Source organism: Streptomyces sp. NPDC039480 (genome assembly GCF_055597165.1).
The window spans coordinates 55841-164677 of record NZ_JBVITX010000007.1 but is presented as its reverse complement, the minus strand read 5'-3'; the positions used below and the strand labels follow the sequence as shown (position 1 = coordinate 164677).

At 70.4% G+C, this 108837-nt stretch carries 111 protein-coding genes, 1 tRNA gene and 1 pseudogene (1 of these 113 running past the window's edge); 60 read left to right on the top strand and 53 right to left on the bottom strand.

Features of this window, described 5'->3' with window-relative positions:
• Positions 1–119: 119 nt before the first annotated feature.
• Complete coding sequence (arfB, locus tag ACZ56E_RS22710; protein WP_468612397.1) at positions 120–548, bottom strand: alternative ribosome rescue aminoacyl-tRNA hydrolase ArfB; 429 nt, start codon at positions 546–548, stop codon at positions 120–122.
• A gap of 178 nt (positions 549–726) precedes the next feature.
• Here arfB and ACZ56E_RS22705 point away from each other — a divergent pair, with 178 nt between their 5' ends.
• The 6 genes from ACZ56E_RS22705 to ACZ56E_RS22680 all read left to right on the top strand — a co-directional run bounded on the left by ACZ56E_RS22705 (position 727) and on the right by ACZ56E_RS22680 (position 4704).
• Positions 727–1302, top strand: coding sequence for a TerD family protein (locus tag ACZ56E_RS22705; RefSeq protein ID WP_030791572.1), 576 nt, complete (start codon positions 727–729; stop codon positions 1300–1302).
• 224 nt (positions 1303–1526) lie between these two features.
• Complete coding sequence (locus ACZ56E_RS22700) at positions 1527–1763, top strand: acyl carrier protein (RefSeq protein WP_468612398.1); 237 nt, start codon at positions 1527–1529, stop codon at positions 1761–1763.
• Between the two features lie 75 nt (positions 1764–1838).
• A complete protein-coding gene (locus ACZ56E_RS22695; protein WP_471216732.1) occupies positions 1839–2717 on the top strand; it encodes an alpha/beta fold hydrolase in 879 nt (292 codons plus the stop codon).
• Positions 2718–2749: 32 nt separating this feature from the next.
• Positions 2750–3103 carry a PadR family transcriptional regulator gene (locus ACZ56E_RS22690; RefSeq protein WP_468612400.1) on the top strand — a complete coding sequence of 118 codons (354 nt, stop codon included), beginning with the start codon at positions 2750–2752 and terminating at the stop codon, positions 3101–3103.
• Complete coding sequence (locus ACZ56E_RS22685) at positions 3100–4158, top strand: hypothetical protein (protein WP_471216730.1); 1059 nt, start codon at positions 3100–3102, stop codon at positions 4156–4158. The genes ACZ56E_RS22690 and ACZ56E_RS22685 overlap by 4 nt, the downstream gene beginning before the upstream one ends.
• Positions 4159–4194: 36 nt before the next feature.
• Positions 4195–4704, top strand: coding sequence for a GNAT family N-acetyltransferase (locus ACZ56E_RS22680; protein WP_471216728.1), 510 nt, complete (start codon positions 4195–4197; stop codon positions 4702–4704).
• 12 nt (positions 4705–4716) lie between these two features.
• On the opposite strand, the gene gyrB is transcribed toward ACZ56E_RS22680, so the two are convergent.
• The 5 genes from gyrB to ACZ56E_RS22655 form a co-directional block, all read right to left on the bottom strand.
• On the bottom strand, positions 4717–6849 hold the full coding sequence (gene gyrB, locus ACZ56E_RS22675) for a DNA topoisomerase (ATP-hydrolyzing) subunit B (protein ID WP_471216725.1): 2133 nt from the start codon (positions 6847–6849) through the stop codon (positions 4717–4719).
• 105 nt (positions 6850–6954) lie between these two features.
• Positions 6955–8382 carry a M1 family metallopeptidase gene (locus ACZ56E_RS22670; RefSeq protein ID WP_471217205.1) on the bottom strand — a complete coding sequence of 476 codons (1428 nt, stop codon included), beginning with the start codon at positions 8380–8382 and terminating at the stop codon, positions 6955–6957.
• 115 nt (positions 8383–8497) lie between these two features.
• On the bottom strand, positions 8498–9694 hold the full coding sequence (locus ACZ56E_RS22665) for a YncE family protein (RefSeq protein WP_471216723.1): 1197 nt from the start codon (positions 9692–9694) through the stop codon (positions 8498–8500).
• Complete coding sequence (locus tag ACZ56E_RS22660) at positions 9691–10296, bottom strand: ankyrin repeat domain-containing protein (protein WP_471216721.1); 606 nt, start codon at positions 10294–10296, stop codon at positions 9691–9693. Before ACZ56E_RS22660 ends, ACZ56E_RS22665 begins: the two co-directional genes overlap by 4 nt.
• A gap of 135 nt (positions 10297–10431) precedes the next feature.
• Positions 10432–10989: a GlcG/HbpS family heme-binding protein gene (locus ACZ56E_RS22655; protein ID WP_468612407.1), complete on the bottom strand. Its 558-nt coding sequence runs from the start codon at positions 10987–10989 to the stop codon at positions 10432–10434.
• A 362-nt stretch (positions 10990–11351) separates the two neighbouring features.
• Here ACZ56E_RS22655 and ACZ56E_RS22650 point away from each other — a divergent pair, with 362 nt between their 5' ends.
• Genes ACZ56E_RS22650 through ACZ56E_RS22640 form a run of 3 tightly spaced genes read left to right on the top strand, consistent with a single transcriptional unit; the run spans position 11352 to position 13732 of the window.
• The gene (locus ACZ56E_RS22650; RefSeq protein WP_471217203.1) at positions 11352–12530 is read left to right on the top strand and encodes a sensor histidine kinase; all 1179 of its coding nucleotides are present in this window, start codon (positions 11352–11354) and stop codon (positions 12528–12530) included.
• Positions 12527–13171 (top strand): response regulator, encoded by a 645-nt coding sequence (locus ACZ56E_RS22645; protein ID WP_468612409.1) that lies wholly within the window; start codon positions 12527–12529, stop codon positions 13169–13171. The genes ACZ56E_RS22650 and ACZ56E_RS22645 overlap by 4 nt, the downstream gene beginning before the upstream one ends.
• A gap of 60 nt (positions 13172–13231) precedes the next feature.
• Positions 13232–13732 (top strand): hypothetical protein, encoded by a 501-nt coding sequence (locus ACZ56E_RS22640; RefSeq protein ID WP_468612410.1) that lies wholly within the window; start codon positions 13232–13234, stop codon positions 13730–13732.
• Positions 13733–13907: 175 nt separating this feature from the next.
• On the opposite strand, the gene ACZ56E_RS22635 is transcribed toward ACZ56E_RS22640, so the two are convergent.
• A complete protein-coding gene (locus tag ACZ56E_RS22635) occupies positions 13908–14639 on the bottom strand; it encodes a pentapeptide repeat-containing protein (protein WP_471216718.1) in 732 nt (243 codons plus the stop codon).
• A 136-nt stretch (positions 14640–14775) separates the two neighbouring features.
• Here ACZ56E_RS22635 and ACZ56E_RS22630 point away from each other — a divergent pair, with 136 nt between their 5' ends.
• The 3 genes from ACZ56E_RS22630 (at position 14776) to ACZ56E_RS22620 (ending at position 18415) form a co-directional block, all read left to right on the top strand.
• The gene (locus tag ACZ56E_RS22630) at positions 14776–15972 is read left to right on the top strand and encodes an NAD(P)-binding protein (protein ID WP_471216716.1); all 1197 of its coding nucleotides are present in this window, start codon (positions 14776–14778) and stop codon (positions 15970–15972) included.
• A 110-nt stretch (positions 15973–16082) separates the two neighbouring features.
• Complete coding sequence (locus ACZ56E_RS22625) at positions 16083–17099, top strand: zinc-binding dehydrogenase (RefSeq protein ID WP_471217201.1); 1017 nt, start codon at positions 16083–16085, stop codon at positions 17097–17099.
• 74 nt (positions 17100–17173) lie between these two features.
• Positions 17174–18415, top strand: a complete 1242-nt coding sequence (locus ACZ56E_RS22620) for a GNAT family N-acetyltransferase (protein ID WP_471216714.1) — start codon at positions 17174–17176, stop codon at positions 18413–18415.
• A 40-nt stretch (positions 18416–18455) separates the two neighbouring features.
• Here ACZ56E_RS22620 and ACZ56E_RS22615 read toward each other — a convergent pair whose 3' ends face one another.
• The 3 genes from ACZ56E_RS22615 to ACZ56E_RS22605 form a co-directional block, all read right to left on the bottom strand.
• Entirely contained in the window at positions 18456–18932 is a 477-nt protein-coding gene (locus ACZ56E_RS22615; RefSeq protein ID WP_471216712.1) for a GNAT family N-acetyltransferase, read from the bottom strand.
• A 43-nt stretch (positions 18933–18975) separates the two neighbouring features.
• Positions 18976–19863, bottom strand: a complete 888-nt coding sequence (locus ACZ56E_RS22610) for an aminoglycoside phosphotransferase family protein (protein WP_471216710.1) — start codon at positions 19861–19863, stop codon at positions 18976–18978.
• A gap of 77 nt (positions 19864–19940) precedes the next feature.
• Positions 19941–20663, bottom strand: a complete 723-nt coding sequence (locus tag ACZ56E_RS22605) for a DsbA family protein (protein ID WP_471216708.1) — start codon at positions 20661–20663, stop codon at positions 19941–19943.
• A gap of 141 nt (positions 20664–20804) precedes the next feature.
• Between ACZ56E_RS22605 and ACZ56E_RS22600 the strand changes: the two genes are divergently transcribed.
• Positions 20805–22235, top strand: a complete 1431-nt coding sequence (locus tag ACZ56E_RS22600) for an NAD(P)/FAD-dependent oxidoreductase (protein ID WP_471216706.1) — start codon at positions 20805–20807, stop codon at positions 22233–22235.
• Positions 22236–22426: 191 nt separating this feature from the next.
• Positions 22427–25591 (top strand): Tat pathway signal protein, encoded by a 3165-nt coding sequence (locus ACZ56E_RS22595; protein ID WP_471216702.1) that lies wholly within the window; start codon positions 22427–22429, stop codon positions 25589–25591.
• Positions 25592–25932: 341 nt separating this feature from the next.
• Here ACZ56E_RS22595 and ACZ56E_RS22590 read toward each other — a convergent pair whose 3' ends face one another.
• The 3 genes from ACZ56E_RS22590 to ACZ56E_RS22580 form a co-directional block, all read right to left on the bottom strand.
• Complete coding sequence (locus tag ACZ56E_RS22590) at positions 25933–27093, bottom strand: AlbA family DNA-binding domain-containing protein (protein WP_471216700.1); 1161 nt, start codon at positions 27091–27093, stop codon at positions 25933–25935.
• Between the two features lie 416 nt (positions 27094–27509).
• Positions 27510–28175, bottom strand: a complete 666-nt coding sequence (locus ACZ56E_RS22585) for a YdcF family protein (protein ID WP_471216698.1) — start codon at positions 28173–28175, stop codon at positions 27510–27512.
• Entirely contained in the window at positions 28172–28966 is a 795-nt protein-coding gene (locus tag ACZ56E_RS22580) for a GntR family transcriptional regulator (RefSeq protein ID WP_358582686.1), read from the bottom strand. The genes ACZ56E_RS22585 and ACZ56E_RS22580 overlap by 4 nt, the downstream gene beginning before the upstream one ends.
• A gap of 438 nt (positions 28967–29404) precedes the next feature.
• Here ACZ56E_RS22580 and ACZ56E_RS22575 point away from each other — a divergent pair, with 438 nt between their 5' ends.
• From ACZ56E_RS22575 to ACZ56E_RS22515, 13 genes are all read left to right on the top strand, one after another.
• On the top strand, positions 29405–29560 hold the full coding sequence (locus ACZ56E_RS22575; RefSeq protein WP_471216694.1) for a hypothetical protein: 156 nt from the start codon (positions 29405–29407) through the stop codon (positions 29558–29560).
• A 124-nt stretch (positions 29561–29684) separates the two neighbouring features.
• Positions 29685–29939 carry a DUF6284 family protein gene (locus ACZ56E_RS22570; protein WP_471216692.1) on the top strand — a complete coding sequence of 85 codons (255 nt, stop codon included), beginning with the start codon at positions 29685–29687 and terminating at the stop codon, positions 29937–29939.
• Positions 29936–30385 (top strand): Pycsar system effector family protein, encoded by a 450-nt coding sequence (locus ACZ56E_RS22565; protein WP_471216691.1) that lies wholly within the window; start codon positions 29936–29938, stop codon positions 30383–30385. The genes ACZ56E_RS22570 and ACZ56E_RS22565 overlap by 4 nt, the downstream gene beginning before the upstream one ends.
• The gene (locus ACZ56E_RS22560) at positions 30382–31494 is read left to right on the top strand and encodes a hypothetical protein (RefSeq protein ID WP_471216690.1); all 1113 of its coding nucleotides are present in this window, start codon (positions 30382–30384) and stop codon (positions 31492–31494) included. The genes ACZ56E_RS22565 and ACZ56E_RS22560 overlap by 4 nt, the downstream gene beginning before the upstream one ends.
• Positions 31494–31880, top strand: a complete 387-nt coding sequence (locus tag ACZ56E_RS22555; RefSeq protein ID WP_471217198.1) for an RRQRL motif-containing zinc-binding protein — start codon at positions 31494–31496, stop codon at positions 31878–31880. The genes ACZ56E_RS22560 and ACZ56E_RS22555 overlap by 1 nt, the downstream gene beginning before the upstream one ends.
• A gap of 30 nt (positions 31881–31910) precedes the next feature.
• Positions 31911–32228 carry a hypothetical protein gene (locus ACZ56E_RS22550; protein WP_471216688.1) on the top strand — a complete coding sequence of 106 codons (318 nt, stop codon included), beginning with the start codon at positions 31911–31913 and terminating at the stop codon, positions 32226–32228.
• 2 nt (positions 32229–32230) lie between these two features.
• Positions 32231–32401: a pRL2-8 gene (locus ACZ56E_RS22545; protein WP_471216685.1), complete on the top strand. Its 171-nt coding sequence runs from the start codon at positions 32231–32233 to the stop codon at positions 32399–32401.
• Positions 32402–32529: 128 nt separating this feature from the next.
• Positions 32530–34659 (top strand): FtsK/SpoIIIE domain-containing protein, encoded by a 2130-nt coding sequence (locus tag ACZ56E_RS22540; RefSeq protein ID WP_471216684.1) that lies wholly within the window; start codon positions 32530–32532, stop codon positions 34657–34659.
• A 202-nt stretch (positions 34660–34861) separates the two neighbouring features.
• Positions 34862–35296 carry a hypothetical protein gene (locus ACZ56E_RS22535; protein WP_471216681.1) on the top strand — a complete coding sequence of 145 codons (435 nt, stop codon included), beginning with the start codon at positions 34862–34864 and terminating at the stop codon, positions 35294–35296.
• An 81-nt stretch (positions 35297–35377) separates the two neighbouring features.
• Positions 35378–36238, top strand: a complete 861-nt coding sequence (locus tag ACZ56E_RS22530) for a bifunctional DNA primase/polymerase (RefSeq protein WP_471216679.1) — start codon at positions 35378–35380, stop codon at positions 36236–36238.
• A gap of 1 nt (position 36239) precedes the next feature.
• Positions 36240–37715: an ATP-binding protein gene (locus tag ACZ56E_RS22525; protein WP_471216677.1), complete on the top strand. Its 1476-nt coding sequence runs from the start codon at positions 36240–36242 to the stop codon at positions 37713–37715.
• A 483-nt stretch (positions 37716–38198) separates the two neighbouring features.
• Complete coding sequence (locus tag ACZ56E_RS22520; RefSeq protein ID WP_358582718.1) at positions 38199–38402, top strand: helix-turn-helix domain-containing protein; 204 nt, start codon at positions 38199–38201, stop codon at positions 38400–38402.
• A gap of 64 nt (positions 38403–38466) precedes the next feature.
• Entirely contained in the window at positions 38467–39891 is a 1425-nt protein-coding gene (locus ACZ56E_RS22515; protein WP_471216673.1) for a tyrosine-type recombinase/integrase, read from the top strand.
• 46 nt (positions 39892–39937) lie between these two features.
• Here the strand turns inward: ACZ56E_RS22515 and ACZ56E_RS22510 are convergent.
• Positions 39938–40011: transfer RNA gene (locus ACZ56E_RS22510), tRNA-Thr, on the bottom strand.
• A 213-nt stretch (positions 40012–40224) separates the two neighbouring features.
• Between ACZ56E_RS22510 and ACZ56E_RS22505 the strand changes: the two genes are divergently transcribed.
• From ACZ56E_RS22505 to ACZ56E_RS22495, 3 genes are all read left to right on the top strand, one after another.
• Positions 40225–41361 (top strand): ABC transporter ATP-binding protein, encoded by a 1137-nt coding sequence (locus tag ACZ56E_RS22505; RefSeq protein WP_471216670.1) that lies wholly within the window; start codon positions 40225–40227, stop codon positions 41359–41361.
• A gap of 236 nt (positions 41362–41597) precedes the next feature.
• A complete protein-coding gene (locus ACZ56E_RS22500) occupies positions 41598–42059 on the top strand; it encodes a hypothetical protein (RefSeq protein ID WP_468612426.1) in 462 nt (153 codons plus the stop codon).
• Positions 42060–42095: 36 nt separating this feature from the next.
• Positions 42096–42815 (top strand): nucleotidyltransferase family protein, encoded by a 720-nt coding sequence (locus tag ACZ56E_RS22495; RefSeq protein ID WP_468612427.1) that lies wholly within the window; start codon positions 42096–42098, stop codon positions 42813–42815.
• 82 nt (positions 42816–42897) lie between these two features.
• Here ACZ56E_RS22495 and ACZ56E_RS22490 read toward each other — a convergent pair whose 3' ends face one another.
• The 7 genes from ACZ56E_RS22490 to ACZ56E_RS22460 all read right to left on the bottom strand — a co-directional run bounded on the left by ACZ56E_RS22490 (position 42898) and on the right by ACZ56E_RS22460 (position 49698).
• Positions 42898–44574: a DoxX family protein gene (locus ACZ56E_RS22490; protein WP_468612428.1), complete on the bottom strand. Its 1677-nt coding sequence runs from the start codon at positions 44572–44574 to the stop codon at positions 42898–42900.
• 117 nt (positions 44575–44691) lie between these two features.
• Entirely contained in the window at positions 44692–45636 is a 945-nt protein-coding gene (gene rlmB / locus ACZ56E_RS22485; protein WP_468612430.1) for a 23S rRNA (guanosine(2251)-2'-O)-methyltransferase RlmB, read from the bottom strand.
• Positions 45637–45742: 106 nt separating this feature from the next.
• Positions 45743–47146: a cysteine--tRNA ligase gene (gene cysS / locus ACZ56E_RS22480; RefSeq protein WP_471216666.1), complete on the bottom strand. Its 1404-nt coding sequence runs from the start codon at positions 47144–47146 to the stop codon at positions 45743–45745.
• A gap of 79 nt (positions 47147–47225) precedes the next feature.
• A complete protein-coding gene (locus tag ACZ56E_RS22475; protein ID WP_471216664.1) occupies positions 47226–47630 on the bottom strand; it encodes a PPOX class F420-dependent oxidoreductase in 405 nt (134 codons plus the stop codon).
• A gap of 67 nt (positions 47631–47697) precedes the next feature.
• Positions 47698–48207 carry a 2-C-methyl-D-erythritol 2,4-cyclodiphosphate synthase gene (ispF, locus tag ACZ56E_RS22470; RefSeq protein ID WP_471216661.1) on the bottom strand — a complete coding sequence of 170 codons (510 nt, stop codon included), beginning with the start codon at positions 48205–48207 and terminating at the stop codon, positions 47698–47700.
• Positions 48197–48928, bottom strand: a complete 732-nt coding sequence (ispD, locus tag ACZ56E_RS22465) for a 2-C-methyl-D-erythritol 4-phosphate cytidylyltransferase (protein ID WP_471216658.1) — start codon at positions 48926–48928, stop codon at positions 48197–48199. The genes ispF and ispD overlap by 11 nt, the downstream gene beginning before the upstream one ends.
• Positions 48929–49215: 287 nt before the next feature.
• Positions 49216–49698: a CarD family transcriptional regulator gene (locus ACZ56E_RS22460; protein WP_003953493.1), complete on the bottom strand. Its 483-nt coding sequence runs from the start codon at positions 49696–49698 to the stop codon at positions 49216–49218.
• 731 nt (positions 49699–50429) lie between these two features.
• On the opposite strand from ACZ56E_RS22460, the gene ACZ56E_RS22455 reads away from it, so the two are divergent.
• Entirely contained in the window at positions 50430–51170 is a 741-nt protein-coding gene (locus ACZ56E_RS22455; protein WP_471216656.1) for a copper chaperone PCu(A)C domain-containing protein, read from the top strand.
• Positions 51171–51269: 99 nt separating this feature from the next.
• Here ACZ56E_RS22455 and phoP read toward each other — a convergent pair whose 3' ends face one another.
• Both phoP and phoR read right to left on the bottom strand, forming a co-directional pair.
• Positions 51270–51950: a two-component system response regulator PhoP gene (phoP, locus tag ACZ56E_RS22450; RefSeq protein ID WP_030362171.1), complete on the bottom strand. Its 681-nt coding sequence runs from the start codon at positions 51948–51950 to the stop codon at positions 51270–51272.
• Positions 51947–53221 carry a two-component system sensor histidine kinase PhoR gene (gene phoR, locus ACZ56E_RS22445; protein WP_468612440.1) on the bottom strand — a complete coding sequence of 425 codons (1275 nt, stop codon included), beginning with the start codon at positions 53219–53221 and terminating at the stop codon, positions 51947–51949. The genes phoP and phoR overlap by 4 nt, the downstream gene beginning before the upstream one ends.
• A 273-nt stretch (positions 53222–53494) precedes the next feature.
• Between phoR and phoU the strand changes: the two genes are divergently transcribed.
• The 3 genes from phoU to ACZ56E_RS22430 all read left to right on the top strand — a co-directional run bounded on the left by phoU (position 53495) and on the right by ACZ56E_RS22430 (position 55404).
• Positions 53495–54178 carry a phosphate signaling complex protein PhoU gene (phoU, locus tag ACZ56E_RS22440; RefSeq protein ID WP_468086819.1) on the top strand — a complete coding sequence of 228 codons (684 nt, stop codon included), beginning with the start codon at positions 53495–53497 and terminating at the stop codon, positions 54176–54178.
• Positions 54179–54691: 513 nt separating this feature from the next.
• A complete protein-coding gene (locus ACZ56E_RS22435) occupies positions 54692–54961 on the top strand; it encodes a hypothetical protein (RefSeq protein WP_471216650.1) in 270 nt (89 codons plus the stop codon).
• A 59-nt stretch (positions 54962–55020) separates the two neighbouring features.
• Positions 55021–55404, top strand: a complete 384-nt coding sequence (locus tag ACZ56E_RS22430) for a hypothetical protein (protein ID WP_471216647.1) — start codon at positions 55021–55023, stop codon at positions 55402–55404.
• A 54-nt stretch (positions 55405–55458) separates the two neighbouring features.
• On the opposite strand, the gene ACZ56E_RS22425 is transcribed toward ACZ56E_RS22430, so the two are convergent.
• Entirely contained in the window at positions 55459–56220 is a 762-nt protein-coding gene (locus ACZ56E_RS22425) for a phosphoglyceromutase (protein ID WP_398302842.1), read from the bottom strand.
• Between the two features lie 173 nt (positions 56221–56393).
• Here ACZ56E_RS22425 and ACZ56E_RS22420 point away from each other — a divergent pair, with 173 nt between their 5' ends.
• Complete coding sequence (locus ACZ56E_RS22420) at positions 56394–57764, top strand: MDR family MFS transporter (RefSeq protein WP_471216645.1); 1371 nt, start codon at positions 56394–56396, stop codon at positions 57762–57764.
• Here ACZ56E_RS22420 and ACZ56E_RS22415 read toward each other — a convergent pair.
• From ACZ56E_RS22415 to mshA, 3 genes are all read right to left on the bottom strand, one after another.
• On the bottom strand, positions 57706–59403 hold the full coding sequence (locus ACZ56E_RS22415) for a glycosyl hydrolase family 28-related protein (protein ID WP_471216643.1): 1698 nt from the start codon (positions 59401–59403) through the stop codon (positions 57706–57708). The two genes, ACZ56E_RS22420 and ACZ56E_RS22415, sit on opposite strands and share 59 nt — an antisense overlap.
• Positions 59404–59517: 114 nt before the next feature.
• A complete protein-coding gene (locus ACZ56E_RS22410) occupies positions 59518–60027 on the bottom strand; it encodes a type III secretion system chaperone family protein (protein WP_471216641.1) in 510 nt (169 codons plus the stop codon).
• Positions 60020–61375 (bottom strand): D-inositol-3-phosphate glycosyltransferase, encoded by a 1356-nt coding sequence (gene mshA, locus ACZ56E_RS22405; RefSeq protein WP_471216639.1) that lies wholly within the window; start codon positions 61373–61375, stop codon positions 60020–60022. The genes ACZ56E_RS22410 and mshA overlap by 8 nt, the downstream gene beginning before the upstream one ends.
• Positions 61376–61566: 191 nt before the next feature.
• On the opposite strand from mshA, the gene ACZ56E_RS22400 reads away from it, so the two are divergent.
• From ACZ56E_RS22400 to ACZ56E_RS22390, 3 genes are all read left to right on the top strand, one after another.
• Positions 61567–62391 (top strand): class I SAM-dependent methyltransferase, encoded by an 825-nt coding sequence (locus ACZ56E_RS22400; RefSeq protein WP_471216637.1) that lies wholly within the window; start codon positions 61567–61569, stop codon positions 62389–62391.
• A gap of 256 nt (positions 62392–62647) precedes the next feature.
• The gene (locus ACZ56E_RS22395; protein WP_471216634.1) at positions 62648–63724 is read left to right on the top strand and encodes a C40 family peptidase; all 1077 of its coding nucleotides are present in this window, start codon (positions 62648–62650) and stop codon (positions 63722–63724) included.
• A 310-nt stretch (positions 63725–64034) separates the two neighbouring features.
• Positions 64035–65447, top strand: a complete 1413-nt coding sequence (locus tag ACZ56E_RS22390) for a PP2C family protein-serine/threonine phosphatase (protein ID WP_471216632.1) — start codon at positions 64035–64037, stop codon at positions 65445–65447.
• Positions 65448–65480: 33 nt separating this feature from the next.
• Here the strand turns inward: ACZ56E_RS22390 and ACZ56E_RS22385 are convergent, their stop codons facing one another.
• The 3 genes from ACZ56E_RS22385 to ACZ56E_RS22375 form a co-directional block, all read right to left on the bottom strand.
• On the bottom strand, positions 65481–65819 hold the full coding sequence (locus tag ACZ56E_RS22385) for a DUF2516 family protein (RefSeq protein ID WP_361721631.1): 339 nt from the start codon (positions 65817–65819) through the stop codon (positions 65481–65483).
• Between the two features lie 170 nt (positions 65820–65989).
• The gene (locus ACZ56E_RS22380) at positions 65990–66601 is read right to left on the bottom strand and encodes a hypothetical protein (RefSeq protein WP_468612459.1); all 612 of its coding nucleotides are present in this window, start codon (positions 66599–66601) and stop codon (positions 65990–65992) included.
• 32 nt (positions 66602–66633) lie between these two features.
• Positions 66634–67077 (bottom strand): helix-turn-helix domain-containing protein, encoded by a 444-nt coding sequence (locus tag ACZ56E_RS22375; protein ID WP_471216630.1) that lies wholly within the window; start codon positions 67075–67077, stop codon positions 66634–66636.
• Between the two features lie 687 nt (positions 67078–67764).
• Between ACZ56E_RS22375 and ACZ56E_RS22370 the strand changes: the two genes are divergently transcribed.
• Together ACZ56E_RS22370 and ACZ56E_RS22365 are read left to right on the top strand one after the other, a co-directional pair.
• Positions 67765–67977, top strand: coding sequence for a hypothetical protein (locus tag ACZ56E_RS22370; RefSeq protein WP_471216628.1), 213 nt, complete (start codon positions 67765–67767; stop codon positions 67975–67977).
• Between the two features lie 135 nt (positions 67978–68112).
• Entirely contained in the window at positions 68113–69003 is an 891-nt protein-coding gene (locus ACZ56E_RS22365) for an aminoglycoside phosphotransferase family protein (RefSeq protein ID WP_471216625.1), read from the top strand.
• Here ACZ56E_RS22365 and ACZ56E_RS22360 read toward each other — a convergent pair.
• Positions 68993–69541 carry a MarR family winged helix-turn-helix transcriptional regulator gene (locus tag ACZ56E_RS22360; RefSeq protein ID WP_471216622.1) on the bottom strand — a complete coding sequence of 183 codons (549 nt, stop codon included), beginning with the start codon at positions 69539–69541 and terminating at the stop codon, positions 68993–68995. The genes ACZ56E_RS22365 and ACZ56E_RS22360 overlap by 11 nt on opposite strands.
• Before the next feature lie 71 nt (positions 69542–69612).
• Here ACZ56E_RS22360 and ACZ56E_RS22355 point away from each other — a divergent pair, with 71 nt between their 5' ends.
• Positions 69613–69981: a VOC family protein gene (locus ACZ56E_RS22355; protein WP_468612471.1), complete on the top strand. Its 369-nt coding sequence runs from the start codon at positions 69613–69615 to the stop codon at positions 69979–69981.
• Here ACZ56E_RS22355 and rox read toward each other — a convergent pair whose 3' ends face one another.
• Positions 69982–71403, bottom strand: coding sequence for a rifampin monooxygenase (gene rox / locus ACZ56E_RS22350; protein WP_471216617.1), 1422 nt, complete (start codon positions 71401–71403; stop codon positions 69982–69984).
• A 266-nt stretch (positions 71404–71669) separates the two neighbouring features.
• Here rox and ACZ56E_RS22345 point away from each other — a divergent pair, with 266 nt between their 5' ends.
• Positions 71670–74174, top strand: a complete 2505-nt coding sequence (locus tag ACZ56E_RS22345) for an ATP-binding cassette domain-containing protein (protein WP_471216614.1) — start codon at positions 71670–71672, stop codon at positions 74172–74174.
• Between the two features lie 131 nt (positions 74175–74305).
• Complete coding sequence (locus ACZ56E_RS22340) at positions 74306–75436, top strand: MerR family transcriptional regulator (RefSeq protein ID WP_471216612.1); 1131 nt, start codon at positions 74306–74308, stop codon at positions 75434–75436.
• A gap of 236 nt (positions 75437–75672) precedes the next feature.
• Here ACZ56E_RS22340 and ACZ56E_RS22335 read toward each other — a convergent pair.
• Positions 75673–76017, bottom strand: a pseudogene (locus tag ACZ56E_RS22335) (winged helix-turn-helix transcriptional regulator); the annotation flags it as partial.
• A 79-nt stretch (positions 76018–76096) separates the two neighbouring features.
• Here ACZ56E_RS22335 and ACZ56E_RS22330 point away from each other — a divergent pair.
• Positions 76097–76984: an NAD(P)-dependent oxidoreductase gene (locus ACZ56E_RS22330; protein WP_471216609.1), complete on the top strand. Its 888-nt coding sequence runs from the start codon at positions 76097–76099 to the stop codon at positions 76982–76984.
• Here ACZ56E_RS22330 and ACZ56E_RS22325 read toward each other — a convergent pair.
• Both ACZ56E_RS22325 and ACZ56E_RS22320 read right to left on the bottom strand, forming a co-directional pair.
• Entirely contained in the window at positions 76971–78161 is a 1191-nt protein-coding gene (locus ACZ56E_RS22325; RefSeq protein WP_471216605.1) for an alkene reductase, read from the bottom strand. The genes ACZ56E_RS22330 and ACZ56E_RS22325 overlap by 14 nt on opposite strands.
• 132 nt (positions 78162–78293) lie before the next feature.
• Positions 78294–78878 (bottom strand): TetR/AcrR family transcriptional regulator, encoded by a 585-nt coding sequence (locus ACZ56E_RS22320; RefSeq protein ID WP_471216603.1) that lies wholly within the window; start codon positions 78876–78878, stop codon positions 78294–78296.
• A 174-nt stretch (positions 78879–79052) separates the two neighbouring features.
• On the opposite strand from ACZ56E_RS22320, the gene ACZ56E_RS22315 reads away from it, so the two are divergent.
• On the top strand, positions 79053–79718 hold the full coding sequence (locus ACZ56E_RS22315) for a peroxiredoxin-like family protein (protein WP_471216601.1): 666 nt from the start codon (positions 79053–79055) through the stop codon (positions 79716–79718).
• An 85-nt stretch (positions 79719–79803) separates the two neighbouring features.
• On the opposite strand, the gene ACZ56E_RS22310 is transcribed toward ACZ56E_RS22315, so the two are convergent.
• Positions 79804–80778 carry a helix-turn-helix domain-containing protein gene (locus ACZ56E_RS22310; protein WP_471217196.1) on the bottom strand — a complete coding sequence of 325 codons (975 nt, stop codon included), beginning with the start codon at positions 80776–80778 and terminating at the stop codon, positions 79804–79806.
• 132 nt (positions 80779–80910) lie between these two features.
• On the opposite strand from ACZ56E_RS22310, the gene ACZ56E_RS22305 reads away from it, so the two are divergent.
• Together ACZ56E_RS22305 and ACZ56E_RS22300 are read left to right on the top strand one after the other, a co-directional pair.
• On the top strand, positions 80911–81852 hold the full coding sequence (locus tag ACZ56E_RS22305) for an NAD(P)-dependent oxidoreductase (RefSeq protein WP_471216599.1): 942 nt from the start codon (positions 80911–80913) through the stop codon (positions 81850–81852).
• Positions 81853–81982: 130 nt separating this feature from the next.
• A complete protein-coding gene (locus ACZ56E_RS22300; RefSeq protein ID WP_471216597.1) occupies positions 81983–83458 on the top strand; it encodes a peptidoglycan D,D-transpeptidase FtsI family protein in 1476 nt (491 codons plus the stop codon).
• A 4-nt stretch (positions 83459–83462) separates the two neighbouring features.
• Here ACZ56E_RS22300 and ACZ56E_RS22295 read toward each other — a convergent pair whose 3' ends face one another.
• A complete protein-coding gene (locus tag ACZ56E_RS22295) occupies positions 83463–85532 on the bottom strand; it encodes a HelD family protein (protein WP_471216594.1) in 2070 nt (689 codons plus the stop codon).
• A 72-nt stretch (positions 85533–85604) separates the two neighbouring features.
• On the opposite strand from ACZ56E_RS22295, the gene ACZ56E_RS22290 reads away from it, so the two are divergent.
• The gene (locus ACZ56E_RS22290) at positions 85605–86261 is read left to right on the top strand and encodes a TetR/AcrR family transcriptional regulator (RefSeq protein ID WP_471216592.1); all 657 of its coding nucleotides are present in this window, start codon (positions 85605–85607) and stop codon (positions 86259–86261) included.
• 15 nt (positions 86262–86276) lie between these two features.
• On the opposite strand, the gene ACZ56E_RS22285 is transcribed toward ACZ56E_RS22290, so the two are convergent.
• A complete protein-coding gene (locus tag ACZ56E_RS22285) occupies positions 86277–87386 on the bottom strand; it encodes a phosphotransferase (protein ID WP_471216590.1) in 1110 nt (369 codons plus the stop codon).
• Positions 87387–87592: 206 nt separating this feature from the next.
• Between ACZ56E_RS22285 and ACZ56E_RS22280 the strand changes: the two genes are divergently transcribed.
• Together ACZ56E_RS22280 and ACZ56E_RS22275 are read left to right on the top strand one after the other, a co-directional pair.
• Complete coding sequence (locus tag ACZ56E_RS22280) at positions 87593–88360, top strand: HAD family hydrolase (RefSeq protein WP_471216588.1); 768 nt, start codon at positions 87593–87595, stop codon at positions 88358–88360.
• A gap of 60 nt (positions 88361–88420) precedes the next feature.
• Positions 88421–89398 carry a hypothetical protein gene (locus ACZ56E_RS22275; protein WP_471216586.1) on the top strand — a complete coding sequence of 326 codons (978 nt, stop codon included), beginning with the start codon at positions 88421–88423 and terminating at the stop codon, positions 89396–89398.
• Here the strand turns inward: ACZ56E_RS22275 and ACZ56E_RS22270 are convergent.
• The 3 genes from ACZ56E_RS22270 to ACZ56E_RS22260 all read right to left on the bottom strand — a co-directional run bounded on the left by ACZ56E_RS22270 (position 89387) and on the right by ACZ56E_RS22260 (position 92268).
• The gene (locus tag ACZ56E_RS22270; protein ID WP_471216584.1) at positions 89387–90418 is read right to left on the bottom strand and encodes a phosphotransferase family protein; all 1032 of its coding nucleotides are present in this window, start codon (positions 90416–90418) and stop codon (positions 89387–89389) included. The two genes, ACZ56E_RS22275 and ACZ56E_RS22270, sit on opposite strands and share 12 nt — an antisense overlap.
• Positions 90419–90589: 171 nt before the next feature.
• Positions 90590–91294 (bottom strand): HAD family hydrolase, encoded by a 705-nt coding sequence (locus ACZ56E_RS22265; protein ID WP_471216582.1) that lies wholly within the window; start codon positions 91292–91294, stop codon positions 90590–90592.
• 62 nt (positions 91295–91356) lie between these two features.
• A complete protein-coding gene (locus ACZ56E_RS22260) occupies positions 91357–92268 on the bottom strand; it encodes a GntR family transcriptional regulator (protein WP_471217194.1) in 912 nt (303 codons plus the stop codon).
• A 125-nt stretch (positions 92269–92393) separates the two neighbouring features.
• On the opposite strand from ACZ56E_RS22260, the gene ACZ56E_RS22255 reads away from it, so the two are divergent.
• Entirely contained in the window at positions 92394–92582 is a 189-nt protein-coding gene (locus ACZ56E_RS22255; protein WP_468612489.1) for a hypothetical protein, read from the top strand.
• Between the two features lie 22 nt (positions 92583–92604).
• On the opposite strand, the gene ACZ56E_RS22250 is transcribed toward ACZ56E_RS22255, so the two are convergent.
• Complete coding sequence (locus tag ACZ56E_RS22250) at positions 92605–93510, bottom strand: FadR/GntR family transcriptional regulator (RefSeq protein ID WP_468612490.1); 906 nt, start codon at positions 93508–93510, stop codon at positions 92605–92607.
• Between the two features lie 183 nt (positions 93511–93693).
• Between ACZ56E_RS22250 and ACZ56E_RS22245 the strand changes: the two genes are divergently transcribed.
• Positions 93694–93879, top strand: coding sequence for a hypothetical protein (locus tag ACZ56E_RS22245; RefSeq protein ID WP_468612492.1), 186 nt, complete (start codon positions 93694–93696; stop codon positions 93877–93879).
• 153 nt (positions 93880–94032) lie between these two features.
• Here the strand turns inward: ACZ56E_RS22245 and ACZ56E_RS22240 are convergent, their stop codons facing one another.
• Entirely contained in the window at positions 94033–94641 is a 609-nt protein-coding gene (locus ACZ56E_RS22240) for an RsiG family protein (protein WP_471216579.1), read from the bottom strand.
• Between the two features lie 161 nt (positions 94642–94802).
• Between ACZ56E_RS22240 and dtd the strand changes: the two genes are divergently transcribed.
• A complete protein-coding gene (dtd, locus tag ACZ56E_RS22235) occupies positions 94803–95240 on the top strand; it encodes a D-aminoacyl-tRNA deacylase (RefSeq protein ID WP_468612494.1) in 438 nt (145 codons plus the stop codon).
• Between the two features lie 52 nt (positions 95241–95292).
• Here dtd and ygfZ read toward each other — a convergent pair whose 3' ends face one another.
• The 3 genes from ygfZ to ACZ56E_RS22220 are packed head-to-tail and all read right to left on the bottom strand — an operon-like array spanning position 95293 to position 97324.
• Complete coding sequence (gene ygfZ / locus ACZ56E_RS22230) at positions 95293–96258, bottom strand: CAF17-like 4Fe-4S cluster assembly/insertion protein YgfZ (RefSeq protein ID WP_471216576.1); 966 nt, start codon at positions 96256–96258, stop codon at positions 95293–95295.
• Positions 96259–96292: 34 nt separating this feature from the next.
• Positions 96293–96736 (bottom strand): Fur family transcriptional regulator, encoded by a 444-nt coding sequence (locus tag ACZ56E_RS22225; RefSeq protein WP_471216573.1) that lies wholly within the window; start codon positions 96734–96736, stop codon positions 96293–96295.
• A 15-nt stretch (positions 96737–96751) separates the two neighbouring features.
• Positions 96752–97324, bottom strand: coding sequence for a heme-binding beta-barrel domain-containing protein (locus ACZ56E_RS22220; protein WP_468612498.1), 573 nt, complete (start codon positions 97322–97324; stop codon positions 96752–96754).
• Between the two features lie 255 nt (positions 97325–97579).
• On the opposite strand from ACZ56E_RS22220, the gene ACZ56E_RS22215 reads away from it, so the two are divergent.
• Positions 97580–97843 (top strand): DUF3099 domain-containing protein, encoded by a 264-nt coding sequence (locus ACZ56E_RS22215; protein ID WP_471216571.1) that lies wholly within the window; start codon positions 97580–97582, stop codon positions 97841–97843.
• Positions 97844–97947: 104 nt separating this feature from the next.
• On the opposite strand, the gene ACZ56E_RS22210 is transcribed toward ACZ56E_RS22215, so the two are convergent.
• From ACZ56E_RS22210 to ACZ56E_RS22180, 7 genes are all read right to left on the bottom strand, one after another.
• Positions 97948–98235: a DUF1416 domain-containing protein gene (locus ACZ56E_RS22210; protein ID WP_030784848.1), complete on the bottom strand. Its 288-nt coding sequence runs from the start codon at positions 98233–98235 to the stop codon at positions 97948–97950.
• A 35-nt stretch (positions 98236–98270) separates the two neighbouring features.
• On the bottom strand, positions 98271–99116 hold the full coding sequence (locus ACZ56E_RS22205) for a sulfurtransferase (RefSeq protein ID WP_468612499.1): 846 nt from the start codon (positions 99114–99116) through the stop codon (positions 98271–98273).
• A gap of 152 nt (positions 99117–99268) precedes the next feature.
• Positions 99269–99349 (bottom strand): putative leader peptide, encoded by an 81-nt coding sequence (locus ACZ56E_RS22200; protein WP_351007875.1) that lies wholly within the window; start codon positions 99347–99349, stop codon positions 99269–99271.
• A gap of 172 nt (positions 99350–99521) precedes the next feature.
• Positions 99522–100274: an LmeA family phospholipid-binding protein gene (locus tag ACZ56E_RS22195; protein WP_468612500.1), complete on the bottom strand. Its 753-nt coding sequence runs from the start codon at positions 100272–100274 to the stop codon at positions 99522–99524.
• A gap of 122 nt (positions 100275–100396) precedes the next feature.
• Entirely contained in the window at positions 100397–101761 is a 1365-nt protein-coding gene (locus ACZ56E_RS22190; RefSeq protein WP_471216567.1) for a hypothetical protein, read from the bottom strand.
• 5 nt (positions 101762–101766) lie between these two features.
• Positions 101767–102021: a MoaD/ThiS family protein gene (locus ACZ56E_RS22185; protein WP_471216565.1), complete on the bottom strand. Its 255-nt coding sequence runs from the start codon at positions 102019–102021 to the stop codon at positions 101767–101769.
• Positions 102022–102037: 16 nt separating this feature from the next.
• The gene (locus ACZ56E_RS22180; RefSeq protein WP_471216562.1) at positions 102038–102904 is read right to left on the bottom strand and encodes an alpha/beta hydrolase; all 867 of its coding nucleotides are present in this window, start codon (positions 102902–102904) and stop codon (positions 102038–102040) included.
• A gap of 238 nt (positions 102905–103142) precedes the next feature.
• Between ACZ56E_RS22180 and ACZ56E_RS22175 the strand changes: the two genes are divergently transcribed.
• The 6 genes from ACZ56E_RS22175 to abc-f all read left to right on the top strand — a co-directional run.
• A complete protein-coding gene (locus ACZ56E_RS22175) occupies positions 103143–103946 on the top strand; it encodes a response regulator transcription factor (RefSeq protein ID WP_471216560.1) in 804 nt (267 codons plus the stop codon).
• Between the two features lie 23 nt (positions 103947–103969).
• Positions 103970–104992, top strand: coding sequence for a LacI family DNA-binding transcriptional regulator (locus tag ACZ56E_RS22170; protein ID WP_362993903.1), 1023 nt, complete (start codon positions 103970–103972; stop codon positions 104990–104992).
• Positions 104993–105103: 111 nt separating this feature from the next.
• Positions 105104–106156, top strand: coding sequence for a S1C family serine protease (locus ACZ56E_RS22165; RefSeq protein ID WP_471216557.1), 1053 nt, complete (start codon positions 105104–105106; stop codon positions 106154–106156).
• A gap of 87 nt (positions 106157–106243) precedes the next feature.
• On the top strand, positions 106244–106981 hold the full coding sequence (locus ACZ56E_RS22160; protein ID WP_398302761.1) for a response regulator transcription factor: 738 nt from the start codon (positions 106244–106246) through the stop codon (positions 106979–106981).
• Positions 106978–108420: a sensor histidine kinase gene (locus tag ACZ56E_RS22155; RefSeq protein ID WP_471216554.1), complete on the top strand. Its 1443-nt coding sequence runs from the start codon at positions 106978–106980 to the stop codon at positions 108418–108420. The genes ACZ56E_RS22160 and ACZ56E_RS22155 overlap by 4 nt, the downstream gene beginning before the upstream one ends.
• 130 nt (positions 108421–108550) lie before the next feature.
• Positions 108551–108837 carry the start of a ribosomal protection-like ABC-F family protein gene (abc-f, locus tag ACZ56E_RS22150; RefSeq protein WP_471216550.1) on the top strand. 1345 nt of this gene lie beyond the right edge of the window, so 287 of the gene's 1632 nt are visible here — the first part of the coding sequence; its start codon is at positions 108551–108553; the stop codon falls past the right edge of the window.

Sequence of the window (108837 nt, the reverse complement as noted above, 5' to 3'; positions counted from 1 at the left end):
CTGCGCGAGCAACCACAAAAAAGCCGCAGTCGCGTGTGCCGGGATCCCGGCAGATGCGACTGCGGCTTTTCTCTGGCTGGGCGCGCAGTTCCCCGCGCCCCTGAACGGGGCGCCCCGGGCTAGCCCCAGCCCTGGCCGGAGCGGCCCCGTTTCGTGTCGCTCCGGGCTTTTTTGTTGCGCAGGCGCCGTTCGTTGATGCCACGAGGAACCTTCGTGGCACGCCGCGGCTTGGGCGGCGGCGCGGTCGCTTCGGCGAGGAGGGAGGCGAGCCGCGTGGCCGCCATCTCCCTGTTCCGCCACTGGGACCGGTGCTCGCTCGCCCGCACGCTGACGACCCCGTCGACGAGCCGGGACGCGAGCCGCTCCAGGGCGCGCTGCTTCCACACCTCGGGGAGCGCGTCGGTGCCGGCGAGGTCGAACCGCAGCTCGACCTGGGAGTCGGTGGTGTTGACGTGCTGCCCGCCCGGCCCCGACGACCGCGAGAAACGCCACATGAGCTCGGCCTCGGGCAGGGAGACGGAGCCACGGATGGGATAGGGACCGGACATGCCTCCATGGTCCCGCGTCTGTCGGGCTCACGTCACACGCTTTTCGTGGGGCCACGGGTAAAGAAAGTAAAGCGATGCGGAACCCTGGGGACCCTGCTCCGCGTTGTGAGGGGTGAACGGTAGCTTCGTCCCCAGTACGAAGCCCGTACGTATGCAACGAGGGAAGGGACTCCCAACAATGGCAGTAAGCCTGTCCAAGGGTGGCAACGTCTCGCTCACCAAGGAGGCTCCGGGCCTGACCGCCGTCACCGTGGGCCTCGGCTGGGACGTCCGCACCACCACTGGCACCGACTTCGACCTGGACGCCTCCGCGATCGCGGTGAACACCCAGGGCAAGGTCTTCTCGGACCAGCACTTCGTCTTCTTCAACAACAAGGCGACGCCGGACCAGACCATCGTCCACACCGGTGACAACGTCACGGGCCAGGGCGAGGGCGACGACGAGCAGATCAACGTGAACCTCGCGGGTCTGCCCGCCGACATCGAGAAGATCGTCTTCCCGGTCTCGATCTACGACGCCGAGAACCGCTCGCAGAACTTCGGCCAGGTGCGGAACGCCTTCATCCGCATCATCAACCAGGCCGGTGGCACTGAGATCGCGCGCTACGACCTCTCCGAGGACGCCGCCACCGAGACCGCCATGGTCTTCGGCGAGCTGTACCGCAACGGCGCGGAGTGGAAGTTCCGCGCCGTCGGCCAGGGCTATGCCTCGGGCCTCGTCGGCATCGCGCAGGACTTCGGTGTGAACGTCTGAGATGACGCTCAGGAGGGCCCCGGCGGCATCGCCGCCGGGGCCCTCCGTCATGCCCGGGACCGGGCCGGCTCCCCCGGCACCGGAGAGCGGTCCCGTAACCCGTGTGGCGGCTGGTTCGTTGGGCTGGTCTGAGCGGTTGGTGGCCTCGTAACCGCTGTTCCGATGAGAGCGGCACCTACGTACCACCTTCTCGATGGATCATCGCGAACAAGGAGCGGTACGAAGTGGAAGCTACTGATCGGGTCCGGGATCTGTTGCTGAAGAACTTCGGGGTCCGCCTTGACGAGGTGTCCCCCGACACTCCCTTCCACCAGCTGCGCATCGACTCCCTCGCGCTGGAGGAGCTGCGCTGGCTGGTCGAGGACGAGTGCGCCGTCGATCTGGCCGACGTGAGTCTCAACTCGCGCGACACGGTCGCCACTTTGCTGAACGTCGTGCGTCAGAGGAGCGCGGCGGAGTGACCGCCGCGACGGAGTGACGGCTGCGGCGAGTGACGGCCGCGACAGAGTGACGGCTGCGACGGAATCGAGAAGCACATGATCGAGGAACACATCCGCACTCTGACGGTGCGAGGCGTGTCGTACACCTACCGCGAGATGCGCAGGCCGGCCCCCACCACCGAACCCGTGGTCCTGATGGGCGGCATCCTCGAGGGCATGTACGACTGGACGTACCTGGAGGACGTGGTTCTGCCCAGGACCAGTCTGATCACCGTGGACATGCCCGGTCTGGACCCCGCCGCCTTCCAGTCCCCGGACCAGAGCAGCATCGACAAGCTCTCCGAAGGGCTCGCGGCCATCGTCGCCGACACGGGCCACGCGCGCGTGAACCTCTACGGCTACTCCCTCGGGGCCGCGGTCGCCTTCCACTACGCGCAGCGGCACCCCGGGCACGTCGCGCGTCTCCTCATCGGCGGGGTGCCCGTCGAGCTCACGAAGGACATCGTCGCCCACCTGGGGCACGCCATCGGCAAGGCGAAGGCCGGTGACACCGCCGGTTTCGCCGACCACATGGCCTCCGGCCTGCTCTGCCTCGACGAGAGCCACCACGTCCACCGCCGCGCCCTGGCCCTCGGCTACGTCCGGCGCTCCTTGCGCGCCCTGGCCCGCGATCCGCAGAACGTCAACCTGCTGGAGACCGCCCTCACCGAGCACCGCTCCCTGTCTGGCGGCCTCGTGGGGGTGCCCACCCTGGTCTTCACCGGGGAGCACGACCATCTGCACACCCTCGAGCGGCAGCAGGCCTTCGCCGCGACGATCGACGGCAGCCGCTTCGTCACGTTCCCCGACTGCGACCACATGATGCCGTTGCAGCGCCCCGAAGCCATCAGCTCCCTGGTCTCCTCCTTCCTCATGAACGACGGGGTTGTCCAGAATGCTGACTATTATGGATACTCGAATAGTCAGTCGAGCTGAAGAGCTGTAAAGCCGTAACGAAAGAGGGCGCCGTGGCCGCTCCGCCCACCGCATGGACCCGCGCCGCGCTGCCCCTCTGTCTGCTCGGCATCCTCGACAGCGAGGTGCGGAGTTACGGGTACGCCCTGCTCGGGCGGCTCGGCGAGGCAGGGCTCGACGGCGTCAAGGCCGCGACCCTCTATCCGGCCCTCACGCGCCTCGAAGAAGAGGGCGCCGTCGAGGTCGAATGGGGTGCGGGGGACGGCGGGCCCGGGCGCAAGTACTACCGGATCACCGAGGAGGGGCGGGCGAGACTGCGGCGTGACCAGGCCGCCTGGGGGGCGTTCTCCCGGACCGTCGACTCGCTCCTCCCGGCGGAACTCCCGGCGAAGGGGGACGAGAAATGAGCAGGACACGTACGACACGTACGCCTGAGGTCGGTTGGGCGCGCGAGGAGGACGAGGAGTGGGCCGCGAAGGTCCACGTGCGGCTCGCGTTCGACGAGGACGTGCCCGTCGGGTTCGCCGAGGAGATACTCGCCGAGGCCCACCAACTGGTCGAGGAGGCCGGCCGGCCCGCCCTCGACGTGCTGGGGGACCCCACCTCGTACGCCCGTACCGTCGCCGCCGAACGCGTCAGCGAGCGGTACCGCGCCCAGATCGACACGCGCGGCCTGCGCCCCGGCGAGCGGATCACCGCCTCCGTCGGAACACTCGGGTTCGTCTGGGCGGCCGTCTTCGGCCTGTTCTGGCTCCAGGACGGGCTGTGGGTCGGGGTGAACCGGTCCTCGGTGGCGGCGTTCACGGGCATCGTGCTCGCCGCCACGCTGGCCTGCGTCGCCTTCACCGCCCGCGCCGCCGGGATGCTGCGGGGCATGTGGGCGTTCCTCGCCGGCGCCGCCGCCGCCCTGGTGGCCGGGATCGCCTGCGCCACGGCCCTCTCCGACGAACGGCTGTTCCGCGTGCCCGCCCCGGTGCTGATGCTGGCCGGTGGCGCGTGGGCCGTCGGCGCGTTCCTGCTCCCGGACGCCACGATGGACCGCTGGTTCACGCCCGCGCACCCGTCCGGCGGCCCCGACGACGAGCGGTGGCTGACCCGCCTGGAGGGGCTGCTGCGCGGCCGGCACGCCATGCGGGCCCGCGAGGCACGCGGCCACGTACGGGAAGTGCGGCAGCACCTCGCCGAGATCCGGCGGGACGGGTGCGCCGAGGACGTCTTCGGCGACGTCGAGATCTACGCCCTGCGCCTCGCCGAGGGGCCGCGCAGGGCCCAGCGCGTCACGCGCCAGAAGTTCTACGGCGCCATGGCCTCGACGGTGCTCTTCGCGGTCCTCATCGTCGACACGCTGCTCGACCCGCAGGAGCGGTCGTCCGGCTGGGTGGCCTGCCTCGTGGGCGCGTTCGGCTGCGCGGCGTGGGGCGCGGTCGGCGAATGGCGCACCCTGCGCAAGCAGCGGACATGACTCTGAGAACGACATCCGAGCCGTAACCTGCCCGGCATGATCCTCGAACCGCTCACCGCCGTCGACGGTGCCCTGCCCGGTCACCTCCTCACCGAGGTGACCGGGCTCTACGCGTCGAACCGCGAGTTCTTCGCGCTCAGCGGCGACTTCCCCGACCCCGACGACATCCGTATCGAACAGGTCGCCAAGGCACTCGCGGACGAACTCGCCCACCCGGGCGCGGACGTGCTCCTCGCCCGCTCCCGCGGACGGCTCGTGGGCATCGCCCTCACCCTCGACCGGCACCCCGACCCGACGGACCCCGACCCCTGGATCGGGCTCCTGATGATCGACGCGTCCGCACACCGCACCGGCCTGGGGCGGCAGTTGGCGTCCCTCGTCGAGGAGCGGTTCCGCAGCGCGGGACGCGACGCCGTACGCATCGCCGTCCTGGAGAACAACCCGAAGGCCCTGCGCTTCTGGACCGCGCTCGGCTACCTCGTCATCGGCAACCGCGAGGACCGCGCCCTGCACCGCCCGTGCGCGGTCCTGCGCAAGCGGCTCTGACCGCCGTGCCGGTCAGATGTCGAGGAAGCGGACGTCCTTGGCGTTGCGCTGGATGAAGGAGCGGCGCGCGTCGACGTCCTCACCCATCAGGACGGCGAAGAGGTCGTCGGCGACCGCCGCGTCGTCGAGGGTGACCCGGCCGAGGACGCGGTGGCCGGGGTCCATCGTGGTGATGCGCAGCTCCTCGGCGTTCATCTCGCCGAGGCCCTTGAAGCGCTGGATGGAGTCGTCCCTGACGCGGCGGCCCTCCCGCCGGCCGCGTGCGACGAGCGCGTCGCGCTCCCGGTCCGAGAAGGCGTACTCGACGTGCTCACGGCTCCACTTGACCTTGTAGAGGGGCGGGCGGGACAGGAACACGTGCCCGTGCTCGATGAGCGGCCGCAGGAAGCGGAAGAGGAAGGTCAGCAGGAGCGTGTTGATGTGCTGGCCGTCGACGTCGGCGTCCGCCATCAGGATGATCTTGCGATAGCGGAGCTTGTCGAGGTCGAAGTCCTCGTGCACGCCCGTGCCGAAGGCCGAGATCAGCGCCTGGATCTCCTGGTTGTGCAGGATCTTGTCGATGCGCGCCTTCTCGACATTGAGGATCTTGCCCCGGATCGGCAGGATCGCCTGGAACTCCGGGTTTCGGCCGGACTTGGCCGAGCCGCCTGCGGAGTCGCCCTCGACGATGAAGAGCTCACTTCTTGCCGGGTCGTTGGTCTGGCAGTCGGAGAGCTTGCCCGGCAGCGCCGCCGACTCCAGGAGCCCCTTGCGGCGGGTCAGGTCCCGCGCCCTGCGCGCGGCGACGCGGGCCGTGGCGGCCTGGATGCCCTTGCGGATGATGTCCGCGGCGTCGTTCGGATTGCGGTCGAACCAGTCGCTCAGGTGCTCGTGCACGACCCTCTGGACGTACGTCCGCACTTCGGTGTTGCCGAGTTTGGTCTTGGTCTGGCCCTCGAACTGCGGCTCGCCGACCTTGACCGAGACGATCGCGGTCAGGCCCTCGCGAATGTCCTCTCCGGAGAGGTTGCCGTCCTTCTCCCGCAGCAGCTTCCGCTCTCGCGCGTACCGGTTGACCACCGTGGTGAGCGCCGCGCGGAAGCCCTCCTCGTGGGTGCCGCCCTCGTGCGTGTGGATGGTGTTGGCGTAGGAGTAGACGCTGTCGGAGAACTGGCTGTTCCACTGGAGTGCGACCTCCACCGACTGCGGCCGCTCCGCGTCCTGGGCGGCGATGGAGATGACGGAGGGGTGAATCGGCTCGCCCTTGCGGGAGTTGAGGTGGGTGACGAAGTCGCCGATGCCGCCGTCGTAGCGGTAAGCGACCGTCTTCGCGGTCTGTTCTCCGGCGACGTCGGAACCGGCCTCGTCGGCCGTGGCCGTCGCGCGGGCCGCCGTGCGTTCGTCGGTGAGGGTGAGCGTGAGCCCCCTGTTGAGGAAAGCCATCTCCTGGAAGCGCCGCGAGAGCGTCTCGAAGGAGTACTCGGTGGTCTCGAAGATCTCGCCGTCCGCCCAGAACGTCAGGGCGGTGCCTGTCCGCGCGGTCGGCTCGTGGCGCGTCGGCGGGGCGGTCGGAGCCCCGTTCTCGTACTCCTGCGTCCACCGGTGACCGTCGGTCCAGATCTCCACCGACAGCTTCGTGGACAGCGCGTTGACCACCGAAAGGCCCACCCCGTGCAGGCCGCCGGAGACCGCGTATCCGCCGCCGCCGAACTTGCCGCCCGCGTGCAGCACGGTCAGCACCACCTCCACGGCCGGCCTCCCCTCCGCCGGGTGCATGCCCACCGGGATGCCCCGGCCGTTGTCGACGACGCGCACCCCGCCGTCGGCCAGGACCGTCACGTCGATGCGGTCGGCGACCCCGGCCAGCGCCTCGTCGACGGAGTTGTCGACGATCTCCTGGACCATGTGGTGCAGGCCGCGCTCGCCCGTCGACCCGATGTACATGCCGGGCCGCTTGCGCACCGCGTCAAGACCGTCGAGAACGGTGATCGCGCCGGCGTCGTATTCAGTCACAGATGCACTCTTTTCGGGCACGCCAAGCCGCGCTCCGGCACCGGAGCGGGGAGTGGGGGGCGGGTCACTGGACGCAGTCAGCGTACCCAAAGCCACCCTGACCGATGGGGCAACAATCCCCCCAGGCGACCCCTGGACGGCCTGACACGCCATCACCCGATCCCCCCTGCCCGACCTTCACGCCAGGCGGCCAAAACACCCTTCAGGGGCTTTCAGGCTGGCGCCCTGCGCCGGGGCACAGAAACGAATTCGGGACGCCTACGGGCGGTCCGGCTTTCCGTCGCCGTACAGCCAGTCGCCCCAGATCCGGCTGACCTTCTCGCGTGCCCCGTCGCCGCCCGCGTGCTTCTCGACGTACTCCGTGAAGTCCCTGGTGTCCGCGTTCTTGTGGCGGTACGTCTTCGCCCAGCCCTGCACGATGTCGTAGAACGTGTCATCGCCCACCGCCTGGCGGATCTTGTGGATGACCATGGCGCCGCGCTCGTAGACGGGCGGGTCGGAGATGCTCGCGGCGTCGGTGGGCTTGGCGGGCGGGAAGGCCCAGATGGCCTCGTTGTCCTCCTCGTCCTCGTAGTAGTCGCCCTTGTAGAGCGCGTCGAAGACGTCCTGCGCGCTGTCGCCGTCGTTGTCCTCCGCGTACAGCCACTCCGCGTACGTCGCGAAGCCCTCGTTGAGCCACATGTCCTGCCAGGACTTGGGCGTGACGGAGTTGCCGAACCACTGGTGGGCCAGCTCGTGGACGAGGAGCCCGGTGTCGGGGGCGCCGGGGAAGACGGGCCGGGTCTGGGTCTCCAGGGCGTAGTCCACGTCCTCCTCGCGGTCGACGATCGCGCCCGTGGAGGAGAAGGGGTAGGGGCCGAAGTTGTACTCCGCCCACTCCATGACGTCCGGGATCTTCGCGAGGACCTTCTCGCTCGCCTTCGCCTGGGAGGGGTCGACGGCCGTCACGACCGGCAGGCCGTCCTTGGTCGCCGACGTCTTCAGCTCGTGCTTGCCGATGGCGACGGTCGCCAAGTAGCTCGCCATCGGTTCGGCGCTGTGCCAGGCGAAGGTGGTGCGGCCGTTCTTCGTCGACTCGCGGGTCAGCTCGCCGTTGGAGACGGCCTTCAGGCCCTTCGGGACGGTGACCTCTATGTCGTACGAGGCCTTGTCGCTCGGGTGGTGGTTGCCGGGGAACCACGCCATGGAGCCGGTCGGCTCGCCGAGGGCGAGCGCGCCGTCGTGCGTCCTGAGCCAGCCCTCCTCGGAGCCGTCCTCGTCGGTGATGGTCTCCGGAGTGCCGGAGTAGCGGACCGTGGCGCGGAACGTCTCGCCCCGGGCGAGCTCGTCGGCCGGGCGGACCCGCAGCTCCTGGCCGGCGCGCTGGAAACGGGCGGCCTTGCCCTCGACGGTGATGCCCGAGACGTCGAGGCCCTTCAGGTCGAGGTTGAAGGAGCTGAGGTTCTTGGTGGCGCGGGCGGTGATCTCGGCGGTCCCCGTGAGGTGCCGGGAGCCGGGGTCGTAGCCGAGGGTCAGGCCGTAGTGCGCCACGTCGTACCCGCCGTTGCCCAGCTTGGGGAAGTACGGGTCCCGTACGCCGGGTGAGCCCGGTGTGCCGTCGACGCCCGCGCCGCCGCAGGCGCTGACGGAGGCGAGCAGGGCTAGGCAGGAGGTGAGGGTGGCGGCTCGGACGGCCGGAGATCGCAGGTCCACGCCGGTGATCTTATGCGGCAATTGTTCGGGAGGGGATTGATATGGGGCTTGATGTGGGGCGTGCGGTGAGGCCGCGTCGTGGGGTCCGGTGGCCGGGCCCCGGGCCGCCTCAGAGGACGGCGATTCCCAACGGCCGCTCGCCCGCCGGGAGTCGGCGCACCGAGCCGTCCGCCGTGTCGACGACGGAGATGCCGTTCCAGTGGCCGTCGCGGGTGAAGCCGCCTGTGACGTAGGCGGTGCGGCCGTCCTGCGAGACGGCGACGTCCTCGTGCGGACCGTCCAATGGGACGACCCGCTCCTTGCCGGCCTTGCCGGCCTTGCCGTCCTCGCCGTCCTTCGGGCGGACGGTCAGGGAGGGGCCCTTGTCGGTGTCGGGGTCGATGGGCCCGGTGCCGACGGCGAAGAGGGTGCCGTCGTCGGTGACCGTCACCCCGTGCTGGTGTGTGTTCGCGGTCGTCTTCTCGATGTCGTACTCCCCGGTGCGCGGATCGAGTACGACGAGCTTCTCGCCCTCGAAGGGCAGCAGGAGCCGTCCGTCGGAGGGCCGCACGGCCGCGTAGTGCGGCTTCAGCCAGGAGCCGAGGCCGCCCTCTGTCCCGTAGGGGGCGACTTCGATGCGGCGGGGCTTCAGGGAGTCGGCGCGTACGACGGTGACGTCGAAGGAGTCGTGGCCTGTGGCGTAGACCTCCCGGCCGTCCTTCGCCACGTCGACGTCGAAGGGGCGCCGGCCGACGGGCACGGTGTCGGTCACCTCGCGCTCGCCCGTGTCGATGACCTCCAACACGCCCTTGCCGCCGGGCACATTGACGCCCACGTAGACGTGCTCGCCGTCCGGTGCGAGGGCGATGCCCATGCCGCCGCCCCGGTACTCGCCCGTCGTCACCGGGCCGGTCTCCGTCTCGTACGGGATGCGGTCGATCCGTTCCCGGGTGCGGGTGTCGACCACGGCGACGGCGTCGGCGGTCGCCACCCAGGCCCGGCCGTCGTCCCCGACGGCGAGCCCGTAGGGGGCCGTACCGACCTTCACCGAGTCGACGGGGCCTTTCTCCGGATCGACGAAGGTGACGGTGTCGGATCCGAAGTCGGCGACCAGGAGGGTGTTTTTGGGGGTGGGGGTGGGGGCTTTGGCGGTGGGGGCTTTGGCGGTAGCGGTGGGGGTTGCGCGGGCGGGCTCGGGGGTGGAGGGGGCGGGGCTTTCGCCTGCGGCGCAGCCCGCGAGGAGGGAGACAGCCGGAACGGCAGCCAGCAGGGCGGTGCCTGCGGCGGAGATCCGGGGCATCCACCAGGGCGTCCGGGGAGCCTTCATGCTGCACGTCCCCTCAACAGCTCCGCGATCTCCGTGAAGCCACGCCGTTCCGCGTGTGCGAGCGGCGTGGCGCCGTCCCGGTCGGGGAGGTCCGGCGTCGCGCCCGCGGTGAGCAGCAGCTCGACGATCTCCTGGTGTGCGCGGCCGCCGTCGCCGAGGATCACGGCCTCCAGGAGGGCGGTCCAGCCGAGGTCGTTGACGTGGTCGACGTCGATGTCGGTGACGCGTAGGACCTCCCGTACGTACGCGACGTGGCCGCGCTCCGACGCGGGGATCACGGAGACCCCGCCGAAACGGTTGCGCAGCATCAGGTCGGGACCCGCGGGCAGCAGGACGTGCAGCATGGCGACGCTGCCCGTCACCCCGGTGACCAGCCACGGACTGTCGGAACGGTGGTCCTGCGCGTCGACGTCGGCCCCTGCGGCGACCAGTACGCCGGCCGCCTCGACGTGATCGCCGAGGGCGGCGAGCAGCAGCGGTGAGCGCAGCTCGGTGTCGCGGGCCTCGACGCGGGCGCCCGCGTCGAGGGCGGCGGCCACTTCCGCGGCGTCCCCGGCGCGTGCGGCGTCGAGCAGCCGCTGGTCGGCAGCGGTGAGGTTCATGCCGGATCTCCTCGTCCTACGGGCCCCGCGGGTTCCGCGGGCCCCCGCGCGGACGGGCGCGGGGACGGGCGCGGGGGCTGGGAACAGCCGCGGCAGCATGCGGTTCAGCGTGCTGTGTGTGGGGGGGCTCAGGACTCAGCGGCCGAGCGCCGCCACGCCCGCCTTCGCGAACTTCTCGTCGAGGTCGCCGCTCGGGGCGCCCGCGACGCCGATGCCCGCGACGGGCGCACCCTTGGCCGTGACCGGCGCGCCGCCCGCGAGGAACAGGGTGCCGGGGATGTCCTTCAGGTTCGGGGCCTGCTCCAGGCGCTTGACCAGCTCGGAGGTGGGCGCGTTCCAGGAGACGGCGGTGTACGCCTTCTTCACGGCGGACTCGGGCGACTGCGGCCCGGCACCGTCGCCGCGCAGCTGGACGATGGTGTTGCCGTTGCGGTCGACGACGGCGACGGAGACGCGCTGGTTCTCCTTCTTCGCGGCGTCGAGGGTGGCCTGCGCGGCCTTGGTGGCGGCGGCGACGGTGAGGTGCGTCGACTGCGTCAGGTTCTTGTTGCCCGCGTCGGCGGTGACGGCGGCCTTCGTGGCGGCGTCGGGGGTGCCGGCGGTGGCGGAGACGGCGCCGAAGGTGCCGGCGCCGAGGACGGCGGCGGTGGCGGCGACGGTGAGGACGCGGGTGCGGCGGGAGAGCTTCTGCATCGGGGGCTCCTAGGGGCGAAGTGACGGGGCGGGGCGGGGCTGGGGGACGAAGCTCCGGCGGGGCTCGTCTCCCTCTGCCATCAATCCTCCGGCCGTCTCCGGGGCCCACCCCTCGACGTACCGGCTCGCAGCCGCGCGCGACTCGGCCGACACCGGGGTCAACCGATCGGTTGACCCCGCCGTGGCCCCACCGGGTCACAATGAGGGTGTTTGCCCAGTTCAGCGCCCGCACGACGGCAGTGCGGACACGACAGCGCTACGGACACGACGGCAGTACGAAAGGGAGGCGCCCCGTGGGAGAGCGCAGGCCGGGGCTCGACCCCCGCACGCCGGACCCCGACGCCCGCTGGCTCGCGGCCGTCATGCACACGGCGTTCTTCCTGCTCCTGGGTTCGTCGCTGACCCGCTTCCTGATGCGGCACCCCGGCGAACCGCGCACCCCGTGGATCATCGCGCTCTCGTTCTCCCTCGCGCTCCTCTACGTACTCGGCCCCGTCGTCGGCGCCCGCCCCACCGCGCCGCGCCGACTCGCCTGGCTGATCCTCGTCGTGGCCGTCTGGGTCGTGCTCGTCGTCCTCGCGCCGAGCTTCGCGTGGTGCGCGGTGCCGCTCTTCTACACCGGCCTGCGGACGCTGCCGCCGCGCGCCGCCCTGCTCCTGGTGGCCGTCCTGACCGCCTTCGTCGTCGTCGCCCAGCTGCAGCTCGCGGGCCGCTTCGACCCGAACCTGCTGCTCGCGCCGCCCGCCTGGGCCGCGGTCGCCACCGCCGTCTTCGTCCACATGCAGCGCCAGGGTGCCCGCCAGCGCGAACTCATCGACGACCTCATCCGCACCCGTCGCGAACTCGCCGCCACCGAACGGCGCGAGGGCACGCTCGCCGAGCGCCAGCGCCTGTCCATGGAGATCCACGACACCCTCGCGCAGGGCCTGTCCAGCCAGCAGATGCTGCTGCAGGCCGCCGAGCGCCTCTGGGACACGGACCCGGCGAAGGCCCGCACCCACGTCCGTACCGCCGAGTCGATCACCGAGCACGGGCTCGCCGAGGCCCGCCGCTTCGTGCACGACCTGGCCCCCGCCGACCTCGCGGACGGCGGCGGCGTGGCGCAGGCGCTGCGGGCGCTCGCGGAACGCGAGTCCGACGCGGGCCTCACCGTCCGCTTCCACGCGGAGGGCACGCCGGTGCCGCTGCCCGACCGGGTCAGTTCGGCGCTTCTCCGCATCGCGCAGGGCGCCCTCGCGAACGTACGCGAACACGCGGACGCCACCACCGCGGCGCTGACCCTCACCCTCCTCGACGACCAGGTGGTCCTCGACGTCGCGGACGACGGCCGCGGCTTCACGCCGCCGCCCTCGCCCGGTCCCGACTCCCCGGCAGGTGTACGAGGCCATGGCCTGCCCGCGATCCGCGCCCGGGCCGGCCAGCTCGGCGGCACACTGACGATCGAGTCGGCGCCGGGCGAGGGCGCGGTCCTGTCCGTGTCGATCCCGCTGCCGAGCCCGTTGTCCAGCCCGCTGTCGAGCCCGTCGGAGACCCAGCCGTGAACGCCACCCCGCCCCGTCCCGTCCGCCTGCTGGTCTGCGACGACCACGTCGTCGTACGCGCCGGACTGCTCGCCCTGCTCGACAGCGCGCCCGACATCGAGGTGGTCGGCGAGGCGGGGACCGGCGAGGAGGCGGTCGCCCTCGCCTCGAAACTGTCACCGGACGTCGTCCTGATGGATCTGCAACTGGGCGACGGCATCGACGGTGTGGAGGCCACCCGCCGCATCACGTCCTCCCCGCCCCCCGCCCCGCACGTCCTGGTCCTCACCACCTACGACACCGACGCGGACATCACCCGCGCCATCGAGGCGGGCGCGACGGGGTACCTCCTCAAGGCGGAGCGCCCCGAGGAACTCTTCTCCGCGATCCATGCCGCGTCCCAGGGCCGCACCACGCTCTCGCCTCCCGTCGCGTCCCGCGTCATGGCCCGCATGCGCGCCCCGCAGCCGACGCTGACGGACCGCGAGCGCGACATCCTCGGCCAGCTCTCCCAGGGCCTCGGCAACCGCGAGATCGCCCGCGCCCTCTTCATCAGCGAGGCGACGGTCAAGACCCACCTGGGGCGGATCTACGACAAGCTGGGCGTGGACACGCGGGCGGGGGCGGTGGCGGTGGCAAAGGAACAACGCCTCTTGCCCTGAGCCGCGTGGCACCGTCACACCGCACGCCCCACGCTGCCCGGTCCATGACACCATCGAACCGTGCTCGACATCGGCTACGCCCTCTCCCGCCGCTTTCCCGACCCCGCCCAGCTGGACTACAGCCGGGCGGACGTCCATACGCTCCGTCACGACCTGTTCTGCGGGGACGTGTATCTGGCGGACACCAAGGCGGACCGGGAACTGTCCACAGCCTGGGGATGGGTGCCCGTTCTCGACTTCGCGTGGGCGCTGTGCGACATCGTGGAGACCCTGGACAAGGACCCGCTCGGCAGCAGGGCCTCCCGCCCCCAGTACGCGGAGCTCGACTTCACGGAGTCGACGGACCGCATGCTGTTCGCCCGCCGCTTCGGCTGGGTCGACATCGAGGCGGACTGGATGGACCCCGAGGAGCCTCCGCTGACCTTCTCCCACACGGAGCTGCGCCGGGAGGCCCGGGACTTTCTCCACGACCTCGTGGCCGACCTGACCGACCTCCACGAGTCCCTCTCGGACAACCCCACGATCTGGTCCCTCCTCGCCCGCTTCCCCCGCACCACCTAGGCCCGACGTCCTGCGGGAGCAGGAGCCCCAAGCCCGCCGCTCCGCGGCGGATACCTCCCACCCACCCGTTCACCCCGCAACGCCGTGCGGGAGCAGGGACGGGCGGGCGGGTGTTCACCCGGCGACGCCGTGCGGGAGTAGGACGGAGAAAGGCCACCCACACCCAGGCCCAGCCCTACTCCCCCACCCCAGCCACCCGCACCCCCACCTGCGCCGCGAACGCCGGGGCGAGTTCCAGGAGTTGGGACGGGCTGATCACCGCGCCGGCGAGGCACTCGACGCCCCGCGTGATCTCCAGCTCTCCCGCCTCCCGAAGATCCACGTCCTTCATCCGCGCCCCGGAGAAGTCGACCCCCCGCACCACACACCCCCGAAACTCCACCCGCTCCAACGAAGCCGCCCCGAAGTCCGGCTCCACCAGGACGCAGCCCTCGAAGACGACATCCCGCAACCGCGCCTTCCGCAGGTTCAGGTAGTCGATCTTTCCGCCCCGCACCACCACCCGCTCCAGCACGCCCCCGTGCAACTGCACCCCGCCGAGCCGCGCGTCCACGATCTCCACGTCCCGCAGCGACGCCTCCGCGAGGTCCGTCCCCACTCCCCGCAGCTCCGTCAGCACGGAGTCGACGAACCGCGCCCGCGCCAGCCGTGTCTCGTCGACGCCGCACCCCACCACCGCCGAGTCCATGAACAGCGCCCCGCCGCCGTCCTGCCCCCCGAGGTCCAGGTCACGGAACTCGACCCCGTCGTAGTCCCCGTCGGGCTCCAGCCCCGTCCCCTCGAACGGCCGGAGCGGAGGCAACCGCACCTCGGCCTGCCGAGCCGCCTTCACCACCCGCACCGCCCGTGCCGTCTGCCCCGCCTGCCCCGCCTGCGCCGTCCGCGTCGGTTTCGCTTTCTGAGCCATGCCCCCATCGTGCCCGCCGCCACTGACAACGCCCCACGCCCCACGTCCCGCGCCCCCGGACCGAGCGGTCATGTCACATCCAGGCCACCCCCATCCGTCCAAGGGATGAAGACCCACCGTCAAGGGAGCCCACACCATGCCCACCGCGCGGCAGAACCACATCACCGTCATCGGCGGCGGCTTCGCCGGCCTCACCGCGGCCATCAGCGCCGCCGAGGCAGGCGCCCGCGTAACCCTCCGCGAGGCCCACCACACCCTCGGCGGCCGCGCCCGCACCTCCGAAGGCACGTACAAGACGAACGAAGGCCCGCACGCCCTCTACAACGGCGGCCCCCACTGGGCCTGGCTGAAGCAGCGCGACCTCATCGGCCCGCTCGCCCCGCTGCCGCCCCTCGAAGGCACCCGCCTGCGCCTGCTCCACAACGGCGCCCTGCGCCGCACGCCGCCCCTCGCCATGCTGAAGCTGCTGCGCCGCAAGGCGGAACAGGCCCCCGTGGACCGGGATTTCACCAGCTGGGCGACCGAGCAGGTCGGCGAGGTGGGCGCGAAGGCCGCCGCGCACTACATCGCCGTGGCGACGTTCCACCACGACCCCGGTTCGCTCTCCGCCCGCTTCGTGCAGGAGCGCCTGCGCCGCGCCACGAAGCTGCCCCCGGAGGCGCACTACCCGCGCGGCGGCTGGGGCTCGGTCGTCGACCGCATGGCCGCGCTGGCCTGGAACATGGGCGTCCGCACGGAGACGCTGGACCGCGTCGACAGCCTCTGCGACCTCGGCCTCCCCCAGGACGGCCCGGTCATCGTCGCGACCTCCCTCGAAGCGGCCCGGCGCCTCCTCGGCGACGACTCCCTGCGCTGGGAGAGCGGCCGCACCGCCCTCGTCGACCTGGCCTTCCGCACCCGCAGGGGCGACGCCTTCGTCGTCTCCGACCTGGACCGCACCGGCTGGGTCGAACGTTTCACCGCGCAGGATCACACCCTCGCCCCCGAGGGCGAACAGCTCGTACAGGCGCAGATTCCGCTCGCCCCCGAGGAGACGAAGGCCGACGGCGTGGCCCGCGCCGAGCATCTGCTCGACCTCGGCTACCCCGGCTGGCGCGAGCGCCTGACGTGGCGCCGCTCCTCGGTCGCGAACGGCCGTACGGGCGCGTTGGACCGCCCCGGCACCACCTGGCGGGACCGCCCCGCGATCGACCGGGGCGACGGCGTGTATCTGGCGGGCGACCAGGTGGCGGCTCCGGGACTGCTGTCCGAGGTCTCGTTCAACAGCGCCATGGAGGCGGTGTCGCTCGCGCTGGCGAAGTCGGCCCTTGACCTCAAGTCCACTTCAGGTTGAAGGGTGAGGGGCGTACGCGATCAACGGCGCACAGCGCCCCACCACACACCCGAGGAGCGGTCATGCCCATGCCCACGCCCACCCCCGCCGGCGCCGAAAAGCACACCACCATGCGAGCCATCCGCCTCCACGCCTTCGGCCCCGCCGAGAACCTCGTCCTGGAGGAGACACCGGTCCCCGAGCCGGCCGAAGGCCAGGTCCGGATCAGCGTCGCCGCCGCCGGCGTGCACCTCCTGGACACCGCGATCCGCGAGGGCGTCCAGGGCCCGCTGCCCGAACTCCCGCCCCTGCCCACCGTCCCCGGCAGGGAGATCGCGGGCATCGTCGACGAACTCGGCGAAGGAACCCCCGCCCACTGGCTGGGCAAGCGCGTCGTCGCCCACATCGGCTTCGCCCCCGGGGGCTACGCCGAGCGCGTCGTCACCGAAGCGTCCCGCCTGCACGAGATCCCCGACGACCTGGACGCCGCGGAGGCGGTCGCCCTGATCGGCACGGGACGTACGACGATGGGGATCCTGCAGTTCACGGAGCTGACCCCCGACTCCGTGGCCGTCGTCCCCGCCGCCGCGGGCGGCATCGGCACGCTCCTCACGAAGTACGCCAAGCACCGCGGCGCCACGGTGATCGGCCTGGCGGGCGGGCCGGAGAAGACGGACCGCGTCCGCGCCAACGGCGCCGACCTCGCCGTGGACTACACCGACCCGGCGTGGCCCGACGAGGTCCGCGCGTACCTCCGGGACGAGCTCGAAGGGCGCGCGGCCACCGTCGTCTTCGACGGAGTGGGCGGCGAGGCGGGCCTGGCCGCGGTCGACCTGCTGGGCCCGGGCGGCACCCACCTCGTCTTCGGCTGGTCCGGCAAGGGCCCGCACGACGGCGAAGAGCTGAGGTTCACCGACGCGGAGCTCGCCGAGCGCGGCATCACGCAGGTCAACGTCCTCGGCCCGGCGATGATGCGGAAGGCGGGTGGCGACAACCCCGTCCGCGCCCTGGAGCTCGCCGCCCTCACCGCCGCCTCGCTCGGCCACTTCACACCGGCCGTGCAGCGCTACCCCCTCGCGGAGGCGGCCGCGGCCCACCGCGCGCTGGAGACCCGCGCCACGATGGGCAAGGTCGTCCTGATCCCCTGATGACCGCCTCCCACCCCCACCAATGCCCCGAAATCCGGATGCCCGCACGACTTCCGGGAACTACCGTCCGTTATATGGCTATGGCTACGGCTACGGATTCCGTCCAGTTCCGCGACATCCCCGAGGCGGGGATCGACCACGCGCTCTCCCTCGCCTATCTCGTCTTCCACGAGACCCCGGAGGAGGAGAAGCGCAAGCACCACCACGACCTGCTGCGCGACTGCACCCGCGTCGGCGCGTACGAGAACGGCGAACTCGTCGGCTTCGTCGCCGCGTTCCCCTTCACCCTGTCGGTGCCGGGCGGCGAACTGCCCTGCCCCTGTCTGACGTTCGTGTCCGTGGCGCCGACGCACCGGCGCCGCGGCGTGCTCTCCGGCATGCTCGCCGAGCTGTTCGCGAAGGCGACGGCGGACGGCTCGCCGATCGCTGCCCTGTGGGCGTCGGAGGACGCGATCTACGGCAGGTTCGGCTTCGGTCCCGCCACCCACGGCCACACCCTGGAGATCGACTCCCGGCGCCCGCTGGCCCTGCGCATCACCCCGGACGAGCGCCCGCTGCGGCTCGTCGACCCGTCCGACGCCCCCGACCTCCTCGCGGCGTACTACGACCGCACCCGCGCCGACCGCGCCGGCCGTATCGCCCGCAGCGAGGCGTGGTGGCGCGAGGAGTGGCTGGTGACGGAGGACGAGGAGGACGACGAGCTGTCGCCGCCCCGCGTCGTCGTCCTCGGCGACCCCGCGGGCCCGCCGGCCGGTTACGCGATCTACCGCACCAAGACCCGCGACGACGCCCCCGGCCTCGTCCGCCTGGACGACCTGGAGGCGGACACCCCGGCCGCCGCTGCCGCCCTCTGGCGCTACCTCGCGTCGATCGACCTGACCGGCCAGATCCGCGCCTGGGGCCGCCCCCTAGACGACCCGCTGCACCTCTTCGCCGCCGACCGCGACCAGGTGCGCGTCACGGGCGAGTTCCCCGCGCTGTGGGTCCGCCTCGTCGACGTGCGCAAGGCGCTGGAGTCCCGCTCCTGGGCGGCCCCGGTCGACGTCGTCCTCGACGTGCGGGACGACCGCCTCCCGGCCAACGAGGGCCGCCACCGCCTGACGGCGACCCCCGACGGGTGTACGTACGAGAGGACCGAGGACCCCGCGGACCTCACCCTCGACGTACGGGACCTGGCCGCCTGCTACCTGGGCGGCACGAAGACCGACGCCCTGGTCCGCGCGGGCCTGGCGACGGAGCACACGGCGGGCACGGCGACGGCACTGGACGCGGCGCTGCACACGCCTCTCCTGCCGCACACCGTGGACGAGTTCTAGAGGAGTTCCAGACGAACCGCCTGGCCCGTACGAGAACTGCCTAGCCACGCCCCAGCGTCGTGAGCGCGTCGTCGGTCAGCCGGTACACGGTCCACTCGTCCTGGGGCAGCGCCCCGAGCGACTTGTAGAAGTTGATCGACGGCTCGTTCCAGTCGAGTACGGCCCATTCCAGCCGCTCGTAACCGCGCTCCACGCAGATCCGCGCGAGCTCGGTCAGGAGCGCCTTGCCGTGTCCGCCGCGGCGCGCCTCGGGGCGTACGTACAGATCCTCCAGGTAGATCCCGTGCACGCCGCGCCAGGTGGAGAAGTTCAGGAACCACAGCGCGAAGCCGACGGCCTCGCCGGAGGTGTCGTCCTCCGCGATGTGCGCGAAGGCCGCGGGGCGCTCCCCGAAGAGCGCCTCGCGCAGCTGCTCCTCGGTGGCCCTCGCCTCGTCGGGCACCTTCTCGTACGCGGCGAGGTCGCGGACCAGCGCGTGGATGACGGGGACATCGGCAGGTGTGGCGGTACGAATCATGGGAGCAGCAAGCCACGGCGGGCCCGCCGTGGTCAACGCGGTCTCATCGGCCGAGCAGCCGCCGCGCGATCTCCAGGTCGTCGGCCACAGGCGGGCGGCCGTCCTGGACCTCCCACAGCGTGTTCTGCAGGACGCGGCCAAGCGTCCAGGCGCGGGCCCGCTCGCGGTCGAGGCCGAGGACCTCCGTCATCGCGTCGAACCGCCACAGCACGTCGTCGGCGTCGAACTTGTTGTCGAGGGCGGGCCACAAGTCGAAGCCGGGGTCCCCTGCGAGCGGCTTCGGGTCGATGGCGAGCCACGGTTCGCGGTCGCTCGCCAGGACGTTCTCGAAGTGCAGGTCCCAGTGCAGCATCCGGTCCCCGGCCTCACCCATGACCTCGCGCACCGCGCCGCCGCACCGCTCGACGAGCGCGCGCTCGCCCGGGTCGGTGATCGACTTCAGCGCCCCGGGCAGCTCCTCGACCATCTCGGCCGCGATGTCGGCGAGCGTGCGCATGCCGGCGGGTGCGGGGGTCGCGGTGAGCCGGGCGAGGAGCTCGGCGAGGACGAGGACGGCCTTGCGGGTGTCGGCCATCGTCGACAACATCCGCGCGGAGTCGAGGCGTTCGAGCAGCATCGTGCCGGTGTCGCCGTCGTGGTCGAGGAGGCGCACGGCCCCGTCCCCGTCCCATGTCCGCAGCGCGACCGGCTCGCCCTCGGTCTCCTCGTCCAGGAGCTGGAACTTGACCGCGGCCGGCGTGCCGTCGGCGCGCACGACGGGAAGGACGAGCGCGGCCATGCCGTGCATCGGGTCGCCGTCGACGGTCAGGTCCCAGCGGTCGACGAACTCCCTTACGCGCGCGGGCAGCCCGGCGATGAACGCCCGGCCGGGCTCCCCGGCGTACAGGTGCTGCGACTCGACCAGCTCGTCCGGAATGCGAATGTCGATCACGGACGGGACATTACCGACGTACGCGCGGACGCCGCACGCGGATTTCCCCACCCTGGAAAGGCAGGGTCAGGGCCGGGTCAGGAAATACCCGCCGCCTTCAGCTCCTTGGCGAACGCCGCCTCCTCGTACAGCGCCTCACCCCCGGACTTCTTGCCGTCGATGAAGACGGTCGGCGTGCCCTGGATGCCGTCCTTGCTGAAGGAGTCCATCGCCTCGCCGACCCACTTCTTGTACGTCCCGTTGGTGACCGCCTTGTCGAAGGCGCCGCCGCGCAACCCGTCGACCTTGTCGGCGATCTTCAGCAGGTAGGCAGGGGTGTAGGCGTCGTCGGTCTCCTCCGCAGCCTGGTGGGCGAAGACGGCGGCGTGGTACTGCGGGAACTTGCCCGCCTCCACGGACGCCCGCAGCGCGTTCGCCGCGTTCACCGAGCCGCTGCCGCCGAGGTTCTTGTCGAGGAACGAGGCGATCGTGTACTCGACCTTCACCGTGCCGTCGGCCACCGGCTTCACCAGCGCCCGCGCCCCGCCGTCCTCGAACTTCTTGCAGAACGGACAGCGCGGGTCCTCGTACACCTTGACCGTATGCTTGGCCTTCGGATCACCGACGGTGATGACGCCGCCCTTCACCGACGCGGGCGCGGTGGGCTTCTCGGCGGGCTTCTCGCTGACGGTGCCGCCCTTGCCGTCGTTGCTGCCGTCGTCGTCGGGCCCGCAGGCCGACACGGCCGCCCCGATCAGCGCCACCGCTGCCACCGCGGCTGCGACGCGCCCGGCCTTGCGTCCGGCCTTGTGTACGGCCATGAGTTGAGCCCTCCCAGTTTCGACACGTACCGCTCAAAGCATCGGAATCTACCCGGCCCCCGGCCCGCCGGACGACCCGCCCCGCGGGACCCCGGCCCCGACCCCTGCCCACGGCCCCCACCTGCGCAGTAACGTCCGCCCATGAGCAGCGCGAACAACGGGAACACCACGCACCACGCGGCGGGCACGGTCAATGGCGGCATATCGTTCTGGTACGCCGACGACGGCCTGCCCACGGCCCGCGAACCCCTGACCTCCGACGCCACGGCGGACGTCTGCATTGTCGGTGGCGGCTACACCGGCCTGTGGACCGCGTACTACCTGAAGAAGGCCGCCCCCTTCCTCCGCGTCACCGTCCTGGAGCAGAAGTTCTGCGGCTACGGAGCCTCCGGGCGCAACGGCGGCTGGCTCTACAACGGCATCGCGGGCCGCGACCGCTACGCCAAGCTGCACGGCCACGAAGCGGCGGTCCGGCTCCAGCGGGCGATGAACGACACGGTCGACGAAGTGATCCGCGCCGCCGCCGAGGAGTCGATCGACGCGGACGTCCACCGGGGCGGCGTACTCGAAGTGGCGTACACGCCGGCGCAGTTGGCCCGCCTCAAGGCCTTCCACGAGACGGAACTCTCGTACGGCGAGAAGGACCGCACCCTGCACGGCGCCCGCGAGACGGCCGAGCGGATACGTGTCGCCGGAGCAGTCGGCTCGACCTGGACGCCGCACGGCGCCCGCCTGCACCCGGTGAAACTGGTCAAGGGCCTGGCCGACACCGTGGAGGCCCTCGGCGTCACGATCCACGAGTCGACGCCGGTCACGGAGATCAGGCCGAAGCACGCGGTCACCCCGTACGGCACCGTCCGCGCCCCCTACATCCTGCGCTGCACGGAGGGCTTCACGGCCTCCCTGAAGGGCCAGCGCCGCACCTGGCTCCCCATGAACTCCTCGATGATCGCGACGGAACCCCTGTCACCCGCCCAGTGGGAGTCGATCGGCTGGGAGGGCCGCGAGACGCTCGGCGACATGGCGCACGCGTACATGTACGCCCAGCGCACCGCCGACGGCCGCATCGCACTCGGCGGCCGCGGCGTCCCGTACCGCTACGGCTCGAAGACCGACAACGACGGCCGCACCCAGCAGCCCACGGTCGAAGCCCTGCACGCCGTCCTTCTCCGCTTCTTCCCCCAGCTCGCGGGCGTCCGGGTGGCCCACGCCTGGTCCGGCGTCCTCGGCGTGCCCCGCGACTGGTGCGCCACGGTCACCCTGGACCGCGCCACGGGCCTCGGCTGGGCGGGCGGCTACGTCGGCTCCGGCGTCGCCACCGCCAACCTCGCCGCCCGCACCCTGCGCGACCTGGTCCAACAGGACTCGGGCCAGGCGGGCCCCACCGACCTCACGGCCCTCCCCTGGGTCGACCACAAGGTCCGCAAGTGGGAACCGGAACCGTTCCGGTGGCTCGGCGTCCACGGCATGTACGCCACGTACCACGCGGCGGACCACCGCGAACTGACCACCCACACCACCGAATCCTCCCGCCTCGCCCAATGGGCGGACCGCCTGGCGGGCCGCCACTGAGCACCTACATCTGAAACCGGCCGCCGCCCCTCCAGGCCCGTTGACACACCCCTGTGCCACGATCACCCGGTCCCGATCCCGATCGACCGATCCGGAACGTCCGTACAGCCTGGGGGGGCTCGATGCCTGAACCACGTCCCTGTCCGAGATCCACGAGGTCCAAGAGACCCGCGAGATCCACGCGACCCGCGGTGTCCACCGCGGTGCTCTTCACCCTGACCGCACTCCTCGCCGTGCTCATACCGTCCGCGCTGCCCGCGACGGCCGCCCACGCCGCCGGAACGGAGTGCGCGCCCCTCGCCCTCGCCCCGTTCGGCGACCCGGGCGACGCGGTCGGCAGGGCGACGGTCGCCCCCGACGCGTCCACCTGTTACACCTTCACCGCCACCGAGGCGGGACTCCACCGGATCTCGCTCACCGACAGCGGCGACGAGTCGTACACCCAGGTCCACTCCGGTGGGACAGAGATCGACTGCACCGGCAGCGGCTGCGACCTGCCCGCCGCCGGCGACTACACCCTGAAGGTGGTCAACAACGGCTTCGAGGACGCGAAGACCGCCGTCACCGTCGTGCCGCTGAACGGCACCCGCGGCTGTGCCGGATCCGTCGGCACCTCATGGGACCTGCCGGCCGCCACGCGGACCGTCGGCGGCCCCCTGGAGATCAACTGCCAGCCCTTCGATGCCGAGCCCGGCGACCGCATCCTGCTCACGCACGGCACCAAGGCCCACGACAACTCCAGCGCATGGATCACGGACGCCACCGGCGCCCGGGTCTGCACGTCCGAGGACGACGAGAACAGCTGCGTCCTGGCAGGCAGGAGCCCGTATCGCGTGCTGTCCCGCGTCACGAGCACCGAGGCGGGGTTCCCCACCGAGTACGGCGTGCAGGTCCGCCGCCTGAACGCCCCCCAAGGCTGCCCTTCTTCGCCGGTCCGGCCCTACGGTCCGCTGGACCCCCAGGACTTCACCAAGACGTCCTGCTTCACCGTCACCCCCGAGCGGGCGGGCCGCCACCTCATCGACTCCGTCGACGGCGAAGGCACCACCGAACCCGTGCGCGTGTACGACAGCTCCGGCAAGACCGTCTGCCGCACCACCGAGGAAGGCTGCCGCCTGCCCGCCGCGGGCACCTACACGGCCGTCCTGGGCGGCGCGTCCCCCCTCCACACCCGCCCGCGCGGCCTGATCGTCCTCGACCGCGCCTCCGGACGCGGCTGTGCGAAGGCGGACATGGGCACGCACCGGGGCGAGTTCAGGACGGCCGGACAGTACGACTGCCTGGAGCTGGCCGCGCCCAAGGACGCCCGGGTCGCCGTGCTCACCGCGCTCGGCGGCTCCGGGGTCGACGCCGACGCGGAGCTCCTCGACAGCGAGGGCACCGCCCAGTGCTCCGGCGACGAGCTCGCCGCAGGCGACTGCGCTCTCACCGGCACCGCCCCCTACCGCGCCCTCGTCCACGCCGACGGCACCCCCCGCACCGGCCCGTACACGGTCGCCGTGCACCGCACCGACGCGGGGAACGACTGCCCCGTCCTGCCCGCGGGCAGCTTCTCCGCCGACGGCGCCAAGGCCACCCTCGCCACCGGGGGCGGCACCTTCTCCCACTGCCTGACGATCCCGGCGGACGCCCACACCGGGGCCGAGCTCCTGCATCTGACAGCCACCTCCGGCGCCGTCCCCGCCAAGTTCTCCGTGCTGGACTCCACCGGCAAGCGCGTCTGCGACCGCTACGCCACCACCGACGGCTGGACGGTCTGCTCGCTGACGCCCGGCAAGGCCCACACGGTCCTGGTCACCGGCAGCGACAAGCCGGCCGAGTACACCCTGACGCGCCGCGACGTGACGTCGACGGCGTCGTCCGCGGGCTGCGCGAAGACGACGGCCGCGAAGGTCGGCGGCCCCTACGTGAAGGGTGCGTACGGCGCCCCGGGAAGCATCCGCTGCCACCAGGTCACCACGGCGGCCGACACCGACGTCCTGCACGTCGACGTACGCGATGCCCTCGGCACCGCCAACGTCGCCGTCATGGGCGGCGACGGCACCCCCGAGTGCTCGTTCCGCAACCGCTCCTGCGCGGCCACCGGCAGCACCACCCACCAGGTCCTCGTCCAGGTGCCGTCCCACCTCAAGGCGGCACCCGAGTACCGCCTCGACGCGCTCCGCATCGCCACCGCCGACGGCCCCGCCGCCGAGTGCGCCAAGGTCCCCTCCGTCGCCTACGGCTACGGACCGATCACCGGCACCCTCGACGAGTCCCGCACCGCGGTGTGCGCGGTCCTGCCCACCGTCGACGGCGACCAGTTCGACACGGAGATCACCGACACGACCGGTGCCGGGACGACGGCGGTCCCCGCGCTCTACGACAACAAGTGGACCAACGGCTGCTCCCTGTACATCCCGGACGGCTACGTCTGCGGAGTGCACGAGTCGGCGTCGGCACCGACCAGGCCCTCCCTCCTGGTCCTCGGCCTCCCGGAGAAGGCCGGCAAGACCGCCTACCGCGCCACGCTCAAGTGCTCGTTCGCCCGCTGCGGCGGCGAGAAGGTCACCGTCACCGGCGTGACCCCCACCACCGCGCCCAGCGGCACCAAGCCCACGCTCACGGTGACGGGCACCGCCCTCCACCCCGACTTCACGGTCAAGCTGACCCGTGCGGGCAAGACCCTCACGGCGAAGACGAAGTCGGTGTCGGCCGACAACCGCACACTGAAGGCGACGCTCGACCTGACGGACATCCCCGCCGGCGACTGGGACGTCAGCGTCTACGCGAACGGGCAGTACCAACGCGGAACCTTCACCGTCACCGAGCCGGAGCTGCGCAACACCACCGCCCCGAAGGTGACGGGCACCGCCACCGTCGGCTCCAAGGTCACCGCCGACCCCGGCACCTGGTCGTCCACCCCGTCCTCGTACACCTACCAGTGGAAGGCGGACGGCGAGACCATCGAAGGCGCCACGGCCTCGACATACAAAATCCCGTCGAAGCACCTGGCCGAGAAACTGTCCGTCACCGTCACCGCCCATGCTGCCTCGCGGACCGCCTCCGCGAACTCCGCTCCGGTGACGATCGCCAAGGGCACCGCACCGAAGGCCACGAAGAAGCCGGAGATCAGCGGCACCCCGAAGGTCGGCAAGACCCTCAAGGCCACGAAGGGCACCTGGTCGCCCGCCCCGAGCACGTACTCCTACCAGTGGTACGCAAACGGAACGAAGATCACCGGCGCCACCAAGTCCTCCCTGCCCCTGAAGACCGCCCAGCACGGCAAGAAGATCACGATCAAGGTGACGGCCCACCGCCCGGGCCACCACAACGGCACCGCCACAAGCAAGGCAACGGGAGCCGTCACCCGCTGACCACTACCCCCCTCAAAAACCCCAAAGGCCCAGGCCACCAAAAGGTGACCTGGGCCTTCGCCATACAGAGCCCCCTGTCGGATTCGAACCGACGACCTACGCATTACAAGTTGTTGGATCTTGGTCCGGGGGCGTCTGGGGCTGTCCACGGTGGGGCTTGCGGTCCTGGTCAGGAGGGATGCCGGACGTCGCCGGACATCAGCGGACCACCCCGAAATGAACCGCATTTGAGACCAGGTTTGAGACCACGGCCTCGTGGGCCCGAAGCAACTTTGGTGGGAGTGCCGCTTCGGAGGTAGCGCCGATCACCTGCGCTCTTGGTCCGTCGTAGGCGTCCGTGCTCATTCGTCGCTCTTCGGCGAATTCTGGGCACTCATCGCCCTGTGTGCTAGGAAAGCTCGCCCTGACACCAAAAGTGAATGCACCCATTCGGGGCTCATATACTCCTTGCCAGAATTTCTCCTAACCGGGATCGAGAAGGAGGTGGTTCGAATTTTGCAATCACTGTCATCGATCACGCCCCCCTTCACCACGAAGGGCATTCTCGATTCCTCTTGAGGTGGCACCTGAACCACCAGAAGATCACCATCGACCATCTCTACGACGCTAAACGATAGCCCTTCGATAACCGGAACCACTCTGTCTGCGACAGCTTGCTGATATGTTTGCACATTGATCGAACCGGCCCGGCAGGGTGTGAAGTCAGCAATAATATCGCGCCCACGCTGATCTCTGTTCGTTTTTACCCCTATGACAATCAGGCCTCCAGATGTCGAATTAGCGAACGCAGTAACGTCGCAAGCGAACTCGTGCTTCTGCGCCTTATCGGAAATTCCATAGCTCTGCTTCGCCTCTAGCCAGGAGTTTTCCAGCCTTCCGATCAGGAATGACGCATGCCCGGCCAGAAGCAAAGCAATTGCCCCTTCAGGCGCGTCCGGGTCCATCCTTTCGTATCGAAGTAGCGACTCAATGCACTTGGTGATCTCCACGCAACGGGCCACAGTGAGGTGTGGATGGGGAGCGACAATGATGGTCCATGCGGGAGCATCTTTCGCCCCCGCGCAATACTCGACGCTTTCGACGCCCCCTAGAGAATGGCGTATATACTCCCCCGCACGATCGAGCATTCTCTCCTTTCTATCCGTATACGGGAAGTCTACCCCCAGGTGTAAACGCAGGCCGGGCTCCTCCAGCGTGAAAATCAGCGAAGTTGTGCGAATCTGCGAAAGATGATCGCCCCGCTGGAGTCTTTTTAACTCCCAGTCACTCAGCAAATTGAAATCTTCCGGTTCATACTCAATTAAAACGTCAAACTCACCCTCTTCCGCCCTCTTCTGTTCACCCATTGCGGCCTGCATGCCCTCCCGTAGGGAATCTAGGGTCACGCCTGCGACGTCGTGCAACGAGGCCCAAAAAGCATTAGTTTCCGGGTCTCTTTCGATAAGCGTGCCGTTGGAAACGCGGATTACATCGCGTTTATCTCGGTAGGCGCTGCGTTCCAAGATTTGCCCCCTTCCCCAGTCATGCTGACATAAGAAACGACGCGGCGAAGGAGCTTATGTTCAAGTCTTCACGGGTCGAACGCCAAACCATGAGGTCGGTGGAGCGGCGGGCGGAGCTACTTCGGGGGCGAGTGATCATGGATCCGCAGGCTTCCGGCGGTTCGGGCAGTCTGGGGACCTGTCCGCTGAAGACGACCTTGAGGCCATGATCGTAGAGGCCCACCCCAAGGGGCTGCGATTAACGGTGGAGCCGACCGCCCCGATCGCAGAGGATGTTTTCCCCTTCTGCCCGTAGCCGCCGAGCGCGGATAGGCCCAGGAGGCAGGCCGCGCCGCAGAGGCGACGCGTGCCCATGCCAAGCGCGGGCCTTGATTGAGCAGGGAAGTTTCTGTCGCGCCAAGAGGGGGCGTCGGCAGTTAACCTCCGGTCACGCTGTCCGGCAAGAGCCGGCTGGTGAAGCCTGCGTTGCGTAGCCGCCCATAGGCCGCCGCAACATTCTCGGGGGCCGTCTGCTCGATCATGAACCCCTGCCGGGGGTACACCATGAGTCGCTGTTGCGCTCCGACCAACATGTCGATGACGAGGCGCGCGTCCCCGATCGAATCGACGTACTCGGCAAACCCCATGGGCGTTGACGCGCTCACCCACTCGACTTCGGGCCAGAGCTTCCGCGCCGTGGCGTAGGCCCGCCGTTCCTCATACGGCTTGCTGACCAACAGGGCCGACGAGACAGGAACGCCCCGCTCTTCGAGCAGAGCACGAGAGAAGCGGATGTTCTCGCCCGTGTTCCGGGCGCGCGGCTCAACGAGGATGGCGCCCGCAGGAACCCCTAGCTCAATCGCCCTCTCTCGGTAGTGTTCGGCCTCGCCCCGAGGCATGCGCTCGCGAGTCGTGCGACTCGTCGCCCCGGTGAAGACGATGAGCGGCATCATCCCGCGCCGGTACAGGTCGACCGTGGTGTCGGCCACCCCCAAGTCATGGCTGCCGAGGCCGACCGCCACGGAGCAGGGGCGCGGTTCATGGCCCATCTGCTGGAAATCCCAAAGCCGTTGCGCGTCCGCCCACGCCTGCGTAGAGATCACTGGCTCTCGCCTTCCGCGTTCGCCGAGTCGGGCACCTTGAAGTCGTAGGACCACGAGAACCGTGTTGCCGCGTGAACCCCAATCGCGTACTCCACCACGGTCCCGTCTGCGGTGTACGTGGTGCGGTGCAGCTCCACCACCCACTCCCCGGGCGAGAGCTGGAGGAGCTGAACCTCATCCGCGGTCGGGGTACGCGCGAACAGCTCTTCCTTCATGTGGTCGATCTCGTACCCGGCGTCGTACAACACGCGGAAGCCACCGCCCCGACCCGCAGGGCCCGGGGTCGGGTCTACCAACCGTGTCCCCTCGACGTGCTCGGGTCGGTAGTAGCTGGTCAGCGTGTGGGTCGGCTGCGTCCCCTCCTTCACGAGGCGGGCACGCGCATAGACCTCAGCACCGTCGGGCAGCCCGTGGGCTTCAGCTACGGGTGCCGGCGCCTTCACGCGGCTGACCTTCTGAGTCTGCTCGTTCCTGCGATAGGCGCGGCCGGACGCCACTCGGTCAGCAATGAAGGCGACTTCGTCGCCATCGCGCCACTTGGCCTTGTCGTATCGAGCGATCCCCAATCGCTTCAACGGGGTCTGCTGTCGCACGACGGTGCCATGCCCGCGAGACGAGACCACCAGCCCTTCGGCCTCCAAAGCCTTGTACGCCGCATGGACGGTGGACTTCGATCCCTCGCCCGCCTCCACCAGCTCCCGGATGTGCGGAAGCTGCTGGCCAGGTGCGTACTCACCGCTCCTGATCCGCTCCGCAAGCCGGTCCGCCAGCTCTCGCCACTTGGGTGCCACGCAGAACTCCTCTCGACGCGTCCCAGTGAAACACAGTCCCAGGACTGTTGACAGTCCCAGGACTACGGGTGCATTGTCTTCTCAGGCCGCTCGCAGTCCTGGGACAGCGAGTCGGGACGGCCCTCTTTGGGTTGCTTCTGGCCAAGTCGGTTCGGGATAGCTCGCCTTCACCGGGGCCCCGCGCTGGTAGTCGCTTGAGAATTCAACAGAGTGCCCAACCCAGCCATCTGCTCACGGATGGTCGATGGGTTGGAGGTCAGTCCGCCCCACCTCGGCAAGCAAGAGGGCGGGCGCGCACGGGTTCTGTCCCGTGCGCGGTACAGCGCACTTCAACCCACTCCGCAGCTCGACTGCTGCGGCCGGTTGCCTCCGTTGCTCGTCTCGCACGAGCAGCGTAGAGGGGAGCCGGAAGGACCGGCCCACATCGAGGAGAAACACATGAGTGATCAGAACCGCACCGTGTTCTTCGGCGACAGCAACGTCACGTTCGGCGGCGACATCGTCCAGGGCGACCAGGTCGGTGTGTCCGGCGGTGTCGTCTTCGGCGACGTGGTCATGGGTGGCGGTGCCTCCACCGACGCCGACGACGAGTAGAAGACCCCGCATCCTCGCCGCGCTACTTCCCCGCGCGGCGTCCACCACAACGGCGCGCGCCCCCGGAGCGGACACTCCGGGGGCGCTGTAGGGCCGTTGCCACCTGCTAGGGAGAACACGACCCATGAAGTACATCGCTGCACTTCAGGCCGCCGTTACCGGCGACGAGCCGACGGCCGCTGAGCTGGACGCGATCGAGCGGGAGATGCCCCTCATTCAGGCGGGCATCGAGCTGCTGGACGCGGAGATCATCACCCTTGACCGCGTCCCGAACGAGGTCGACGAGCGGCGCATCCGCCGGGCCCGCCGCAAGGTGCTCGCCGCTCGCCGCTCGCTGGCCAACACGACCGCCACGGGTGTGATGGGGGTGGGCGCGTGAGTGCCATCGACGCGAATCTGACGGCCGCGCACGCCGAAGTAAAGGCGGAGATCGCGCGTACCGACACCAAGACCAGTCTGCTGCGCGCCTTCGTCGGTGCGCTGCTGGCCGGTACGTGGACGGTCGCCAAGGACGCGTCCCTGTCGGTGCCCGCCTGCGTGGCCGGCGCTGTGGGGATGGCGTTGCTGCTCGCTGCGGCGGCCCTGTTGCTGTCGTCGGTGCGCCCGAACCTTGGCGGTCGGCACGGCTTCCCGCTGTGGGCGACGCTGAGCGCTGAGGAGATCACCGCCGAACTCGCCCAGGACCAGCGGGCACGGGACATCGCCGGACTCTCCCGGATCGCGGTCAAGAAGTTCACCGGCCTGAAGCGGGCGGTCGACCTGACCCGCGCCGGCGGGGCCATGCTCATCGTCGCCGCGCTCATCACGGCCGGGGGTGCGCTGTGAAGGCGAAGACCGTACTGCCGGCCGTCACGCTGACGGCTGTGTCCATGGTGCTCACCCTGGCCGTGGTCGTGATGTGGCTCGGGACGGCAGTGCCGTGGCCGGTCGCCCTGATCGTCGGTCTCGGCATCGACGGAGGATGGCTGGCCACCCTCGCCTACGAACGTCGTCTCGCTGCGCAGGGCGACCACAACCGTGCCGTGACCGCAGTCGGCTGGTCCTTCGGCCTCCTGGCCTCCGGGGTTCTCATCGCGCACGCGGCCAGTGCCGAGCACTCCGGCGCGTGGCTGGCCGTGGCCTGGCTACCGCTCGCCGCGAAGGCCCTGTGGCTAGTGCACGGCCTGTGGGAACGTACCGCGCTCACCTCCCGTGCGCTTGACGCCATCCAGGGCATCCAGCAGGAAGCACGCGACGAAGCGGCCGTGGCCCGCGCCCGTCTGCGGGCGGAAGCGGCCACGGAGGAGACGCGGTTGATGGCCGTGACGGCGGCCGGGGCACGCGTCGCACGCGTCCAGGCCAAGACCGCCCGCACCCTGTCCGGGGCGTGGTCGACGCTGGAGACGGCCCGCAAAGGTGAGGAGACGGGCAGGGCGCTGACCAGCGTGACGGCACCCGTCACGGCCCGCTGGGAGCTTCCCGTGTGGGGCCCGACCGACCCGGTGCCCACACCGATCGCAAATGCGGAGGAATCTACCGGGATCGTGAGCAATCGGTCTATGGCTGACCTCGGGGTATCGACCCCGGAGCAGGTGACCGTGGACCGGGTCCCAATGCCCGACCCCGTGCCGGTCGGGTTCCTGAAGTCGACCCTCCCCCTCAAGCCCGCGCCTTCGATCGATCCGGCCCCGGTCGCGCCGATCGAGCCCCGCGCGGTGGCAGCGGAGTCGGCCCGACCGCGCCGCGCCACGGGCCGTGTCCCGGCGGTGGCGAAGTCGACCCGCCCCAAGCGCACCCCGGAGCAGTTGCTCGTCGAGGCGCGCGCCGTGACGGCCGACTGGCCGGACGCGAAGCTGACCGGTGAGGGCATCCGCCGTGCGGTCCATACCTCGCCGGCCAATGCCCGCGTGCTGCGCGAGGCGCTGCGGGCGGAGCGTGCGAAGGCGGTGGCGTGATGCCCACCGCGTACGCGAAGTGTTACGACCCCTCCGGCGTGCGCTATGGCCTGCCCACCTACCCGTGGAAGTTCGCCCCCGAGGGCTTGGCCACGCGCCGGCAGCTTCGGGCGCGGGGTCTGCGTCCGGGCGGTCAGCCGATCGTCGCGCAGCTCATGCGCCGCTCGCGCCGCCGCAAGTCCGGCGCGGCCATCGCCTACCTCTACCGCGTCGACCGCGCGCTTCCGGTGCGGCCGATGACCTCGCGCAGGTGTGGGGCGCTGGCGTTGGCGATGCTCGCCCGCCGCACCTGCCCGGTCTGCGGTGTGGTCTACAGCTACTGCCTGCCGACGTCGCTCGGTATGTGCGTGCTCTGCGCCGACCGCGCCCGCATGACTACTCCCTGATCAGGCACGTTCCCCGCTGAGGAGAGATCTATGGGTAAGCCTGACACGCGTCGCCTGGACCGCGAAATCCGGCAGACCACCCGCATGCTCGAAGCCGTGCGGCAGCGGCAGTTGTGGCCGCTGGACGGCCGCGAGCGCCGGGCCATCCTGGCCGCCGCCACCAGCGGCTCCGTCGCGGTGGTGCGGCACAAGAGCACCGACCGCGCCGACAACAAGGCCGACACCACCTGGAGTGCCGCCGAGGCTCGGTTGAACGCGGAGATCATCGCGTTGCAGACCGAGCGGCAGCGCATCGTGGACGAGAACGCGCAGGCCAAGGCCGCTAAGAAGTCCTCGGGGTGGTGGTGACCATGGCCGTCAAACCGGTGCCCCCCGGCGAGTGCCCGCAGTGCTGGCAGCACGCCTACGACAAGAGCCATCACAGGCATTTGAAGTGGAACGAGGACTGCCCGCAGTGCGTGTCCCACATGGTCAGCGGCTGCCCCGTCCTCACGCCCAAGAAGCCGTCCCGCTGGTGGTGACCACGCCTACTGCGTGACGCGCGCTCGCTCGTCTCGACTGCCCGGGGCGGCCGTCCGCTGCGGACTGGCCACCCCGGGCCCCTCGCCTTCCCGCCCCCGCGTGTGGGGCAGTCAGGAGCTCATTCCTCATGAGCGGCAACGTCGTTCCCCTGCACAAGAACCCCGACCCGCCCACCACCACCGAACCCGGCCCGAACCTCACCGTCGTCCCCGATCCCGCCCCGGCTGCGCCCGTGCCGTTGTGGGTGCGCTCCGGACGAGCGGTGCGCCGGATCGTCATCGACGAACGCACCCGTGAAGCGGGCAGGGTGGCGGTCCGCCACAGCATGTACGTGATCGGCGGCACCCGTATCGTGACCCGCCGCGCCTGGGACGGCCGCACGGGTGCCCGCTACGAACGCCTCCTGCGCGCCGCTGAAGCCGCGGGAAACTACGAGGTCGCCGCGGAGTGGGAAGAGCGGCTGCAGCGCTTCCGCGAGGCGCGGCACCGCCGCCGCATGGACCTGCTCCACTCCCCCGTCGATGTCGCCAAAGGGCTCGCGGTCGGTACCGGGGCGGGCATCGGCTCACTCGTCGGGCTTGGCGTGGTGCTGGCCATCGCGAACGAGGACGTGGGCGACGTCCTCACGCCGTTGATGGCGGTCATCGAGTTCATCCGCCTGCTCATCACCATCGTCTCCGTCGTGTGGGGGCCCGCGCTGCGGGTGGGCCCGTTGCTGGCGCTGCTCGCGCTGTGGAGTGTGGGCCGTCATTCGCAGGCCGCGCCGAGTTGGGCCCTTCCGGCGAATGTCCGGTCGGGCGAGGGTGAACCCATCACGCCCTCGATCGTCGTCAAGGCCCTGCGGGATCTCGGAGTGTCCGCGCTGCGCAACGCCATCAAGGAGATGGGCGACGCCGGCGCGGCCATGCTGGGCCCGATCCGGATCGCCGGATGCGGCGTAGAAGTCGACGTCATGCTGCCGTCCGGGGTCTCCACGGTGGAGGTGCAGCAACGGCGCCGCAAGCTCGCGGAGAACCTGACCCGACACGAGCACGAGGTGTTCATCACCATCCCCGAAGCCGCCCGCACCGTCCGGCTGTGGATCGCGGACTCGGGTGCGCTGGATGAGCCGATCGGCCCATCTCCCCTGGTCACCGACGAAACGATGACCGCCGACTACACCAAAGGCCGCGCCCCCTGGGGCCAAGACCTGCGCGGCGACGCCGCCGCGCTCAGCCTGTATCAGCGCCACCTGTTGATCACGGGGTTGTCCAACCAGGGCAAGACCGTCGCCCTGCGCTCGCTCGCCCTGTGGCTGGCGCTCGACAAGTCGGTGCAGTTCCTCATGGGCGACCTCAAGGGCGTGGGCGACTGGGCCATGTTCGACGGCCTCGCCTCCACGCTGATCCAAGGCCCGACCGACGAGCACGTCATCGCGGTCACCGAGATGGTCGAGGGCGCGGTGGAGGAGATGAACCGCCGCATCCAAGCCCCGCCCGGCACCACCTTCCCGCCGCTCATCGTCATGGTCGACGAAGCGCAGGTGGCGTTCATGTGCCCGGCCATCGGCGACGACAAGCGGCCCTACGGCGGCTCGAAGGCCAAGTCCCGATACTTCATGGCCGTCCGCAAGATTCACAACCAAGGCCGCGCCGTGAACGTGCTGATGTGGCAGGGCACTCAGGACCCGACGAACGAGAACCTGCCCAAGCTGGTTCGCGAAGGCGCCCACACCCGCGCCTCCCTCGCGTTGGGCACCGAGCAGCAGGCCCGCATGGCCCTCGGGGACAAGGCCGTTGACGGCGGGGCCGCCCCGAACTTGCTGCGTCCGGGACTGGACCGGGGAACCCTGGTCGTCGCCTCCGACGGCATCGCCATCCCGCAGGGCCAGTCATCGATCACGGTGCGCACGCACTACCTCGACGACGACGCGGCCAAGGCCATCACCGAGCGCGCCAAGGCACTGCGCGACGGGATCACCACCCTCCACGCCATCGACCGGGGCGAGCAGCGCGACCCGCTCGCCGACATCGCCGACGTGTTCGGCGACGCCCCGCGGCTGCTCACCCAGGACGTTCTCAAGCGGCTCACCGCGCTCGACGCGGACGCCTACGGCAAGTGGTCGTTCGTCGACCTCAAGCGCGTCCTGCACGGCACCGACGCCGAACCGTACAAGTCCGACGGCCGCATGGTTGTGGGCGCCGACCGCGTCCGCCGGGCCCTGGCCAACCGTCCCGAGGACGACGCTGCGGACGATTCCATTTCCCCCATCGACTAGAGGGAGCCGGACCGCTCCGGGCCAGGGAGGCAGGGAGAACTCCCTAACCGCCTCCCTACCCCGCCTCCCTGGCCCTGACCTGCACGAATAATCGTGCAGGGAGGCAGGGAGGCACCGCAGGTCAACCCCCTGGAACCCCCTCCACAGCGCCCCCGGCAGGGGGTGCCTCTGCCTCCCTGAACGCTTGATGAAGGGATTCCGCATGTACCCCGCCACCACCCCCAAAGCAGGCGCCACGGGCGCCGGTCTCAGCGAAGCGCAGGCCGAAACCGAGGCGCGACGGATCATCGCCGACGCCTACCGCGACACCACCCCCGTCGCCCAGCCCGGACGCCCCCCGATGAGCCAAGGGGCCACCGACGCCAGCGTCCTCCTGCTCACCGGCGGCGCCACCACCGTCATGGTCGGCGGCACCGCGGGCGCGCTCATGTACGTCTCGCAGTTCGCCGACCCGATCGTCTGCGGCCTCGTCTTCGGCGCCCCCACCGCCTTCCTGCTCGCCCTCGCCCGCCTCGCCCGCCGGGCCAAGCCCGCCCCCGAGATCCACCACCACTACGAGGGGCCCGTCCACCAGGATCAGCGCACCGTTCACAGCCGCACGAGCGGCGTGTGGGCCAAGACCCACAACCAGCCGTAACGCCAAGGGCGGCCCCCGTCTCGGCAAAGTCCGGGGCCGCCCTTGTCACCAGCACTTCTCACAGAACTGGAGACACCCAGCATGACCCAACCGACTGACATTCGGACAGACCACCTGCGCACTGCCCTCGACCTCGCGGCCTCACAGATTCCTGCCATGCCGCTGCGGGCGGGCAAGGTCCCGTTCGGCAACTGCCGCCGCTGCACCGACAACGCCTGCGGCGGGCGGCCGAACATGAAGACCCCCGGGCCGTGCGCCTGCCCCGGTCCCTGCCACGGATGGGCCGCCGCGACCACCGACCCGGACGTCATCACCTCCGGTCCCTGGCGGCGCGCATGGCTGCGCGCAAGCGCGGTCGCTTACCACCCCGGCGGGGCGGGCCTGACGGTGGTGGACCTGGACCACGCCGACGCCATCGCGTGGGCCCGCAAGCACCTGCCCGCCACGCAGACCGTGCCCACCACGCGTGGTGAGCACTGGCTCTACCTCGGTCGGATGCCGTCCGCCAACACGGTCCGCCCCGGCGTGGACATCAAATCCACCATGGCCTACGCCCGCTGGCTCGGCTTCGGTACCAGCACCATGACCGCGCTGCCGGACGCCGCGCGCCAACTGGCCACGAAGGCAGCCCCGATGGGCCGACCGGTGCCGCACACCGCCACCGCGTCCGCGCCGGTCGGGGGCGGGGCGTGCCCGCACCGCACGCCCACCTACCTGGAACGCGGTATCGCGATGGCCGAGCAGCGCATCACCGAGGCCGTCAGCAGTGTGCACGCCACCGTCTACCGCACCTTCCTGGCCGTGCTCTCCACGCACGGCCGCTGCGGCTGCCTCACCGACGCCCACGTCGGACGGCTGTTCACCGCCGCGCAGGCCAAGGGCGAAACCGTCCGGCACTGCACGGATGCGTGGGCCAACGCCCGTTACGCGTTGGGGCTGTGACATGGCCGAGGACGACAAGAACCCGGCCCGCGAGGTCATCACCGACTACGCGCAATCCCACTTCCGGTACTTCCGCACCGCCGACGGCACCGTCTACGCGCAGAAGAACGGCCACCCCGTGGCCCGTCCGATCCGCTCCCAGGGCACCACCGGCAGCCACCGCCAGGAGCTCATGGTCGGCCTCTACCGGGACGGGTGCGGCGTGTTCAACGGCACCGCATTGAAGGAGGCGTTGGACTTGATCGAAGCCCTCGCGCTCACCGAGGACGTGCAGCCCGTGCACATCCGCGTCGCCCCCGGTTACGACGGGGCGACCTGGTTGGACCTGGGCCGCGATGACGGGCAGTCCGTGCGCATCCACCCGACCGGGTGGGACATCGCCGTGCCCGACCCGCGTGAGGTGTGCTGGCGGCGCACCCAGCTCACCGGGGAACTGCCCCTGCCGGCCAAAGACACCAACGGCAAAGGTATCGACCTCTTGATGCGGCTGTGCAACTTCGCCACCGCCGAGACCGAATGTCTGGCCATCGCCTGGCTCATCGGCTGCCTGGGGCCCGACGTGCCCGTGCCCGCGCCGTTCCTCACCGGACCGCAGGGTGCGGGCAAGTCCACCGGGGGCCGCATGCTCGTGCGGATCGTCGAAGGCATGAGCGGGGATCTGCGCCGGGCCCCAAAGGATGAGGAGAACCTGATCGCGGCGGTGGCGGCCGGGTGGGTCACCGCCCTGGACAACCTCTCCCACATGACGCCGGACCTGTCCGATGCGATGTGCTGCATCGTCACCGGCGCCGAGAACGTCAAACGCGCCCTGTTCACCGACGGGGACGTCTTCCGCGTCGGCTACCGTCGCCCCCTGCTCTTGACGGGTATCGACGTCGGCGTCATCCGGCCCGACCTTGCCGAACGGCTCCTGCCGCTGCGGCTGGAGCGTCCCCGGGTGCGGCGCACCGAGGCGGAACTGTGGGCGGAGTACGCCGAAGTGCTGCCGGTCGTCCTTGGCTCGCTTCTGGATCTGACGGTCAAGGTCCGTGCAGCCGAGGCGGAGACGCCGACCGATCTACGGATGGCGGACTTCGCGCACCTGTGCGCCCAGCTCGACGCGGCCACCGGTCTGGGGGCGCTGCCCGCCTACCGGGCCAGCCTGGACGACCTCAACGACGACGTCATTGAGGGCGACCTGCTTGCGCAGACCGTCCTCAAGCACGCCGACAGCCTCGAACCGGGCGCGGCGCAGCGCATGACGTCCACGGAGTGGCTGCACTGCCTCAGCGGCCTCTACAGCGGCGAGGACTTCCGTCCCCTGCCTAAAGGATGGCCGACCACCGGAAAAGTCCTCTCCGACCGCCTCAAGCGCCTCCAGCCCACCCTGGCCGCCCGGGGCGTCCTCATCGACTCCGGGCGCACCAGCGAAGGCCGCTACCTCGAAATGACCCGCGCGGCAGCCCCGGCGCCGCACGAGCAGAAGCGGGCGTTCTGACCACCGCGGCTCGTTCGGACAAGCAAGAGGAGCACCCGGCACCGCGAGGCGTGCTCCTCTTGCTGTTCGGCGGCTTGCCGCCGCTCAAAGGTCGCGCCGCGAAGGCGGCTCCTTCTTCACGCTTGAAGCGGCACCGCACCACCACAGACACCACCCCCTCTTTGTCCTAAGAGGGAAGACGCTGCGTCATCTGCGTCATACGGACGGAAAAACGGCCCCCGACCTGCGGATACGGCCATGACGCAGACGGCCGAGCCTGCGTCATCCTGCGTCATCTGCGTCATGGACCGCGTCACGGATGACGCAGCCCATGACGCGCCGATGACGCACCCCCACACCACCGCGTCACCCAAAGCCGCAGGTCAGAGGACCGCATGACGCTGATGACGCAATGACGCAGAAATCCGCACCTCGGACAGACACGGGCCACGGCCCGAGCTCACCCGCGAAGGCATCAACGAGCTACCCAGGAGGCACCCCCGGATGAGCACCGCGATCGCTGCCCCCGTCGACCGACTTCTGTACAAGCCGGAAGAGGCGGCCGAAGCACTCGCCATCGGCCGCTCCACCGTCTACGAGCTGATGGCCGAAGGCGCCCTGAAGTACATCAAGTTGGGCCGCACGCGACGGATTCGGCGCTCTGACCTCGAAAGCTACGTGGCCAGCCTCGCCCCGCTGCCCCACTGACCCGAGCACGACCTGAGGCGCCCATGAGCTTCCCGCTCGGGGCGCCTCCCGCATGGAGGAGCCCATGAGCCCCCGCAAACCCAACAACGAGTCCTCCATCTACTTCGGCTCCGACGGATGGTGGCACGGCCGCGTCACCATGGGCGTGAAGAACGACGGCAGCCCCGACCGGCGCCACCGCCGAGCCAAGACCGAGCCGGAGATCAAGCGCAAGGTCAAAGAGCTGGAACAGCAGCGCGACCAAGGCCGCGTTACCAAGGCCGGGCGCGCGCCGACCGTCGCGAAGTGGATGGAGACCTACCTCACCGACATCGCGAGCCTGAAGCTGAAGCCGCGATCCCTCGACGACTACTGGTCGAAGACGCGCAACGACATCATTCCGGGTATCGGGCAGCACCGGATCGACAAGCTTCAGCCTGAGCACTTGGAACGGATGTACCGTGCCATGCTCGACGCCGGGCACGCCCCCTCCCACGTGCTGAAGGTGCACCGCATCCTGTCCCGGGCCCTGAAGATTGCTCTCCGTCGCCGCATGATTAGCGAGAACGTCGCCACTCTCGTGGACCCCCCGAGCGTTGATGAGACCGAGGCGAACCCCTTCACCCAGGAGGAGGCCAAGGCGTTCCTCGAAGCCGCCGTGAGGCGACCGACGTTCATGCGGTGGATCGTCGGTGTCGGCATGGGCTTCCGGCAGGGCGAAACACTCGGCCTGCGCTGGCCGTACGTCGATCTGGAAGCGGAGCTGTTCCACCCGCAGTGGCAGCTTCAGCGCCTCACCTGGCGACACGGCTGCGACGACCCCCACGCTTGCGGAGCACGCCTCCACCGCCTCGATCCGTGTCCGCCGAACTGCACCCGGCACAAGGGCTACAAACGGGGCTGCCCGACCCCCTGTACCAAGACGTGCACGAAGCACGCAAGAGCCTGCCCCAAGCGCAAAGAGGGCGGGCTCGTCTTCACCCGCCCCAAGACGAAGAAGAGCACAAACCCGGTCCCGATCCCGTCTGCGTTCATCCCGTACCTGCTTGAGCACCGCGCAGCGCAGGAAGAGATGCGGCGCGAGGCAGGGGTGCTGTGGCAAGAACACAACGTCGTCTTCTCGCGGCCAGATGGCCGGCCGCTGGACCCGCGCGAGGACTGGGAGGAGTTCAAGGAATTGCTCGCCGAAGCGGGCATTGATGACCGTCGCCTCTACGACGGCAGCCGTCACACCGCGGGCACCATCCTCAACGAGCTCGGGGTGGACATGCCCACGATCATGGAAATTCTTCGACACACCCAGATCAGCCAGACTCGCCGCTACGTGAAGGGCCGGTCTCACCTGTCGAAGGACGCCATGCGCCGTATGGGCGAGACCTTCATGCCGCCCATGTCCGTGATCTTGCCTCGTATGGGAAGCAACCCGGTGGAACCCGGCCCTACTGAGACCAGAACTGAGACCCCCGACACCCGCGCCGCCCGTGCCCGCCGCCGACGCCGCATCCGCTGAACAACGAAACCCCAGCTCAGAGCGATCTGAGCTGGGGTTCCAGCGGAGCCCCCTGTCGGATTCGAACCGACGACCTACGCATTACAAGTGCGTTGCTCTGGCCATCTGAGCTAAGGAGGCATGCACACCGGAGGTGCGCCGGACGTGCTCGAGCAGTGTAACCAACCCCGCCCGTACCCCCGTCGAAAATTTCCTCGAAGGTCACGGCGCCGCGACTACTGACAGACCGCTGAAGCCCGGGGTACGGTCACGAGCAGTTCACTCAGGTGGACTACACCACTCCCTCTACTCGGATCGTCCGGCACGTTCCTGCCGGTGAAGGGGGCCCTCACCATGGCCACTGTTACGTTCGACAAGGCGACCCGCATCTACCCGGGTGGCGACAAGCCCGCCGTCGACGGGCTCGACATCGAGATCGAGGACGGCGAGTTCCTCGTGCTCGTCGGCCCGTCCGGCTGCGGCAAGTCCACCTCGCTCCGCATGCTCGCGGGGCTCGAGGACGTGAACGCCGGCGCGATCCGCATCGGGGAGCGCGACGTCACGCACCTGCCGCCGAAGGACCGGGACATCGCCATGGTGTTCCAGAACTACGCGCTCTACCCGCACATGACCGTCGCCGACAACATGGGCTTCGCCCTGAAGATCGCCGGCGTCAACAAGGCGGAGATCCGGCAGAAGGTCGAGGACGCGGCGAAGATCCTCGACCTCACCGAGTACCTCGGTCGCAAGCCGAAGGCCCTCTCCGGTGGTCAGCGTCAGCGTGTCGCCATGGGTCGCGCCATCGTGCGTGAGCCGCAGGTGTTCCTCATGGACGAGCCGCTCTCCAACCTCGACGCCAAGCTGCGCGTGTCGACTCGTACGCAGATCGCGTCGCTCCAGCGCCGCCTCGGCATCACCACCGTGTACGTCACCCACGACCAGGTCGAGGCCATGACCATGGGCGACCGCGTGGCCGTGCTGAAGGACGGGCTCCTCCAGCAGGTCGACTCGCCGCGCAACATGTACGACCGGCCCGCCAACCTCTTCGTCGCCGGCTTCATCGGCTCCCCCGCCATGAACCTCGTCGAGGTCCCGATCACCGACGGCGGCGTGAAGTTCGGCAACTCCGTGGTTCCGGTGAACCGCGAGGCGCTGTCCGCCGCCGCCGACCGCGGCGACCGCACGGTCACCGTCGGTGTCCGTCCGGAGCACTTCGACATCGTCGAGCAGGACGGCGAAGCCGTGAAGTCCCTCTCGAAGGAGACCGCGGACGCCCCGGCCGGCCTCGCCGTCTCCGTGAACGTCGTCGAGGAGCTCGGCGCCGACGGTTACGTCTACGGCTCCGCCGAGGTCGGCGGCGAGCACAAGGACCTCGTGGTCCGTGTGAACGGCCGCCGGGTCCCGGAGAAGGGCGCCCAGCTGCACGTCGTGCCGCGTCCGGGCGAGACCCACGTGTTCTCCACGTCGACGGGCGAGCGTCTCAGCGACTGACGCCCGGCCTCCCCCGTTTTCCCGAAGGGCCCCGCACGCCGCGTGCGGGGCCCTTCGCGTACGCCCAACCGGACTCCCGGAGAAACCCCGGAAACCCTCTCGTTGTCGACAAATACCCCGGCACATCGGTCATTTCACCTGAGGGCGTCAACACCGCATCAGAGAAACCCACTTCCCTGTCGCTCGACCGGGTGACTAAATGTCGCCAAATCATCACCTAGCGCTACGCTCCTCGCGTGACGCACTCCGCCAACTACACCCAGAAGCCGCGCCGAGCCCACCGGGGCCCCGCCCGCCGCATCGGCCGCACGCTCGCTCTCGTCCTGCCCGTGATGCTGGTGCTTTCCGGGACCCTCGCGGTCACCAGCGTCAACTGGTCGGGGAACTCCTCGGACTCGATGCTCACCGCATCCGCCGACAACCTCTCCAAGCCCGCCAAGTCCCGCGCCCCGCAGGACATCCTGCGCGACCGTCTCCTCCTGGAACTCCAGGAGAAGAACCCCGGCGTCGCGCTCACCCATCTCCAGCAGGAGGTGAACCGCCACCCGTCGCTCGCCCGGCACTGCGCGGCGATCGCCCGCGCGCTCGGCCGCGCCGCCGTGCGCGTGTACGGCCCGACCCGCGCCCAGTCGTACGCGAGGCCCGTCTGCGACACCTCCTTCGCGACCGGCGTGGCCGCCGCCCACCAGAACGGCTGAGCGGGCCGACGCGCGGCGCCGCGTAGGGTTTCCAGCATGACCACGCTGAAGCCCACGCAGGCTGTCGTCCTGGCCGGAGGCCAGGGCTCCAGGCTCCGCCCGTACACCGACGACCGGCCCAAGCCGATGGTCGAGATCCCCGGCACGGGGACCCCGATCATCGGCCATCAGCTTGCCTGGCTGGCCGAGGAGGGCGTGACGGACGCCGTCGTCTCCTGCGGGCACCTCGCGGAGGTCCTCCAGGAGTGGCTGGACTCCGCCGACCTCCCGCTGAACGTCAGCACGGTCGTCGAGAAGGAGCCGCTGGGCCGGGGCGGCGGCCTCAAGTACGCCGCCCGGCACCTGCCGCACGCGGACCAGCCCTGGTACGCGACGAACGGCGACATCTGGACCCGCTTCTCGCTGCGCGAGATGGCGGCCTTCCACGCCGAGCGCGACGCCACCGCGACCCTCGCCCTGGCCCGCCCCCGCATCCCGTGGGGCGCCGTCGAGACGGACGCGTTCGGCCACATCACGGACTTCATCGAGGCCCCGCCGTCCCCGTACCTCATCAACGCGGGTGTGTACGTCTTCTCGGCCTCCTTCACCGCGCTTCTGCCGGACCTCGGCGACCACGAGCGCACCACCTTCCCGCGTCTGGCCCGCGAGAAGCGCCTTGCGGGCTACCCGCTGCCGCAGGGCGCCTACTGGCGCGCCATCGACACCGCGAAGGACCTCACCGAGGCCGCCAAGGAACTGGCCGCCCAGGGCCGTTGAGCGTCCGTACGGCGAAGGGGCCCCGCACACACGCTGTGCGGGGCCCCTTCGGCGTAGAGGAGCAGGGGGAGCTCCGGTTCGCTCAGCGGCCGAGTACGCCGCCCAGCAGGCCGCGGGGCCTCTCCTCGGCGCCACCGCTCGTGCCGCCGCCGGAGGTACCCGCACCGCCCGAACTGCCGCCGGTACCGCCGCTGGACGACGGCCCCGCGGTCGTGGCCGACGGCTGCTGCGGCGCCGACTGCTGCGGCGGGGCCTGCCCCGCCGTGCTGCTGCCCTGCGGCTGACTGGGCCGCCCCGCCCCCGTGGAGCCGGTCGTGCCCGTCTCCCGGGTGGCCGTGCCCGGCGCCGTGGCGCCCTGCGTGGGGGTGGCGGAGCTGCCCCGCGTCGGGGTTCCCGTCGAGGCGGACGGGGACTGCGACTGGCGCTCCTTGCGCTTCTTCGCGGGGTCCTGGGGCAGCGGTGAGCCCGGCAGTTCGTTGCGCGGCGGCTCGCCGGGGCCCGGCACGGTGACCCGGTCCGCGTCGCGCACCGCGCCGCCCAGCATCGACCCGATGAGCAGCGTGACACCGACCACGACGGCACCGATCAGGCCGCCGCGCCGCAGCACGCGCCGCCGCAGGTCCCAGATGTCGACGCGCGGGCCGAGCGTGCGCCAGGCCTCGCCCGCGAGCCGCCCGTCGATGGAGTAGACGGGTGCGCCCGCGATGATCAGCGGCGACCAGGCGGCGAGGTAGATGATGTCGGGCGCGTCGTACGCCGGAACGGTCTTCCAGCTGACGGTGACGATGAGCGCCGCCGAGAGCAGCACGCCGATCGAGGCGGCGACCCGCTGCCAGAGCCCGAGCACGGTCAGAACGCCGACGACGACCTGGAGGAAGGCGATGCAGAGCCCGGCGCCCACCGGGTGCTGGAGGGCGAAGTCGCGCAGCGGCTCGGCGAGCGCCCAGGGGTGCAGCGAGTTGAGCCACTTGACCATGGAGCCGCGCTCGCCGCCGTCGAAGTAGACGGGGTCGCAGAGCTTGCCCATGCCGGCGTAGATGGAGATGAAGCCGAGGAAGACGCGCAGCGGAAGCAGGACGACGCCGAGGTTCATCCGGCGGCCGGGGTAATAGGCGTGCCGGACGGGGTCGGAGCCGTGTCTGCGGACCCGCTCCTCGCCCTCGCCGCGCTCGTCGTCGTACGCGTCGTCATAGGCGTCGTCGGCATCGCCCGCGTAGTCGGCGTACCGGTCCTGCTGGGCGAGCCGCTCGTCGTAGTCACTGCCGGACGGCCGCGTCCGCGGCAGCATCCGCGTCCCGGACTCGGGGACGCGCGGCCCGATGACGGCGGGCGTCTCGACGGTCTCGGGTCCTTCGTCGATGCCGACGCGCGGGATGACCTGCGTGGCGCCGCCCTCGTCGTAGGGCCCTGCCTCTTCGGCCGAACGGAGCATGCCGCTGCCGCGCACGGCCTGCAGCAGTCTGATCGCGCCGGTGTCGTCCGGGTCGGACTTCCCGCTCCAGACGACGGGCGCGCGGCGCTTGGCGGCCGCGCCGACGGCGGGGATGCGCACCGTCTCGTCGGGCGTGCCCAAGTGCCGTGAGATACGAGGGGATTGAGTGCGCCCAGCGGCGGGAAGCTGCACGCGGAAACTCGCGTGATTGACGATGACCTGCGCCGGGTCGCTCGGCACCTTCACCATGCTCAGCGCGGGAGCATCGTCGAAACCTGACGAGCTTCCCCCTGTGGGAGTGCGGGGTGTTCTGGTGTCCACACTCATCTAACCGAGTGATGTGTGTTTAGGACACTGCTTTGTCCACGGGGAAATGTCCGGACCGCGTCAAGAGACCCCCGTCAAGGGATCACACGGCCCGGACATTTGTACGCCGGGGAACTCCTACGCGCGGCGCCGCGCGGCCTCGTACAGCACGACACCGGCCGCCACACCGGCGTTCAGGGACTCCGCGCCACCCGGCATCGGGATCCGCACCCGGAAGTCGCACGTCTCGCCGACGAGCCGCGAGAGGCCCTTGCCCTCGCTGCCGACCACGATGACGACGGGGCCGCTGAGCGCCTCCAGGTCACCGATCTCGTGCTCGCCGTCCGCCGCGAGGCCGACGATGGCGACGCCCGCCTTCTTGTACGCCTCCAGGGCGCGCGTCAGGTTCGTGCAGCGGGCGACCGGCGTGCGCGCGGCCGTGCCGGCCGAGGTCTTCCACGCGCCGGCCGTCATGCCGGCGGCCCGGCGCTCGGGCACGACGACTCCGTGGCCGCCGAACGCGGTCACCGAGCGGACGATCGCGCCGAGGTTGCGCGGGTCCGTCACGCCGTCGAGCGCGACGATCAGCGGGTCCTGGCCCTCGTCGAACGCGGCGGCGACGAGGTCCTCCGGGTGCGCGTACTCGTACGGCGGGACCTGGAGGACGAGGCCCTGGTGGTTGAGGCCGTTCGTCATGCGGTCCAGCTCGGGGCGCGGGGCCTCCATGAGGTGGATGCCGCCGCGCTCGGCCGCGAGCTGGAGCGCTTCGCGGACCCGCTCGTCGTTGTCGATGAACTGCTGGACGTAGAGCGTGGAGGCGGGCACGCCGTCGCGCAGCGCCTCGAAGACGGGGTTGCGGCCGACCACCATCTCGGAGGTCCCCTTGCCGCCGCGCCCCTTGGGCGTGCCGCGGCGGCCCACGGCCTTCTTGGCCTTGGCGGTGGCGATGCGGTTCTTCACGTGCCCCTTGCGCGCCTCGGCGGGCGGCGTCGGACCCTTGCCCTCGAGGCCGCGGCGCCGATTGCCGCCGCTGCCGACCTGCGCGCCCTTCTTGCCGGACATGCGGCGGTTGTTAGCGGCCATGACCTACCTGTCTGTTGTGATGCGTGTGCGCGTACGTGCGTACGCGCAGAGGTGTACGTCTATGAAGTGTGCCGCCCGGAAGGCCGGGCGGCACATCAGCGGGCCCCTAGCGCGGGCCGAGCGTCCAGCGCGGACCGCTGGGGCTGTCCTCGATGACCAGACCCGACTGGTTGAGCGAGTCGCGGATGGCGTCGGCGGTGCCCCAGTCCTTGCGGCCGCGGGCGGCCTCGCGCTGGTCGAGGACGAGCCGGACGAGGGTGTCGACCACGCCGTGCAGGTCGTCGCCGCGGTCCTGCTCCCCGCCGGCCCAGTGCGGGTCGAGCGGGTCGAGGCCGAGGACGCCGAGCATGGCCCGCACCTCGGCGAGGCGCTCGACGGCGGCTTCCTTGTCGTCGGCGGCGAGGGCGCTGTTCCCCTGCCGGACCGTGGTGTGGACGATGGCGAGCGCCTGCGGGACGCCCATGTCGTCGTCCATGGCGTCGGCGAAGGCGGGCGGCACCTGGGCGGCGGGCTCGACGACCCCGCCGGCCTTCTCCACCACGCGCTGCACGAAGCCCTCGATGCGGGCGAACGCGGACTCGGCCTCGCGCAGGGCCTCCGGGCTGTACTCGATCATCGAGCGGTAGTGCGGGGTGCCCAGGTAGTAGCGCAGGACGATCGGGCGCCACTGCTTGACCATCTCGCTGACGAGGACCGAGTTGCCGAGCGACTTCGACATCTTCTCGCCGCTCATGGTGACCCAGCCGTTGTGCACCCAGTACCGCGCGAAGGTGTCACCGAAGGCCTTGGCCTGCGCGATCTCGTTCTCGTGGTGGGGGAAGATCAGGTCGATCCCGCCGCCGTGGATGTCGAACTCGGTGCCCAGGTACTTGTGGGCCATCGCCGAGCACTCCAGGTGCCAGCCGGGCCGGCCGCGCCCCCAGGGGGTCTCCCAGCTGGGCTCCCCCTCCTTGGCGGCCTTCCACATGGCGAAGTCGCGCGGGTCGCGCTTGCCGGTCTCGCCCTCGCCCGAGGGCTGGCGCAGCTCGTCCAGGTCCTGGTTGGAGAGCTCCAGGTACCCCGGGAAGGACCGCACGTCGAAGTAGACGTTGCCGTCCGCCTCGTAGGCGTGCCCGCGCTCGATGAGCCCGCGCATCATCTCGACCATCTCGGTGATGTGGCCGGTGGCGCGCGGCTCGTAGGTGGGCGGCAGGCAGCCGAGCGCGTCGTACCCGCTGTTGAACGCGCGCTCGTTCTCGTACCCGATGGACCACCAGGGCCGGCCCTGCTCGGCCGACTTCTTGATGATCTTGTCGTCGATGTCGGTCACGTTCCTGACGAACGTCACGTCGTAGCCGCGGTAGGCGAACCAGCGGCGCATGATGTCGAAGTTCAGGCCGGACCGGATGTGCCCGATGTGCGGTGCAGCCTGGACCGTGGCACCACAGAGGTAGATCGAGACGCAGCCGTCATTGAGGGGGCTGAAGTCACGGATCTGCCGGGCGCTGGTGTCGTACAGGCGAATCGTCACGACTCCAGGGTAGTGGGCGTGGGACAGTGCCCCACGCCCCCTTGGACACCGTGCACGGAACTGTGACGTCCCGACGCCCTCAGACCCGCCCGACGACCTTCCGCGCGGTCACCCGGACGACGACTCGTGGGGAGTCGTCCTTCGATGCCGGGTTGAACTCCGCGTACTTCTTTCCGGTGTACTTCACCGACAGCTCGTCGATCAGCTCCTGGCCGCCCTCCGTCGTCATCTCCGCGGTGCCGCGGATCTCCGCGTACGTGTACGGCGCGTCGAAGGGCTGGAGCAGCACCGTCACCCGTGGGTCGCGGCGCAGGTTCTTCTCCTTGCGGCGGCCGAGAGTCGTGGAGAACAGCACGTCGTCACCGTCACGCTTCACCCAGACCGGCGACAGCTGGGGGCTGCCGTCGGGCTGGATGGTGGCGACGATGATGAAGGAAGGGGCGTCGAGGAGAGCTTTGAGCTGGTCGGACAGTTCGGCGGACATGGCTTCACTCCTTCGTGGACAGCCGGCTGCGAGAGCCTTGCCTTGTAGGAGCCACGCTTACCCGAAATCAGCGTGAGGGCGTCGTCCGTACGACCAAGGCGGTGGCCACCGCGGCGAGGCCGTCGCCGCGGCCGGGGAAGCCGAGGCCGTCGGTGGTGGCGCCGGAGACCGTGACGGGGGCGCCGGCCGCTTCGGAGAGGACCTTCTGCGCCTCGTCCCTGCGCTTGCCGATCTTCGGGCGGGGCCCGATGACCTGGACGGCGACATTGCCGATGGTGAAGCCCGCGTCCCGGACGATGCGGGCGGCCTCGGTGAGCAGCGTCAGGCCGGAGGCGCCGGACCACTCGGGGCGTCCGGTGCCGAAGTGGGCGCCGAGGTCGCCGAGGCCCGCCGCGGAGAACAGCGCGTTGCAGGCGGCGTGGGCGACGACGTCGGCGTCGGAGTGCCCGGCGAGTCCGGGTCCCTCGTCGTCCCACTTCAGGCCCGCGCACCACAGCTCACGGCCCTCTTCGAAGGCGTGGATGTCGGTGCCGATGCCGACCAGGGGAAGCACCGGCGCGGGCGGCTCAGAAGCCATCGTTGGCCCTCCTGCGGGCGAGGACGGCTTCGGCGAGCACGAGGTCGAGGGGGCGCGTCACCTTGAACGCCTCCTCGTGGCCGGGCACCACGACGACGGGCAGGCCGAGCTGCTCGACCATGCTGGCGTCGTCCGTCACGTTGTCGGTGACGGTCTCGTGGGCGCGTACGAGCGTGGCGCGGTCGAAGCCCTGCGGCGTCTGCACGGCGCGCAGCCTGGCCCGCTCGGGCGTCGCCACGACGGGCTCGGGCTGCCCGGGCGTCGCCGCGGGCTCGACCTGCTTGACGGTGTCGGCCAGGGGCAGCGCGGGGACGACCGCGGGCGCCCCGTCGCGTACGGCCTCGATGACGCCGTCGACCGTGTCGACGGGCACCAGCGGGCGGGCCGCGTCGTGCACGAGCACGATGTCGAAGCCGTCCGGCAGCGCGTCGAGCCCGGCGCGCACGGACTCCTGGCGGCTCTCGCCGCCGGGCACGACGAGGAAGTCGGTCCGCTCGGGCAGCGCGTGGTCGTCGAGGAGCGTCTTGACCTCGGGGGCGCCGTCCGGCGGTGCCACCACGACGACGAGGGAGACGGCACGGGATTCCGCCATGGCGCGCACGGCGTGGATGAGCATCGGGGTGCCGTTCAGCGCGCGAAGCGCTTTGGGGGCGCCAGGGCCGAGGCGCACGCCCCGCCCAGCCGCGGGAATGACCACCGCGGTACGGGATTCGCTAGACATCGGTTCCGTTCAGGTTTGTGTGCTCGGCCGACGTGGGTATGGCCTCACCGTGCCGGGGTGGCATCTTGACCGGACCCTTCCGTGACATCTGGTCGAGCCAGCTGCCGAGTCCAGCACGCCAACACGGCTCCCCGGGGGCCGCTCTCACATGTGCCAGGGTGCGAAGAATATGTGGGTACGAACATGCCGCAGCGCCCGGCGACTCCAGTAAGGGTCAGCGGGCACCGCGGCATTGCTGCGCCTGGTCGACGCGAGACTGCCGAGGCGGGTGCCTCGGACTGTCCGCGTCAGGACGCGAGGACCTCGTCAAGCAGGGCCTCGGCCTTGTCCTCGTTCGTGTTCTCCGCGAGGGCGAGCTCGCTCACCAGGATCTGGCGGGCCTTGGCGAGCATGCGCTTCTCGCCGGCCGACAGTCCACGCTCGCGCTCCCGACGCCACAGGTCACGCACGACTTCCGCGACCTTGATGACATCGCCGGAGGCGAGCTTCTCGAGATTTGCCTTGTAGCGGCGCGACCAGTTCGTGGGCTCTTCGGCGTACGGCGCGCGCAGTACTTCGAAGACCCGGTCGAGGCCGTCCTGCCCGACCACATCACGCACGCCGACGAACTCCGCATTGTCCGCTGGCACACGCACCGTCAGGTCGCCCTGGGCGACCTTCAGCACCAAGTAGGTCTTGTCCACGCCTTTGATCTGGCGAGTTTCGATGGCCTCGATCAGCGCGGCCCCGTGATGGGGATAGACCACGGTGTCGCCAACCTTGAACGTCATGTGACAGGTACCCCTTCCGTGGCTATCCATCCTAACACGAGAATCGCCTCTTCTGAATGGCGTTTTCGCAGGTCAGGGCATATCTCGGGGCTTGACAACAGCAACAGGAACGTGCTGCGGAGGGGCGCCGGAACGGGGTATTCGCAGGTCGGAGCGGCTCTTCGGGGAGCGGGAAACGCACCCGTTACGCGCCCCCGGAGGGCGCCCGGAGCGGCCGAACGTCCCGGTTTGCGCGGTTCCAAGCGGTGAACTTCCGATACTCCGTTCGGAGGCCGGAAGGATGTGCTCGACACAGAAGGATGTGCTCGACACACTCCGAGACGATTCCGAATTGATCAAGCCGAACATGATCGGGCAGCTCATCGGTCATCCGGCAGATGATCAATTCTCCGGCCCCCTCCGCATTCCTTACCGGAAATCCGCGGAGCGTGACACCGGAGCCTCTTGGTGACGCTTTTACGAAAGGGGCGTGCGGGAGCAATGAGGCGGCTGGGGCGGAGGACGGTCCGGCGGGGCTCGCGACTCCCGGAGGCGGGGCTCGTGACTCCCGGAGGCGGGTCGGGTGAGCGTCGGGTGGGCTAAGGGGCGGGTCGGGTGCGGTGGCGTGGGAACGGCTCGGTAACCTAAGCGCGCTGACACACCCTTAGGGCAGCTTTACGGCCGCCCGTAGGACGGCTTTACGGCCGCCCGCCCCGTCCTGTACCGCCCACGTTCAAGGAGTTGCCGCCGCCGTGAGCCGCAGCCTTCGACGCGGCGCCCTCGCCGCCACCGCCATCGCGTTCTCGCTCGCCTCGCTCTCCGCGTGCGCGGCGGGCAACAACGCACAGACGATGGAGGTCAAGCCGGACAACGCCGCGACCTCCGTCGGCGACATCAAGATCCAGAACGCCATGGTCATCACGCAGCCCGACCAGAAGTCCACGGGCCCGGCCGCGATCTCCGCGACGATCTTCAACGCCGGCGACAAGCCCCAGAACCTGGAAGCCATCACGGTCGAAGGCGCCGACAAGAAGGCCAAGCTGACGCGCGGCAAGGACGACAAGGACTCCAAGCCGAACGGCCCGCTGACCATCCCGGCCGGCGGCTCCCTCGTCATCGGCGGCAAGGACAACGCCTCGGCGGTCCTGTCCGGCGGCGGCGACGCCATCAAGAACGGCAACGCGCAGCCGATCACGTTCTCCTTCAGCGCCACCGGCGACGTGAAGATGGAAGCGTTCGTCGTGCCCGCCGAGAGCTACTTCAGCAAGTGGGGCCCGAGCGCCCTGCCGCAGGCTCCGGGCGGCAAGCCGTCGAAGCCCGCCAAGCCGGGCCAGTCGGGCGAGCCCGCCACGGGCGCGTCGACGGGCGCCTCCACCGACCCGTCCGGCAAGCCCTCGGACGGCGCGAGCACGGACCCGTCGGGGTCCGCCTCGCACGGCGCGGACGCGGGCGCCGAGGCGGGTGCCGACGCGGGCGCGGGCACCCAGCACTGATCGACGTACACACGTCGTACGCACGACACGCACGACACGCACGACAGGAAGGGCGGGACCCCCTCGGGGCCCCGCCCTTCCGCGTACTCGCCGTGCCGTTTACGGCTCGAACTTGTATCCGAGACCCCGCACCGTGACCAGGTACCTGGGCGCCCCCGGGTCCGGCTCGATCTTGGCGCGCAGGCGCTTCACGTGGACGTCCAGCGTCTTCGTGTCGCCCACGTAGTCGGCGCCCCAGACGCGGTCGATGAGCTGCATACGGGTCAGGACGCGGCCCGCGTTGCGCAGCAGCATCTCCAGGAGGTCGAACTCCTTCAGGGGCAGGTCGACCTTGGAGCCGGAGACCGTGACCACGTGGCGGTCGACGTCCATCCGCACCGGGCCGGCCTCCAGGGCCTGCGGGGCGACCTCCTCGGGCTCGCCGCGGCGGCGGAGCACCGCGCGGATGCGGGCGACCAGTTCGCGCGAGGAGAAGGGCTTGGTGACGTAGTCATCGGCTCCTATCTCCAGGCCGACGACCTTGTCGATCTCGCTGTCCTTGGCGGTGACCATGATCACCGGGACGTTGGAGCGGCTGCGCAGCTGGCGGCAGACCTCGGTGCCGGGCAGGCCGGGCAGCATCAGGTCGAGCAGGACGAGGTCGGCGCCGTTGCGCTCGAATTCGTCGAGTCCGTCCGGGCCGGTTGCCGCGATGGCGACTTCGAAGCCCTCCTTACGGAGCATGTAGGACAGGGCGTCGCTGAAGGATTCCTCGTCCTCGACGACGAGCACTCGGGTCACGGAAGGACCTCCGGGGCAGGAATGGGTTCGTACGTGGTGGTCGCGGCGGCCGCGGGGCTCGCGTCGGCTGGGGCGGTCTCCGTGTCGAGTCCGCCGCCACGACCGGATCCGCGGTCGCGGTGTGCGGCCGCCTCGGGCAGCCGCAGGGTGAAGGTGGAGCCCTGACCCTCGGAGCTCCATACGGTGACCTCCCCGCCGTGCGAGGCGGCCACGTGTTTGACGATGGCGAGGCCGAGGCCGGTGCCGCCGGTGGCCCGGGAGCGGGCCGGGTCGACGCGGTAGAAGCGCTCGAAGATGCGTTCCTTGTCCTTGTCGGAGATGCCGATGCCCTGGTCGGTGACCGCGACCTCGATGAGGTCCCCGCCGGGTGCGGTGACCCGGCGGGCGGCTATGCCCACGCGGGTGCGGGCCGGACTGTAGTTCACGGCGTTCTCGACGAGGTTGCCGAGGGCCGCCGCGAGCTGGCCGCGGTTGCCCCAGATCTGGAGCTCCGCCGTGCCGCCCGCGGCCATGGTGATCTGCTTGTGGGAGGCCTGGTGGCGGCTGCGGTCGATCGCCTCCGCCACCAGTTCGTCGACACGGACGGGTTCGGCGTCCTCCAGGGGGTCGTCGTTCTGGACCCGGGAGAGGTCGATGAGTTCCTGCACGAGGTTGGTCAGCCGGGTCGCCTCGATCTGCATGCGGCCGGCGAAGCGCTCGACGGCCTCGGGGTCGTCGGAAGCGTCCATCACGGCTTCGGAGAGCAGCGAAAGAGCCCCCACCGGGGTCTTCAGCTCATGGCTCACGTTCGCGACGAAGTCGCGTCGTACGGCCTCGATGCGGCGGGCCTCGGTGAGGTCCTCCACGAGGAGCAGGACGAGGCGGGAACCGAGCGGCGCCACGCGCGCGGAGACGGCAAGCGCCTCGCCGCGGCCGGTGCCGCGCCGGGGCAGGTCCAGCTCGACCTGGCGTATCTCGCCGTCGCGGCGGGTGTCGCGGGCCATCTGCAGCATGGGCTCGACGGCGAGCTTCCCGCCGCGTACGAGTCCGAGTGCGTACGCCGCCGAGCTGGCCTTGACCACGCTGTCGGCCTCGTCGAGGACGACGGCGGAGGAGCGGAGCACGGAGAGCACCGTGTCCACGCCGGGTGGCAGTACGGGATCGGTGTGCAGGGAGGTCCGGGTGGGGCGTTTCTGGTCGCGCTCGCTCCATCGGAACGCCAGCATGGCGATGACACCGGTGCACACCCCGGCGATCGCTGCCGCTGCGGCGACCGCCGCGTTCACGTCCATGCGTCCAGGTTATGCGCCGAGTAAGCGCCGGTCACAGCCGTACGGGTGTCGGCTCGAACAGTCGTCGCTCAGAGTTCACCATGGGGACTGCACCGGTTCACTTACTCCGAGCGGGCCGGGGCGGCGCGGGTCGGGTTCGCCGTCCGTCGTCGCCCACAGTTCACCTTGATGACGGTGGTGATTCATTTGGGGTGCCGGAAACGGACGCGTCCGGCCCGCACCGTGGGAGCGTAGGGGCCAGCCCCCTGGCACGTACTAGAGAGGGACAGCCACATGCGGGACGCGTACCACGAGGAACTTGACTCGATCGGCGACAGCCTCGTCGAGATGGCCCGCCTCGTCGGGTCCGCGATCGGGCGCGCCACGACGGCCATGCTCGACGCCGACCTGAAGATGGCCGAGAGCGTGATCGCGGCCGACCAGAAGGTCGACGATCTGCAGCACGACCTGGAGGCGCGCGCGATAGCCCTGCTGGCGCGCCAGCAGCCGGTCGCCACGGATCTGCGCATCGTGGTCACCTCGCTGCGCATGAGCGCCGACCTGGAGCGCTCGGGCGACCTCGCCCAGCACGTCGCGAAGCTGGCGCGGCTCCGCTTCCCCGACTCTGCGGTGCCGCGGGACCTGCACGCCACGATCCTGGAGATGGGCCAGCTCGCGCAGCGCCTGATGGCGAAGGCGGCGGAGGTCATCATCACCAAGGACGTCGACCTGGCGCTCCAGCTGGAGCAGGACGACGACGAGATGGACCAGCTGCACCGCACGCTGTTCCAGCACCTGATGGACGACCGCTGGAAGCACGGCATCGAGACGGCCGTCGACGTGACACTCCTCGGCCGCTACTACGAGCGCTTCGCGGACCACGCGGTGTCGGTGGCGAAGCGGGTCGTGTACCTGGTCACGGGCGAACACGCGGACGAGATACAGGCGACGGGGCCGGCGCAGGTGGAAGGTTCGTAGACCTCCGGGTCTCCGGCCCCCCGGGTCTTCGCCGCCTTCCGCGGATGGCTGTGCCCCGCGCGATCGCTTCGCGCGGGGCACAGCCATCTGCCGGCTCGCGGTCGTCAGCCGCAACCACCACCGCACTGGCAGCTGCCACCCGACTGGCAGCCACAGCTGCAGCCGGGGCCGCAGCCGCAGGACTTCAGCAGACAGACGGACTGCTCGGGAACGGATTCGCGCGTAGGGGACTCGGCCATGGTCTCCTCCTCGAAGGCGTACCGGCGTACTGCCTGATGCCATTGCATGCCCACAGGACCGGGGCGCGTCAACGGCGCACGCGCGCGCGGCGGTTGCCCCGAGCCCCGGCGCCGGGCCCATGAGTCCCCCTTGAACCCCCCTTGAGCTCCGAGCCGATTCAGCCTTGGTTGAGTGCTTTGCTGCCAACTACGGGTGACCGGGCAGCCACGAGGCGCGAGTTCGGGCTACACAGGAACGTCCGGGTCGTTGGCTCCTGACGGGAGGGGTGGCCAAGTGGTGCTGTCGATCGACCTAGCGGTTCTGCTGGCTGTCGTCATCGTCGTGCTCCTGCGCAGACGGGTGGCTCCCCGCACGAAGACGGACACGTTCCTGACCATGTCGGTGGTCCTGGTCTTCGGCATCCTGGTGGCCCCGACGGACTTCGGCCAGGGCATCCAGAACGTGGTCACGGATCTGGCGCAGGGGATCTCGGATTCGACTGCGGGGTCGGGCTCGGGACCCGGGTCGGGGCAAGGCGGAGGCTCGGGCACGCCAGGACCGTGAGAAGACTCCCGGTCCCGCCCCACTGATCATGCCCGGAAGGCCACGAGTAGGTTGGACGCATGCCTTCTGCACTCGTCATCGGTTACGACCCGCAGGCCATACCTGGCGTCGACGCGGAGGGGCTCCGTGCGGCGCTGGACGAGGAGCTGAGCCGGTTCGGGGAACACGGCATCGAAACGGCGATGACGCTGGTCGTGTTCGGCGAGACGGCCGAGGCCACACTGCTCGCATCGCTGACCGAGCGTCCGTGGGACGTGGTCGTGGTCGGGGCCGGAATCCGCAAGACGGAGCAGTTGCTTCCGCTCTTTGAGCAGACGGTGAATCTCATCCACCGCCATGCACCACAGGCCGCCATCGCGTTCAACTCCGGCGGCGGGGACAGCGTCGAGGCGGCGCTACGTCTGCTCGAACGGGCCGACCGCCCCGCCGGCGCCCACACGTAAGCCCCCGGCCTACGGGCGCAGCGCAGACCGGGGGCTTTCGTTCTTGCGGGCTGCTTACTTCTTCTTGCCCTGGTTCTTCACTGCCTCGATTGCTGCCTTCGCGGCGGCCGGGTCGAGGTACGTGCCGCCCGGGTTCAGGGGCTTGAAGGTGGCGTCGAGCTCGTAGGAGAGCGGGATGCCCGTCGGGATGTTCAGGCCCGCGATGTCCTCGTCCGAGATGCCGTCCAGGTGCTTGACCAGGGCGCGGAGGGAGTTTCCGTGGGCCGCGACCAGGACCGTCTTGCCCGTGAGGAGGTCCGGGACGATGCCGTCGAACCAGTACGGGAGCATGCGGACGACGACGTCCTTGAGGCACTCCGTCTGGGGGCGCAGCTCGGGGGGAAGCGTCGCGTAGCGCGGGTCGGAGAACTGCGAGTACTCCGCGTCGCGGTCCAGCGGCGGGGGCGGAGTGTCGTACGAGCGGCGCCACAGCATGAACTGCTCCTCGCCGAACTCGGCGAGCGTCTGGGCCTTGTCCTTGCCCTGGAGGGCGCCGTAGTGGCGCTCGTTCAGGCGCCAGGAGCGGTGGACCGGGATCCAGTGGCGGTCGGCCGCCTCGAGGGCGAGCTGCGCCGTGCGGATGGCGCGCTTCTGGAGCGACGTGTGGACCACGTCGGGGAGCAGGCCGGCGTCCTTGAGCAGCTCACCGCCGCGGACCGCCTCCTTCTCGCCCTTCTCGTTGAGGTTGACGTCCACCCAGCCGGTGAACAGGTTCTTCGCGTTCCATTCGCTCTCGCCGTGGCGGAGGAGGATCAGCTTGTACGGTGCGTCGGCCATGCCTCTGAGCGTAATCGAACTCCAGGGGGCCTCGCGCGCGCGGGCGCGGGGGTGACAGTTGACGGCTCCCGTCAATCGAGTGGCGGTGCGGGAACACGGGCTCGTAACATGCGATAACTGCTTGTGCCGCTTACATTCGTTGTTGCATTCGTTGTTGTCACGGGGGAACTTCCATGTCACTCGCCGTCATGAGACGTGCCGTCACAGAGAGCGTGTCCGGACTGCCTCGCGCCTTCTGGTGGCTGTGGACCAGCACGCTGGTCAACCGGCTCGGCGCCTTCGTCGCCACGTTCATGGCCCTGTACCTGACCCTGGAGCGGGGCTATTCCGCCTCGTACGCGGGGCTCGTGGTCGCCCTGCACGGGCTCGGAGGTGTCGTCTCCTCGCTCGGCGCGGGGGTGATGACCGACCGGCTCGGGCGGCGGCCCACGCTGCTGATCGCGCAGGCCTCGACGGCCGTTTCCGTGGCGGTGCTCGGGTTCATGGAGCACCCCGTCGCCATCGCCGGCGTCGCCTGCGCGGTGGGCATGGCGAGCAACGCGTCCCGGCCCGCCGTGCAGGCGATGATGGCGGACATCGTCCGGCCCGAGGACCGGGTACGGGCCTTCTCGCTGAATTACTGGGCCATCAATCTGGGCTTCGCCATCTCCTCGGCGGGTGCCGGGTTCATCGCCTCGTACAGCTACCGCGCCGGCTTTCTGATCGAGGCCGCCATGACGATGGCCTGCGCGATCGTCGTCTTCGCGAAGCTGCCGGAGTCGCGGCCCGTGCGGACGGCGCTGGAGAAGGCGGCGGAGCCCGATGTGGGGCTCGGGACCGTGGTGCGGGACGGGCGCTTCATGGGCGTGGTCGGGTTGTCCTTCCTCGTCGCGCTGATCTTCCAGCAGGGGTCCGTGGGGCTGCCGATCGCGATGGGCGAGGCGGGGTTCACGCCCGCCGACTACGGCGTCGCCATCGCCGTCAACGGCGTGCTGATCGTGGCCCTGCAGATCCCGGTCACGCGGTTCATCGAACACCGGGACGCGGGGCGGCTGTTGGTGATCTCCTCGGTGCTCGCCGGGTACGGCTTCGGGCTCACCGCGTTCGCCGGGTCGGTCGGGGTCTTCGCGCTGACCGTGTGCGTGTGGACGCTCGCCGAGATCGTCAACGCGCCGACGCAGACCGGGCTGGTCGTGCGGCTCTCCCCGGTCCACGGCCGCGGGCGCTACCAGGGCATGTACACGATGTCGTGGTCGGTGGCCGCGCTGGTCGCCCCGCTCATGTCAGGCTTCGTGATCGACCGGTTCGGGGCGGAGTGGCTGTGGGCCGCTTGTGCGGTGATCGGGACGGGGGCGGCCTTCGGATACTGGGCCTTGATGCGGAAGCTTCCGGAGGAAGCGCCCAGGGAGGCCGTCGCTCCGGGTGCGCTCGCCGAGGCGCCTGGCGCCGCAGAGGCCAGCGCCGCAGAGGCCGCTACTGGTGGCGCTCAGGCCGGTTCCGCCGGGGTCAGCGGCGCAGATCCCGCTGCGCCTCGTACAGATTCCGTGGCCGAACCGCGTCCGTAGTGCCGTACAGCTCCAGGCGCGCGTGCAGGTCGCCGGTGAAGTCGGGGACGTCGATCTGGTCGAACTCGCGGACCGTGTTGAGGCCGACCGTCGCGCTGTAGGGCGCGAGTCCGTCGATCTTCATCAGGCCCGCCCGTTCGTTGGTGACGCGGATGTTCCAGTGCGTGAAGCGGGCTCCGAAGAGGGGGCCCGCGCTCGCGTCACCGCCGTGCCGGCCGTTGTTGTCGACGGTGATGTCCGTCCGTACGTTCGCGAAGGGCATCCCGCGATGGCTGTCGAACGTACCCATCTCCATAAGGCCGCGCGACCAGGCGTTGTAGGAGGAGAGGCCTTCGACGTTGATGCCGTGCAGTTGGGTGCCGGGTGGGGCGGGGGTGGTGCGGGCGTCGATCCGGAAGTCCTCGATGAGGTTGTCGTGCGAGCCCTCACGGCAGAAGTACGGGTGGTGGGAGCCGCGGCCGGTCACGCGCGTCCGGCGCAGGGTGCAGGCGGAGGCGGCGACCAGCCCGAAGCCGTTGTCGACATGGCGCACGACGAGGTCGTCGGCCCAACAGTCGTACGCGCACTGGAACGTGACGCCGTTGTAGCCCTTGTCGAGGAGGTGCGGGGACTGCGGGGTCTCGACGGCTTCCAGGGTGAGGGCTTCGACGCCGGAGCCGGTCAGCGCCGGGACGTGGGTGGTGAGACGGGGATCCCACTCCGGGCGTACGTCGAGGGGGAGCGGCCGTTCGAAGGTGACCCGGCGCCTGTCGGGGTGGAGAGCGGCGATCCGTACGGGCCACTCGTAGGGGACGTACGAGGTCAGCTTCGTCTTGTCGTCCCAGGTGTACGACTTCGCGCCCGCGCCGTCGCCCGCCATGTGCTGCAAAAGGGTGTGGTCCGGGTCATCCGCGAGGCGGAGGAGGACGAGGTCGCCCTTGCGGAGGAGAGAAGTGTCGGTGACGGTCACCGACCAGGAGCCCCGGCGGGCGGGGCGGACGGTGGTGAGGGTCTCCCATGCGTCGCGCTTGTTGCCGGTCCAGCCTTCGAAGGGCCAGCTTTTCGTCCTGATGGCGGTGGTGAGGGACTGCCAACGGGCCTCGGGGCAGAGCCAGATGAGGCCGCCCGCCCAGGACCAGCTGGACTTGTCGCCGCCGTAGCGGGAGCCGTAGGGGCCGATCAGCTCGGTGAGGCTCTTGGTGGCGAGGAGGGTGGTGCGGGTGCTGCCGGCGCCGCGGAGGGTGACGTTGTCGTGGGCGATGCGGATGAGGTCGTCGATCCGGTACGTGCCGGGGTGCAGCACTACGGTGCCGCCGCCTTGCTCGCCCGCGTCGGCGAGGGCGCGGTTGATCGCCGGGGCGGCGTCGGACTTGCCGTCGGGGTGGGCTCCGTAGCGGCGGGCGTCGATGTGGGGGTGCGGTCTGGGGGCGGGGGCAGCAGAGGGGTGTCTCCCTGTGCGGCAGCCTGCCCGACCGATGTAGGGGATCTGAGGGTGGGTGTAAGGGGTCTTGGTGAACTCTCGCCAGAGGGCAGGGGGTGAGGGCGCGGTGGCGTGGGCCGTCGCGGCGCCGATGCCGGTGACTGTGGCTGTAGCTGTGGCTGCCGCGGCGCCTATCGCGCCGCCGAGCAGGGTTCGCCTGGTGAGCTCCTCGTGCGCCATGCCCTGCCCGCCGCCTTCCGTTTTCCATGGATGTGAACGGAGTTCATGCTTGCGATGAGCGGGAGCATGGCACGGCACCGCGCGGGGCGGAAGAGGGCAGGAAGAGAGTGGACCTCAGCGGTTCTTGTCGCCGCTCGGCTGGGTCAGGTGCGTGAACGCCTCAAGGTTGCGCGTCGACTCGCCCCGAGCGACCCGCCACTCGTACTCCTTGCGGATCGCCGACGCGAAACCCAGTTCGAGGAGCGTGTTGAAGGAGTCGTCGGAGGCCGAGAGGACCGAGCCGAGGAGGCGGTCGAGTTCCGTCGGAGTGACCGCGGAGAGCGGGAGCTTGCCGGCGAGGTAGATGTCGCCGAGCGAGTCGATCGCGTAACCGACGCCGTAGAGGCGGAGGTTCCGCTCGAGGAGCCAGCGGTGCACCGCCTCGTGGTTCTCGTCCGGGTGGCGGATCACGAACGCGTTCAGGGAGAGGGCGTGGTTGCCGACCCGCAGTGACAGGGTCGTGGAGAGCTTCCGGGTGCCGGGGAGCTTCACCACGTACGAGCCCGGCTCGACGGTCTCCCACTCGAGCTCGGCGTCGTCCAGGGTCCGCTCGATGATCGCCGCAGTGTCCGCCTGATCAGCCATGGTGCGAGCGTACGTGACGGCGGGACGTGCGGAAATCGTGCATCGCCGCGGTGTAGACGTCCGCCGTCGAGGACGCCGCCGTGTCCCAGCCGAAGGACTCCGCGTGCCGGGCCGCGGCCTCGCCCATGCTGTCCACAAGGTGTGGATGGTCGGCGAAATCGCGCAGCACGCGCGCGTAGTGGGCCGGTTCGTGGCCCGGGATGAGAAATCCGGTCACCCCGTCGCGTACGGCGACGGGCAGGCCGCCGACCGCCGCCGCGAGGACCGGCGTGCCCGCCGCCTGCGCCTCGATGGCGACGAGGCCGAAGGACTCGCTGTACGAGGGCATCACGAGGACGGACGCCGCCCTGAACCAGTCCGCCAGCTGCTCCTGGCCGACCGGCGGCTGGAAGCGGACGACGTCCGCGATCCCCAGCTTCGCGGCCAGTTTCTGCAGCCCCTCGGGCTTGGCGAGACCGCTGCCGCTCGGGCCGCCGACGATGGGGACGACGATGTTCGAACGCAGCGCGGGACGCTCGTCCAGGAGCACTGCGACGGCGCGGAGCAGCAGGTCGGGGGCTTTGAGGGGCTGGATGCGGCCTGCGAAGACCGGCACGAGGGCGTCCTGCGGCAGGCCAAGGCGGTGCCGGGCTGCGGCGCGGCCGTCGGCGGGCCGGAACCGTTCGAGGTTCACGCCGGGGTGGACGACGGCGACCTTCCCGGGCTCGGCTTCGTAGTGGCGTACGAGCTCGTCGGCCTCTTCGGAGGTGTTGGCGATGAGGCGGTCGGCGGCGCGGACGATCTGGGTCTCGCCGATGACGCGGGCGGCGGGTTCGGGGGTGTCGCCCTCGGCGAGCGCCGCGTTCTTGACCTTGGCCATGGTGTGCATGGCGTGGACGAGGGGCACGCCCCAGCGTTCGGCGGCGAGCCAGCCGACGTGGCCGGAGAGCCAGTAGTGGGAGTGGACCAGGTCGTAGTAGCCGGGCCGGTGGCCCGCCCAGGCCTGCATGACGCCGTGCGTGAAGGCGCAGAGCTGGGCCGGCAGCTCTTCCTTGGCGAGTCCTTCGTAGGGGCCCGCGTCCACGTGGCGCACGAGGACGCCGGGCGCGAGTTCCACGGCGGAGGGGAGTCCTCCGGTGGTGGCGCGCGTGAAGATCTCGACCTCGATGTTGATCGCGGCGAGGCGCTTCGCGAGCTCGACGATGTAGACGTTCATGCCGCCCGCGTCGCCCGTACCGGGCTGGTGCAGCGGCGAGGTGTGCACGCTCAGCATCGCCACGCGGCGCGGACGCCGCTGAGTGCCGGGGATACGGAGCCGTGGGGGTGCCGCCGGGGAGCGACGCCCGAGCCTGGACACGTACTGGCTCACGTGGCGGTCCTCCTTGCGTACGGACATGACTGCGGGCATGACTACGGGGAGGGCGTACGTACCTCCGGAGGGAGAACACCGGAGTCGGCTGCTCCATTTCCGTCTGGCCCTCACCCGGCCCGTTTTTGCCAAAGCGTTACGCTGCGTCGTCACGCGTGTCTCTCCAGCCCCGTCCCGCATACCCTTCCTCCATGGCCCCACGCACCTCCTCCCGCCCCGTGGGAACGGTGACGCGCGGGACCACGAACCCGAACCGGCTGCGCCGCATGGACCGCTGGATCGCCGCCGTCCACGGCCCCGCGCTGCGCCGTGCCGCGGACCCCGTCGCCGTCGACCTGGGCTACGGCGCCTCCCCCTGGACCGCCGTCGAGCTGCTGCTCAGGCTGCGTACCGTCGCTCCACGCGCGCGGGTGGTCGGTATCGAGATCGACCCGGCGCGGGTCGCGGCCGCCGCACCGTACGAGCGCGAGGGGCTCTCCTTCGTGCACGGCGGCTTCGAGGTCCCGCTGCCGGAGCGGGTGGGGGCGGGCTCATCCGGGTCAAGGCCGGTCCTCATTCGGGCCGCGAACGTCCTGCGGCAGTACGACGAGGAGCAGGTCGCCGCCGTCTGGGAGCGGCTGCGCGCCCGCCTCTCCCCCGGCGGGCTGCTCGTCGAGGGCACCTGCGACGAGATCGGGCGGCGGCACGTGTGGGTCGCGCTCGGGCCCGAGGGGCCGCGCACGGTGACGTTCGCGACGCGGCTCGGCTCCCTGGACCGGCCGTCCGACCTCGCGGAGCGGCTGCCGAAGGCGCTGATCCACCGGAACGTGCCGGGCGAGCCCGTGCACGCGTTCCTGCGGGACTTCGACCGGGCCTGGGCGGCCGCGGCGCCGTACGCCTCATACGGGGCGCGGCAGCGGTGGATCAGGGCGGTGCGGGACCTGACGGCCGACTGGCCGGTGGCCGACGGGACTTCGCGGTGGCGGCAGGGCGAAGTGACGGTGCGCTGGGAGGCGTTGGCGCCTCGCTCGGGGTGAACCCGCAGGTCTCCCTGAGGCCACCCGGACGTAACCCGGAGATGTTCTGGTGCAGGGGGCGAGGGGGAACGATCTTGGCGTGCGGTACGTCACATGGGGCGTATGGGGGATCAGAGTTGCTGTCGGACTCTGTCGGATCGGGCGTCGGCATGGCACCATCCCGGTGGCGACCGTAAGTTACTGACGGTAAATCAGGTGCCTCGGAGATCCAGGTACCTCGGGTAATCAGGTACATCGGCTTTGGGGGTGGCGGAGCGTGACTGGCAAGCGATACTCGACAGCGACGGCCGTGGCGCTGATCTGCGCGGCGACGGTGCTGGCCGCACCGGGGACGGCCTTCGCGAGTCCGGCGAAGCCCGCCAGTCCGGCGAAGCCCACCGATCCGGCACCCCGGACGGACGAGTCGCTCGAGCAGGTCCGCAAGGAGATCGACAAGCTCTACCACGACGCGGGCGTGGCCACCGACGCGTACAACGCGGCCGAGGAGAAGGCCGACAAGCAGTCCGAGCAGATCGTGAAGCTGGCCAAGGACATCTCCAAGGGCCAGGCGAAGCTGAGAAAGCTCAAGGCCCGCGCGGGCGCGGCGGCCCGCGCCCAGTACCGCGGCGGCGGCATGCCGGACGAGGCCCAGCTCATGCTCAGCGACAACCCGAGCCGGTTCCTGGACGGCGCCGGGCGCCTGCGGCAGGGCCAGAAGGCCACCAAGGGCATGCTCACCGAGCTGGAGCGCACCCAGGAGGACCTGCGGATATACGCCGAGGACGCCACCGCCCGCTGGAAGAAGCTGGAAGCCAACCGCAAGGCGAAGGCCGCCTCGAAGAAGAAGATCAAGAAGAAGATCGCGGCCGCCGAGAAGCTCGAATCGACGCTGGAGAAGAAGGAGCGGGAGCGGCTGCGCAAGCTGGAGGAGGCGGCCGCCCTCAAGAAGCAGTCGGCGTGGGTGAGTTCGGGCGCCCTGAAGGACGTCGGCGGGAAGGCTTCGCCCCAGGGCAAGAAGGCCATCGCGTTCGCCACTGCCCAGATCGGCAAGCCGTACGTGTGGGGCGCCGAGGGCCCGGGGTCGTACGACTGCTCCGGACTCACCTCGAAGGCCTGGTCGGCCGCCGGCCGCGGCATACCGCGGACCTCGCAGGAGCAGTGGAAGCAGCTGCCCCGCGTCGACGTCAAGAACATGCGCCCCGGCGACCTGATCATCTACCACTCGGACGCGAGCCACGTGGGGATGTATCTGGGTGACGGCGCGATCGTGCACGCGCCGCGGCCCGGCCGGGACGTGACGATCGCGGGTGCGGGATCGATGAAGATCCTCGGGGTCGTACGCCCGGACAAGTAGGCGTACGCGGCGGCGGGCGCGGCAGTGCGTGCGGTGGCGTGTGCGGTGGCGTGTGCGGCAGCGGGTGCGGTGGGCCCCGGCCCATGTGACCCAGCGCACCGCGCGCCCGGCCGCTCAACCCTCCCGGCGTGATGTTCGTCATCCCTGGCGGGACCCCGCGGTGCCCAAGTGCGTTCCTGGATGCGGCATATGACGGTGGCCGTTTGCCGCGCGCCATTCCACTGGAGGCACGGCTACCGCTATGGTCCCCGTCGGTGCCGCGTCGACCTGCGTGGCGCCATGCCCTCGGGGGGAGGGAAGGAAGCAAGCGATGCCCGTACCCATACCGCGGCAGAGAGCGATCCCGGCCGCGGAAGGCGGTCAGGCTCATGCGGCGCCCCCGCTCGATGCGGTGGCGCCCGCCCACGCCCCGACAGCGAACAACCCCAGCAACATCACACATAGCAGCCACATCAGCCACGACAACAATGTCAGCGGCAGCAGTGGCAACGGCCACAGCGGCGGATCCGGCCTCAGCCTGTTGGTGATCGAGGACGACCCGGCGGGCTCGCTGAGCGTGCCCGAGCTCCTCGACTCCGCGGGCAAGCCCATCCGCATCCGTACCGCCCGCAACCTCACCGAGGCCGAGCGGCTGCTCACGGACGACGTGCACTGCATCCTGCTCGACCTCGCCCTGCCGGCCCCGAGCACGCAGTCGCCTCCGGGCATCCAGTCGGCCCCTAGCGCCACTGAGGCGGACGACGACGAGCTCGTCGCCCTCAAGCACGTGCTGCGCCTCGCGCCCCGGCACGCCGTCCTCGCCCTCACCGCGAACGACGACTCCGAGCGTGGCGCCGAAGCCGTCCGGGTCGGCGCCCAGGACTACCTCTTCCGGGAGGAGCTGGACGGCCGGCTGCTGAGCCGCGCCATCCGGTACGCGGTGGAGCGCAAGCGCGCCGACGCCGCCCAGCGCCAGCTGACCGAGTCGCGCCTGCGCGCCCAGGAGAACGCCCGCCTGGAGCGCGGCCTGCTGCCGACACCGCTCCTGGACGGCTCACCGCTGCGGTTCGCCGCCCGCTACCGCCCCGGCCGCTCCCGCGCGCTCCTCGGCGGCGACTTCTACGACACCGTGCGCACCCCCGACGGCTCCGTGCACGTCATGATCGGCGACGTCTGCGGCCACGGGCCGGACGAGGCGGCGCTCGGCGTGGAGCTGCGGATCGCGTGGCGCGCGCTGACCTTCGCGGGACTCTGCGGCGACGAGCTGCTGTCCACGCTGCAGAAAGTCCTGGAGCACGAGCGCGAGAACGACGAGATCTTCGCGACGCTCTGCACGGTCGACATCGCCCCGGACGGCCGCCGGGCCGGTCTCTGCCTCGCCGGGCACCCGGCGCCGCTGATCGCGCGCGAGGGACGCCTCGCCGAGCTCCTGCCGTACGAGGACGGCGGCCCGGCCCTCGGACTCCTGCCGCGCGCCCGCTGGCCGCGCCGCCAGGTGGAGCTCGGCGGCGCATGGAGTCTGATGCTCTACACGGACGGTCTGATCGAGGGCCGGATCGGCCAGGGCAACCAGCGCCTGGGGCAGGACGGCATGGTGGAGATGATCCGCCGCCAGGTCGCGGAGGGCCTGCGGGGCGACGAGCTCCTGGAGGCAGCTGTGAACGAGGTCCGCGACCTCAACGGCGGCGACCTCACGGATGACGTGGCGGTGCTGCTCCTGGACCGGTCGCCCGGGGTGCGGTGACGTCACCGCACCCGGCCAGGGGACCCGCAGGAGCTACCGGCCGCCGTTGTACGGGCCGTACGGGCCGTCGCTGCTCGAGCCGCCGCGGCGGCCACCGCGCCCGCCGCCCGTGATCTGCTGGATCGCCGGGCGTACGTCCACCATGTACACGATGGTGGCGACGAGCCCGATGATCGGCAGGAACGACAGGATCGGGAAGAGCAGGTTCACCACGAAGGCGATGCCGAGGATGATCAGCCAGAACGGCTTGGTCTTCTTGTCCGCCGCGCGGTAGGCGTCCTCGCGCCGGACCGCGGCGTCGATGAGGGCGAACCCGCTGAAGACGATCAGGGCCAGCGACAGCAGCCACATGAAGTTCGCGAACCCTTGCATCAGCACAACGTCCACCACCAGTCTCGGCCAGTCACGGCTCATCGATTACGCGGCCACGGTACCCGCTACCCCGTCAACGGGGCGGGCACGCGGAGAGTGCCCGCCCCTTACGCACGCCGTAAGCGTGTCGCGCCGGACGCGTGAAGCTCCGAACAAATATCGCTGAGCTGCTACTTGGCGGGCGGCGGCGTCTTCTTCGCCGTCGTCTTGCGGGCCGGGGCCTTCTTCGCGACGGGCTTCTTCGCCGGGGCGGCGGCCGCGCTCCGGGGCGCGACGACAGCGGCCGGCTTGGGCGCCGTGCCCTCCGCCGCCACGGGCTCCGTCTCGGCGTCGGGCTCGACCGTCTCGGCCAGGTCGAGGATCTCCTCGGCGGCCTCGCCGCGCCAGGACTTCACAGCCTGCTCGCCGTGCTCGGCGACCTCGTCGTACTTCTCACGGGCCTTGACCGCGAGCTCGGCGGCCACGCCGACACCGCGCAACGCGAAGTCCTGCGCGGTCTCCTGAAGCTTCTTCAGGTCGGTGTCGAGCGTGCCGAGCACCTCGGTGACCTTGGCCTGGAGGGTCTCCTGCGCCTCCTTGGCGCGGGCGGCGGCCTTGTCCTGGACGGTCTTGGGGTCGGTGTTGCGCACCGCGTCGATGCGCGAAGGAGCCTCGGCGATCAGCTGCTCGACGAGACCGGGAACCTTCTTCGCCTGCTGGAGGGCAAGGTCCGCGGACCCGGCGACGAAGTACGCGGGGGTGGGATTGCTGAGGGTCTTGCGCAGGTCATCGGTGATGGCCATGACGATGGTCCTCCCGGATTCGCGTCGGCTTGTCAGCTTGAGGGTGTCTGCTTCGGTTCTGTTTCGGCATCACTGCCGTCGACATCGCTACCGTCGGCATCGCTGCCATCGGTGTCGTACGAGGCCGCGTCGAAGCCGTTCTCCTTGCGGAACGACTCGTAGATCTGCAAGAGCACCTGCTTCTGGCGCTCGTTGAGGGACGGGTCGGCGAGGATGACGGCGCGCGTCTCCAGCTCGTCCCGCTCCTTCTCGTCGAGGATCCCGGCGCGCACGTACAGCGTCTCGGCGGAGATCCGCAGGGCCTTGGCGACCTGCTGCAGCACCTCCGCGCTCGGCTTGCGCAGGCCGCGCTCGATCTGGCTCAGATACGGATTGGACACCCCGGCGGCATCGGCGAGCTGCCGCAACGACAGCTGCGCGGTGCGCCGCTGCTCGCGCAGATACTCGCCGAGATTGCCGACGTTGAGTGATGCCATGCCCCGATGGTGCAGCACCCTTGCTAACTTTTGCAAGCACCCGCTTGCAAAAGTGCGCCACACCACGCGCGGCGCCGTACGTCCGCCGACCTGGAGTCGCTCTGCGCCGCCCTCCCCGGACGATGGGTACGTAGGTACGCAGCGGTGTTGCCGGCCGACGAACTACCTTTTAGGCACCCGAGGGACTGCGTTCGCGCCTACCGGTCCAGTGGCCGGAGGGGGAACATCGCGCTCAGCCTCGGCAGTTTGCGCAGCGCCGCGTCGTCGCATCGCACATCCCACTGCTCGCCGCGCGGCCCTGAATTGCCGCGTACAGCGGCCTGCTCGGCTTCGACGGCTTCATGGAATGCGTCGCCGCAGTCGTCGTCAGCGCGGGTGAGAAGTCCATACGCCTCCATGGCGACGTAGTCGAGAGCTCACGCCGGATCACGGGGTTGCGCCGCTAACCCCCGCCTCCGCCACAGTGCCGTCGAGCCGAAGGTCAAGCCCTCGCGAATGAAGCTCCACCCCTGATCGGGACCCCTCAAAGAAGCGCTTCGGTGGATTCTCGCGAGAACTCGACCGTGCCGGCTCCGCCGCCGATGGTGGCCCCCGTTCCCCCCGCCCGGCCCGCCAAGGCGCCGGGCGCTCCTCAGCGCCGCCCATCGCCTACAGGCGTGGGCCCGAGACCGAAGGACCGATACAGACATGACCGCCGACGCCGACACCCCGCGTACCGACGACCACCAAGACCTGCGGCTGTACGTCCTGCTGCTGACCCTCGCCGTGGGACTGGTGTTCGTGATGCTTGCGGTGTACTTCAGCTACCAGCACCCGAAGCTGGCCGCCCCGATCAATACCGGTGTGGCCGTCGCGGCCGTCTTGGTCGCCGGCGCGGGCATCGCCTACAAACGGCGGTGAACGCTGCACCCCGGGCGAGGACGACCGCGGTACCCCCGGAGGTGCAGCGCTAAATCAGTCGACAGGCAGAGTCGCGGCGCATTGTGATGAATCCTGCCGTCCGCCGTACGGAGTGGACCGACCGCAGGAGTTGTCTTGGCGAGCGCGAGCACCGCGGATATTCGGCCCGAGATTGATGCCGTGCTCGTCAGGCGCCTGGTCGACAGTCAGTTTCCTCGGTGGGCCGGGCTGCCTCTGGAGCTGGTTGATCCGGCCGGGTCCGACCATGTGATCTACCGGCTGGGCGAAGAACTGGCCGTTCGGCTGCCCCGGCATGCCGACGCCATCGGTCAGGCCAGGAAGGAGTTCCAGTGGCTGCCCCGGCTCGCTCCGCACCTTCCCCTGGCCGTTCCGGTGCCGGTGGGGGTGGGGGAACCCGATTTTGGTTATCCGTGGCCTTGGGCGGTGGCCCGATGGCTTGAAGGTGACGTGGCGACCGTCGACGTGCTGGCCGACTCCACCGAGGTCGCTGTCGAGCTGGCGCGCTTCCTGGCTGCTCTGCAGCGGTTCGCCCCCGAGGGCGGGGACGGGGGCGAGTGGCTCTCCAGTTGGTCGTTGTCCGAACGGGATCGTGCGACGCGGGTCGCCATCGCGGAGGTCGATGGCGTCTTCGATGCGGCGGCGATGACCGAGCTGTGGGATGCGGCCCTGCGTGCCCCCGGATGGGACGGGCCTCCGGTGTGTTTTCACGGTGACTTCCACACGGGCAACCTGCTGACCACGGCCGGTCGCCTCAGCGCCGTCATCGACTTCGGCGGGTTCGGCATCGGTGACCCGGCTTGCGACCTGATGATCGCCTTCACTCTGATGACGGCCGGCAGCCGGGCCGCCTTCCGTCACGCGCTCGGCGTGGACGACGCCACATGGCTGCGAGGGCGCGGCTGGGCCCTGGCCACCGGTCTGAACGCCTACACCTCCTACGCCGCCACCAACCCCAGCGTCGCCGCGCAGACCAGTCGGCAGATCACCGAGGCGCTCATCGGCTGACGGGGGTCTCAGTAGCGCCCCCGCCCTTGCCCTCGCCCTCCCGTAGCGAGTGGATCATGCTCTGCAGGATGCGGGACGCCCCCGACCGCTCGTCCTCGGTCATGCCGGACAGCATTCTGACCTCGACGGACCGGACCGCCGCGGACGCCTCCTCCAGGCTCCGGCGGCCGCGTGGCGTGAGCCGTGCGGGCAGAGCCTTTCCGACGGGGGCCTCCGCGGGCCTGGTCACGTAACCGTCCCGCTCCAGGGTCTGGAGCAGCACGTTCATCGACTGCCGCGTCACGAACGCGCCGCGCGCGAGCTCGGAGTTCGACAGGCCCGGCCGTTGGGCCAGCAGTTCGAGGCAGGAGTAGTGCGTCACGCTCATCCCGAGCGGCCGCAGCACCTCCTCCATGGCCGAGCGCAGGACGCTCGACGCCTGTTTCAGGAGGTAGCCCAGGGATGTCTCCAAGTCGACGCCGGCTCCGGCTCCGGCCCCATTTCCAGCTCCGGTTCCGGTTCCGGCCTTGGCCTCAGCCTCGACACCCTCTTGATTCATGTCAGCATTCTGACATAGCTTGACCCGTGGCACCCGTGTCAGAAAGCTGACACACAAAGAAGGAGCTCGTCATGCCCGTCACCGGTCCCGACTTCATCTCGTTCCAAGCGCGCGACCTCGACGCTTCACAGGCGTTCTACGAGCAGTACCTGGGCCTCGTCCGCTCGCAGGCCGGGCCTCCGCACGCCGTCGTCTTCGAGACGAAGCCGATCGCGTTCGCACTCCGTGAGGTCCTTCCCGGCACCGATCTCGCGTCCGTCGCCCAGCCCGGCATCGGTGCCGCGATCTGGCTGCACGCCACCGATGTCCAGGCCATTCACGACGCTCTCGTCGCCGACGGACACACCATCGTCTCCGCGCCCGTCGACGGGCCCTTCGGCCGGACCTTCACCTTCGCCGACCCCGACGGCTATCAGGTCACGCTCCACGACCGCGCCTGATCACTCCGTACCGAACCACCTCCGCACCGCGCGGCCCAGCTCCTGCTGGTCGTCGCCGGCCCACGCCACGTGGCCGTCCGGGCGCAGCAGCACCGCGGGGGCGTCCAACTCCTCGCTGACGTCGACGACGTGGTCGATCCGGTCCGTCCAGCCCTCCACCGAGAGGCGGCCGGTCTGGTCGAGCAGCAGGCCGCGGCCCTCGTGCATCAGGTCGTAGAGGCGGCCGCGCTTCAGCTCCAGGTCCCGCAGCCGCTTGCCGAGCAGGGCGTGGCCCTCGCCGAAGTCGTACCGGACGCCGATCGCGGTGATCTTCTCGATGAGGTGGCGGTTCACCTCATCGATGTCCATCAGCTCGGCGAGGAGCCTGCGCACCGCCTGCGGGCCCGGCTCCTGGGACATCAGCTCCATCTGCGCGCGGGTGTTGTCCAGTACGGCGGCTGCCACCGGATGCCGCTCTTCGTAGTAGCTGTCCAACAGACCTTCCGGCGCCCAGCCGTTGATCTCGGCGGCCAGTTTCCAGCCGAGGTTGAACGCGTCCTGGATGCCGAGGTTGAGCCCCTGCCCGCCGGTCGGCGGGTGGATGTGCGCGGCGTCGCCGGCCAGCAGCACCCGGCCGACCCGGTACCGCTCGGCCTGCCGGGTGGCGTCTCCGAAGCGGGAGAGCCAGCGCGGCGAGTGCACGCCGAAGTCGGTGCCCGCGAACGCCCGCAGCTGCCGCTGGAAGTCCTCCAGAACCGGCGGGGTCACCCGGTCCTCGGACACGCCGTCGGCGGGCACGATGACGCGGTACACCCCGTCACCGAGGGGCATGGCGCCGAACCGCAGCTGGGTCTTGCGGACTTCGGCGACCTTCTCCGCGAGCTCCTCGGGCGATACGGCCACCTCCATCTCGCCCAGCAGTGTCTCGGCCCTGCTCGGCTCGCCGGGGAAGCCGACTCCGAGCAGCTTGCGCACCGTGCTGCGGCCGCCGTCGCAGCCGACGGCGTAGCGCGAGCGCAGCCGGGTGCCGTCGGTCAGCTCGACGGTCACGCCGTCGTCGTCCTGGCTCAGCCCGGCCACCTCGCAGCCGCGCCGGACCTCGACGCCGAGCTCGGCGGCGCGCTCGGCGAGCAGGCGGTCGGTGACCTGCTGCGGGATGGCGAGGACGTACGAGTGCGCCGTGTCGAGGTCGGCGGGCCAGGTCTTGCCGAGGCCGGCGAAGAAGCCGCCGACCGTGAACTGCTTGCCGAGCGGCAGGAACCGGTCGAGCAGCCCGCGTTGCGCCATCACCTCGATGCTGCGCACGTGCAGGCCCTGCGCACGAGACTGCTTGGTCGGCTCCGTCTCCTTCTCCAGTATGAGAACGCGTACGCCCTGCAGCCGCAGTTCGGCCGCCAGCATCAAGCCGGTCGGGCCGCCGCCCGCGATGATCACGTCGACCATGCAATCCCCCATGTCAGTCCCCGGTTTGTCGAGCTCGTCGTTGCTACGAGCGGTGATTGTGCAGGACCACCGGGGTCTTGCCGCAAGGCCCCCTGTGCGCTATAAGTTGAGAGTGGCAAGGAGTGCGTAACCCTCCTTGCCTTTTTCTTTTCTCTCTCCTCCCGTCCGAGGCCGCCTCCGACGTCCTGTCCGAGAAGCGACTGTCAGACCCCCCGGCTAGCGTGAAAAACGCACGACGCCGCGTGCCGGACCTCGATGGAGAGACCATGAGCACCAGGAAGACGAGCACCAGGAACGCCGCCGACAGCCACGACCTGATCCGCGTGCACGGCGCCCGGGAGAACAACCTCAAGGACGTCAGCATCGAGATCCCGAAGCGCCGCCTCACGGTGTTCACCGGCGTCTCCGGTTCGGGCAAGAGCTCGCTGGTGTTCGACACGATCGCCGCGGAGTCGCAGCGGCTGATCAACGAGACGTACAGCGCCTTCCTGCAGGGCTTCATGCCGACGCTCGCGCGGCCCGAGGTCGACGTGCTCGACGGTCTCACCACCGCGATCACCGTCGGCCAGCAGCGGATGGGCGGCGACCCCCGCTCCACCGTCGGCACCGCCACCGATGCCAACGCGATGCTGCGCATCCTCTTCAGCCGCCTCGGCGAACCGCACATCGGCCCGCCCAGCGCGTACTCCTTCAACACCGCGTCGGTCCGGGCGAGCGGCGCGATCACCGTCGAGCGCGGGAACAAGACGAAGGCGCAGACCGCGACGTACCGGCGCACCGGCGGCATGTGCACGGGCTGCGAGGGCCGCGGCACGGTCTCCGACATCGACCTCACCCAGCTCTACGACGACTCCAAGTCGCTGGCCGAGGGCGCGTTCACCATCCCCGGCTGGAAGTCGGACAGCCAGTGGACCGTGCAGGTGTACGCCCAGTCCGGCCTCGTCGACCCGGACAAGCCGATCCGTGAGTACACCAAGAAGGAGCTGCAGTCCTTCCTGTACGGCGAAGCGGTCAAGGTGAAGGTCAACGGCGTCAACCTCACCTATGAAGGACTCATCCCCAAGATCCAGAAGTCGTTCCTGTCCAAGGACAAGGAGTCGATGCAGCCGCACATCCGGGCGTTCGTGGAGCGGGCGGTCACCTTCACCACCTGCCCCGAGTGCGACGGCACGCGCCTCAGCGAGGGCGCGCGCTCGTCGAAGATCCGGCGGAGGAGCATCGCCGACGTCTGCGCGATGGAGATCAGGGACCTGGCCGAGTGGGTCCGCGGCCTCGCGGAGGCGCCCCCGGGACGGAAGGGCGGCGCGTTCGGGAGCGTGGCGCCGCTGCTCACCGCGTTGCAGCAGACCCTCGACTCGTTCGTGGAGATCGGGCTCGGCTATCTGTCGCTCGACCGGCCCGCGGCCACCCTGTCCGGTGGTGAGGCGCAGCGCGTCAAGATGATCCGCCACCTCGGCTCCTCCCTCACCGACGTGACGTACGTCTTCGACGAGCCCACCATCGGCCTACACCCGCACGACATCCAGCGGATGAACGGACTGCTGCTGCGCCTGCGGGACAAGGGCAACACCGTGCTCGTCGTGGAGCACAAGCCCGAGGCGATCTCCATCGCCGACCACGTCGTCGACCTCGGCCCCGGCGCGGGCACGGGCGGCGGCACCGTCTGCTTCGAGGGGACCGTCGAGGGGCTGCGGGCCTCCGACACCGTCACGGGCCGCCACTTCGACGACCGGTCCTCGCTGAAGAAGAGCGTGCGCGAGCCCACCGGGGCACTGGAGATCCGCGGCGCGAACGCGCACAACCTGCGCGATGTCGACGTCGACATCCCGCTCGGAGTGCTCACCGTCGTCACCGGCGTCGCGGGCTCCGGCAAGAGCTCGCTCGTGCACGGGTCGGTCCCGGCCGACGCGGGCGTGGTGCGGGTCGACCAGACCCCGATCCGCGGCTCGCGGCGCAGCAACCCGGCGACGTACACCGGACTGCTCGACCCGATCCGCAAGGCGTTCGCGAAGGTCAACGGCGTGAAGCCGGCGCTGTTCAGCGCGAACTCCGAAGGCGCCTGCCCGACGTGCAACGGCGCCGGCGTCATCTACACCGACCTGGCGATGATGGCGAGCGTCGCCACCCCGTGCGAGGACTGCGAGGGCAGGCGGTACCAGGCGTCGGTCCTGGAGTACCGGCTCGGGGGCCGTGACATCAGCGAGGTCCTGGCGATGTCGGTGGACGAGGCGGAGGAGTTCTTCGGCCCGGGCACCGGCTCGGGCTCTGGCACTGGCTCCGGCTCCGGCTCCGGCTCCGGCTCCAAGTCCAGGTCCGGCTCGGGCTCCGGCTCGGACTCGGGTTCCGGCGAGGCGCACACCCCCGCCGCCCACAAGATCCTGCGGCGCCTCTCGGACGTCGGGCTCGGCTATCTCAGCCTCGGTCAGCCGCTCACCACGCTGTCCGGCGGCGAGCGGCAGCGGCTGAAGCTCGCCACGCACATGGGCGACAAGGGCGGCGTCTACATCCTGGACGAGCCGACCACCGGTCTCCATCTCGCCGATGTCGAGCAGCTGCTCGGCCTCCTCGACCGGCTCGTCGACTCGGGCAAGTCGGTCATCGTCGTCGAGCACCACCAGGCGGTCATGGCGCACGCCGACTGGATCATCGACCTCGGGCCGGGCGCGGGCCACGACGGCGGCAAGATCGTGTTCGAGGGCACGCCCGCCGACCTCGTCGCCTCCCGCTCCACCCTCACGGGCGAGCACCTCGCGGAGTACGTGGGCGGCTGACCCGGCGCGTCGGGCCGGCGGCGGAGCCGCGACGGAGTCGCGGTTGACCTTCACCTTGGGGGAAGCCGCAGCATCGGTGGGGCCGGGCGAAGTGCCCGGCCGAGGAAGGGGGCCGAGGAGGGGGGGCGGGCATGGGGATGCTGACCATCGGGGCGTTCGCGAAGGCGTCCCGGCTGTCGCCGAAGGCGCTGCGCCTCTACGACGAGCTCGGTCTGCTGCCCCCGGCCCGCGTCGACCCCGTGACCGGCTACCGCCTGTACGCCCCGGACCAGTTGGACCGGGCCCGGCTCGTCGCCTGGCTCCGCCGCCTGGGCATGCCGCTCGCCCGCATCCAGCACGTGTGTGCGCTGGACGCGGGGGCGGCGGCACGGGAGGTGCGGGCGTACTGGGCGCGGGTCGAGGCCGAGACCGCCGCCCGGCGGGACCTGGCCGCCTTCCTCGTCGACCACCTGTCCTGGAAGGACTCCGCCTTGTCCGACGACACGACCCCGACCACGCCCCCCGCGACATCCCCCACGATGTCGCCCACCCCCAAAGCCGTTCCCTTGGGCATTCGTTACGCCGCGCTGTCCGACCCCGGACTCGTCCGGGAGAGCAACCAGGACACCGCGTACGCCGGTTCCCGCCTCCTCGCCGTCGCCGATGGGTTCGGCCGCGGCGGCGCGCCCGCGAGCGCCGCCGCCGTCGACACGCTCAAGCGCCTGGAGACCGAGACCATCCCCGCGGGCAGCCTCCTCAACGTCCTGGAGGACGCCGTCGAGGAGGCACGGCAGGCCGTGGCAGGGGTCACGGGACCACCGCAGGAGGACGGTGACGGTACGACGCTCACGGCGCTGCTCTGGACCGGCTCGCGGCTCGCCCTCGTCCACATCGGCGACTCCCGCGCCTGCCTCCTGCGCGACGGCGAGTTCTTCCGGATCACCCACGACCACACAGTGGTGCAGTCGCTGCTCGACGAGGGCCGCATCACCCCTGAGGAAGCGGACTCCCACCCGCAGCGCTCGCTCCTGATCCGGGCCCTCACACCCGGCTCCGACGCCGCCCCCGACCTGCGTCTGCACGAGGCCCGGGCCGGTGACCGGTACCTGCTCTGCTCCGACGGCCTGTCCACCGTCGTCCCGGACGAGGAGGTGCGGCGTGTGGTCACGACGGTCGCCGACCCCGAGCAGGCCGTACGGGACCTGGTCGAGCTGGCCAACGGCCGGGGCGGCCCCGACAACATCAGCTGTGTCATCGCCGACGTGGTGGAGCTCCAGCACTGACCCCGAAGCCGCCCCGCGCCCCGCCTCCGATGGCCACTTTTAAGTGGGTACTTGGCGGAGGCCGGCTCAGCGGCGAACCTGGAGGGGCAGCGGAGCGCACGAGCCGGGCGAGAGGGAGGAGGGGGTGAGGTGATTGCGCGTCACGATGCTTGCTGGGCCGGGGCTTCCGGCCGGGCCTCGGCCTTCTCGGCGGCCTCGGCGGCCTCAGCAGACTCAGCGGCGTCAATGGCCTCAGCGGCCTCAGCGGCCTCAGCCAGCTTGTCCAGCCGCCGGTGGCCCCAGTCCGACAGCGGCGCCAGCGCCTCGCACAGGTCGCGGCCGAACTCCGTGAGGGAGTAGACGGTCTTCAACGGCCGTACGTCGTACACCTCCCGGTGCACGAGACCGTCCGCCTCCATCTCGCGCAGCGCCTGCGTCAGCACCTTCTCCGTCAGCCCCGGCAGCAGCCGGAGGATCTCGCCGGGGCGGTGCGGCCCGCTTTCGAGGGGCCAGAGCAGCGCCGTCTTCCACTTGCCGTCGATCACCGCGATCGCGGCGGTCACCCCGCACACGTTCGGGTCCTGAGCCCGGCTGCGCGTCACATCAATCCCTTTCGAACGCCGTCATGCGCTTCCGCATGCCGTCACGCACATTTACGCATATTCACAGGGAGTTGGATCAATGTCCTCGCACAACGAACAGCCCGCCGTCACCGTACTCGGCCTGGGCCCGATGGGCCGTGCTCTGGCCGCCGCGTTCCTGGCCGCCGGGGTGCGCACCACCGTGTGGAACCGGACGCCCGGCCGGGACGGCGAGCTGGTCGGGCAAGGCGCGGTGAGCGCCGCAACGGCCGAGGAGGCGGTGGCGGCGAGCCCGTTGACCGTCGTCTGCGTCGTCAACTACGACGCGTCGGACGCCGTCCTGCGCCGCGACGCCGTCACCGCCGCGCTTCAGGGACGTACGGTCGTGAATCTCAGCGCCGACACCCCCGGCCGGTCGAGAGACACCGCGAACTGGGCCGCCACGCACGGCGTCCGGTACCTGGACGGCGCGATCATGACCCCGACCCCGACCATCGGCACACCGCACGGGGTCTTCCTGCACAGCGGTGACGCCGAGCTCTACGAGGAGCACCGCCCCGTCCTCGAAAAGCTGGGCGGCACCCACACGCACCTCGGCGAGGACATCGGGCGGGCGGCGGCGTACGACATCGCGCTGCTCGACTTCTTCTGGACCTCGATGACCGGCCTCATGCACGGTCTGGCGGTGGCGAAGGCGGAGGGTGTCACCGCGCAGGAGCTGGCGCCGTTCGCGAAGGGCATCAGCGCGATCCTGCCCGCGATCATCGACGGGGCGGCGGTGGACGTCGACAAGGGCAGCTATCCCGGCGACGGCAACCCGATCACGTCCGCGGCCTCGACCATGGCCCATGTCGTCCACGCCTCCGAGGCCCACGGCATCGACGCGGGCGTCATGCGCGCCGCCGAAGGCCTGGTCCGACGCGTCATCGACGAGGGCCACGGCACGGATGGCCCGGCCAGACTCGTGGAACTGCTCAGCCGCCGCTGAGCCCGCCACCGCTGAGCCCACCACCGCTGAGCTCGCCACCGGTCCGGCCCCCGAGCGTCGGATAGTCCGTGTAACCCGCCGCCCCACCGACGTACATCAGACCCTTGTCCCGCAAGGGGTTGAGCGGTGCGCCCACCCGCATCCGCTCGACGAGGTCGGGGTTGGCGAGGAACGCCCTGCCCAGCGACACCAGGTCCGCGCCGGCCGCGAGCAGCCGCTCACCGGCGAGCCTGCCACCGTCGGCGGGCAGCGGTCCGCCCCAGCCGAGGACCGGGTTGGCGATGAGCGTGCCCGGCCAGCTCGCACGGATCCGTCGGAAGAGGGCGCTGTCGGGGTCGGCGAAGACGACGTGGAGATAGGCGAGGGCGCCGATGTCGACGAGGGCGTCGACGAGCTGCGGATAGATGTCCTCGGTGTCGCCCTCCTCGATGCCGTTGACGGTGATGCCGGGCGCAATGCGGACGCCGACCCGCTCGGCGCCGATCGCGTCGGCGACGGCTCGGACGACCTCGACCACGAAGCGGATGCGGTGGGCGACCGGGCCGCCGTACGCGTCGGTGCGGTGGTTGGTGTTGCGGGCGAGGAACTGCTGGAGGAGATAGCCGTTCGCGGCGTGCACCTCGACGCCGGCGAAGCCCGCGTCGACGGCGCGGCGGGCGGCGGCAGCGAAGTCAGCGACGGTGCCGCGGATATCCTCGGCCGTCATCTCCCGTGGTACGACGGCGGGTTGGTGCCCCGAGGGCGTGTGGACGGTGTCCGGGAGCGGGACCGGCGAGGGCGCGACGGGCGTGAACCCGCTGTTGTCCGGATGCCCGACGCGGCCACCGTGCTGAATCTGCAGGAACATCCGCCCGCCCGCATCGCGCACCGCATCGGTGACACGCCGCCACCCGGCGACGTGCGCGTCGTCGTGGATCGCCGTGATGTTGGCGTACGTCTGTCCGACCGCGTTGGGCGTGGCCGCCTCGGCGACGATCAGCCCCGCCGAGGCTCTCTGGGCGTAGTACGTGGCCATCACCGGCAGCGGGACACCGTCGGCGGAGGCCCGGTTACGCGTCATGGGCGCCATGACGAGCCGGTTGGGAAGACGGAGGGAGCCGAGCCGGCCGGGCTGGAGGAGCGGGGAGTCGACGGCGGTGTGGCCGGACGCGGTGGGGGTTTCGGTGGTGATGGTCATGGTGTGCTCCCTGTCCCGTGGACTCGCCGCACCGTTCCGGCGGCGGCTGCTGCTCCTGCTGACAGGGACGACTGTGCTCCGGAGCGCTTCGGGAATCCTGACGGTCCGCTGATGCCTCCCCGAGCGTCGGCGTCACCCCAGCGACGCGAGCGCCGCGTCCACCGTCCGGCGCAGCACCGCGGCGTCGGCCCCGGCGCGGGAGCGCAGGTTGATCCCGTACGCGAGCAGGACGAGCACCTCGGCCGAGTCGTCGACCGACACGGCCGGCCCCAACTGGCCTCTGTCGCGCGCCGTCACGAGTGCCGTCCGCATCGCGTCCCGTAGCCGTTCGTGGTGGTTGTCCAAGAGGGCCCGGACCTCCGGGTCGGCCTGCTCCGCCCCGGCATGGGCGTTGACCACCATGCAGCCCCACCCCGCGTACGGACCCTCGCAGCGCAGGGCGATCAGCGCCTCGAAGAAGTCCCGTACGCCCGGCAGCCCCCGGTCGTCCTCGGCGATGGCCCGGAACGCCCGGTGCGAGTGGTCGAGCACGTAGCGCCGCAGGGCGGCCAGGTACAGCTCCCGCTTGCCGCCGAACGTGGCGTACAGGCTGGAACGGTTGAGGCCCGTCGCCCTCGCCACCGCCTGGATCGACGTCGTGGCGGCACCGTGCTGCCAGAAGAGCCGGACCACACGGCCCAGCGCCTCGTCGGGATCGAAGTGCTTGATGTCGGGCACGAGTTGGTGCTCCCGGGTTCTCACATTTCCTGGAACGGCAATTCCAAGATAGCCCTTGACGCCCACCCCGCCCCTCGCCATCCTGAGACGACCGATCCTGAAACGTTCGTTCCAAGTTCAGCTCGCCCCGAGCCCATAAGCGCGCCCAGACCGCCATGAAAGGCCACCGCCGCCATGAGCCTCAAGGACGAACTGCTCGACCTCTACAAGAACGGCCACCGCAGGCTCCCCCCGGATGTGCTGGACATCATGGACCGGGCCGCGACGGAGCTCGCCGCATCGGGGCTCACCGAGCGCGCGCTCGCGGTAGGCGCCCCGGCCCCGCGCTTCACGCTCCCCTCGGCCACCGGCCGGCCCGTCTCCCTCGAAGGCCTGCTCGCCGAGGGCCCCGTCGTCCTGACCTTCTACCGCGGCGCCTGGTGCCCCTACTGCAACATCGCTCTGCGCGCCCTCCAGCGGCACCATGACAGCTTCGCCGCCCGCGGCGCCCGCCTGGTGGCCGTCTCGCCACAGATCCCGGACGAGGCGCTCTCCCTCACGGAGAAGGAGCAGCTCGGCTTCGACGTCCTCAGCGACATCGGCTCCGACGTCGCCGAGCGGTACGGCGTCGCCTTCGACCTCTCCGAGGAACTCGGCGCCCTGTACGACCGGTTGGGCTTCGAGCTGAGCCGGGTGAACGACGGTCACGCCCGCACCCTGCCACTGCCCGCCACCTACGTCATCGACCGCACGGGCGTCGTCCGCTGGGCGTTCGTCGACACCGACTACACCGTGCGCGCCGAGCCCTCCGACGTCCTGGACGCGCTGGACGCGCTGGACGCCCTGGATACGCCGGCCTGACCAGTGCCGGGTACGCCGACACGAAAAGGGCGGCAAGCGGATCACCGCCGCCGTGAACACGGTCGGGCACCTGGGTGGCGCCTGGTCAAGCAGCCGGACGACCGCTGAAGAAAGACCTTCGGTAGTCGCCCGGCGACACCCCCACCTGCTTGAGGAAGTGGTGCCGCAGGTTGTTCGCCGTGCCGAGGCCGCTCAGTTCGGCCACCTTCTCCAGCGGCAGGTCCGTCGACTCCAGGAGGCTCTGGGCGCGGGCGAGGCGCTGGTTGAGGAGCCACTGGAGGGGTGTCGTGCCGGTGGCCGCCTGGAGGCGGCGGTAGAGGGTGCGTGGGCTCATCGCCGCCCGGCGCGCCAGGTCGTCGACGGTGAGTGGCCGGTCCAGGTGTGCGCGGGCCCATTCCAGTACGGGGCCGAGGCCCGCGTCGTCCGTCTCCGGCACGGACAGGTCGACGAACTGGGCCTGGCCGCCCGGCCGGTGGGCGGGCACGACCATGCGGCGCGCGAGCTGGTTGGCGACGTGCGCGCCGAGGTCGCGGCGGACCAGGTGGAGGCAGAGGTCGAGGCCCGCGGTCAGGCCCGCGCTGGTCAGGACGTCGCCGTCGTCCACGTAGAGGACGGAGTCGTCGACGGTCACCTTGGGGTGCCGGGCGGCCAGCTGGGCAGTGTGCATCCAGTGGGCGGTGGCCCTGCGGCCGTCGAGGAGGCCCGCCTCGGCCAGCGCGAACGCCCCGGTGCACAGCGAGACCATGCGGGCGCCCGACTCGTGGGCGGCGCGCAGCGCGTCGGTGAGGCCGGCCGGCAGCGGTGCGCCCTCCTCGACGCAGGCGTCCGGCACCGAGGTGACGATCACAGTGCCGGCTCCGGCGAGGCCTTCGAGGCCGTAGGGGGTGCGAAGAGCGATCCCGAAGTCGCCGCCGTCCGGCTCGCGTTCCCCTGTCGTGCACAGCCGCAGGTCGTACCAGTGGTCGGACAGGTCGGGCTGCGGCTTGCCGAACACCGTGAGCGGGATGCTCAGTTCGTACAGGTCCCAGGACGGGACCCCGATCTCGTCGGCCACGACCACGGCTACGGAACCAGCGCTCATCCCGTGAGCGTACGAGGGTGCCAGCCGCCCGCGGGCGGCTGGCAGGAATTTGGTGGTCAGCGTCACCACTGTCACTGTCCGGGTCCGACGTCCCCTGCGAGCGTGGTCCCCATGGACGCACAGAACAGCCCCGCCCCCGTAACCACTCCCGCCCCTGCAACCACTCCCGCCCCCGTGACCGTCATCGGCCTCGGCAACATGGGTTCCGCCCTCGCCGCCGCCCTCCTCGACCGCGGTCACCCCACCACCGTCTGGAACCGCACCCCGGAGAAGGTGAAGGCGCAGGCCGACCGCGGCGCGCACGTCGCCGCGACCCCGGCGGAGGCCGTCGCCGCGAGCGGCCTCGTGCTCGCCTGCGTCCTCGACTACGACGCGCTGCACACCGTCCTCGACCCGGTTGCCGAAGCGGGCGGCCTGGCCGGGAAGTCCCTGGTCAACCTCACCTCCGGGTCGCCGGAGCAGGCCGAGGCGATGGCCGCCTGGGCCGACGCGCACGGCGCCGGGTATCTCGACGGCGGCATCATGACGACCCCGCCGGGCGTCGGCAGCCCCGAGATGATGTTCCTGTACAGCGGCTCGGAGACCGTCCTCGAAACCCACCGCCCCGCCCTCGCCGCGCTCGGCGACCCGCTCTACCTGGGCGCGCGGCCCGGCCTCGCCTCGCTGTACGACTCCGCCCTGCTCGGCCTGATGTGGGCGACGTTCACCGGCTGGCTGCACGGCACCGCCGTGGTGACCGCCGACGGGCCCCCGGCCACGGACTTCACCCAGGTCGCCCTGCGCTGGCTGACCGGCGCCGTCTCCGGCTTCATGACGACGTACGCCCCACAGGTGGACGCCGGACGCTATCCCGGCGACGACGCCACCGTCGACGTACAGATCGCGACGATCGACCACCTCGTCCACGCCGCGCGGGCCCGGGGCGTCGACACCTCGCTGCCCGAGCTCCTGAGGTCGACGATGGAGCGCGCCGCGGCCGCGGGCCATGGGCAGGGCAGCTTCGCGAGCGTCATCGAGGTGCTGCGGGCCCCCGGCACCCCCGCCACGCCGTAGCCACCGTCACCCGGATTCCCCTCCCCCGCCACGCCTTGGCCACCGTTACCCGGATTCCCCTCCCGTGCCGGGGCGCGAGCCGTCACCATGGGCGGAGGAGTTCGGTCACCGGCACCGGGGGGAGCCACCCATGAACCGTCCGCTGCGGCACATAGCCGTCTTCTGCGGGATCCTCACGCTGGCGCTGCTGCTGCGGGCGACATGGGTGCAGTTCGCCGAGAACGACGAGCTGGCCAACCACGACAAGAACCGCCGCGTGCAGATCGAGGCGTTCTCCCACCCCCGCGGCGACATCATCGTCGGCGGCAAGTCCATCACCGGTTCCAAGAAGACGTCCGGCACCGACTTCGCGTACAAGCGGACCTTCAAGGAGGGACCGATGTACGCACCGGTGACCGGCTACTTCTCGCAGGCGCAGGGCGGCACCTTCCTGGAGGGTGTCCACAACGGCATCCTCAGCGGCAACGACGACCGGCTCTTCATCAAGCGCACCCTCGACATGCTGACCGGCAAGAAGCAGCAGGGCGGCGACGTCGTCACGACCATCGACCCCGAGGCGCAGCGGGCCGCCTACGAAGGCCTGGTGAACCTGAACGCGAAGGGTGCGGTGGTCGCCCTCGACCCCCGCACCGGCAAGGTGCTCGCGATGGCGAGCACCCCGTCGTACGACCCGTCGGTGTTCGCGGGCATCTCCCCCGAGGAGGGCAAGAAGTTCAAGGAACTCGAAAAGCGCGCGGACAAACCGCTGAGCAACCGCGCGCTGCGCGAGATCTACCCGCCGGGCTCCACCTTCAAGATCCTCACCGCGGCCGCCGCCCTCGAACACGGCGTGGTGACGGACATCGACGAGCGGACCGACGCCGAGACCCCGTACAAACTCCCCCTCAGCGCCACCCGCATCGGCAACGACGTGCCCGACGCCAACTGCGACAAGGTGTCGCTGAAGACCGGCATGCAGTGGTCCTGCAACAACGTGTTCCTCGACATCGCGCTCAAGGTCGGCAAGGACAAGATGCGGGAGACGGCGGAGCAGTTCGGGTTCAACGAAGAGCAGTTCATTCCCGTACGCGCGGTCGCCAGCAGCTATCCCGAGAAGCTCGACAAGCCGCAGACCGCGCTGACCGGCATGGGCCAGGGCAGCCTGACCAGCACCCCGCTGCAGATGGCGATGGTCACGGCGGGTCTCGCCAACGACGGCGAGGTCATGAAGCCCTATCTGGTCGAGGAGTTGCGCGGCCCCGACCTGTCGACGATCGAGAAAGCATCCCCCGACGCGCTGAACCAGGCGGTCTCCGAGGAGACCGCGAAGACGGTGCAGGAGATGATGGAGAACACCGTCGAGAACGGCACCGCGAACAAGGCGCGGATCGACGGTGTCACGGTCGGCGGCAAGACCGGTACGGCCCAGCACGGCGCGGACGTCAACGACGAGCGCCCGTACGCGTGGTTCGTCTCCTACGCCAAGAACGGCGAGGGCGAGTCCCCCGTCGCCGTCGCCGTGTTCGTCGACCCGTCCAACATGGACATCCCGCGCTCGGAGATCGCCGGCGGCAAGCTGGGGGCGCCGATCGCCAAGGCGGTCATGGAGGCGGTCCTCGACCGCTGACCGCTCACCCTGTCGTGGGCTGTGCCTCCCAGGGCAGCGGCCTGCTGTGCAGGACGTCGAGGCGGGAGACCGCGCGGGTCAGGACGACGTACAGCCGGTGCAGGCCGCGCGGTTCGGCCTCCGCGATCTCCGCGGGCTCGACGGCGACGACATGGTCGTACTCCAGGCCCTTGGCGACCGACGCGGGCAGCACGGTCACCCGCGCGCCCAGCTCGTCGGGGCCCGCGCTCCCGATCCCCGCGGCGTCCAGAGCGGCGCGCACCCGGTCGACGCGCCGGTCGGCGGCGATGACGCCGATGGACCCCTCCCGCCCGAGCGCGTCCCGCACTGCCGTGACGACGCCGGCCTCCACCTCCGCCGCCGGCACCTCCCGCACCCGCAGCTCCCCGTCCGCGCGCAGCGACCGGGCGGGCGGTACGTCCACGTCGAGCAGCCCGAGCAGTTGGTTGGCGAGTACGACGACGGCGCGCGGCACCCGGAACCCGGTGGTCAGCGGCGTCACCGCGGCATCCGGCTTGCCCAGGTGGGCGAGGAGCTCGGGCCAGCTGCGGGCCGCCCACGGGGTGGTGGCCTGTGCGAGGTCGCCGAGGACGGTCAGCGAGCCGAAACCGGCGCGGCGCGCGATGGCCCGGCACTCCATCGGTGACAGGTCCTGCGCCTCGTCGACGACGATGTGCCCGTACCCCGCGGGCCGTTCGAGCAGCCCCTCGATCTCATCCATCAGGATGAGGTCGGCGGCGCTCCACTTCGCGGACTTGTACGAGCGCGGGGGCCCGGCCCACAGGATCGCCCGCTGCTCCTCGGCGTCGAGGACGCCGTCGGCCGCGGCGGCGAGCGCGCCCGCGTCGCCGAGGAGGCCGGCGAGCACCTCGTCGGCCCGCAGCCTGGGCCAGGCTCCGTCCACGAAGGCGCTGACGGGCCGGGACCGGCCGATCCGCTGCACCCAGGTGTTGTTCCGCGGTCCCGCCCGGCGCTCGGCCTGCTCCTGAACGGCCCGGACGACCCGGCTCCGCACGCGCTCGCGCCCGACCGCGTACGGCGGCTCCTCGCCGCGCACGTCCTCGATGATCTGTTCCAGCTCGCCGAGCTCCACCCGCCAGCGGTACGAGCCGTCCGGCACCGCCAGGGGCTCGGCGGGCGGCGCGACGCGGGAGTACAGCGCGCGGCGCAGCACCTCGGCCATCCGGGCGTCGTGCTTGACGAGGGCGGCGGCCGGGTCGTCGTGGGCGCGCACGGGGTGCCGGGCGACCTCGTCCTGGACGGTGGACTGCCGTACGCCGGTCTCGCCGAGGGAGGGCAGCACCTCGGCGATGTAACGCAGGAAGGTGCGGTTGGGCCCGAGGATGAGGAGCCCGGAGCGCTGGACGCGCTGGGGGTGGGTGTAGAGCAGGTAGGCGGCGCGGTGCAGTCCGACGGCGGTCTTTCCCGTGCCGGGGGCTCCCTGCACGCAGACGGAGGCGGCGAGGTCTCCGCGTACGAGGTCGTCCTGCTCGGGCTGGATGGTGGCGGCGATGTCGCGCATGGGTCCGACGCGGGGCCGCTCGATCTCCCCGGCAAGAATCCGACTCCCTTCGGCGCCCTCCCTCTCTTCCAGGTGATCGTCCCCTCCCAGGTGCTCGTCCTCCATGCCGGTGAGGTCGGCGGAGTCGCCCTTGCTGCCGGGGGCCCAGCCGAACCGGCGGCGGACGGCGACGCCCTGCGGGTCCTGCACGCCGGCCTGGTAGAAGGCGCGGGAGACGGGGGCGCGCCAGTCGACGACGAGGGGTGGGGCGGAGGGGTGCTCGGTGATGCGGAGGCGCCCGATGTGGTAGCGCTGCCCGCGGTGCTCACCGGCGTCGGCGTCTTCGCCGAAGTCCAGGCGTCCGAAGAACAGCGGTGCTTCGGGGAGCTCCCGCATGGCTTTGGCGTGGCTGCGGAACTGGTAGCCGAGCACTTCGGCGTCGGCCCCGGACGCGGAGACGTCCGCTCCTCCGGCCACTTGTTCCTCGGCGCCTTCGACCATGCCGGCGAGGGCGGCGCGGCAGGCGTCGTGGTAGCTGCGTTCCCGGGCGAGGGCATCAGATGTGAACGTCATGCCCACCAGCGTAGTAAATAACGTAACCGAGTTAAATTTCTAACCGCATCTCACTGCGTCTAGACTGTCCCCATGTCCAGCGACCACACGCAGACCGGCCCGCCCACCGCCACAGGCCTGCGCGAACGCAAGAAGCGGCGCAGATACGAGGCGATCTCCGAGACGGCGATCGCCCTCTTCCTGGAGCGGGGCTTCGAGAAGGTCTCCGTCGCGGAGGTCGCGGAGGCGGCGGAGGTCTCCAAGCCGACGCTGTTCCGCTACTTCGCCTCGAAGGAGGACCTGGTCCTGCACCGCTTCGCCGACCACGAGGACGAGGCGGCCCGCGTGGTCGCCGCCCGCGGCGACGCCACGGCGCTCGACGCCCTGCACGGCCACTTCCTCGACGGCCTCGACCGCCACGACCCGGTCACCGGCCTCTGCGACGCCCCCGCCGTCCTGGCCTTCCACCGCCTCCTCTACGGCACCCCGTCCCTGGTGGCCCGCCTCCACGGCTACCAGAACCGCTCCGAACAGGCCCTCGCCACGGCCCTCCGCACCACCCACGGCGGCACCCCCCTGGAGGCCCGCCTCGCCGCCGGCCAGATCATCACCGTCCAACGGATCCTCGCCGAGGAGAACTGGCACCGCATCGCGACGGGCGAACCCGCGACCACCGTCCACCCGGACGCGGCCACCGCCGCACACGGCGCGTTCGAACAACTGCGAACGGGAGTCACGCGTTACGCGTGAGCGAGCGGCCCGGGATCATTCGTCGTGGCCGCTGCGCACCAGCGCCGCCCCTGTGCGCATCCACTCCTTCAGGGCCTCCATGATGTGCCACTGCGTCGGTACGGACGTCAGCCCGAGGGGGACGGCGGCGCAGCTGAGGACTTCCCGGATCCTCCGGCCCGCATGGAAGTACGGCCAGCGGGAGGACCGCGGCCCCGCGTCGAGGGTGAGCGCCGTGCGAATGACATCGGTGAAGGCCGACTGTGCCCGCTTGTAGTCACGGAGGACCGGCAGGTCCCGTGCCCAGCCCTTCGAACTCCCCGGTCTGGCGGCCTCGACCGCACCGCACCAGCGCCGGATCACCTGCTCCGCCTGGTCGGGGCGGTAGCGCATCAGATGGAGGTGGGTGGCGAGGTCGTACACCGGGTCGCCCACCATCGCCAGTTCCCAGTCGATGACCCACAGCCGCCCCCCGGGGTCGACGATGAAGTTCTCCCTGTGCAGGTCGCCGTGGAGCAGCGCGAAAGGTCTCCGCGTCATGCGTGGGACGTTACTGCGCAGCTTCTCGAAGCATTTCTCACCGATCCCGAGTGCGTGGAAGAGGCCGCCGAAGGCCTGTTCGTTCCGCACGTAGACCTTCTCCTCGGTGAAGCAGATCAGCCGCTCCAGGAACCCGCCGGTGTCGCCGTCGGGCGGCCGGTCCTCCAGCACACATCTGCGCTCCACGGCGAGCTTCCCCGGCTCGACTCCCACCAGCTCCCCGAACAGCTCGATGATCTGGCTGATCAGCGGCTCCGGAATGACGTCGGTGAAGCTGAAGCGTGACCCGAGCGTCCGGCCCTCGATGAACCTCTGCAGCCCGATGCCCCCGATGTCGATGACTTCCGGGATCCGGGTGATGTGCCCCGCCAAGGCACGCACGAGCTCGTCCTCGGAGCCGAAGCACCGCCGGTCGAACCAGAGCAGATCCCTGCGTGGCTCCCGGCACTTCCAGCGACGGCCATCGCCGCCCGCCACCGGATCGCCGGGCAACGGGAACACGTAGGTCTCGTGGTGGTAGCCCTTGAGAGGGCCTTCCAGAGCCTGCCGGTCACCGCTCATCCGAGCGGCCCGCGCCCGCGCCGCAGACGTCGCTTCGGATGACATCGCCCGTCTTTCAGCCTGGGACCGATCCGATGGTGGAGGAGTGGAGCAGGATACCCATGCGGCGAGGTACTCCCTGTCCAGAGCCGCTCAAGTGACGGCTTCGATCCCACGCAGGAGCGAATCCGCGCTAGCCCGTACGAGGAAACATCGCGACGGCACACCGCACGCGTTGGCCAAACGAACGCCCGCGGTCCAGACTTGCTGGAATGACATCCCAGAGCCCCTCAGGCGGCCTGCCGGGCCGGGGCGAACGGGGCGTCCTCATCCGCCTGCTGAAGGACGCCGACGCGCTCCTCCTCGACTTCGACGGGCCGATCACGCGATTCTTCGCCGGTTATCCCACGGCGCCCGTGGCCGAAGAGGTCAAGAGCCTGATGTCGGAGCGCAAGGTGCGCCTGCCGGACCGGGTGCGGGCCTCAGACGATTCCCACGGCCTTCTCCAACTCCTCAGAAGCGAGGTGTTCACCGAGGCGAAACCGGGACACGAAGACCAGAAGACGCTCGAAATGGCCGAGGGCATCGTGACGCGTCACGAGTACTGGGCAGCTGCTCAAGCCCGCCCGGAACCACACATCGAACCCCTGCTGGCCGCCCTCGCACAGCGGGACAAACGCCTCGTCATCGTCAGCAACAACGCCGAAGGCCCGATCTGGGCGTTCCTCGAACGCGTCGGCCTGGCCGGCCGGTTCGAAAGAGTCTTCGGCCGAGACCCGCACGAGCTGCGCCACATGAAGCCGCATCCCCACTGCGTGAGCAGCGCCGTGAAGCATCTCGCTCTGGAACCGTCGGCGTGCCTTCTGGTCGGGGATCAGCTGACCGACCTCGCCGCCGCCCATGCCGCGGGCACGCCCTTTCTCGGCTACGCCAGGACCGAGGCCGTAGCCGCCGATATGCGGAAGCGGGGAGCCGCCTGGGCCGGGAGCACCCTGGCCCCACTCATCACAGTCGCAGCAGAGGCCACGGGCACCAACTGACCTCTGGTGCCTAAGAGTTGGCGCCGCGATGATGGAGCGTCGCTACCACAGGGGGTCGGTTTGCCCGCACGCCGCCCGGACGGACATGGTCGACCGTCGGCCCTCGCCGAACTGAAGCAGCGCGTCTCGGACATGAAGACCGGCCTCATCAAGACGCTCCTGGCGGCCACGGCCGCTCTCGGCGTGGCGGCGCAGCTCGTCGAGCCGCTCGGTGACGCCCTCAAGGAACAGCCGCTTCTCGGCGGCTCGTTCGCCGCGGTCGTCGCCCTCATCCTCTTCGACGCGATCAGCGACGCCACGGACCGTGAGGTCACCGGCGTCGAGGTCTACGGCACCTTGAGCGACCTCATCCCTCCCGCCAGGGAGGCCTTCGAGGCGAAGCACATACGGATCTTCTTCTCCGGGTTCACCATGGAGACTCTCTACGAGGTCATCCGAGACGGCCTCATGGAGATCTATGACGGCAGGCTGCAGCCGAAGCGGCTGACCCTGCACATCATCGTCGTCCACCTGGAGAACCCGATGAACCTGCCCGGTGCCCTGGCAACGGACCGGCACCACAGCGGGAAACTCCTCTTCCACGATTCGCCAGAGAACCGCAAGCGCATGCGCGAGGACTTCACCCTCAAGTACTGGGGGAGAATCCGTACCCTGCTCGACGCCATCCAAAGAAGGCACCCTGAAGTCCACATCGAGTGCGAGGTGCGTGAATCACCGCACGGCCCGCAGTCCAAACTCTTCATCCTCAATGAGGAGCAGGCCATCTACGGGACGTACGGAATCAAGAAGGAGACGTTCACGCGGGACGGCCGGACACACAAGATCCTGGACGCCGCGGGTTTCGGCATCAAGCACGGTGAGGCCAGGTACATCGGCTGGGACGCGCGCTCCCGCACCAAGTCGACCCGGCAGGTGGCCAACTACCACATGGCGTGGTTCCAGAACCTGTGGGAGGTGCTGGAAGAGGTCAAACCGGCAGTGCCAGTGATCCGCGACCCCGTGTGGGAGCCGGCTCGGGGGGCCGGCTCAGCGCCGTGAACCGTGCCACTGGCGCAACGCCTCCCGCACGTCCCGCTCGTCCGGCACATCCACCACCCGGAGGGGTTCGGCCGCGCGCCGCACGGCCCGGCGCACTCGCGCCGTCGCGGCGACGAGATCCGCCTCGGCCGGGACCGCCGGCAGGGCGAGCGCCGCACGCATGATGTCGGGGAAGACGGATTGGGCGTACTCGAAGTCCACGTAGGCGGGCAGGTCGGTGGCCATGCCCGCCGTCATGTCGACGTGGCCGGCCCGCCGCATGGCCTCGGCCCACAGCTCCGTCATCCGGCTCTGCTCGTCCTTGTCGTACTCCATGCGTACGAGGTGGGTGGCGAGGTCGTGCAGCGGGTCGCCGTACATGGCCAGTTCCCAGTCGATGACGGCGATCTGCTTGCGGTCGACGACGACGTTGGCGCGGTGCACGTCGGTGTGCAGGAGGCAGAAGTCACGCGGTGTCAGCCTCGGGTGGGCCGGGTCGTCGCGGAAGGCCGCCATGGCGTCGGGGCGAACCCCCACGGCCGCGAAGAGTTCGCCGAACTGCGGGCGGTTGGGAACGTGCACCCGCTGCTCGGTGAAGGTGATCAACCAGTCGAGGAACTCCTGGCTCTGCCCGGACTCCGGCCAGTCCGCGGGCCTCGGTGGCAGTTCCTTGCCCGGCACGGACGCCGTTCTGGCGAAGAACTCCGCGAACGAACGCATCATCGGCTCGCCGACGGGCCCTTCCGGCTGCAGCTCGGACAGCGCGCGCCCGGCACGGTAGGAGTGCAGCGACCAGTCGCCGAAGTCCCGCAGGCAGACGGGTACTTCCTCGAGGTAGCGGCTCACCACGGCCAGAAGTTCGGGCTCGCTCGGCCAGATGCGTGGCGCCACCACCACTGCTTCGCGCGGCATCCGGCATTTGACCCGGGCCCGGAAGGGCATCGTGCGCAGCAGCAGGGCGAGGCGCCAGCCGAGCGGCACTACGTAGTTGACGTTGTGGTGGCCCTCCATGACCTGGCGGTCCGGGTGTTCCCGGTGCAAGAGGGCGAATTGACGAATCCAGAGTTCTCGGGGCCAGCTCGTCGGCTCCTCAGGGGAGGGCCGAGGGGGAGGTGACGGCATGAGCGGACAGGTTAATCCTCGACCGAGGCCGTTCCTGCCACTTGCCACATAGTGGATGCCAGCGGCGACTGCCGGTGTGATGTCCGCTTCCTACCGGACCTTCGGCTCCCCCATGTCGTACACGACCCTGGCCAGCAGGTCGAAGTCCGTGACCAGATGCTTCGCGCCGGCCTCGCGCAGCAGGCCGGCCTTGCGTTCGTTGCGCGCGAAGCCGAGGAAGCGCACGCCCGCCGACCGTGCCGCCACGTAGTCCGACGGCGCGTCACCGATCATGAGGGTGGCGGCCGGCTCCGCTCGCATGGCGCTCAGGGCTCGGTTCACGCAGTGCGGGTCGGGCTTGAGCAGGCTCAGATCGCGGGTACGTCCGTATATGTGCGGGGCGAAGCACCCCAGGAGCCCTCGTGTCTCCAGGTAAGTCGCCGCAGTCGCGGGGGCGTTGTTGGTGGTGACCGCCAACCGGGCGCCCACGGCCGCCCAGGTGCGGATCAGCCGGTCGACGTGTGGGGTCGGCCAGGCGGACGCCACGGCGCTCAGCTCCATCTGGGTCAGCCACTCCTCCAGCTCGCCCACCAGGTCACTCCCTGGGTGGCGTCGGGCCACGGAGTCCAGCACGACGAAGGGGTCCGCCGATGCGCGTTCGTCGTCGGGGAGGAGGCCGTGCAGCCCCCTTTCCTCCAGCACCTGGGCCAGCCCCTTCGCCGCCTGCTCGGCCGAGTGACCGGCGAAGAGACGGCAGATAGGGCCGTCGAAGTCAAAAAACACCACGCGGACAGGAGTGATCAGGCTTCGAAGCATGCTGATCTCTTCTTGGGGCTTCTCGGACAAGGCTGCGTCAGGTTGCGTCGCGTCAGAAGTCACTAAGAGAGTGTCAGGTCAGTCGTGATGGTTGCCCAGAGGGCGTCGAACCACTTCTGCGACTCTTCGACGAACACCGCGTCACGCGAGGCGTCCACGGCCTTTTCGAAAGAGAAGACGGGCGCCTTGACACCCCCCACGTCGTAGAGGTCCACCACCTCGCTCTCGTCACCGTCGACTTCGTCCAGCTCCAGTGACTGCTGGTGGGGCGAGTAGTAGGCGAACAGCGCCTCGGCACCGTTCAGCAGGTAGATCTTGACCGGCGGGGTGAAGGGCAGCGCGCGGAACGTCACATGGACGTCGATGCCGTGCGAGGAGCGCAGGGCGCGGAGGTTGTGCCGCAGCACTTGGCCCTGAGCGTTGCGCTGGGCGAGCCAGCGCCGGTGCAGCCGCTGCCGGTTCTCCGCGTCGGTCTCGATGGGCACCGGGAAGGCCAGCTGGATGCCGCTGCTCGGCAGCAGGATCCGCACGGTGATCGACTCGGGCCTGAGGCGCCCCTCGTGGACGAGCCGCACCGGCTCGCCCAACGCCAGCATCAAGGTCTCCGCGGTGAGGGAGACCGCATCGATGCGCACGTGGGGCTTTGCGAACGCCTCCGCCAATCGCGGTGCCAACGCCACCATCGAAGGCTGGGGGTCCCGGCTCGCGGGGGCGGGCGGGCCCGCGTCCGCGACCCTCGGTGGGCTTCCCTTGCTGACGTTGGACAGGAGGCCCTCGGCCTGGAGCAGCTTCATCGCCTGGCGTACGGTGCCGCGTTCGACGCCGAACTCGGCGGCCAGTTCGGCCTGGGTCGGCAGGCGTGCTCCCGCTTTGAGTGCGCCCGCCCGGATCCGGTCGCGGAGGGTGTCGGCGATGTCCTGGGGTGTGAGTCTTCTGCTGCCGTTCACTGCAACGTTCTCCTGGGTCACAGCCAGACGATACAACTGACCGCCATCTTGGGGGAGTTGCTCGGAAGTTGTTTATGGACTTACGCCAAGTGGGGACAACCTAGGCAGAGTTGGTTGCCAACTCGCCCAAGATGGCAGAAGGAGGAACCACCATGCCCGCCATAGCCCTCCTCGCAGCCGTGGTCGCCGTCACCGTCGAGCAGCTCGTGCAGTGGAAGTACGGTCCGATGGGCATCGTCGGCCTCCTCCTGCTCACCGTCGGCGTCAAGGCGCGGAACCCCACGTGCAGCTCCATCGGCGCCGTCGTCCTCGCCCTGCTGGTGACGGCTCCGGCGAGCTGACCCGACCGATGGGACCGGCCGGCTAGCCCGTCGCCAGGTGCAGGTCCTGGCTGATCGTGTTCCACAGGGCGTTGAACCACAGGTGGGACTGCTCCACGAACGTCGTGTCCCGCAGCCCGTCCCCCTCCTTGAACGGAAAGAGCATCGACTGCGTGCCCTGCGCGTCGTACATCTCCAGGGACTCCTGGCCGATCTCCTCGTCCCGCTTGGCGAGCGTGTAGTAGGCGAAGAGCGCCTCGGAGCCATTGATCAGGTACAGCTTCACCGGCGGTGTGAACGGCAGCGCGCGGAACTGCACCGATACGTCGATACCGTGCGAGGACCGCAGCGCCAGGAGGTTGTGGCGCAGCACCTGCCCCTGCGCGTTGCGCTGCTCGAGCCAGCGCCGGTGGACCTGGTTGCCCTCGTGGTCCCCGCCGTCGACCGGCGCGGGGAAGGCGAGGTCGATGTCGCGGCTCGGCAGCAGCACCCGGACGTCGACCTTGGCCGGTTTCAGCTGCCCCGCGTGGATCTGCCGCAGCGGCTCGCCGATGGCCATGGTGAGCGAGATGGAGGTGAGACAGAGCGCGTCTATCTCCACGTGCGGCACGTCGAAGGCGGCCGCGATGCGCGGGGCCAGGCCGACCATCGTGGGCTGCGGGCGCGTCTCGCCCGGTCCGGCCGGGGCGCGCTCGGAGGCCTCCGCGACCGTGGCCGGGCTCCCCTTGGACACATTGGACAGCAGATGCTCACGGTGCAGGACCCGCAGCGCTTCCCGCACCGCACCGCGCTCCACGCCGAACTCGTCGGCCAGCTCGGCCTGGGTCGGCATGCGCTGTCCCGGCCGCAGCGCCCCGGACCTGATCCGGTCGCGCAGCACGTCGGCGACCTCGCGGTGGGACCGCTGCGATCGCTTGCGCCCGTTGACGGAGGCAGGTTCGGTGCTCACAACCAAACAGTACAACTTCGCGCCATCTTGCGGGAGTTGCAGGAAAGGTGGTTATGAGTCGACTCCCAGCGGAGATAAGTCAGTTGAAGTTGGTAGCCAACTTCGGCGACATGGTCAGACCCTCCCGGGGTTGGCCACCAGCTCAACGGGGTTCGCCGCCCCGATCCCGAAGGAGGGAACGTCATGCCACTCATCGCCATCGTCGTCGCCGCCCTCGCCATCGGTTTCGAGCAGCTCATCCAGTGGAAGTACGGACCGCTCGGCATCGTCGCCTTCGTCCTGCTGACCATTGGCATCAAGGCGAAGAACATGAAGCTCAGCGGTGTCGGGGCCGGACTCCTCGTCCTGCTCCTCGCCCAGTCGGGCTGACCCGGCGGGCGCCGCACAGACCCGGCAGGCCGGGCTCCCATCCGGAGGGGAGCCGGGAGTCCGGTCAGCCGTCAGGGGGCTGAGCCCCGGTCCACCGCTACGGACGGGCCGGGGCTCAGACGCGTCCGGGCCCCGGCAAAACCCTCTCGATCGTCACGACAGCAAGTCGTCGACCTGTGCCTCTCCCACCCGGTACCGCCGCGCGATCTCCGCGCTGCACTCGTCCGTCGTCCGCTGGAGCCGCTGCCGGCGCCGGGAGACCTGCTGTTCGTACCGCACGAGGCGGCCCATGGCCGCGTGCAGTTCGTCGTCCGTGCGCGCCGCCAGATCGGAGAGCTCGACCTCGGCGAGCATCTCCGTGGCCAGGAGGCGGTACTCCTCGCCGTGCGGCGTGCCGAGCGTGACGTGCCGGGCCGACGAGCGGTGGCGGGCCGGGGCGTCCCTGAGGATCTCCGCGAGCCGGTCCATCACCGTCGCCTCCGGCTCGGGCGCCTGCGCCTGTGGCTCCCCGCGGCGCGCGATCTCCGCCCGCAGGATGTCGATACGTCCCTGGAGGAGCCGCCGCACATAGCTGAGGTCGGCCTCGTCCTGCTGTGCCGCCCTGCGCAGTTCGCGGAGCTCCGGCAGGCGCAGCCCGCCCAGGTCGCGTCCGGGTCCGTCCGTCAGCAGCCGGCCGCCGGTGCGCTGCGCGGGTGGCCGCGGAACCTCCGTACGCCGCAGGGAGATGCGGCCGGGCGACTGCCCGGTACTTGGTGTGCTCATCTGCCTCTACCCGTCCCCTCGACCGGTCGACGCGGTGCACCGCGTGTGAGCATCGTGCCACCCCGAGTGGCCGCTATGTGAGCGAGTGCCCGGAATCGGCCCCAGATGGGGGGATCGGGGGCATGTTCCGGGCGCCGCGCCCGGCACGGCATGATGGCCGCATGCGAGCAGTGGTGCAGCGGGTCGACGGCGCGAGCGTCGTCGTGGCGGGCGAGAACGGCCCCGAGACGGTGGGCGAGATCAGCGGCGAGGGCCTCTGCGTCCTGGTGGGCGTCACGCACGACGACACCAAGGAGAAGGCGGACCGGCTCGCCCGCAAGCTCTGGTCGCTGCGCATGCTGTCCGACGAGAGGTCGTGCAGCGACACCGGCGCCCCGCTCCTGGTCATCAGCCAGTTCACGCTCTACGGAGACGCCCGGAAGGGCCGCCGCCCCACGTGGAACGCGGCGGCCCCCGGCGACGTGGCCGAGCCCCTGGTCGACGAGGTGGTGTCGCGGCTCCGCGCCCTGGGGGCGACGGTGGCGACGGGCCGCTTCGGCGCGCAGATGCGGGTCGGCCTGACGAACGACGGCCCCTTCACGGTGCTCCTGGAGATGTGAGCCCGGGGCTCGACCGGAGACGTGAGCCTAGGGCTCGACCAGAAATGTGAGCCTAGGGCTCGACGACCACTTCCTGGGCCGCTGCGGTGTCGCCCGCCACAAGACCCGCGTCCAGCGGCACATTGCGCTTGATGAGGCCGAGCGCGATCGGCCCGAGCTCGTGATGGCGCACGGCCGTCGTGATGAACCCCAGCTTGCGTCCCTCCACGCCCTCGCTCGCGAGGTGCAGCGGCGTCCCCGCCACCGGCAGGTGCACCTCGCTGCCGTCCAGGTGCAGGAAGACGAGGCGGCGCGGCGGCTTGCCCAGGTTCTGGACGCGGGCGACCGTCTCCTGGCCGCGGTAGCAGCCCTTCTCCAGGTGCACCGCGGAGCCGATCCAGCCCAGCTCGTGCGGGATGGTGCGGTGGTCCGTCTCGAAGCCGAGGCGCGGCCGGTGGGTCTCCACCCGCAGCGCCTCGTACGCGAGGAGGCCGGCCGCGGGGCCGTGCGAGGCGGCGAAGGCCTCCAGGTCCGCGCGCGGCAGGAACAGGTCGCGCCCGTACGCGGTCTCGCGTGCGACGGCGCCCGCCGGGACCGGGGCGATGGAGCCGGCGGGCAGGTGGACGACGGCGAAGTCGTCCGTCCGGTCGGCGACTTCGACGCGGTAGAAGAACTTCATGCTCTCCAGGTACGCGATGAGCGCGTCCTGCGTGCCCGGTTCGACGTGCGCCCAGACGGTCTCGCCGTCGTCGACGAGGGAGAGGTGGTGCTCGATGTGGCCGTTGGCGGAGAGGATCAGCGCTTCGGTGGCCTGGCCCGCGGGCAGCTCGCTGACGTGCTGGGTGATCAGCAGGTGCAGCCAGCTCAGCCGGTCGGAGCCGGTCACGGAGACCACCCCGCGGTGCGAGAGGTCGACGAAACCGGTGCCGTCGGCGAGGGCGCGCTGCTCACGGAACAGTTCGCCGTAGTGGGCGGCGACGCCTTCGTCCACGCCCTCGGCGGGGACGGCGCCGGGCAGGGACAACAGGGGGCTCTTCATGTTCACAAAGAGTACGACCTGCTGGTGACGGATTTTATTTCTGGGCGTCCCTGTGCCGCGCCGCGCACTTCTCGCACTGGCCGAAGATCGCGAAGTGCTTCAGGTCGGTGTCGAAGCCGAAGGTGTCCCGGAGCTTGGCGGTGAACTCCGCCGCGATCTCGGTGTCGGCCTCGATGACGTCCGTGCAGTCCCGGCAGACGAGGTGGATGTGGTGGTGCCGGTCCGCCAGGTGGTACGTCGGCGCGCCGTGCCCGAGGTGGGCGTGGCTGACCAGGCCCAGCTCCTCCAGGAGCTCCAGGGTGCGGTAGACCGTGGAAATGTTGACCCCCGACGCCGTCTTCCGCACTTCGCAGAGGATGTCGTCGGGGGTCGCGTGCTCAAGGGTGTCGACGGCTTCGAGGACAAGCTGACGCTGCGGCGTCAGCCGGTAGCCGCGCTGACGCAGGTCGCTCTTCCAGTCGGAGTCGGTACTCGTCACACCAGAAGTCTAGGTCTACTTGAAGAAAGCGATGCCGTCGTCCGGCAGATCCCCGAGGTTGCGGGCCATGTCGGCGACCTCTTCGGGGGTGACGACCTTCTTCAGCTGGGCCGACATGTAGGGGCGCAGCGGCACCTCGGGGGTCTGCTTCTCGCCGACCCACATCAGGTCGCCCTTCACATAGCCGTAGAGACGCTTGCCACCGGTGTACGGACCCGAGGCGGCGGTGCGCGCGACGGCGTCGGTGGCCAGGTCGATCTGCGGCTTCTTGTCGGCCAGCTCGCCGTACCAGACCTCGACGACGCCGTCGTCGCGGACCATGACGACCTCGACCTTGCGGTCCTTGTCGATGCGCCAGAACCCGGACTCGGTCTCCAGGGGCTTGACCTTGTTGCCCTCGGAGTCGAGCACCCAGGTGTACGAGCGGTACTCGATGAAGTCCCGGCCGTCGTGCGTGAAGGAGACTTCCTGGCCGAAATTCGCCTTCTCGGCGCCGGGGAAGTCGGTGACGCCCGCGCCGGCCCAGTTGCCGAGGAGGAAGGCGAGGGGGACGAGGTCGGGGTTCAGGTCGGACGGAATCTCGATCATGGGAAGCTCAGGCGATCTGTGGAGGTGGGGGTGAGGGGCGGGGAGGTCAGCGCTGGCCCTGGTACAGCTTCTTCACGGTCAGGCCCATGAAGGCGAGAACGCCGACGCAGACGAGAACCAGCAGGGCGGAGAAGAAGGCCTCAAGCACGGGGTGCTCCTCGGTGAGCGGTTGGGGCAGGTATCAGAGCCGGTCCCACTCTAGTCGGGCGGCGCCCGTCCCTCTCTTTGAGGGGGCGCGGGACGTACGCTGGGTGTATGTACGCGCGTAGGCGTCATGTGTACTTCGCCATGATGGGGACCTGCGTCGGGCTCTTCGTCCTGGCATGGGGCGTGGTGCGGCTGTGGTCGGTGCCCGTCGCCGTCGGAATGTGCGTCGTGGCGATGGTGATCCCGCCGCTGGCCGCGATCACGGCGAACCGCAGAGGGCCGGACGACCGATGGTGGGACGACCCCAGCGGGGACCGCATGTCGGACGAGTGGTGGGACGAGCTGGACGGGAAACGCAGGCACCAGCCGTAGCCGCGCAGCCCCGTAGCCCTGACGTAGCCGAAGGGCCGCACCCCGTTCCAGTGGCGTCCAACCCCCTGGGGTGCGGCCCTTCAGCCGTCTGCGGTGCGGTGCGCTCAGACCGCGATCGCGACCTCCGCGAGACCGCCCGTCTGGGCGACGACCGTACGGTCCGCCGTCCCGCCGGGGATCAGCGCGCGCACGGTCCACGTGCCCTCGGCCGCGTAGAAGCGGAACTGTCCGGTCGCCGAGGTGGGGACCTCGGCGGTGAACTCGCCGGTCGAGTCGAGCAGGCGCACGTAACCGGTGACGGGCTCGCCGTCGCGGGTCACCTGGCCCTGGATCGTCGTCTCACCGGGCTTGATCGTCGAAGCGTCGGGGCCGCCGGCCTTTGCTCCACACATGGGTACTCCTGAGGGGGAAGAGAGGTCGGGGGGTCTTACTTGTTGGCGCCGAGCTCGATCGGCACGCCGACGAGCGAGCCGTACTCGGTCCAGGAGCCGTCGTAGTTCTTGACGTTGGTCTGGCCGAGCAGCTCGTGCAGGACGAACCAGGTCAGGGCCGAGCGCTCACCGATGCGGCAGTAGGCGATCGTGTCCTTGGAGAGGTCGACCTGCTCGTCCTCGTAGAGGGCCTTGAGCTCGTCGTCGGACTTGAAGGTGCCGTCGTCGTTGGCGTTCTTCGACCAGGGGATGTTGCGGGCGCTCGGCACGTGGCCGGGGCGCTGCGACTGCTCCTGCGGGAGGTGGGCCGGGGCGAGCAGCTTGCCGCTGAACTCGTCGGGCGAGCGCACGTCGACGAGGTTCTGCGAGCCGATGGCCGCCACGACGTCGTCGCGGAAGGCGCGGATCGAGGTGTCCTGGGCCTTGGCCTTGTACTCGGTGGCGGGCCGCTGCGGCACCTCGGCGCCGTCGACCAGGTCGCGGGAGTCGAGCTCCCACTTCTTGCGGCCGCCGTCGAGGAGCTTCACGTCCTGGTGGCCGTAGAGCTTGAAGTACCAGAAGGCGTACGACGCGAACCAGTTGTTGTTGCCGCCGTAGAGGACGACGGTGGAGTCGTTCGCGATGCCCTTCGCCGACAGGAGCTTCTCGAAGCCCTCCTGGTCGATGAAGTCACGGCGGACCGGGTCCTGGAGGTCCTTGGTCCAGTCGATGCGGATCGCGTTCTTGATGTGGTTCTTGTCGTACGCGGAGGTGTCCTCGTCGACCTCGACGATGACGACCTTCGGGTCGTCGATGTGGGCCTCGACCCAGTCGGCGTCTACCAGGACGTCGCTGCGGCTCATGCTTTTCTCCTCCGGGGCAGTTACGGCGGTGCGGCGGTGCTGCGAGGGGTGTGCGCGTACGACGACGGGCGCGCGGGGAGGCGCGGTGTACGGCACGGGGGCCCTGACGGAAAACGTCGACGGGCCGGGGGAAACGGGAGTACGGAGTCCCGCTAGAAGGTGCGACAGAGCATGGCGGCGACGCGGCACAGGTCCACTGCCCGCCGCTTCGTGAGGTCCGCCTGTCGTTGCATGGGTCCGATCGTAGGGACGGAGGGGCGGCCGTGTCACCGGCGCTCCGCATAGTGAGACACGATCGTCCACCATGTGGGAATGGTTGAAGCCCGCGGCCGCCCCGATGGGGCCGCGGGCTCCGTGTCGTCCCTCTCACATCCGCCGGGCGGACGCCTCCGTCTCGGACTGTGGTCAGCCCGCCAGCCGCACCTGGGAGCCGGTCACGGACATGTCCACGCCGTCCGGTGCCGCCTCGACCTTCTGCAGCTGGATGCCGGCCGGCAGGTCGTCGATCTTCTGCTCGAAGTCGGTGACGTCGCGCACCATGCCCTCGGGGAGCGGGATGGAGACGCCGAGGACGTCGAGGTTCTTCGGGATCTCGTCGGCCTTCACCTTGATCGTGTCGCCCTCGACGCGGACCGAGCTGAGCACGTGGACGGGCTTCGGCAGCTTCGCGCCGCCCTTGCTGACCTCGACCTCGACCTTGATCTTGCCGTTGCCGCCGTCGGAGAGGCCGATCACCTTGCCGGTGGCGCCGAGCGGCAGCTCGACGGGCTCGGACCTGCTGGCCTTCAGGAGCTCGTCGTACGAGACGTGGGCGGTGCCCGTGGCGGTCGCGGCGGTCGCCGAGCTGTAGTCGCCGGAGAACTTCACGCCCTTCATGTGGGCGGTGAGGTCGGCGATCCGGATGGCGTCGGAGCCGGACCTGGCGTCGTAGTTCTTGATGCCGACCTCGACGTCGTCGAGCTCGCCGCCCGCGACCTGGGTCAGGAAGGGGAAGCCCTTGATGGAGACGTCGGGCGTCTCGCTCAGGCCCTCGCTGGTGCGCATCTTCTCCGCCGCCTCGTTCTCGGCGAAGTTCACGGCGAGCCGGTCCGCGGCCACGAAGAGACCCCCGAGGACCACGACGACTATCAGAAGTATGCGTACGGCTCGCTTGCTCATGTCCGGTGTTCCCCCACTTGTCCCCCGCCGTGACTGTCGTTGCGGCGAGCCTAAAGGACAGGTCCCCGGCGGCGGAGCGCGGCCGGGGACCTGTCGAACAGCTGTGACGATCGGTGTGCCGGTCAGCCGATGGCACGGCCGAGGACGTAGACGGCCGGGGCGGCGGCCGCGAGCGGCAGCGCGACACCCGCCGTCATGTGCACGAAGCGGGACGGGTAGTCGTAGCTCGCGACCCGGTGCCCGATCAGCGCGCACACCGCGGCGCCGACGGCGAGCAGCGCGCCCTTGCTGCCGTAGTCGGTGGTCCCGCCGACGGCGATCCCGGCGCCTGCGGCCGCGAGCAGGGCGACGACCACGGAGGCGGGGGTGGGCAGCGGCAGCGCGCGGGCGAGGACCGCCGCGGCGACGGCGATGCAGCCCACGGTCACCGCGTCGGAGGCGGCCGCGAGGTGCCCGGCCGCGACGATCGCGAGCGCGGCGGAGACGACGGTGGCCATCAGGCCGTACATCCGCTCGTCGGCACCGGCGTGGCTGCGCAGCTGGAGCACCAGCACGAGCAGCACCCATACGCCGAGGGTGCCGAGGATGGCGGCGGGTCCGTGCTCCTTGCCGACGCCGAGCAGCACGGCGTCCGCGACGACGCCGCCGAGGAAGGCGAGCGCGATGCCCTGCCGCGCGGGCCACATGCCGTTGAGCCGGAACCACCCGGCGGCGGTCACGGCCTGCAGCAGGACCAGCGGCACGAGCAGCGCGTACTGCCCGACGGCGGCGCCCGCGGCGAGCAGCAGCCCGAGCACGGCGGTCAGCGCGGCGGGCTGCATCCCCGGCTCGATGATCGGCGAGCGGCCCTCGGCCCTGGCGCGCTGGGCGTCGGTGACGCGGGGGTTGCCCGTGGTGGTGGCGGGGCCGTAGGAGGGGTCGTCGCCGGGGGCCGCGGCGGGCTCCTCGGCACGTGCCGCGGCCGGGGCCGGGACCGGGGCCGGAGAGGGGGCCGGGGACGGGGACGACGGGGGCAGCGGCTGCCCGTACGCGGCGTTCGCGCCCTGCGCGGGCAGGTACGCCGTCTCCGTCACGTCCACGGCGGCCACGGGCGGCTGCACCTGGGTCTCCCAGGTCTGACCCTCCCACTGCTGGGTGTGCTGCTCGTGGCCGTACTGCTGCTGCGGCTCGGCGTAGTACTGCTGGGGCTGCTGAGGCTGCTGCCCGTACTGCTGCTGGGGGTCCGGGTAGTACTGCTGCTGCTGCTGAGGGTCGGCGTAGTACTGCTGGGGCTGCTGAGGCTGCCCGTACTGCTGCTGGTGCTGCGGCTCCGCGTAGTACTGCTGCTCCGGATACGGCTGGTGCTGCTGCTGTTCCGGATACGGCTGCTGCGGGTGCTGCTGCTGCGGGTGCTGCTGCCCGGGGTACTGCTGCGGATACGGCTCGTATCCCTCGTACCCCTCGTAACCCTGCTGCCCCGTGTACCTCTCGTCGGGCTGATCGGACATGGCGCTCATCCTCCTGCGAACGGCGGGAGCACCTCGACCGTGCCGCCCTCGGCCAGCCGTACGGTCTCATGCCCGCGGGTCCCGACGGGGTCGCCGTCGACGAGGAAGGAGCAGCGCTGCAGGACCCGGACGAGTTCGCCGGGATGCCGCTCGCGTGCCGCGTCCAGCGCGTCGGCGAGCGTCACCGCCGTGTACGGCTCCTCGGCGACGCCCGCGGCCGCCTTGGCAGCGGCCCAGTAACGAATGGTGCCGTTCACCATGCGACTCCCCTTCCTTTCAGTCGGCGGTCGCCGATGTCTCCTCGGCGGTTGCCGACGTCCATGATGCCGTGGCCCAGGAGGCGATCCGTGCGACGAGCCCGTCCGTCGCCGCGTGCTCGGCGTGCCCCATGCCCTCTTCCAGCCACAGCTCCGCCCCGCCGGCGGCGGCCGCGGCGAGCATCCGCGGGTGGTCGAGCGGGAAGTACGGGTCCCGGTCGCCGTGGACGACGAGAAGGGGTGTCGGGGCGATGAGGGGGACGGACTCGACCGGCGAAAGGGGGACGGGGTCCCACTCGTGCGGGTGGATTCGGGTCCGCAGTCCGAAGCGGCCGACCGCCCGGCCGGCGGGCCGGGTGACGACCCAGTGCAGCCGCCGCATCGGCGCCGTACCCCGGTAGAACCAACGTGCCGGTGCGCTCACGGCGACCACCGCGTCGGTCCGCGCTTCCGTGCGCCCCTTGTGCGACGCGGCGTGCCGCAGCACGACCGAGCCGCCCATCGAGAAGCCGACGGTCACCACGTGCGCGTAGCCGAGGGACCGCGCCCACTCGACCGCGGCCGCCAGGTCGAGCACCTCGCGGTCGCCCACCGTGGAGTGCCCTCCGGAGCGGCCGTGCCCCCGGAAGGAGAAGGTGACGACGCCCGCGCTCCGGGCCAGGACGCCCGCGATGCGGCGCACGTGCGGCCGCGAGAGGTCGCCCGTGAAGCCGTGTGCGACGACGATCGCGAGCTCTCCCGCGGGGTCGGGCCCGGGGTCGTGGGCGGCCTCGACGGCCACTCCGTCCTGTGTACGCAGCGTGGCGTACCGCTGAACGCGACGCTGATCGCGCGTGACCGGTGGCACAGAAGATCGCGCAGTTTGACCTGCCGGACCGGAACTCATGTGAGCTATTCTGCTGGGCAGAGGATCCGGGCAACGCAGCCCCCGGGTCCTTTTGTGCTTTCGGAGCCCCGGGCGCGGCCCCTTGAGCGCACGTAACAACGAAGTACGAAGCAGTGCCGTAAACGCCCCCAAGCTCAAAGGAGCAGGGGGACCCCCTCCGCAGGGACCGAGGAGGAACCGACGTTATGGGCGAGCGAAACGTGCAGGACAGTCAGACGACCCGGGCAGGTGGTCGGCGATGAGTTCTCTGCTGCTCCTGACCAATGCCCTCCAGCCGTCGACGGAGGTGCTCCCCGCTCTCGGCCTGCTCCTTCACAACGTGCGCGTCGCCCCGGCGGAGGGGCCCGCTCTCGTCGACACCCCCGGCGCCGACGTCATCCTCGTCGACGGGCGCCGCGACCTTCCGCAGGTGCGCAGCCTCTGCCAGCTCCTGCGCTCCACGGGGCCCGGCTGTCCGCTGGTCCTCGTCGTGACCGAGGGCGGCCTCGCGGCCGTCACCGCGGACTGGGGCATCGACGACGTGCTCCTCGACACGGCGGGCCCCGCCGAGGTCGAGGCGCGGCTGCGGCTCGCGATGGGCCGCCAGCAGATCACCTCCGACGACTCCCCCATGGAGATCCGCAACGGCGATCTCTCCGTGGACGAGGCGACGTACAGCGCGAAGCTGAAGGGCCGGGTCCTCGACCTGACCTTCAAGGAGTTCGAGCTGCTCAAGTATCTGGCGCAGCACCCGGGGCGGGTCTTCACGCGCGCCCAGCTGCTCCAGGAGGTGTGGGGCTACGACTACTTCGGCGGCACGCGGACGGTCGACGTGCACGTGCGGCGCCTGCGGGCGAAGCTCGGCGTCGAGCACGAGTCGCTGATCGGCACGGTCCGCAACGTCGGCTACCGCTTCGTCACCCCGGAGAAGGTCGAGCGCGCGGCCGACAGCGAGAAGACGAAGGCCGCCGCACCCCGGGCCGGGGAGGACGGCGGGGGGACGGGCCGGGCCGCCGCGGCGCCCGCTGCGAAGGAAGCTGCCGTACGCCCTGCCCAGCGGTAGTTCCATCCGCGTAGACTCCGCGCGTGGCCAAGGTGACTCGGGATGACGTGGCAAGACTTGCGGGTACTTCGACCGCGGTCGTCAGTTACGTCATCAACAACGGACCCCGGCCGGTCGCCCCGGCCACGCGCGAGCGGGTACTCGCCGCGATCAAGGAGCTGGGGTACCGGCCCGACAGGGTCGCCCAGGCCATGGCCTCGCGGCGCACCGACCTCATAGGCATGATCGTGCCGGACGCGCGGCAGCCCTTCTTCGCGGAGATGACGCACGCCGTCGAACAGGCCGCGTCCGAGCGCGGAAAGATGGTCCTCGTCGGCAACTCCGACTATGTCGAGGAGCGCGAGACCCACTATCTCCGCGCCTTCCTCGGCATGCGGGTCTCCGGCCTCATCCTCGTCAGCCACGGCCTGACCGACCAGGCCGCCGCCGAGATAGACGCGTGGGACGCCCGCGTGGTGCTCCTGCACGAGCGCCCCGAGGCCATCGACGACGTCGCGGTCGTCACGGACGACGTCGGCGGCGCGCAGCTCGCCACCCGGCACCTGCTCGAACACGGCCACGAGTTCGTCGCCTGCCTCGGCGGCATGGCCGAGACCCCGACCGTCGGCGACCCCGTCTCCGACCACGTCGAGGGGTGGCGGCGCGCGATGCGGGAGGCCGGGCGCTCGGTGGAGGGCCGGCTCTTCGAAGCGCCGTACAACCGCTACGACGCCTATCAGGTCGGCCTGCGGCTGCTCGCCGGGCCCGACAGGCCCACCGCGATCTTCTGCTCCACGGACGACCAGGCCATCGGCATCCTGCGGGCGGCGCGGGAGCTGCGCATCGACGTGCCGGGCGAGCTGGCCGTCGCCGGCTTCGACGACGTCAAGGAGGCGGGCCTCACGGATCCGCCGCTGACGACGGTGGCGTCGGACCGGCCCGCGATGGCGCGCGCGGCGGTGGATCTCGTCCTGGACGACGGTCTGCGGGTCGCGGGGTCGCGGCGGGAGCGGCTGAAGCTGTTCCCGTCCCGGCTGGTCGTGCGGCAGTCCTGCGGCTGCAAGTAGCGCCTCGCCGGCCGTACCCGTGCTCGCCCTTATATCGGGCATACGCACTTCTGCCGGGCTTCTCAGGACGTACTCAGGCAGCTCTCATTTACGGCCGCCAGTCTCAGTGTCATGACCGAGACCTTCCGCCACAGCGGCGAGTACCCCCAGCAGCAGTCGTCAGCGCCTGTGCACCACGGCGGTACGCAGGGAGCGTACGCGCACGGTGCGTATCCGCCCCCGCCCGCTCACGCGCCGGAGGCACCTCAGGCATCAGACCCCCTGCACGCCCCCGCCCCCGCCCGGCGCCGTCGCGCCAAGGGCCCCGCGGCCCTGCTCGCGGCCGTCGCGATCGCGGCGGCGGTGGTGGGCGGCGGCACCGCGTACGGCGTGCAGACGCTCACCGACAGGGACGGCGGCTCCACCGCCACCAGCACGGACGTCGTGCCGACGAGCAAGAAGGGCACCGTCTCCGGAGTCGCCGAGGCGGTCAGCCCCAGCATCGTCGAGATCAGCGCCACGACCGGGCAGGGCAAGTCGACGGGCTCCGGTGTGATCACCACGAGCGACGGCGAGATCATCACCAACAACCACGTCATCGCGGGCGCCTCGTCGATCAAGGTGCGGACGAACGACGGCAAGACGTACGACGCCGAGGTCGTCGGCACCGACAGCAAGAAGGACCTGGCGCTCATCCAGCTGAAGGGCGCCTCCGGGCTCAAGCCCGCGACCCTCGGCAACTCCGAGAACGTCAAGGTCGGCGACGAGGTCGTCGCCATCGGTTCCCCCGAGGGCCTGACCGGCACCGTCACCAGCGGCATCATCTCCGCGCTCGACCGCGACGTCACCGTCTCCACGGGCGACGGGCAGGAGCAGCCGCAGGACCCGCAGGGCGGCTGGCCGTTCGAGTTCGACGGCCGGGAGTTCAACGGCGACACCGGGTCGTCGAAGACCACGTACAAGGCGCTCCAGACCGACGCCTCGCTCAACCCCGGCAACTCCGGCGGCGCCCTCATCGACATGAACGGCAACATCATCGGCATCAACTCGGCGATGTACTCGCCCAGTTCGTCCGGTCAGGGCACGGGCGAGTCCGCGTCCGGCAGTGTCGGCCTCGGCTTCGCCATCCCGATCGACACGGTCAAGGACGACCTCGGCAAGCTGCGGTCCGGCTCGAAGACGTGACGGCAGCCGGACCCCGCGCCCGCGTGCGAGGCTGATACCGGCAGTACCGGCCCCGTCCCGCTCCTGACCCGAGGAAGTCCGAAGCCCATGAGCCCCGCCGAAGGCGACCGCACCGGTGACCGCGAGCAGCTGCGCATCCTGATCGTGGACGACGAACCCGCCGTGCGGGAGGCGCTGCGGCGCAGCCTCGCCTTCGAGGGGTACGGCACGGAGGTCGCCGTCGACGGTGCAGACGCGCTGGAGAAGGCCGCGGCGTACCGCCCCGACCTCGTCGTGCTCGACATCCAGATGCCCCGCATGGACGGCCTCACCGCGGCGCGCAGGCTCCGCGCCACCGGCTCGACCACGCCGATCCTGATGCTGACCGCGCGCGACACCGTCGGCGACCGCGTCACGGGACTCGACGCGGGCGCCGACGACTACCTGGTCAAGCCGTTCGAGCTGGACGAGCTCTTCGCCCGCATCCGCGCGCTGCTGCGCCGCAGTTCGTACGCGGCGGGGGCCGGGCAGGCCGCCGAGGGCGACACGCTCGCCTTCGCCGACCTGCGGATGGACCTCGCGACGCGCGAGGTCACACGGGGCGGGCGGACGGTCGAGCTGACCCGCACGGAGTTCACCCTCCTGGAGATGTTCCTCGCGCACCCGCGCCAGGTCCTCACCCGTGAGCAGATCCTCAAGGCGGTCTGGGGCTTCGACTTCGAGCCGACGTCCAACTCCCTCGACGTGTACGTCATGTACTTGCGCCGCAAGACGGAGGCGGCCGGCGAGCCGCGCCTCGTGCACACGGTGCGGGGTGTCGGGTACGTGCTGCGGGGCGGCGAGTGAACAGGGTGCAGCAGCGCTTTCGTGGTCTGCCTTTGCGGTCGCGCTTGGCGTTGCTGGTGACGGTGGCGGTGGCCCTCGCGGTCGCGGCGGCTGCCGTCACGTGCTGGTTCGTGGTGCGCAACGCCCTCATGGACTCGCTGGACGACGCGCTGAGCAGCAATCGCCCCAAGCCGGGTGACGTGGTCCAGCGGATCGACATCGACCCGGTGGCCGGCGGGGCGCGCTGCCTGCGGGAGATTCCCGGCCGCGACAACCCGGACCTGTACAAACAGACGATCCAGGTCGTGGCCGAGAACGGCACGAACTGCATCATCCTCGGCCGCCAGTCGATCAAGGTCAGCGACGCGGACACCGCGGTCGCCGCCCGCGAGAGGTCGGCGACGTACCACAACACCACCGCGGCGAACGGCGAGAAGTACCGCGTCTACACCTACCCGCTGGACGACTACCCGCAGCTCTCGCTCGCCGTCTCCGTGGCCCGCCCGCTCAGCGAGATGGACGACACCCTCGACAACCTCGCCCTGATCCTGCTCGTCGTCGCCGGCGTCGGCGTACTCGGCGCCGGAGCCGCCGGGCTCTGGGTCGCCCGCACCGGACTGCGCCCCGTCGACCGGCTCACCGAGGCCGTCGAGCACGTCGCCCGCACCGAGGACCTGAACCTCCGCATCCCGGTCGGCGGCGACGACGAGATCGCCCGCCTCTCCGAGTCCTTCAACTCCATGACCGCCTCACTGGCGTCCTCCCGCGACCTCCAGCAGCAGCTGATCGCCGACGCCGGCCACGAGCTGCGCACGCCGCTGACCTCCCTGCGGACCAACATCGAGCTGCTCGCCCGCAGCGAGGAGACGGGCCGGGCCATCCCGCCCGACGACCGCAAGGCGCTCCTCGCCTCGGTCACCGCGCAGATGACCGAGCTCGCCGTCCTCATCGGCGACCTCCAGGAGCTGTCCCGCCCCGACACCGGGGCCGGCGGCGCCAAGGTCCAGGTCGTCGCCCTGCACGACGTCACCAGGACCGCCATCGAACGGGCCCGGCTGCGCGGCCCCGAGCTGACGATCACCGCGGAGCTCGCGCCCTGGTACGTGCGCGTGGAGCCGCCCGCCCTGGAGCGGGCCATCGTCAACATCCTGGACAACGCGGTGAAGTTCAGCCCGCGGGGCGGCACGGTGGAGGTCACCCTCGACCGCGGCCGGCTGACGGTGCGCGACCACGGCCCCGGCATCCCCGCGGACGAACTCCCGCACGTCTTCGACCGGTTCTGGCGCTCACCGTCCGCACGCTCCCTGCCGGGATCGGGCCTCGGCCTGTCCATCGTGGCCCGTACGGTGCGGCAGTCGGGCGGCGAGGTGACGCTGACGGCGGCCGAGGGGGGCGGCACGGTGGCGACGATGCAGCTGCCGGGGGCGGCGACTCCGCCGCCGGAGACTCCCTCCACCTGAACGAGACGGAACGTCTTGCGGGACGGTCCGAAGTGCGCTACCTTTCCGTAAACATGGATGCGAGACGAGACGTCTCGTGCCAGTGTGGCCCAAGCGTCACCGCCCCTGCCCCCGAGCAAAGAGGACCCACTTGTTCCCAGTCACCGCTCCCGCCGTCTCCCAGCTCACCCTCACCGACCTCACCAAGCGCTACGACGACCGCCTGGTCCTCGACCGGGTCTCCCTCACCGTCCGGCCCGGCGAGAAGGCGGGCGTCATCGGGGACAACGGAGCCGGCAAGTCCACGCTGCTGCGGCTCATCGCGGGGCAGGAGGAGCCCGACAACGGCAGCCTCACCGTCGTCGCCCCCGGCGGCATCGGGCACCTCGCGCAGACCCTCGACCTGCCGGACACCGCGACGGTCGGCGACGCGATCGA

What these genes read in the sequence shown, in the direction of transcription:
- ACZ56E_RS22570 (WP_471216692.1), top strand. Translation starts at nt 29,685, where the DNA reads ATGAAGTACATCGCTGCACTTCAGGCCGCCGTTACCGGCGACGAGCCG.
- ACZ56E_RS22635 (WP_471216718.1), bottom strand. Translation starts at nt 14,639, where the DNA reads ATGGCTCAGAAAGCGAAACCGACGCGGACGGCGCAGGCGGGGCAGGCG.
- ACZ56E_RS22655 (WP_468612407.1), bottom strand. Translation starts at nt 10,989, where the DNA reads ATGCAGAAGCTCTCCCGCCGCACCCGCGTCCTCACCGTCGCCGCCACC.
- ACZ56E_RS22165 (WP_471216557.1), top strand. Translation starts at nt 105,104, where the DNA reads ATGACCGAGACCTTCCGCCACAGCGGCGAGTACCCCCAGCAGCAGTCG.
- ACZ56E_RS22305 (WP_471216599.1), top strand. Translation starts at nt 80,911, where the DNA reads ATGGACGCACAGAACAGCCCCGCCCCCGTAACCACTCCCGCCCCTGCA.
- ACZ56E_RS22210 (WP_030784848.1), bottom strand. Translation starts at nt 98,235, where the DNA reads ATGTGTGGAGCAAAGGCCGGCGGCCCCGACGCTTCGACGATCAAGCCC.
- ACZ56E_RS22195 (WP_468612500.1), bottom strand. Translation starts at nt 100,274, where the DNA reads ATGAGCAAGCGAGCCGTACGCATACTTCTGATAGTCGTCGTGGTCCTC.
- ACZ56E_RS22495 (WP_468612427.1), top strand. Translation starts at nt 42,096, where the DNA reads ATGACCACGCTGAAGCCCACGCAGGCTGTCGTCCTGGCCGGAGGCCAG.
- ACZ56E_RS22490 (WP_468612428.1), bottom strand. Translation starts at nt 44,574, where the DNA reads ATGAGTGTGGACACCAGAACACCCCGCACTCCCACAGGGGGAAGCTCG.
- ACZ56E_RS22425 (WP_398302842.1), bottom strand. Translation starts at nt 56,220, where the DNA reads ATGGCCGACGCACCGTACAAGCTGATCCTCCTCCGCCACGGCGAGAGC.
- ACZ56E_RS22200 (WP_351007875.1), bottom strand. Translation starts at nt 99,349, where the DNA reads ATGCAACGACAGGCGGACCTCACGAAGCGGCGGGCAGTGGACCTGTGC.
- ACZ56E_RS22345 (WP_471216614.1), top strand. Translation starts at nt 71,670, where the DNA reads ATGAGCACCAGGAAGACGAGCACCAGGAACGCCGCCGACAGCCACGAC.
- ACZ56E_RS22160 (WP_398302761.1), top strand. Translation starts at nt 106,244, where the DNA reads ATGAGCCCCGCCGAAGGCGACCGCACCGGTGACCGCGAGCAGCTGCGC.
- ACZ56E_RS22285 (WP_471216590.1), bottom strand. Translation starts at nt 87,386, where the DNA reads ATGTCATCCGAAGCGACGTCTGCGGCGCGGGCGCGGGCCGCTCGGATG.
- ACZ56E_RS22180 (WP_471216562.1), bottom strand. Translation starts at nt 102,904, where the DNA reads ATGAGTTCCGGTCCGGCAGGTCAAACTGCGCGATCTTCTGTGCCACCG.
- phoU (WP_468086819.1), top strand. Translation starts at nt 53,495, where the DNA reads ATGCGGGACGCGTACCACGAGGAACTTGACTCGATCGGCGACAGCCTC.
- rlmB (WP_468612430.1), bottom strand. Translation starts at nt 45,636, where the DNA reads ATGGCCGCTAACAACCGCCGCATGTCCGGCAAGAAGGGCGCGCAGGTC.
- ACZ56E_RS22355 (WP_468612471.1), top strand. Translation starts at nt 69,613, where the DNA reads ATGCCCGTCACCGGTCCCGACTTCATCTCGTTCCAAGCGCGCGACCTC.
- ACZ56E_RS22220 (WP_468612498.1), bottom strand. Translation starts at nt 97,324, where the DNA reads ATGATCGAGATTCCGTCCGACCTGAACCCCGACCTCGTCCCCCTCGCC.
- phoR (WP_468612440.1), bottom strand. Translation starts at nt 53,221, where the DNA reads ATGGACGTGAACGCGGCGGTCGCCGCAGCGGCAGCGATCGCCGGGGTG.
- ACZ56E_RS22575 (WP_471216694.1), top strand. Translation starts at nt 29,405, where the DNA reads ATGAGTGATCAGAACCGCACCGTGTTCTTCGGCGACAGCAACGTCACG.
- ispD (WP_471216658.1), bottom strand. Translation starts at nt 48,928, where the DNA reads ATGTCTAGCGAATCCCGTACCGCGGTGGTCATTCCCGCGGCTGGGCGG.
- ygfZ (WP_471216576.1), bottom strand. Translation starts at nt 96,258, where the DNA reads ATGAAGAGCCCCCTGTTGTCCCTGCCCGGCGCCGTCCCCGCCGAGGGC.
- ACZ56E_RS22530 (WP_471216679.1), top strand. Translation starts at nt 35,378, where the DNA reads ATGACCCAACCGACTGACATTCGGACAGACCACCTGCGCACTGCCCTC.
- gyrB (WP_471216725.1), bottom strand. Translation starts at nt 6,849, where the DNA reads ATGGCGTGTCAGGCCGTCCAGGGGTCGCCTGGGGGGATTGTTGCCCCA.
- ACZ56E_RS22665 (WP_471216723.1), bottom strand. Translation starts at nt 9,694, where the DNA reads ATGAAGGCTCCCCGGACGCCCTGGTGGATGCCCCGGATCTCCGCCGCA.
- ACZ56E_RS22460 (WP_003953493.1), bottom strand. Translation starts at nt 49,698, where the DNA reads ATGACGTTCAAGGTTGGCGACACCGTGGTCTATCCCCATCACGGGGCC.
- ACZ56E_RS22330 (WP_471216609.1), top strand. Translation starts at nt 76,097, where the DNA reads ATGTCCTCGCACAACGAACAGCCCGCCGTCACCGTACTCGGCCTGGGC.
- ACZ56E_RS22545 (WP_471216685.1), top strand. Translation starts at nt 32,231, where the DNA reads ATGGCCGTCAAACCGGTGCCCCCCGGCGAGTGCCCGCAGTGCTGGCAG.
- ACZ56E_RS22215 (WP_471216571.1), top strand. Translation starts at nt 97,580, where the DNA reads ATGTACGCGCGTAGGCGTCATGTGTACTTCGCCATGATGGGGACCTGC.
- ACZ56E_RS22705 (WP_030791572.1), top strand. Translation starts at nt 727, where the DNA reads ATGGCAGTAAGCCTGTCCAAGGGTGGCAACGTCTCGCTCACCAAGGAG.
- ACZ56E_RS22410 (WP_471216641.1), bottom strand. Translation starts at nt 60,027, where the DNA reads ATGGCTGATCAGGCGGACACTGCGGCGATCATCGAGCGGACCCTGGAC.
- ACZ56E_RS22680 (WP_471216728.1), top strand. Translation starts at nt 4,195, where the DNA reads ATGATCCTCGAACCGCTCACCGCCGTCGACGGTGCCCTGCCCGGTCAC.
- ACZ56E_RS22600 (WP_471216706.1), top strand. Translation starts at nt 20,805, where the DNA reads ATGAGCAGCGCGAACAACGGGAACACCACGCACCACGCGGCGGGCACG.
- ACZ56E_RS22370 (WP_471216628.1), top strand. Translation starts at nt 67,765, where the DNA reads ATGACCGCCGACGCCGACACCCCGCGTACCGACGACCACCAAGACCTG.
- ACZ56E_RS22385 (WP_361721631.1), bottom strand. Translation starts at nt 65,819, where the DNA reads ATGCAAGGGTTCGCGAACTTCATGTGGCTGCTGTCGCTGGCCCTGATC.
- ACZ56E_RS22185 (WP_471216565.1), bottom strand. Translation starts at nt 102,021, where the DNA reads ATGGTGAACGGCACCATTCGTTACTGGGCCGCTGCCAAGGCGGCCGCG.
- ACZ56E_RS22390 (WP_471216632.1), top strand. Translation starts at nt 64,035, where the DNA reads ATGCCCGTACCCATACCGCGGCAGAGAGCGATCCCGGCCGCGGAAGGC.
- ACZ56E_RS22550 (WP_471216688.1), top strand. Translation starts at nt 31,911, where the DNA reads ATGGGTAAGCCTGACACGCGTCGCCTGGACCGCGAAATCCGGCAGACC.
- ACZ56E_RS22535 (WP_471216681.1), top strand. Translation starts at nt 34,862, where the DNA reads ATGTACCCCGCCACCACCCCCAAAGCAGGCGCCACGGGCGCCGGTCTC.
- ACZ56E_RS22245 (WP_468612492.1), top strand. Translation starts at nt 93,694, where the DNA reads ATGCCACTCATCGCCATCGTCGTCGCCGCCCTCGCCATCGGTTTCGAG.
- ACZ56E_RS22360 (WP_471216622.1), bottom strand. Translation starts at nt 69,541, where the DNA reads ATGAATCAAGAGGGTGTCGAGGCTGAGGCCAAGGCCGGAACCGGAACC.
- ACZ56E_RS22280 (WP_471216588.1), top strand. Translation starts at nt 87,593, where the DNA reads ATGACATCCCAGAGCCCCTCAGGCGGCCTGCCGGGCCGGGGCGAACGG.
- arfB (WP_468612397.1), bottom strand. Translation starts at nt 548, where the DNA reads ATGTCCGGTCCCTATCCCATCCGTGGCTCCGTCTCCCTGCCCGAGGCC.
- ACZ56E_RS22630 (WP_471216716.1), top strand. Translation starts at nt 14,776, where the DNA reads ATGCCCACCGCGCGGCAGAACCACATCACCGTCATCGGCGGCGGCTTC.
- ACZ56E_RS22205 (WP_468612499.1), bottom strand. Translation starts at nt 99,116, where the DNA reads ATGAGCCGCAGCGACGTCCTGGTAGACGCCGACTGGGTCGAGGCCCAC.
- ACZ56E_RS22660 (WP_471216721.1), bottom strand. Translation starts at nt 10,296, where the DNA reads ATGAACCTCACCGCTGCCGACCAGCGGCTGCTCGACGCCGCACGCGCC.
- ACZ56E_RS22475 (WP_471216664.1), bottom strand. Translation starts at nt 47,630, where the DNA reads ATGTCCGCCGAACTGTCCGACCAGCTCAAAGCTCTCCTCGACGCCCCT.
- ACZ56E_RS22415 (WP_471216643.1), bottom strand. Translation starts at nt 59,403, where the DNA reads ATGGCGCACGAGGAGCTCACCAGGCGAACCCTGCTCGGCGGCGCGATA.
- ACZ56E_RS22240 (WP_471216579.1), bottom strand. Translation starts at nt 94,641, where the DNA reads ATGAGCACACCAAGTACCGGGCAGTCGCCCGGCCGCATCTCCCTGCGG.
- ispF (WP_471216661.1), bottom strand. Translation starts at nt 48,207, where the DNA reads ATGGCTTCTGAGCCGCCCGCGCCGGTGCTTCCCCTGGTCGGCATCGGC.
- ACZ56E_RS22175 (WP_471216560.1), top strand. Translation starts at nt 103,143, where the DNA reads ATGAGTTCTCTGCTGCTCCTGACCAATGCCCTCCAGCCGTCGACGGAG.
- ACZ56E_RS22340 (WP_471216612.1), top strand. Translation starts at nt 74,306, where the DNA reads ATGGGGATGCTGACCATCGGGGCGTTCGCGAAGGCGTCCCGGCTGTCG.
- ACZ56E_RS22190 (WP_471216567.1), bottom strand. Translation starts at nt 101,761, where the DNA reads ATGTCCGATCAGCCCGACGAGAGGTACACGGGGCAGCAGGGTTACGAG.
- ACZ56E_RS22375 (WP_471216630.1), bottom strand. Translation starts at nt 67,077, where the DNA reads ATGGCATCACTCAACGTCGGCAATCTCGGCGAGTATCTGCGCGAGCAG.
- dtd (WP_468612494.1), top strand. Translation starts at nt 94,803, where the DNA reads ATGCGAGCAGTGGTGCAGCGGGTCGACGGCGCGAGCGTCGTCGTGGCG.
- ACZ56E_RS22620 (WP_471216714.1), top strand. Translation starts at nt 17,174, where the DNA reads ATGGCTATGGCTACGGCTACGGATTCCGTCCAGTTCCGCGACATCCCC.
- ACZ56E_RS22290 (WP_471216592.1), top strand. Translation starts at nt 85,605, where the DNA reads ATGTCCAGCGACCACACGCAGACCGGCCCGCCCACCGCCACAGGCCTG.
- ACZ56E_RS22505 (WP_471216670.1), top strand. Translation starts at nt 40,225, where the DNA reads ATGGCCACTGTTACGTTCGACAAGGCGACCCGCATCTACCCGGGTGGC.
- ACZ56E_RS22430 (WP_471216647.1), top strand. Translation starts at nt 55,021, where the DNA reads ATGCCTTCTGCACTCGTCATCGGTTACGACCCGCAGGCCATACCTGGC.
- ACZ56E_RS22315 (WP_471216601.1), top strand. Translation starts at nt 79,053, where the DNA reads ATGAGCCTCAAGGACGAACTGCTCGACCTCTACAAGAACGGCCACCGC.
- ACZ56E_RS22520 (WP_358582718.1), top strand. Translation starts at nt 38,199, where the DNA reads ATGAGCACCGCGATCGCTGCCCCCGTCGACCGACTTCTGTACAAGCCG.
- ACZ56E_RS22685 (WP_471216730.1), top strand. Translation starts at nt 3,100, where the DNA reads ATGAGCAGGACACGTACGACACGTACGCCTGAGGTCGGTTGGGCGCGC.
- ACZ56E_RS22325 (WP_471216605.1), bottom strand. Translation starts at nt 78,161, where the DNA reads ATGACCATCACCACCGAAACCCCCACCGCGTCCGGCCACACCGCCGTC.
- ACZ56E_RS22625 (WP_471217201.1), top strand. Translation starts at nt 16,083, where the DNA reads ATGCGAGCCATCCGCCTCCACGCCTTCGGCCCCGCCGAGAACCTCGTC.
- ACZ56E_RS22650 (WP_471217203.1), top strand. Translation starts at nt 11,352, where the DNA reads ATGCACACGGCGTTCTTCCTGCTCCTGGGTTCGTCGCTGACCCGCTTC.
- ACZ56E_RS22555 (WP_471217198.1), top strand. Translation starts at nt 31,494, where the DNA reads ATGCCCACCGCGTACGCGAAGTGTTACGACCCCTCCGGCGTGCGCTAT.
- ACZ56E_RS22540 (WP_471216684.1), top strand. Translation starts at nt 32,530, where the DNA reads ATGAGCGGCAACGTCGTTCCCCTGCACAAGAACCCCGACCCGCCCACC.
- ACZ56E_RS22300 (WP_471216597.1), top strand. Translation starts at nt 81,983, where the DNA reads ATGAACCGTCCGCTGCGGCACATAGCCGTCTTCTGCGGGATCCTCACG.
- rox (WP_471216617.1), bottom strand. Translation starts at nt 71,403, where the DNA reads ATGGTCGACGTGATCATCGCGGGCGGCGGCCCGACCGGCTTGATGCTG.
- ACZ56E_RS22255 (WP_468612489.1), top strand. Translation starts at nt 92,394, where the DNA reads ATGCCCGCCATAGCCCTCCTCGCAGCCGTGGTCGCCGTCACCGTCGAG.
- ACZ56E_RS22265 (WP_471216582.1), bottom strand. Translation starts at nt 91,294, where the DNA reads ATGCTTCGAAGCCTGATCACTCCTGTCCGCGTGGTGTTTTTTGACTTC.
- ACZ56E_RS22615 (WP_471216712.1), bottom strand. Translation starts at nt 18,932, where the DNA reads ATGATTCGTACCGCCACACCTGCCGATGTCCCCGTCATCCACGCGCTG.
- ACZ56E_RS22400 (WP_471216637.1), top strand. Translation starts at nt 61,567, where the DNA reads ATGGCCCCACGCACCTCCTCCCGCCCCGTGGGAACGGTGACGCGCGGG.
- ACZ56E_RS22380 (WP_468612459.1), bottom strand. Translation starts at nt 66,601, where the DNA reads ATGGCCATCACCGATGACCTGCGCAAGACCCTCAGCAATCCCACCCCC.
- ACZ56E_RS22420 (WP_471216645.1), top strand. Translation starts at nt 56,394, where the DNA reads ATGTCACTCGCCGTCATGAGACGTGCCGTCACAGAGAGCGTGTCCGGA.
- ACZ56E_RS22525 (WP_471216677.1), top strand. Translation starts at nt 36,240, where the DNA reads ATGGCCGAGGACGACAAGAACCCGGCCCGCGAGGTCATCACCGACTAC.
- ACZ56E_RS22695 (WP_471216732.1), top strand. Translation starts at nt 1,839, where the DNA reads ATGATCGAGGAACACATCCGCACTCTGACGGTGCGAGGCGTGTCGTAC.
- ACZ56E_RS22605 (WP_471216708.1), bottom strand. Translation starts at nt 20,663, where the DNA reads ATGGCCGTACACAAGGCCGGACGCAAGGCCGGGCGCGTCGCAGCCGCG.
- ACZ56E_RS22295 (WP_471216594.1), bottom strand. Translation starts at nt 85,532, where the DNA reads ATGACGTTCACATCTGATGCCCTCGCCCGGGAACGCAGCTACCACGAC.
- ACZ56E_RS22515 (WP_471216673.1), top strand. Translation starts at nt 38,467, where the DNA reads ATGAGCCCCCGCAAACCCAACAACGAGTCCTCCATCTACTTCGGCTCC.